The sequence below is a fragment of the Paraburkholderia sp. J8-2 genome, assembly GCF_905220195.1.
Lineage (GTDB): Bacteria > Pseudomonadota > Gammaproteobacteria > Burkholderiales > Burkholderiaceae > Paraburkholderia.
The window spans coordinates 1-109278 of record NZ_CAJMZA010000026.1 but is presented as its reverse complement, the minus strand read 5'-3'; the positions used below and the strand labels follow the sequence as shown (position 1 = coordinate 109278).

The following is a 109278-nucleotide window of genomic DNA, read 5'->3' as shown; positions in this document are numbered from 1 at the left end:
TGGCGGAAAATAATTCCGACCGCCGCTCGCAGCGGTCGAATCCCGCCGCGTCGTTACTTGTTCTTGAACGCGGGCTTGCGCTTTTCGACGAAGGCCGCCATCCCTTCTTTTTGATCTTCCGTTGCGAAGAGCGAATGAAACAGGCGACGCTCGAAATGCACGCCCTCTGCGAGCGTGGTTTCGTAGGCGCGGTTGACCGACTCCTTCGCCATCATGACGGCGGGCAGGGAGAATTCGCAGATGGTCGCCGCGGCCGCGAGCGTTTCATTCAGCAAATCCGCAGCCGGAATGACTCGAGATACAAGCCCGGCACGCTCCGCCTCTTCCGCCCCCATCATCCGCGCGGTCAGGCACAGATCCATTGCCTTGGCTTTCGATACCGCGCGCGGCAGACGCTGCGTACCACCCGCCCCAGGAATCACGCCCAACTTGATCTCGGGCTGACCGAACTTCGCCGTATCGGCGGCGAAGATCATGTCGCACATCATGGCCAGCTCACAGCCGCCACCTAGCGCGAAGCCGGCAACCGCCGCAATGATCGGCTTGCGAATCGAGCGGATCGTCTCCCAGTTGCGCGTGATGTAGTCGCCTTTGTACACATCCATGAAGGTGTAGGTCGCCATCATCCCGATGTCCGCGCCGGCCGCAAACGCCTTTTCGCTACCCGTGATGACGATCGCACCCACGCCCTCATCGGCGTCGAACGCCTTGAGCGCTGCGCCCAGTTCGTCCATGAGCGCATCGTTAAGCGCATTGAGCGCCTTTGGCCGGTTCAGCGTGACCAGACCGACCTTGCCGCGCGTCTCGACCAGGATGTTTTCGTACCCCATAGCTCCTCCTTTCATCTAAAGAAAGTCCCCAAAAAAATTTTTTACGCCGAACTTTGACTAATGCTAACATTGCCCAACCAACCGGTCGGTCAATTAATTGATGCGGGCCCTGTCCACCCTCTCTACCAACGTTGAGCCATGACACATTCGCTGTTCGCCAAGCATGAGGGCGCGCTTCAAAAAGCGCTTGCCGCCATTGAGACCCGTGGCTACTGGAGCCCGTTCGCCGAAATGCCTAGCCCCAAAGTGTACGGGGAAACCGCTAGCGCAGATGGCGAAGCCGCGTTCAAGGCCCACCTGAATCGCGCCTTCGTACTCGACCAGCCGTCGACCGGCGAAACTGTCGGCAGCGAGGCCTCGCCGTTCGGTTTCGCGCTCGGCGCGCGCTATCCGAAATCGACGCCTGATCAGTTGATCGAAGCCGCCCAGAACGCCCAGCGCAACTGGCGTGCAGCGGGCCCGCAAGCATGGGCTGGCGTGAGCCTCGAAATTCTCGAGCGCCTTAATCGCGCAAGCTTCGAGATCGCCTTCAGCGTGATGCACACGACCGGCCAGGCGTTCATGATGGCGTTCCAGGCCGGCGGCCCGCACGCTCAGGACCGGGCGCTCGAAGCCGTCGCTTACGCATACGACCAGTTGCGCCGCATTCCCGCCGACGCGCACTGGGAAAAGCCGCAGGGCAAGAACCCGCCGCTCGCGATGCAAAAGCGCTTCACCATCGTGCCGCGTGGCACCGGCCTCGTGCTTGGCTGCTGCACGTTTCCGACCTGGAACGGCTACCCCGGCCTCTTTGCCGATCTCGCGACCGGCAACACCGTTATCGTCAAGCCGCACCCGGGCGCGATCCTGCCGCTCGCGATCACCGTGCGCATTGCGCGTGACGTCCTGCGTGAAGCCGGCTTCGATCCGAACATCGTGACCCTGCTCGCCACCGATCCCAACGACGGCGCGCTCGTGCAAGCGCTCGCGCTGCGCCCCGAGATCAAGCTGATCGACTTCACGGGCAGCACGCAAAACGGCGACTGGCTCGAGCGCAATGCGCACCAGGCGCAGGTCTACACAGAAAAGGCCGGCGTGAACCAGATCGTGATCGACTCCGTGGACGACCTGAAGGCCGCCGCCCGCAACATTGCCTTCTCGCTCTCGCTTTACTCGGGCCAGATGTGCACGGCTCCGCAGAACATCTATGTGCCGCGTGACGGCATCCGCACTGCTGAAGGCCAGGTGAGCTTCGAGGCCGTCGCTCAGGCAATTGCCGGCGCCGTGCAGAAGTTCGTGTCCGACCCGGCGCGCGCCGTCGAAGTGCTCGGCGCGATCCAGAATGAAGGTGTGACCGCTCGCATCGACGAGGCCCGCAAGCTCGGCACCGTGCTCGCCGACAGCCAAACGCTGGAACACCCGCAGTTCACCGGCGCTCGTGTACGCACGCCGCTCGTGCTTTCGCTCGACGCAGCCCGCGACGCCGCGCAGTTCACACGCGAGTGGTTCGGCCCGATCTCGTTCGTGATCGCCACGGATTCGACCGCCCAGTCGCTCAAGCTGGCCGGCGAGACCGCTCGCGACCACGGCGCGCTCACGCTCTCCGTCTACAGCACGGACGACGCGGTGATCGAAGCGGCTCACGAAGCCGCCATCACCGGCGGCGTGGCGCTCTCGATCAACCTGACGGGCGGCGTGTTCGTGAACCAGTCGGCTGCGTTCTCGGACTTCCACGGCACCGGCGCGAACCCCGCGGCGAACGCCGCACTCGCCGACGCCGCCTTCGTGGCGAACCGCTTCCGTGTGGTTCAGAGCCGCGTTCATGTTGAACCGAAAGCGGCCCCCGCGGTAGCCAGCTGAACGGTCTATGCCGTTCGGCCGAATAGCGCCCGCTTGCCCATCCCTCTAGCATGCAAGGCGTGAGTGCACTTCTGCGCTCGCGCCCCAGGAACCCGAGATGACCGAAGCCTATATCTGCGACGCGATTCGCACCCCGTTCGGCCGCTACGGCGGCGCCCTCAAAGACGTGCGCGCGGACGACCTCGCCGCCGTGCCCATCCGCGCACTCGTGGAGCGCAATCCCGGCGTGGACTGGAACGCGCTCGACGACGTGCTCTACGGCTGCGCCAACCAGGCCGGCGAGGACAATCGCAACGTCGCGCGCATGGCCGCGCTGCTCGCGGGCCTGCCCACCGACGCTCCGGGCGGCACGCTCAACCGCCTGTGCGGCTCGGGCCTCGACGCCGTGGGCAGTGCCGCACGCGCGATCAAGGCGGGCGAAGCGCGCCTCATGATCGCGGGCGGCGTGGAAAGCATGACGCGCGCGCCGTTCGTCATGGGCAAGGCTGCTTCGGCGTTCTCGCGTGAAGCGGCCATCTATGACACGACCATTGGCTGGCGCTTCGTCAACAAGCTGATGAAGCAACAGTACGGTGTCGATTCAATGCCGGAAACAGCGGAAAACGTCGCCGAGGAATTCAAGATCAATCGCGCCGATCAGGACGCGTTCGCGCTGCGCAGCCAGCAAAAAGCAGCGCGCGCGCAGAAGGACGGCACGCTCGCGCAGGAAATCGTAGCGGTCGAGATTGCGCAAAAGAAGGGTGACCCAGTTCGCGTGACGCTCGACGAACACCCGCGCGAGACTTCGCTCGAATCGCTCGCCAAACTCAAGGGCGTCGTGAAGCCGGACGGCACCGTCACGGCGGGCAACGCCTCGGGCGTCAACGACGGCGCCTGCGCCCTGCTGCTCGCCAATGAGGAAGCCGCAAAGCAATATGGCCTGCGTCGCCGCGCGCGCGTACTTGGCATGGCGACCGCTGGCGTCGCGCCGCGCATCATGGGCATCGGCCCCGCGCCCGCTACGCAAAAGCTGCTCAAGCAACTCGGCATGACGCTGGACCAGTTCGATGTGATCGAGCTCAATGAAGCATTCGCCTCGCAAGGTCTCGCCGTGCTGCGCGCACTCGGCATTGCCGACGACGATCCGCGCGTGAACCCGAATGGGGGCGCGATTGCACTGGGCCACCCGCTCGGCGCCTCGGGCGCACGGCTCGTTACAACGGCGCTCCATCAGCTGGAGCGCACGAATGGACGTTTCGCGCTTTGCACGATGTGCATCGGCGTCGGCCAGGGCATTGCCCTCGCGATCGAACGCATCGAGGCGTAACACGCGCAGTATCGACCGGCCGCCGGGCGATGCATTCGGCGGTCTCAGGCGGCAAACTGCTTTGCATTGAGCGGGACTCGGCGCTTAAGCGTCAGGCCCCGCCGACAGGAGACAACCGATGCCCTACGATGCGATCCGCGTCGAAATCGACGCATCCACCCGCGTGGCCACCATCACGCTCAACCGTCCGGACAAGCTCAACAGCTTCACGCGTGTCATGCACGCAGAGCTTGCCGCAGCACTCGACGAAGTCGTCGCAGCCGGCGCGCGCGCCCTTGTGCTGACAGGCGCGGGCCGCGGCTTCTGCGCGGGCCAGGATCTCGCCGATCTCGACTTCACACCGGGAGCGATGACCGACCTGGGCGACCTCATCGACGAGCATTTCAATCCGCTGATCAAGCGGCTGCAAGCGCTGCCGATGCCCGTGATCGCCGCTGTCAACGGCACCGCCGCCGGCGCTGGCGCAAATCTCGCCCTCGCCTGCGACCTCGTGCTCGCCGCACGCTCTGCCAGCTTCATCCAGGCGTTCGTGAAGATCGGCCTCGTGCCCGATTCCGGCGGCACGTGGTTCCTGCCCAAGCGCGTGGGCATGGCACGCGCACTCGGGCTCGCCATGACCGGCGAAAAACTCGGCGCGGAAAAGGCGGAGAGCTGGGGCCTCGTCTGGCAAGTGACCGACGATGCGGAACTCGCGCAAACGGCCGGCGCGCTCGCCGCACGCCTCGCGCAGCAACCTACGCGCGCCATCGTCGCCACGCGCGAAGCGCTGCGCGCATCGGCCACGAACACGCTCGACCAGCAACTCGATCTCGAACGCGATCTGCAGCGCGAACTCGGCGCGTCGTACGACTACGCGGAAGGCGTCCAGGCCTTCATCGAAAAACGCGCACCGCATTTCGAGGGCCGCTGAGATGTCCACGCAAGTCTCGCAACGGCCTGAGCACGACATGTCGCCCGACGAACTCGCCCGCGCGGCCGCGCTAGCGATGTACGAATCCGACGGCTGCACCCGCGCGCTCGGCATGGAACTCCTCGAAGTGCGCGCCGGTTACGCGCGCCTGCGCATGGCCGTGCGGCCCGAGTTCCTGAACGGCCATCAGACCTGCCACGGCGGGATGATTTTCTCGCTCGCGGATTCGGCGTTCGCCTTCGCTTGCAATTCATACAACATCAACACCGTAGCGGCCGGCTGCTCGATCGAGTTCCTGCGTCCCGTCCTGCGCGACGAGGTGTTGACCGCCGAAGCCGTCGAACAGGTGCTATCGGGACGCAACGGGGTCTACGACATCCGCGTGACGAACCGGGCAGGCGAAACCGTCGCGCTTTTCCGAGGCAAGTCCGCGCAGATTCGCGGCAATGTCATTCCAGTCGCAACGTGAAGCGGGTTTCCCCTTCTCGATTCCCTACGCGTCACGAGTAAAGTTCTTAAGATCCAGGAGACACCCATGAGTACCACGCTGCCGCTCGAATCCATCGAAAAGGCGAGCCGCGACGAGCTTGCTGCCCTGCAGCTCGAGCGCCTGAAATGGTCCCTGAACCATGCTTACGAGAATTCGCCGGTCTATCGCCGCAAATTCGACGAAGCAGGCGTGCATCCGTCGCAGGTGCAGTCGCTCGCCGATCTCGCGCGCTTCCCGTTCACCACGAAGAAGGATTTGCGCGATAACTACCCCTTCGGCATGTTCGCCGTGCCGCAAGACCAGATTTCGCGTATCCATGCGTCCTCGGGTACGACGGGCAAGCCGACCGTGGTTGCCTACACGGCGCGCGACATCGACACCTGGGCGAATCTCGTCGCGCGTTCGGTGCGCGCAGCGGGCGCACGGCGCGGCGATAAGGTACACATCAGCTACGGCTACGGACTCTTTACGGGTGGCCTTGGCGCGCACTACGGTGCCGAACGCGCGGGCCTCACGGTCATTCCGTTCGGTGGCGGTCAGACCGAGAAGCAAGTTCAGCTGATCCAGGACTTCCGTCCCGACATCATCATGGTCACGCCGAGCTATATGCTCGCGATCGCCGACGAAATGGAGCGCCAGGGCATCGATCCGCGCACCAGTTCGCTGCGCATCGGCATCTTCGGCGCGGAGCCGTGGACCAACGACATGCGCCGGGCGATCGAAGAACGCATGGGCATCACGGCGGTCGACATCTACGGTCTTTCGGAAGTGATGGGCCCGGGCGTTGCCTCGGAATGTGCGGAAACCAAGGACGGTCCGACGATCTGGGAAGACCACTTCTATCCCGAGATCATCAACCCGGAAACGGGCGAAGTGCTGCCTGACGGCGAATTCGGCGAACTCGTCTTCACCTCGCTCACCAAGGAAGCGCTGCCTATCATCCGTTACCGCACGCGCGACCTCACACGTCTGTTGCCGGGTACGGCGCGCACCATGCGCCGCATGGAGAAGATCACGGGCCGCTCGGACGACATGCTGATCATCCGCGGCGTGAACGTGTTCCCCACGCAGATCGAGGAACTGCTGCTCAAGCAGCCGGCGCTCGCGCCGCACTATCAGATCGTCCTGACGAAGGAAGGCCCGATGGACGTGATGGCGCTCAACTGCGAACCATGTCCGGAAACCGCGCCCGATTACGGCGCGCTCGACGCGGCAAGCAAGGCGCTCGCTTACGACATCAAGGCGCTGATCGGCGTGACGTGCAAGGTGAACGTGCTGGAGGTGAACGGCATCGAGCGTTCGGTCGGCAAGGCGAAGCGCGTGATCGACAAGCGGCCGAAGTGAGCGCGGTTCGCAACGCGTAGCAAAAGAAAAAGCCGGCTGCCGCCGGCTTTTTCGCTTCACGCTACGTGCGCGCTGAAAACGCTGCGGCACTCACGAGTTCGGGAACAGTAGCCACATTCGGCCGCCCTGCTTCATCTTGCCGGCCAGATCGCCGGCGTCGTCGCCAAGACCCCAGAAGTAGTCGGCGCGCACGCCGCCCTTGATTGCCGAGCCCGTATCTTGCGCGAACACGAGCCGGTTGAGCGGCGTGTTCGTGAGTGGCCGCGTGGTCTGCAGAAACACCGGCGTGCCAAGCGGAATCGAAGACGGATCGACGGCAATCGAGCGTTCCGGCGTGAGCGGCACGCCGAGCGCACCGATCGGGCCATCCGACCCACCCTGCGCGTCGCCCTCGGAGCCGCCCATTTCGCGGAAAAACACGAAGCGCGGATTGGTGTCGAGGAGCGCGTCCACGCGCGTGGGGTTCGCGCGCGCCCACGCCTTGATGCCCTGCATGGTCGCCTGCGCGGGCGTGAGTTCACCGCGGTCGAGCAGCCAGCGCCCAATCGACTTGTACGGCTGGTTGTTGGTGCCGCCAAAACCCACGCGCATCACGCTGCCGTCTTCCATCACGACGCGCCCCGAGCCCTGCACCTGCAGGAAGAACGCTTCGATCGGGTCGTCGACCCACACGAGCTCGTTGCCGTTGAGCACGCCCGAGCGTTCGAGTTGCGCGCGCGCCGGCATCGCGGCGCCCGGACGATAGGCGGACGGCCAGCGATACAGCGCGGTCTGGTAGATGCCGTGACGCGTGCGCGAACCATGCAGCAGCGGCTCGTAGTAGCCGGTCACGAGGCCGTCGAGCGTGCCGTCGGTGTTGGCGAACTGATAGGGGGTGAAATACGTTTCGAAGAATGCCCGAGCGCTCGATGCATCGAGGTCGTCGAGTTGCGAGGCGGCCGAGCACGCGCGCTGCCAGCGGGGATCGCGCGCGAGGCGCGTGCAGTTCGCGCGCAGCGCCGCGGTCACGCCGATCAGCGAGTCGTCCTGCCAGCCCGGCACCTGCTGCCACGCGACCGCCGTGAGACGCTGCGCGGCGAGTTGTGACGGCAGCGTGGGCGCACCCTTGGGCGGGGCGTTACGCACGTAGCTCGGGCCACCGCATGCGGCAAGCAAGGCCGCCAGCGAAACGGCACCCAACCAGCCGCCTAACCGGCCACCCAATCGGACCAACCCGCGCCGAAGCGCTGACCCCGCGCGATATTCCGCCTTTGTGAATCCCGGCATCACCGGGTCATTACGACCTGAATCGACGTCAAAATCACGCCTACAATACTGGCTCTCGATGGATGCCGCCATGTCAGAACTGCTCGACGAATACCCGATGCTCATGTTTGGTCTGGAAGCGCTCCTTGCGCTGTTCCTGCTGATTTTCATCGTTGTGTGGACCGCGTCGGGCAGGAAGAAACAAGCCTCGCGCGACGACCGGCGTCAGGACTAGCAGACCCCGAATTCGCGCCGCGGTTCAATGCAGCGTGCGCGGCATGCGCAACACGAACTCGGGCACGGGCGCCTCGAAACGCTCGGCGTCCTCGGCCACACAGAAGTACTCGCCGCGCATGGTGCCCACCGGGGTCGCGATCACGGCCCAGCTCGTGTACTCGAACTGCTCGCCCGGTTTCAAGAGCGGCTGATGGCCGACCACGCCGAGCCCCTTCACTTCCTGCACCTGATTTTCGCTGTCGGTGATCACCCAGTGGCGTGCAATGAGCTGGGCGCTCACCTGACCGGTATTGCGAATGGTCAGCGTGTACGCGAAGGCATATTGCCGGCGCTCCGGGTCCGATTCTTCGGGCAGGTAGCGCACCTGCGACGTCACGCTGAATTCGTACTGGCTCATCCTTGTTCCATTCGCCCGGGTGCGGCTGAGTGCGTTGACTGAGACGCCCGCGCAGCAAGGCGCTCGCGAGCGCGCCGCGAGGCGCGGCACATGGTTTGGCATTCTGCTTGATGCAACGGGCACCCGCAACCCGGCGCAGCCCGTGGCGGCCGCCGCGAACGGCTCTCCTACTGACGGTAAAATACGGTTTTTCCGACAGTTTTTCGATGGCCGCCATGACGCAATTCCGCATCGCCCCCAGCATTCTCTCCGCCGACTTCGCGCGTCTTGGCGAGGAAGTCCGCAATGTCGTCGCCGCCGGCGCCGACTGGATCCACTTCGACGTGATGGACAACCATTACGTGCCGAACCTCACTATCGGCCCGCTGGTGTGCGAGGCGATTCGCCCGCACGTGAACGTACCTATCGACGTGCATCTGATGGTGCGCCCGGTCGATCGCATCGTGCCCGACTTCGCCAAGGCCGGCGCGAACCTCATCAGCTTCCACCCGGAAGGCTCGGACCATATCGACCGCACGCTCTCGCTGATCCGCGACCACGGCTGCAAGGCGGGCCTCGTGTTCAACCCGGCCACGCCGCTGAACTATCTCGACCACGTGATGGACAAGGTCGACCTCGTGCTCATCATGTCGGTGAATCCTGGCTTCGGCGGCCAGTCGTTCATTCCGGAGGCGCTCAACAAGCTGCGTGAGGCCCGCGCGAAGATCGACGCCTACACGGCGCGCACGGGCCGCGAAATCCACCTCGAAGTGGACGGCGGCGTGAAGGTGGACAACATCGCCGAAATCGCGGCGGCAGGCGCAGACACCTTCGTGGCGGGCTCGGCGATCTTCGGCAAGCCGGACTACAAGGCCGTGATCGATCAGATGCGCGCGCAGCTCGCAAGCGTTGCCAACGCCGCAACCGCGAAATGAACGCCCCTGTCCGATTCACCGCGCCGCGCATCGAAGCGGCGCTGATCGACCTGGACGGCACGATGGTCGACACCGCCGACGACTTCGCCGCCGGCCTGAACGGCATGCTCGCGCAGCTCGACGCCGAGGAAACCACGCGCGAGGAAGTGATGGGCTACGTGGGCAAGGGCTCGGAGCACCTGATCCGCAGCGTGCTTGCGCCGCGCTTTGCGGCCGACAACGTGGAGGCACGCTTCGACGAAGCGCTCGCGCTCTACCAGGACGAGTACGCGAAGATCAACGGCCGCCATACGCATCTGTACCCGGAAGTCGTTGCGGGCCTCGCTGCGCTGCGCGACCAGGGCATCAAGCTCGCGTGCGTGACCAACAAGCCGCACCGCTTCGCCGTTGAGCTTTTGCAGCAATACGGCCTCGCGGCGTACTTCGAAGTGGTGATCGGCGGCGACAGCCTGGCGAAGAAGAAGCCGGACCCGCTGCCGATGCTCACCGCGTGCGAGCGCCTGGGCGTTGCGCCCGCAGCGGCGGTGGCGATCGGCGATTCGGAGAACGATGCGATTGCTGGCCGCGCGGCCGGTATGGCCACGCTCACGGTGCCCTACGGCTACAACCACGGCCAACCTGTACAAAAAATTGAATCGGATGGTATAGTTGCCTCGCTGCTCGACGCCGCCAAGGCGGTCGCAGCGCACAATGATCTGACTTAAGTTCTCAACTGAACGTCAACTATCCTCATGTTTCTGAATAAAAAACGGAGTCTGAGCACGATCGACCGGGGAGCCTGGCCCTGGCGTCGCTGGTCGCGCTAACCTCACCCGAGGTTCGCTGAAGTTGCGTATTCGTTCGTCTTCAGCACCGTTTTTTACTTCGCTGCGCACTCGCGCGTGTCTCGACTCTAAACTGTTGCAGTAACCCGTCGGCTGGTCTCGCCGTTGGCTTTCGTGGTCCTTGCGTATTGTTTCGCCGTTCGTGGCGAAGTGCGCGAGGCGCGAGCGGCTACGCCTCACCTTCCGTCGATGTACTGCACGCCGGCCCGGCAGGCGCTTTAATGCGCTTATCGGGCAGCACGAGCGAGCGCCAGCGGCCATCTAGCACTCAAAAACAAACGCCTCGCGCTCACCGCGCGCCCCGTTTTGAGCCGCACTGGGCCCGCACCCGCCGCGACCGGCAGCACGAACAGGATCGGAACATGACCGAACTCGAATTTCAGTCCCTCGCCAACGAGGGCTACAACCGCATCCCGCTGATCGCCGAAGCGCTCGCCGATCTCGAAACGCCGCTTTCGCTGTACCTCAAGCTCGCGCAGCCCGAGCGCGGCGGCGCCAATTCTTTCCTGCTGGAGTCCGTGGTGGGCGGCGAGCGCTTTGGGCGCTACTCGTTCATCGGCCTGCCCGCGCGCTCGCTGATCCGTACGCGCAACGGCGTTTCGGAAGTCGTGCGCGACGGCCAGGTGATCGAGACGCATCACGAAGATCCGCTCGAATTCATCGCGAAGTACCAGGCGCGCTTCAAGGTCGCGCAGCGCCCGGGCTTGCCGCGCTTCTGCGGCGGCCTCGCGGGCTACTTCGGCTACGACGCGGTGCGCTACATCGAGAAAAAGCTCGCCGACACCTGCCCGACCGACGACCTCGGCCTGCCCGACATCCAGTTGCTGCTGACCGAAGAAGTCGCCGTGATCGACAATCTCGCGGGCAAGCTCTACCTGATCGTCTACGCCGACCCGCAAACGCCCGAGGCCTACACCAAGGCCAAGCATCGCCTGCGCGAACTCAAGCAGCGCCTGCGCACCACGGTGCAGCCGCCGGTGACGAGCGCGAGCGTGCGCACCGAAACGTTCCGCGAATTCAAGAAGGACGACTACCTCGCCGCCGTGCGCAAGGCGAAGGAATACATCGCGGCGGGCGAACTGATGCAGGTTCAGGTGGGCCAGCGCCTCACGAAGCCGTATCGCGACAATCCGCTTTCGCTCTACCGCGCGCTGCGTTCGCTGAACCCGTCGCCGTACATGTACTACTACAACTTCGGCGAATTCCACGTGGTGGGCGCGTCGCCGGAAATTCTCGTGCGCCAGGAAAAGCGCGGCGAGGACCGCATCGTGACGATCCGGCCGCTCGCCGGCACTCGCCCGCGCGGCAACACGCCCGAGCGCGACGCCGAACTCGCGACCGAATTGCTCAATGACCCGAAGGAAATCGCCGAGCACGTCATGCTGATCGACCTCGCGCGCAACGACGTGGGCCGCATCGCCGAAATCGGCTCGGTGAGCGTGACCGACAAGATGATCATCGAAAAGTACTCGCACGTGCAGCACATCGTGAGTTCGGTGGAGGGCAAGCTCAAGCCCGGCATGAACAACTTCGACGTGCTGCGCGCCACCTTCCCGGCCGGCACGCTCTCGGGTGCGCCGAAGGTGCGCGCGATGGAACTGATCGACGAACTCGAACCCGTGAAGCGCGGCCTGTACGGTGGTGCCGTGGGCTATCTCTCGTTCAACGGCGAAATGGACCTCGCCATCGCGATCCGCACCGGCCTCATCCACAACGGCAATCTGTATGTGCAGGCCGCCGCGGGCGTGGTTGCGGATTCGGTGCCCGAGTCCGAATGGCAGGAAACCGAGAACAAGGCGCGCGCCGTGCTGCGCGCCGCCGAGCAGGTGCAGGACGGCCTCGACAGCGACTTCTGAGCGGAGAAAAGACCATGTTGCTCATGATCGACAACTACGATTCGTTTACCTACAACATCGTCCAGTACTTCGGCGAGCTTGGCGAAGACGTTCATACGTACCGTAACGACGAAATCACCATCGACGAAATCGCGAAGCTCAATCCTGCGCGCATCTGCCTCTCGCCGGGACCGAGCAACCCGCAGCACGCGGGCATCACGCTCGACGTGCTGCGCGAATTCGCGGGCAAGACGCCGATTCTCGGCGTGTGCCTCGGTCATCAGGCGATTGGCGAGGCGTTCGGCGGCCGCGTCGTGCGCGCGAAGACCATCATGCACGGCAAGGTGAGCCAGATCGAAACCGACTGCAAAGGCGTGTTCGCCGACCTGCCGAAGCACTTCAACGTCACGCGCTACCACTCGCTCGCCATCGAGCGCGAATCGCTGCCCGACTGCCTGGAAGTGTCGGCGTGGACCGACGACGGCGAAATCATGGGCGTGCGTCACCGCGAACTTGCAGTGGAAGGCGTGCAGTTCCATCCGGAGTCGATTCTCTCGGAGCACGGCCACGCGCTGTTCGAGAACTTCCTGAAGCAAACCAAGAGCGCCTAACCCGGAGGCCACCCACATGATTACCCCGCAGGAAGCGCTCCAACGCACGATCGAGCATCGCGAGATTTTTCACGACGAGATGCTCCATCTCATGCGCCTCATCATGCGCGGCGAGCTTTCGCCCGTGCTTTCGGCCGCCATCATCACCGGCCTGCGCGTGAAGAAGGAAACGATCGGCGAGATCACCGCCGCCGCGACCGTGATGCGCGAGTTCGCGAATCACGTCGAGGTGAAGGACAACTCGAACTTCATCGACATCGTCGGCACGGGCGGCGATGGTTCGCACACCTTTAATATCTCCACGGCTTCGATGTTCGTCGTCGCCGCGGCGGGTGCAAAAGTCGCCAAGCACGGCAATCGTGGCGTATCGAGCAAGTCGGGCAGCGCGGATGTACTCGAGGCGCTCGGCGTGAACATCGACCTGCAGCCGGATCAGGTGGCCGCATCGATCGCCGAAACGGGCATGGGCTTCATGTTCGCGCCCAATCATCATCCCGCGATGAAGAACATCGCCGCCGTGCGCCGCGAGCTGGGCGTGCGCACGATCTTCAACATCCTCGGGCCGCTCACGAATCCGGCCGGCGCGCCGAATCAGCTGATGGGCGTGTTTCACCCGGACCTCGTCGGCATTCAGGTGCGCGTGATGGAGCGTCTGGGCGCCAAGCACGTGTGCGTCGTGTACGGCAAGGACGGCATGGACGAGGTGTCGCTCGGTGCGGCCACGCTCGTGGGCGAGTTGAAGGACGGCCAGATTCGCGAGTACGAGATCCACCCCGAAGACTTCGGCATGCAGATGGTCTCGAACCGTTCGCTCAAGGTCGAAAACGCCGACGAATCGAAAGCGATGCTGCTCGGCGCGCTCTCGAACGAAGCGGGCACCGCGCGCGAGATCGTCGCGTTGAACGCGGGCACGGCGCTCTACTCGGCGAACGTGGCCGACTCGATCGCCGAAGGCATCGCGCTGGCGCGTGAGACCCTCGCCAGCGGCCGCGCGCGCGCCAAAGTCGACGAACTGGTACGCTTCACGCAACAGTTCAAACGCTGATCCAGCACCGTTTTTTGCCTCCGAATATCATGAGTGACATCCTCGACAAGATCATTGCGGTCAAGCGCGAAGAAGTGCGCGCCGCCGAGCAGAGCGCCCCGCTCGAAGAACTGCGTCTGCAGGCCAGCACGCGCGACTTGCGCGATTTCGTCGGCGCCTTGCGCGCGAAGCACGAGAACGGCCAGGCGGCCGTGATCGCCGAAGTGAAGAAGGCCAGTCCGTCGAAAGGCGTGCTGCGCGAAAACTTCCAGCCAGCCGAAATCGCGCGCTCGTACGCCGAAGGCGGCGCAGCCTGCCTTTCCGTGCTCACCGACGTGCAGTTCTTCCAGGGCAGCGTGGCGTACCTCGAAGCCGCGCGCGCCGCGTGCAATCTGCCGGTGCTGCGCAAGGACTTCATCGTCGATCCGTACCAGATCGTCGAAGCACGCGCGATGGGCGCCGACGCGATCCTGCTGATCGCCGCCGCGCTGCCGCCCGGCGAAATGCGCGACCTCGAGGCGCTTGCGCATTCGCTCGGTCTCGCGGTGCTGGTCGAGGTGCATGACCGCGAAGAACTCAAGCACGCGCTCACGCTGAAGACGCCGCTCATCGGCATCAACAACCGCAATCTGCGCACGTTCGAAACCACGCTGGATACGACCATCGGCATGCTCGACGACGTGCCCGAAGACCGAATCGTCGTGACCGAGTCGGGCATTCTCTCGCGCGCCGATGTCGAGAAGATGCGCTCGCTCTCCGTGCACACGTTCCTCGTGGGCGAAGCGTTCATGCGCGCCGAACATCCGGGCGCGGAACTCGCCCGCATGTTCTTCTGATTGCGCTGCACGATGGGTATCGAACGCGAAATCAAGCTCGCGCTGCCGCGCGGCCAGGTGGACGCGGCGCTGCGTCTGTTCGAGACGCGCGCCGGTATGCCCGGTCGTGCCATCAGGCTCGAAAACGTCTACTTCGACACGCCGGCGCTCGCACTCGCGGGCGCAAAGAGCGCGCTGCGCCTGCGCCGCGCGCCCGAAGGCTGGCTGCAGACGTTCAAGACCGTGGGTGTCGCGCAAAACGGGCTGCACGCGCGGCACGAGTGGGAAATGCCGGTGGCGGGCGAAGCGCTCGAAATCGACCGGCTGCTGCATGAGTGCGATGAGGCCGGCGTGTCGACGGCGCTCTCGGATGCCGCCGCGAACCTGATCCCGCTCTTTCGCACCGACTTCACGCGCACGCTGTGGACGCTCGACGTCGACGGCGCACAGGTGGAAGCGGCCATCGATCAGGGCGAAATCGTCGCGGACGTGAACGGCGAAACGCGCCGCGCGCCGATCTGCGAAATCGAGCTCGAATTGAAGGCGGGCGACGAAGCGGCATTGCACACGCTTGCTGCCGAACTTGCCAAGGCGCTGCCAGGCCTCGCGCCGGACGACATCAGCAAGGCCCAGCGCGGGTACAAGCTGCGCGAAGGCTGAGAACGACGCGGCGCAACCTCGAAGCGCCGCGCAAACACCCCAAAAAAAGAGCGCTGTTAGTTGCATCATCAGCGCCGAAGCCGCAAAATGCCGCGCCGCCGCGCTCGCGCCGGATTGAATCGCCGCGCAATTGCTGCGACACTTGCCGCCCATGACCTCCACGAAACGCCCGCGCGTCGCGATGCCGGTGCAAGCGTCGCTGTTCGACGACGATCTGACCGACACCGCGCAAGCCACGCTCGACGAGCCGCCGCTGCCCGAAGTCGATCCGCGTCAGATCACGATCTTCTCGCTGTTCGACGCCGACGAATTCCCCGCGCCCGCCCGCACGCACGCCGCGATGATTGCCAATACGTCCGCATCCGACATGTCCAACGAACCCGCCGCGCCGCAGGCCGGAATCGACACCACGCGACTCGAAGACCAGTTCGACGCGCTGCCCGCCGCCTGGCGCGAATTGCTCGCGCCGTTCATCGCGAGCGACGTCTACGCGCCGTTGTGCCGCTTCGTCGATGACGAGCGCGCCGCCGGCAAGACCGTCTATCCCGCCGACGTGTTCCGCGCGTTGCGCCTCACTTCGCCCGACGACGTGAAGGTCGTGATCCTCGGCCAGGACCCGTACCACGGCGACGATCGGGGCACGCCGCAGGCGCACGGCCTGGCGTTCTCGGTGCCGCCCTCGGTGCGCCCCCCGCCTTCGCTGCGCAACATCTTCAAGGAGATCGCGGCGAGCCTCGGCATTCAGGCGCCCGCGCACGGCTGTCTCGACGCCTGGGCGCGCCAGGGCGTGCTGCTGCTGAACACGGTGCTCACCGTCGAGCGCGCCAGCGCCGCGAGCCACGCGAAGCGCGGCTGGGAGCGCTGCACCGACACGCTGATCCAGCAACTCGCCGCACGCCACGAGCATCTCGTGTTCATGCTGTGGGGCGCGCACGCGCAGAACAAGCGTGCGCTGCTCTCGGGTGCGCATTGCGTGCTGGAAGCGCCGCATCCGTCGCCGCTTTCTGCGCATCGCGGCTTTCTCGGCTGCGGGCATTTTGCGCAGGCCAACGCGTATCTGGAGGCGCAAGGCCGCCAGCCGATCAACTGGCGTTTGCCGGAGGAAGGCCTCGTGCTCGCTTGAGCTTCGCGACGCAACGCGAAGCGACACACAATGAAAAAACGCCACGAGATCGCTCTCGTGGCGTTTTTTCTTTTACAGCCGTCGAGCAGCCGTCAAGCGCGGACTTTACGCCGCAGCGATCGCCTCACGCGCGCCCGCGAGCGCTGCGCTGGCTGCGTCCGGGCCCATGTTCAGGCCTTCGGCGTAGATGAAGTTCACGTCGGTCATGCCGAGGAAGCCGAGGAACGACTTCAGGTACGGCGTCTGGCTGTCGTGCGGGGTGCCTTGATACTTGCCGCCGCGCGCCGAAACGATATGCACCTTCTTGCCGTTCACGAGACCTTCCGGGCCGTTCGCGGTGTAGCGGAACGTGATGCCGGCACGCGCGATCCAGTCGAAGTACGTCTTGAGCTGCGACGAGACGCCGAAGTTGTACATCGGCGCGCCGATCACGATGACGTCCGCTGCCTGCAGTTCTGCGATCAGCGCTTCGCTGCGTGCCGCGATAGCCTGCTGCTCCGGCGTGCGCTGCTCGGCCGGCGTGAAGAACGCGCCGAGCACGGCGTCGTCGAGGTGCGGCAGCGGATCGGCTTGCAGGTTACGCGTAACGACTTGCGCACCCGGATTCGCTTGTTGCAGCTTGGCCGTCAGTTCGTTGACGAGCAGCGTCGACTGGGCGCCTTGCGAGCGGGCGGCGGAATTGATTTGCAGGATCGTGGTCATGGTGGCTCCTTCGGGTCTCAGTTGCGCAACGTTGCGCGAGTGAAGGCATTGTGTTTTTTTACCGCCCCCCGAAAAAGTAGTCCGCCGATGACGGATTGTTGCAGCGATAGAACAATCCCCGGCATGAAAAAACGGCGTGGGGCCAGGCACCCACGCCGTTTCTGGCACTGCCGTGCGGCTTACGCCGCCAGCCAGCGGTCCCGCAAGCCGCGCGCTGGCGCGCGCTTGTCGGATGCGGCGAGCTTGTAGCGCGCGACTTCAGGCGCATCGAGGGTCAGACGCGCCACGCGAAGCTCGTCGCGGCGGAACGCGTGGATCTCGACCTTCGTGCCCGGCTGGTAGCGCGAGAGCAGCGCGTCGAGATTCGAGCCCGTCACGCGCAGGCCGTCGAGCGCGATGAGCGCGTCGCCGGCAGAAAGTCCCGCCTTCTGCGCCGCGCCGCCTTCGTAGACCACCGCGAGCGTTGCGTCCGCGCCGCCACGCAGCCGCGCGCCGAGCGAGGGCTTCGCGCCGCGCTCCGGCTCCCCTTCGAGCGTCACGCCGAACGGCTCGAACAGCGTCGCGAGCGGCAGGTCGCGCGTACCGCGCACGGCGTCGCTAAAGAGCACGCCCAGTTCCACGCCGGTCGCTTCGGCAATCAATGCCTCGACGTCGTCCTCGCCCACGCCCACCGGCTTGCCGCGATAGAAGTCGCGGCCATAGCGCTGCCACAAGAGGCGCATGACGTCGTCGAGCGATTTACGGCCATTCGTCTGCGCGCGAATCGACAAATCGAACGCCAAAGCCACGAGCGAGCCCTTCGTGTAGTAGCTCACGATCGCATTCGATGCGTTCTCGTCCTGGCGGTAGTACTTCACCCACGCGTCGAACGAGCTTTCCGCGACGCTCTGCTTCAGGCGCCCCGCGCCGCGCAGCACGCCAGCGATCGTCTTGCCGAGGAGACCGAAGTATTCATCCGAGGAAATGAGCCCGCTGCGCACGAGCATGAGGTCGTCGTAGTAGGACGTAAAGCCTTCGAATAGCCACAAGAGCGAGGTGTAGTCCTCACGCGTGAGGTCGTACGGCACGAATGCGGCCGGCTTGATGCGCTTCACGTTCCAGGTGTGGAAGTACTCGTGGCTGCACAGGCCGAGATAGGTGCGATAGCCGTCCGACGTCTCCGGCTTGCCCTTCACCGGCAGATCCGTGCGATTGCAGATGAGCGCCGTCGACGCGCGATGCTCGAGGCCGCCGTAACCGTCGCTCACGGCTTGCGTCATGAACACGTAGCGTTCCATCGGCGCGCGCTTCGTGCGCGGCTCGAACAGCGCGATTTGCGCCTCGCAGATCTTCTTCAGGTCGGCGGCGAGACGCTCGGTGTCGAGCGCGACCACGCGGCCCGCGATCACGATGTCGTGCGGCACGCCGTGCGCCTTGAAGCTCGCGAGCGTGAACTCGCCGAGCGTCACGGGATGATCGACCAGTTCGTCGTAATTCGCGGCGGTGTACTCGCCGAAGCCGTAACGCTTCGTGCCGCGCGCTTCCGTGAGCGCCGTGCCCACGCGCCAGTGGCGATACGCGTGACCGTCCGGACGCTGGATATCGACCGCGTGCTGCGCGTCCTCATGGCCGAGCGCCGCGAGAAACACGCTCGTGCCGTTGAAGAAACCCACCGTGTCGTCGAGGTGCGCCGCACGCACCGACATATCCCATGCGTAGACCTCGTAGCGCAGCGTGAGCGCGCCCTTCACCGGCGCGGCCTGCCACGAGTGCTTGTCGGTCTTCGTCACGCGCACCTTGCGGCCTGCGTCGTTGAAGGCGCGCAGCGTGACGATGTTGCGCGCGAACTCGCGCACCATGTAGCTGCCCGGAATCCATACGGGCAGCATGAAGCGTTGACCGTCCGGCGCGGGGTCTTCCACGGTAAGCGTCACCTCGAACAGATGCGCGGCGGGATTCTTCGGGACGATGGTGTATCGGATCGGCTTCATCGGTGGGATCGGTGAGAGATTCGGTCAGCAGACGCTGCAATGCAATTTCAGTATGCCCGGCGCGCAAGAGCGGACAAAAAGCGCCGGGCAAAAAAAGCACCGGCCGCGAAAGCGGCCGGCGGGTTCGGGCGAGGCGTCAGTGCGCGCCGTTCAGTCCGCGTTCGAGCCGGTCGGCGCTGACCGCGCCGGGCAGGCGCGTACCGTCGGCGAGGATCACGGTGGGCGTGCCGGTCACGTTCATCTTCTGGCCGAGCGCGAGATTGCTGTCGATAGCGGCCGTGTCGCACGTGCCGGCAGCCGTGGGCGCCTTGCGGTCGACCATCCACGACTCCCACGCCTTCGCGCGGTCAGACGAGCACCAGATCTGCTTGGCCTTCGCCGTCGAATCCGGCGAGAGCACCGGATACAGGAAGGTGTAGACCGTCACGTTGTCCACGGCCTTCAGCGTGTTTTCGAGTTGATGGCAGTACGGGCAATTCGGGTCGGAGAACACGGCCATCTTGCGCTTGCCGTCGCCCTTCACGACCTTGACCGCGTTTTCGAACGGCAGCTTCGCGAAATCGACCTTGTTGATTTCGTTCAGGCGCGCCTCGGTGAGATTGCGGTGCGCCTTGGTGTCGATGAGTTCGCCGTTGAGCACGTAGTCGCCAGTGGCGTCGCTGTAGACGATTTGCGTGCCGAGGTTGATCTCGTAGAGGCCCGGCATCGGCGCCTTCGTGATGCCCTTGATGTCGCTGGCGTCGATGCCGAGGCGCGTCTGCAGCGCCGACCGGATCTTGTCGGTGGTCTGGTCGGCCTGGGCCGAGCAGCCGAGCGCCGAGGTGGCTACCGCGATCACGAGCGCGGCAATTCGAATACGCGTTTGCATGGGATGCATTCCTGATTCGCCCGCGCCGCGAGAGGGGCGACGCGCGCAGATTTCCGTTGAGTGGCCGGGGCGGCATGCGCTGCGGCCGCGGCCAATACGGCCATTCTAAGCTGCACGGGCCTCAAGCAACCGAAATGCCTGCTCGAGGGGTCAATGAGCGCTAAAGCCTGAGAATATTAGCCGAGCGCCGAGGCCACGAGCCAGCGCTTGAGCAGCGGCTGCGCGCCCACGAACGCCATGCCCGTGTTGCGCACCGCGCGCGCCAGCGTGCCGGGGAACGAGAAGAGCCGCTGCAGGCCGTCGGTGGCGACGACGAGCTTCTGGATGTCCTCGCGGCGGCTGCGTTCGTAGCGGCGCAGCAGCACGATGTCGCCGAGATCGCGGAACGCCTCTTTCTTCGTGACGACGTCGACGAGCGCGGCAACGTCGCGCAAACCGAGGTTCACGCCCTGGCCCGCAAGCGGGTGAATCAGATGCGCGGCGTCCCCGACCAGGGCAACGCGCGGCGCCACGAGCCGATCCACGGTTTGCAGCGAAAGCGGAAACCCGCGCGCAGCCGTGACGCACTCGAACTCACCGAGCTGGCTTTGCGAAACGCGCTCGACTTCAGCGGCAAGCTGCTCCGGCTCGAGCTTGAGCAGCGCGTCGGCGTGTTCGGTCTGTGCCGACCAGACGAGCGAGACGTGCTGATCCGGCAGCGGCAGCAAGGCGACGATCTCGCCCTCGCGGAACCACTGGTACGCCGTTTCGCCGTGCGGCTTTTGCGCGCGGAAATTGGCGACCACGCCGGTTTGGCGGTATTCGCGCCGCTCGACCTTCGAGCCGATCTGCGCGCGCACCCACGAATGCGCGCCATCCGCGCCGATTGCGAGGTCGGCTTCGATCGTGCGGCCATTGGCGAGGCCGATCACGGCCGCGTCGGATTTCACGTCCAGCGTCTCGGCGCGCGTGTCGATCCACGCGAGATTGGGCTGGAAGTTCAGCGCGGCGTCGAGCGCGCGCTCGATGACCGACGACTCGGCAATCCACGCGAGTTGCGCAACCGACGCCTGATACGCCGAGAAGTGCAGCTCCGCCGCAGCGTCGCCGAACACGCGCATGTCGTAGACGGGCGTGAGGCGCGCGGCGTCGGCGGCCTGCCAGACCCGCAGCCGCTCGAACAGCGCCTGCGAACTGCGCGAGAAGGCGTACACGCGCGCGTCGAACACGGCGCCCGCGGGCAGCGGCGCGCACGGCTGCGCGAGCAGCGCCACGCGCAGGCCGCCCTGGGTCAGCGCGAGCGCCGCCGACTTGCCGACGAGCCCGCCGCCGATCACGGCGACATCAAAGGTCTGGTTGCTTGCTGTCATGCGCGCATTATAGCCGCGGGTGCTTGTCTGACAGGGCCGGAAGGGCACGGATGTTGCGGCGCAGCAAGTCGTCGCAGGACGCCATCCCACGGGCACGGCGACGCCTGCGGCTAACCCTCACCCGGACGAGGTTACAATTACGGTTTTCGTGACTCCGCGCGAGCCGGCGTCACGCCCCCCGACGTGCCCCCTGCGCCGCCCCGCCCGCCGCTCCCGCTTTCGCGAGACGCCCGGCCCCGAGCCCTTCGCGCGCGGCGAGCCGCACGTCACCACCCTGACATGCAGAGATTTTCATGAGCCTCCAATGCGGCATCGTCGGCTTGCCTAACGTCGGCAAGTCCACCCTTTTCAACGCGCTGACCAAGGCGGGCATCGCGGCCGAGAACTACCCGTTCTGCACGATCGAGCCGAATGTCGGCGTGGTCGAAGTGCCGGATCCGCGTCTGAAGGCGCTCTCGGAAATCGTCAAGCCCGAGCGCGTCGTGCCGGCCGTGGTCGAGTTCGTCGACATCGCGGGTCTGGTCGCGGGCGCGAGCAAGGGTGAAGGCCTGGGCAACCAGTTCCTCGCCAACATCCGCGAAACCGATGCGATCACGCACGTCGTGCGCTGCTTCGAGGACGAAAACGTGATCCACGTGGCGGGCAAGGTCGACCCGATCTCCGACATCGAAGTCATCAACACCGAACTCGCACTCGCCGACCTCGCTACCGTCGAAAAGTCGCTTACGCGCTACTCGAAGGCCGCGAAGTCGGGTAACGACAAGGAAGCCGCGAAGCTCGTCGCCGTGCTGGAAAAAGTGCGCGCGCAGCTCGACCAGGCCAAGCCCGTGCGAGGGCTCGACCTGAACGAAGACGAGCAGGCGCTCCTCAAGCCGTTCTGCCTCATCACCGCGAAGAAGACGATGTACGTCGCGAACGTGAAGGACGACGGCTTCGAGAACAACCCGTACCTCGACGCCGTGCGCAAGCACGCCGAAGCCGAGGGCGCGCCGGTCGTGGCCGTGTGCGCGGCGATCGAAGCCGAAATCGCCGACCTCGACGACGAAGACAAGATCGCCTTCCTCGCCGACATGGGCATGAACGAGCCCGGCCTCGACCGCGTGATCCGCGCGGGCTTCAAGCTGCTCGGCCTGCAAACGTATTTCACGGCTGGCGTGAAGGAAGTGCGCGCGTGGACGATCCATGTCGGCGACACGGCACCGCAGGCCGCCGGCGCGATCCACACCGACTTCGAGCGCGGCTTCATCCGCGCGCAGACCATCGCGTTCGACGACTACATCCAGTACAAGGGCGAAACCGGCGCGAAGGAAGCCGGCAAGATGCGCGCCGAAGGCAAGGAATACGTCGTGCACGACGGCGACGTGATGAACTTCCTGTTCAACGTGTAAGCGCAGTTGCGAGGCAATGCCAAAAAAGCCCGCTCGTGAGCGGGCTTTTTTACGGCTGAGCGCGCGAGAGCGCGGCGGCAGGCAAGCGTCACTCCCCCGCCGCCCACGCCCCGTACAATAGCGGTTTTCGCGTCACCCCAATTCGCGGTTCCGACGCGGCGCACGCCGCGTTCGAGACATACTTCCGCCCCTTTTTCCCGTTTCCAAAGACACTCTCATGGCCCAATACGTCTTCACCATGAACCGGGTCGGCAAGATCGTGCCGCCCAAGCGCCAGATCCTGAAGGACATCTCGCTGTCGTTCTTCCCCGGCGCGAAGATCGGCCTGCTCGGCCTGAACGGCTCGGGCAAGTCCACGCTCATCAAGATCATGGCCGGCGTCGACAAGGACATCGAAGGCGAAGCCACGCCGATGCCCAACCTCAACATCGGCTACCTGCCGCAGGAGCCGCAGCTCGACCCGGAAAAGACCGTGCGCGAAGCGGTCGAAGAAGGTCTCGGCGACGTGTTCAACGCGCAGAAGAAGCTCGACGAAATCTACGCGGCCTACGCGGAGCCGGACGCCGACTTCGACGCACTCGCCGCCGAGCAGGCAAAATACGAGGCGATTCTCGCGACGACCGACGGCAGCGCGGAACAGCAGATCGAAATCGCGGCAGACGCCCTGCGCCTGCCGGCCTGGGACGCGAAGATCGGCAACCTCTCGGGCGGTGAAAAGCGCCGCGTGGCGCTGTGCAAGCTGCTGCTCGAAAAGCCCGACATGCTGCTGCTCGACGAACCGACCAACCACCTCGACGCCGAATCGGTCGAGTGGCTCGAGCAGTTCCTCACGCGCTTCCCGGGCACCGTGGTCGCCGTGACCCACGACCGCTACTTCCTCGATAACGCCGCCGAGTGGATTCTCGAACTCGACCGCGGCCACGGCATTCCCTGGAAGGGCAACTACTCCAGCTGGCTCGACCAGAAGGAAGAGCGCCTGAAGCAGGAAGAAGCGACGGAATCCGCTCGCCAGAAGGCGATCAAGAAGGAACTGGAGTGGGTGCGCCAGAACCCGAAGGGCCGTCAGGCGAAGTCGAAGGCGCGTATCGCCCGCTTCGAGGAACTGTCGAGCTCGGATTACCAGAAGCGCAACGAAACGCAGGAAATCTTCATTCCGGCGGGCGAGCGTCTGGGCAACGAAGTCATCGAGTTCAAGAACGTCAGCAAGTCTTACGGCGACCGTCTGCTGATCGACGACCTGAGCTTCAAGATTCCGGCGGGCGCGATCGTCGGCATCATCGGCCCGAACGGCGCCGGTAAGTCGACGCTCTTCCGCATGCTCACGGGCAAGGAACAGCCGGATTCGGGCGAGATCGTGCAAGGCCCGACGGTCAAGCTCGCGTATGTCGACCAGAGCCGCGACGCGCTGGCCGCCAACAAGACCGTGTTCGAAGAGATCTCGGGCGGCGCGGACGTGCTGACGGTGGGCAAGTACGAAACGCCTTCGCGCGCGTACATCGGCCGCTTCAATTTCAAGGGCGGCGATCAGCAGAAGATTGTTGGCAACCTCTCGGGCGGTGAGCGTGGTCGCCTGCATCTGGCCAAGACGCTCATTTCGGGCGGCAACGTTCTGCTGCTCGACGAGCCGTCGAACGACCTCGACGTCGAAACGCTGCGCGCGCTCGAAGACGCCCTGCTCGAATTCGCGGGCTCGGTCATGGTGATTTCGCACGATCGCTGGTTCCTCGACCGTATCGCCACGCACATCCTCGCTTTCGAAGGCGACTCGCAGGTCACGTTCTTCGACGGCAACTATCAGGAGTACGAGGCCGACAAGATCAAGCGTCTCGGCGAAGAAGCCGCGCGTCCGAAGCGTCTGCGCTACAAGCCGATCAGCCGCTAAGCGTGCTGGATCGATAGCAAACAACGGCGGCCCGCGGGCCGCCGTTGTCATTCTGGCGGCGCGCGCGGCATGGCGGTTGCTCGAAAGCCGCTACGCTTGGGGTCACTTCGCGTCACTCAAGGCCTGAACTCCGGTCCTCCCCCGAAAGGAATTCCGTATGGCGACGCCGCTGCGCAACCGTGTTCTCCTGATCGTCGCGATCGTCGTCGCGCTGCTCGTGCTCGCGGCGCTCGGCACGCTCTACGCACTGCAGCGCGAGGCAAAGGCGTACGTGGAGCGCGCGCTCGCGCCCGTCGGCTCGGCAGCGAGCGTGAATGTGGCGTTCGATCTCTCGTCCGTCGAACTCACCGACGTGCGCCTGAAGCCCCCGCCCAACTGGCCCACCGCCGACACGCTGCGCGCCGCGCGAATCACGATCACGCCCGACCTGCGCGCGCTGCTCTCGCACCGCGTGCACATTCGCGACGTGAGCGTGAGCGACTTCACGATGACGGTGCTGCGCCAGCAAAACGGCTCGATCCAGATCCTGCCGAATCTGCGCGAAGAAATGACGCAAAGCGACGCGAGCGCCGCGCAGGGAGGCATCAGCCTGCCTCAGGAAAAGGTCATCGACCATATCGGCTTCGAAAACGGCACGTTCGACTTCTACGATCGCTCGGTGAGCAATCCGCCGTGGCGCGTCACGGTGAACCGCGCGCAAGCGAGCGTCGACAATGTCCATCTGCCCGCGCTGAGCGAGCCCACGCGCGTTTCGGTGACGGGCAATGTCGTCGGCCCGGAGCACACCGGACGCATGACGTTCAACGGCTGGATGCAGATTGCGAGCAAGGACTCGCAACTCCATACGACGTTGCGCGGCATGGATGTGCGCACGATCGATCCCTACCTGCTGAAAAAGGCTGGCGCGAAGGCTAACGTGACGGGCGGCACGCTCGACCTCGACCTGAATTCGACCGTGCGGGGCTATCACCTGCACGCGCCGGGCACGCTCACGTTGCATAACCTGCAACTCGCGGAAAGCGGCGACGCCGTGGACACCTTCTTGTCGATTCCGACGCGCGCCGCCGTGGCGGCACTGAAGGCGCACAACGGTGAGATCACGCTGCACTTCGTGCTCGAAGGCAACCTGCGCGACCCGAAATTCAAGCTCAACGAAAACCTGATGACGGAGTTGCGCGCAGGCTTCGCACAGGCGCTCGGCGTGAGCGCAGAAGGGGTGGCGAAGGGCGCCGGGCAAACCGCGAAGGGGATCGCCGACGCGCTGCGCAGCTTGCTGCAGCCGGTGGCGCCGGCGCCTGCATCGAAATAACGCGCAGGGGCGCGGACGCTAGCGCGGTTAGACCGGCAGGCCGAGTTCGCGCAGTTTCGCGTCGGTGGCGGCGTTGCTCGTGTGATGCACGCCATGCCAGCCGAGCGCGGTGGCGGCTTTGGCGTTGTGCGCGTTGTCGTCGATGAAAACGAGTTCCTCGGGCTTCACGCCAGGCAACTGCACGTCGATACGGCGAAACATCTCGTGGAAGATCGCCGGATCGGGCTTCACGAGCTTCACGCGGCCCGACACGACGATATCGCGGCAGCGGCGCAGGATGCCGAAGCGCTCCCACGCCCACGGAAACGTCTCGGCCGACCAGTTGGTGAGACCGAAGATCGGCACGCCCGCCGCTTCCAGGCGCTCGAAGGTGGCGACGCCGCCCTCCAGCAGCCCGGCGACCATCTCGTGCCAGCGATCGTAGAACGCCCGAATGAGCGCCTCGTGCTCGGGAAACTTCGCGACCAGTTCCTCGGTGCCGACGGCGATGGGCTCGCCGCCGTCCTGGCGGATCACCCAGTCCATCTTGCAGACGTTCGTGAGGAACCAGCGGCGCTCGTCGTCGTTGGGAATGAGCTTGCGATAGAGATGCTCGGGACTCCAGTCCACCAGCACCCCGCCGAAATCGAACACCACTGCCTTGATCGTCATGCGTTTGCGCTCCGCTTGAACACCCATTGATTACCAGAGGAAATCAGATCGGCTGCGTGCGCTTTTCGAGCCACGCGAGCGCATCGCCGCTCACGTGCGGCGCCACGCGCACACGCACCGTCTGGTGGTACGCATTGAGCCATTCACGCTCGTCCGCGCGCAAGAGCGCCAGATCAATGCAGCGCGTGTCGATCGGACAAAGCGTGAGCGTCTCGAAGTCGAGGAAGTCGCCGAATTCGGTCGTTTCGGCGCGCTGGTTCAGCACGAGATTCTCGATGCGCACGCCCCACTTGCCCGGCCGGTAGATGCCCGGCTCGACCGAAGTGATCATGCCCTCTTCCATCGCGGTCCAGGGCTCGGCCGGCGCGTAGTGCGATATGACCTGCGGACCTTCGTGCACGTTCAGGAAGTAGCCCACACCGTGGCCGGTGCCGTGGCCGTAGTCCGCACCCGCTTCCCAGATCGGCGCGCGCGCGATGGCGTCGAGCATCGGCGAGCGGATGCCGCGCGGGAACTTCGCGCGCGAGAGCGCCATCATGCCCTTGAGCACGAGCGTGAAGTCGCGCTTTTGCTCCGCGCTCGGTGTGCCCACCGGCACGACACGCGTGATGTCGGTGGTGCCGTCGAGGTACTGGCCGCCCGAGTCGATGAGCAGCAGGCCATTGCCTTCGATCACGCTGTGCGATTCGGGCGTGGCGCGGTAGTGCGGCATCGCGCCGTTCGCGTTGAAGCCCGCGATCGTCGCGAACGAGAGCGACTTGAAGCCCGCACGGCGCGCACGCGCGGCGGAAAGCTTTTCGTCGATGGTCAGTTCGGTGATGGTCTCGCGGCCAAGCGCGGCCTCGAACCACGCGAAGAATTCGGCGAGCGCCGCGCCGTCCTGCTCCATAGTCGCGCGCACGTGATCCGCTTCGGCGGCCGTCTTGCGCGATTTGAAGAACGTGCTCGGATTGACCGACTCCACGAGCTTCACCGCCGACGCCACCGCCTGCAGCAAGCCGAACGTCACGCGGCGCGGATCGACGAGCAGCGCGGCTTTCGCGGGCAGCGCCGCGAGCGCGGCGGCAGCCTCGGCATAGGGCGCGACGCGCACCTTGTCTTTCGCGAGCGACTGCACGAGCGCCTCGCTCACCTTGCCGTCGGCAACGAAAAGCGTCGCCTCGTCCGGGCCGATCAGCGCGTGCGCGACGAACACCGGGTTGTAGTTGACGTCCGCGCCGCGCAGGTTGAAGAGCCAGGCGAGGTCGTCGAGCGTGGAGACGAAATGCCACTGCGCGCCCTTCTCCTGCATCGCGCGGCGCACCTGGTCGAGCTTGCCGGCGCGGCTCGTGTCGGCGTGCGGCGCGACGTGCTCGTACACGGGCTCGAGCGGCAGCGACGGGCGGCCCTGCCAGACGTCGTCGAGCAGATCGAGGTCCGTGCGCAGCGCGACGTCGCGCGCCTTGAGCGCATCGGCCAGCGCGCGCGCCGAGGCCACGCCGAGCACCGCGCCGTCCACGGCCACCGCGCCGCCCGCGCTCACGTTCTGCGCGAGCCAGTCGATGTGCGGTGCGCTCTGCTGGCCGCCCATCATCTTCATGAGCTGAATGCCGGTGCCGGCCAGTTGCTGCTCGGCTTGCACCCAGTAACGGCTGTCGACCCAGACGCCCGCAAAATCCTTCGTCACCACGAGCGTGCCTACCGAGCCCGTGAAGCCCGAGAGCCATTCGCGCCCCTGCCAGCGGCGCGGCAGGTATTCGGACAGATGCGGATCGGCGGACGGCACGAGCGCGGCATCCACGCCAGCGCGCGCCATCGCGGCGCGCAGGGCGGCAATGCGTTCAGGAATCGAGGAGGTTTCGGGGAGTCGGGCGTTCATGTTTTCACCTGCGAAGAATTCGAAGCGGAAGATCTGGGTTTGGCCTAAGGCGGCTGCGCGCGGCTAGCTGCGCCGCGCGCGCAGCGCCACGCACACACCCACGAAAACGAGCGCGAGTGCCGTGCAAAGCGGCCACTGGAGCAACTCGCCATCGTAGAAAAGACCGGTTGCACTGCCGGCCGCGTTCGCGAGCGCCGCGCCGAGCACGCCGGCCACGACCGCCAGTGCGAGCGAGTGGCGTGCGGCACGGCGCTGGGGATGGAGCCACCATCCCGCACAGCCCACCACCAGACCAAGAATGACAATACCGGTCCAGCCCATTAAAGACTTGTCCTATAGGTTTTCGGATAAGTCTGATAGGACTGCCGAAGCACGAGAGCTAGCATTTGCAACTTGGTTAGTCTCTTTTAAAACTGGAAAACGGTCGGCTCGGCGCTTCCCGCGTAGCGGTTGAGTGTAGGGGGCAGGATGGCGCAAGGCAAGCGCATCCGGGCCGCTCCAGCCGCACTCTCTCGTATGCGAATCGCCCTTGTCGAACCAGACGCCGGTCAGGCCGAAACCCTCGTCCGCCTGCTCATTGCGGGCGGGCACGCATGCCAGCACTTCCCGCTTGGCACCCAGCTCTTCGAAACCCTCGAAGACGAAACCTTCGACCTGTTGATCGCGGCATGGTGGTGCGGCGACGTCGGCGCTGACGACGTCATCCCCCAGGCGCGCAGGTTGCTCCCCGGTCTGCCCGCCATCGCCCTGATGCTCGCGCCCCATGAAAGCGAGATCGTCGCGAGCCTGCAGGCCGGTGCGGACGATTGCATCGCCAAGCCCGTGCGCGGCCCTGAAATGCTCGCGCGCATCGACGCGCTCCTGCGCCGCGCCGGCGTACGCCGGCCACGCAACCGCGCCCGTCATGGCTTTGGGGACTACCTCTTCGATTCCGGGCGTTACGAAGTATCGTTTCGGGGTCACACTGTCACGCTCACGCCCAAGGAATACCGCTTCGCGCTGCTGCTCTTCACCAACGCATCGCGCCCCGTTTCGCGAGCGCGCATCCTCGAAACCGTGTGGAATTTGAACCGCGACGTTCGGTCGCGCACGCTCGACACACACGCCTCTCGCCTGCGCAGCAAATTGCAGCTCGGGCCCGAGTACGGCTGGCGTTTGACCACTTTGTACGGCTTTGGCTACCAGCTCGAAAGACTCCCCATATCACCTGCCGGAGTGTCGGACTCTGTCGACGCGAATGTCGGAAGCGAGGAAAAGTTATAATATCCGCCTAAATCTCGCCCCCATGGTATGCAGCTTCTAACGATCGGAATCAATCACCACACCGCGCCCGTCGCCTTGCGCGAACGCGTGGCGTTTCCGCTCGAACAGATCAAGCCCGCGCTCGCCCTGTTCAAGGAAGCGTGGTCCGTCAAGCGTTCGCTGAGCGCACCGGAAGCCGCCATTCTCTCCACCTGCAACCGCACCGAGCTTTATTGCGCGACCGACGCGCAAAGCTCGCGCGACGCCGCCGTGAGCTGGCTTTCGCATTACCACGGCATCCGCGAAGAGGAACTTGCGCCGCACGTCTACACGCTGCCGCAGTCCGAAGCGGTGCGTCACGCGTTCCGGGTGGCTTCGGGGCTCGATTCGATGGTGCTGGGCGAAACGCAGATCGTCGGCCAGATGAAGACCGCGGTGCGCACCGCGACCGAAGCGGGCGCGCTCGGCACCTATTTGAACCAGTTGTTCCAGCGCACCTTCGCCGTGGCGAAGGAAGTGCGCAGCACGACCGAAATTGGCGCGCAATCGGTCTCCATGGCCGCGGCCGCCGTGCGCCTCGCACAGCGCATCTTCGACAAGATCGCCAATCAGCGCGTGCTCTTCATCGGCGCGGGCGAGATGATCGAACTGTGCGCCGCGCACTTCGCCGCGCAGCAGCCGCGCGAACTGGTCGTCGCAAACCGCACCGCCGAGCGCGGGCGCTATGTTGCCGAACGTTTCGGTGGGCACGCCATTCCGCTCTCCGACCTGCCCACGCGCATGCACGAGTTCGACATCATCGTCTCGTGCACGGCGTCCACGCTGCCTATCATCGGTTTGGGTGCCGTGGAGCGCGCGGTGAAGGCGCGTCGTCACCGCCCCATTTTCATGGTCGATCTCGCGGTGCCCCGCGACATCGAGCCTGAAGTCGCCCAGCTCGAAGACGTGTTCCTCTATACCGTCGACGATCTCGGCACGATCGTGCGCGAAGGCAATGCCTCGCGCCAGGCCGCCGTCGCGCAAGCCGAGACGATCATCGAGTCGCGCGTGGCGAACTTCATGCAGTGGCTCGACTCGCGCAGCATCGTGCCGGTCATCCGCCACATGCACACGCAGGCCGACGCGCTGCGTCGCACCGAGCTCGAACGCGCCCGCAAGATGCTTGCGCGCGGCGACGATCCGTCCGCCGTGCTCGAAGCGCTGTCGCAGTCGCTCACCAACAAGCTGATCCACGGTCCGACGCATGCGCTCAACACGTCGAGCGGCGATCAGCGCGACTCGCTCATCGAGCTGATGGGCGGCTTTTATCGCCACGGCCAGCCGGCCAAGGCAACCGAAGTCTCGCAAAGCGCAACGGATGTCACGGGCGCCTCGCGCTCCGCCGACTCCTCTGATTCGTCCGGTTCCTCCGACCGTTAGCGACGCCCGCGCTCGGGCGCGCGCCATGCGCACCCTGCACAACCGGGCCGCACGCCCGCCTCTTCTCTCTCGCAGTCCTATCCGGAGTTCGCTCCGCACCGCCCGATGAAAACGAGCATGCAATCGAAGCTCGACCAGCTGACTACACGCCTGGCCGAGCTGAACGACCTGTTGAGCCGCCCCGACGTGACCTCGAACCGCGATCAGTACCGCAAGCTCACGCGCGAGCACGCGGAACTGGGGCCGGTGGTCGAGCACTACGGCCAATGGCGACAGGCCAAAGACGACGAGGCCGCGGCGAAAGACCTGCTCTCCGACGCCTCGATGCGCGACTTCGCCGAAGAAGAGGTGAAAGCCGCACGCGAGCGCATGGCGCAGCTCCAGCACGAATTGCAGATGATGCTGCTGCCGAAAGACCCCAACGATGACCGCAACGTGTTCCTCGAAATCCGCGCGGGCACGGGCGGCGACGAGTCGGCCCTCTTCGCGGGCGACCTGCTGCGTATGTATCTGCGCTACGCGGAGCGCAACCGCTGGCAGATCGAGATGATGTCGGCAAGCGAGTCGGATCTCGGCGGCTACAAGGAAGTGATCGTGCGCATTGCGGGCGAGGCGGCGTATTCGAAGCTCAAGTTCGAGTCGGGCGGCCATCGCGTACAGCGCGTGCCCGCCACCGAAACGCAGGGCCGCATCCACACGTCGGCCTGCACGGTTGCGGTGATGCCGGAAGCCGACGAGATCGGCGAAGTCGAGATCAATCCCGCCGACCTGCGCATCGACACGTTCCGCGCCTCGGGCGCGGGCGGCCAGCACATCAACAAGACCGACTCGGCCGTGCGCGTGACGCACCTTCCGACCGGCATCGTCGTGGAGTGCCAGGACGACCGCTCGCAGCACAAGAACAAGGATCGCGCGCTCAAGGTGCTCGCCGCGCGCATCAAGGACAAGCAGTACCAGGAGCAGCACGCGAAGGAAGCGGCCACGCGCAAGAGCCTCGTGGGCTCGGGCGACCGCTCGGAGCGCATCCGCACCTACAACTTTCCGCAGGGGCGGCTCACCGATCACCGTATCAACCTCACGCTCTATCGCCTCGAAGCAATCATGGACGGCGACCTCGGCGAACTGATCGGCGCGCTCGTTTCCGAGCATCAGGCCGAGCAGCTCGCGTCGCTGGGCGACGCGGATTGAGCGCGCATCAAACATGAGCGAAGCCGTTACCGCTGAGGCGCTGCTGCGCGCCTCGCCGCTGCCCGCGCTCGAGACGCGCATTCTGCTGATGCACGTGCTCGGGTGGCGCCGCACCGAACTCATCACGCGCGGCGACGAGGCGCTTGAAACGAGCGCCGTCGCGGCCTACCGCGACCTCGAAGCGCGCCGCGCGCACGGCGAGCCGATTGCGCAGCTCGTGGGCGCACGCGAGTTCTACGGCCTCGACTTCGACGTGACACCCGATGTGCTGATTCCGCGCCCCGATACCGAGGTGCTCGTGGAAACCGCGCTTGCGGCGCTCGAAGGCATCGCACAGCCGCGCGTGCTCGACCTCGGCACCGGCAGCGGCGCGATTGCGGTGGCGCTCGCCTCGGCAAGGCCCGATGCGCGCGTCTGGGCCGTCGACCGTTCGGAGGCCGCGCTCGACGTGGCATCGCGCAACGCCGCCAAGCTGCTCGACGTGGGGCGCCCCGGCGGCCCGCTCGCGTTCGTCGCGGGCAGCTGGTACGACACGCTCGATCCGGCGCTGCGCTTCGAGGCGATCGTGAGCAATCCGCCCTATATCGCAAGCGGCGACCCGCATCTGGAGCAAGGCGACCTGCGCTTCGAGCCGCGCGGCGCGCTCACCGACGAAGCCGACGGCCTCACCGCCTTGCGCGCGATCGTCGCGGGCGCACCGGCCCGGCTCGCGCCGGGTGGCGTGCTCTGGATGGAACACGGCTACGACCAGGCGGCCGCTGTGCGGGCGTTGCTCGAAAGCGCCGGTTTCACGGACGTGCGCTCCGAGCGCGATCTCGCCGGGATCGAGCGCATCAGCGGCGGGCGTCTTCCGTTGCCGGCTGGCTGAGCGTAACCAGGCGCATCTGAGCACAACGCTGGCCACGCCCGGCCCGCTCAGGCGAAATCCGCTATCATTTCATCCTGCATTCCAACGTATTCAGCATCAATTCAATCGCAAGGTCAGTCATGGACACCCAACAACGCATCAAGCAGATCGTCGACGAAAACGCCGTCGTCCTCTTCATGAAGGGCAACGCGCAGTTCCCGATGTGCGGCTTCTCCGGTCGCGCGGTGCAGATCCTGAAAGCCTGCGGCGTCGATCAGTTCAAGACCGTCAACGTGCTCGAGGACGACGCGGTCCGCCAGGGCATCAAGGAATTCTCGAACTGGCCGACCATTCCGCAGCTCTACGTGAAGGGCGAGTTCATCGGCGGCTCGGACATCATGATGGAGATGTACCAGAACGGCGAGCTGCAGCAGCTCTTCGCCGCGGCGTAATTGCCGGCAACGGGGCGGCATCGGGCGCATAGCGTGGCGCCCGCGCCGTCCAGAGCGCACGGCGCGCTACGCCGGCGCTAGTCTTGAGGCGCCTTCGCCTCGACCTCACCTCGCCTTCGCTTCGACTCCCGCCTGACCGCCTGACGTGAATACTGCCTCCCAAGCCTCGCCTGCTATCGCACAACTGCCGCAACGCCGGCTGATCGTCGCGATCACGGGGGCCACGGGCGCGATTTACGGCGTTCGCATGCTCGACATGCTGCGGCAGCTGGGCGGCGTCGAAACGCACCTGCTCGTTTCCGCCGCGGGCTGGCTCAACATCCAGCACGAGCTGCAGCTCACGAAAGACGACCTACACGCGCGAGCCGATGTCGTGCATTCAGTACGCGATGTCGGCGCGACCATCGCTTCGGGTTCGTTCGCGACCGACGGCATGATCGTCGCGCCCTGCTCGATGAAAACGCTCGCGAGCGTCGCCCATGGCCTCTCCGACAATCTGATTGCGCGCGCCGCCGACGTCACGCTCAAGGAACGCCGCCGTCTCGTGCTGCTCGTACGCGAAACGCCGTTCAACCTCGCGCATCTGCGCAACATGACGGCAGTCACCGAAATGGGCGGCGTGATCTTCCCGCCGCTGCCGGCCTTCTACAACCGGCCGGCTTCGATCGACGAGATGGTCGATCACACGGTCGCGCGCGTGCTCGACCTGTTCGCGCTCGGGCCCGCACTCTCGCCCGCCTGGCCGGGGCTGCGCGGCGGCGACGAGTAAGCGCCCGCCGCATCTTTCTGCGCCGCTTCGATTATCAATATCGGCGACACAATCAATTCCCTTTCGCCCCGTTTAATTCGCGACGGTTGGGTCTTATATTGATCGCAATACGATACTTTTGGACCGCCCCGGCGCGGCCAGCTCACGATCATGACCACCCGCACGCCTTCCCTTTTCCTCTCGCACGGTGCGCCTACGCTGCCGATCGACCCGTCGCTGCCTTCTGGCGGCTTTACCGCGCTCTCGCAGCATTTGCCGCGTCCGCAGTCGGTGCTCATGCTTTCCGCGCATTGGGGCACGATGCGCCCCGCGGTGAGCACCGCCTCGCAGCCTGAAACCATCCACGACTTCTACGGCTTTCCGCGCGCGCTGTACGAAATCCAGTACCCCGCGCCGGGCGCGCCCGAGATGGCGCAGCGCGCAGCGGCGCTGCTGCGCGAGCAAGGCATTCCTGTCGATGAGCAAGCGCATGGCCTCGACCATGGCGCGTGGGTGCCCATGCTGCTGATGTTCCCCGACGCCGACGTGCCCGTCGCGCAGCTTTCGGTGCAGCCACGCGCCAACGCCGCGCATCACTTTGCGCTGGGCCGCGCGCTGCGCTCGCTGCGCGACGAAGGCGTGATGGTGATCGGCTCGGGCCAGATCACGCATAACCTGCGCGAGGCGGACTTCTCGGCGCGCCCGGAAGATGCCGATCCGCGCGTGGCCGAGTTCACGCAGTGGTTCGAGAATCACCTCGCCGCGCGCGACATCGACGCATTGCTCGACTACCGCCAGCGTGCACCGCACGCCGTGCTCATGCACCCGACCGACGAGCATCTGCTGCCCGTGTTCGCGGCGCTAGGCGCAGCCGACGACGACTACACACTCGGTGTGCAGTCGCTCGGCACCTACCAGCGCGCGCTCGCGATGACGAACTACGTGTTCGGCAGCGCGGTGCAATAACGCCGCGGCGAGCCGCCACACTGGCTCGCGCTTGCTCAAAAGGCAAAAAAGCCCGCCTGAATCGCTTCAGGCGGGCTTTTTGTATTGCGCGACGCTTGCTTTGATACTTAGTGCGCGCCGATACCTTCGAGGACTTCGTCGTGCTCCTCGCGTTCCGCAAGGTACGGCGAGCGGTAGCCCGAATTCACGCCCCAGTAATAGAACACGAGCGAGATCAGCGCGACGACGAGCATGTCCCAACCGTAGGGAAGCAGACCGCTGCCGCCGAACTGCTTGCTGCCGAGCAGCGAGAGGAGCGCCATGATCGGCAGGTACGCGCACAGCCACCATGCAGCCTTCAGATCCTGGCCCCAGCCTTCATAGCCCTGCTTGCCCTGGAAGTAGAAGTACACCGGCAGCGCGACGACCATCAGCAGAATGATTTCGCCGGTCAGCGGCCACTTCGCCCAGTACAGGATCATCGAAGCGCAGACGAACGCGAACGGCGCGATCACCTTCATGAACGGCACGTTCAGCGGGCGCTCGATGTCCGTGGCGGCGCGCTTGAGCGCCATCAGGCTGATCGGGCCGGTCAGGTACGAAATCACCGTCGCCACCGAGATCACTGCCGCGAGCGAGCTCCAGCCGCGGAAGAAGAACATGAAGATGAACGAGACGAGCAGGTTGAACCACATCGCGTTGCGCGGCACGCCGTAGAACGGGTGCACGTTGCCGAACATCTTCGGCATCGTGTTGTTGCGCTCCATCGCGTAGATCATGCGCGAGGTCGTCGCCATGTAGGTCGTACCGGTGCCGCTCGGGCTCACGAACGCGTCCACATACAGCAGGATCGCGAGCCAGTTCAGGTTCAGCGCGATCGCGAGTTCCGCGAACGGCGACTTGAAGTTGAACGTGTTCCAGCCCTTCGCGACGTCAGCCGGATTGACCGCGCCGATATACGCGATCTGCAGCAGCACGTAGATCACGAGCGCGCAGAGGATCGAGCCAATGACCGCAAACGGCACGCTCTTGGCCGGGTTGCGCGCTTCGCCCGCGAGGTTGATCGGGCTCTGGAAGCCGTTGAACGCGAACACGATGCCGCTGGTGGCAACCGCCGTGAACACCGCCGACCAGCCATACGGCGCGAACGTGGTCGTCTGGCCGAAATTCTCGTGGTGGAAGCTTCCAGCCATCAGGCCAATGATCGTCAGACCCGGGATGATGAACTTGAAGATCGTGATCGCGCTGTTGGCACGTGCGAACAGCTTCACACCCCAATAGTTGAGCATGAAGTAGATGATCACGAGAATCGCCGAAAGGCCGAGCCCTGAATGTGTCAATGACCCGTCGACGAAGAGCGCGTGCGCCCAGTCATAGGGCCAGGTACTCATGTACTGGATCGAGGCTTCGGCTTCGATCGGGATGACCGAGACAATGGCGATCCAGTTGGCCCACGCGCTGATGAAGCCCACCAGTGCGCCGTGCGAGTAGCGGGCGTAACGGACCATACCGCCCGACTCCGGGAACATCGCACCGAGTTCGGCGTAGGTGAGCGCGATGGCCAGAATGACCACGGCGCCGATGATCCAGGCGCAAACGGCCGCCGGGCCTGCAATCTTCGCCGCCTTCCACGCGCCGAACAGCCAGCCCGAACCGATAATCGACCCGAGGCCGGTGAACATCAGCGCGAACGGGCCGATGTTCCGTTGAATAGAACTTTTCACGTCTTCTCCTGTTTCAAGAGCAGCTCGACAACGCGTTTATCCCGTCTGTTGTGCGGGCGGGTTTCCCGCGGTTGTCGTACCTCCACACGAAAGATTGCGCCTGTAGGCGCAACTTCAGCGCGGCGCGTAGTTTAACCGGTTGCACCACGGAAGGGCGCCAAAAACGACGGCCTAATACAAAAAAGTCATTTGCTTATCAAGGTTTGTAAGGGTCAGTTTCGACCCTGTAGCAAAAAAATACGAACTTTCCCGGGGACCTAGTTGACCTTCATGGCGTTTAGCCGTATAAAGTTCGGGCAGGATTTCAAGCGGCGAGTGTGAATAGGTCTTTCGTAGTTCGCCCATCAACGGTACTCCGGCTGGTCCCATACCCCTTCCTTGATTTTCGTGCACCTCTCGGGCTTCGGCCTTCATTCATTTTTAGGAAAGTAATATGGAAACCGGTACCGTCAAGTGGTTCAATGACGCTAAGGGCTTTGGCTTTATCACTCCGGACGGCGGCGGCGAAGACCTGTTCGCGCACTTCTCGGAAATCAAGGTTGACGGCTTCAAGACGCTGCAAGAGAACCAAAAGGTTCAATTCGAAGTCCGCACGGGCCCGAAGGGCAAGCAAGCTGCCAACATCAAGCCGGTCTAAGTACTGCGCTTATTGGTCTGCTAAGGCATTTAGGATCTGAACGCAGCTTCTGCGAAGTTCCTGACTAGCAAGCTTACCGAAAAACCCCACGCTTCTTCTCGAAGGTGGGGTTTTTTCTTGCCTGCGTTTTTCAGAACGGATTTTCATCGGGGATCAGATTCCCCGCGCGTTCAGCCGCGCATTCAGCCGCGTATTCAGCCGAACAGACGCTGCGCGTGAATGCCCAGGCCCGTCGCCACGCTGGCAAGACGGTCGCCGAAAACGGCCTGCGACTGCGGAAACGCCTCCGCCAGCGCCTGCGTCAGGAATACGAGGCCGGTGGAGCCGCCCGTGAAGTAAAGCGCGCTCACCTGCCCGGGCGCCACACCCGCCGCCTGCACCGTTTCACGTGCGGCCTGCACAATGCGCCGCGTCTCCTCGCGGCCCGCCTCGACGAGTTGCGCGTCGCCGAACGCAAGGCGCAGATCTGTCTCGACCGCCTCGAGGTCGATCATCGTCTCCCCGCCCGCGGAAACACCGATCTTCGCCTCCTCGGCGCGCGCCGTGAGCGCGTGCCCCAGCCGCTCGTCGACCACGCGCATCAGCCGGTCGTGTTGACGCGTGTTCGGGTACAGATGGCGCATGAGCTTCAGCTCGGTTGCGCGCTTGGGCGTATAGATCGTGTTGATGAGGTGCCAGGTCGCCAGATCGAAATAGATGCGGTTCGGCACTTCGCGGCCTTCGGGGTCAAGCGACTGATAGCCCAGTTCGCGCAGGATGGTCGCGAGTTCGACGCGGCGGTCGAAGTCGGTGCCCGCCACGTGCACGCCGTGGTGGGCGAGCACGTCGTCCTTGCGCTCGAGGCGCGACATACGATCCGGCCCCACACGCACGAGCGAGAAGTCCGACGTACCCCCGCCAATGTCGGCCACGAGCACAAGTCCTTCTTGCGCGAGGCGCGACTCGTAGTCGAACGCCGCCGCGATCGGCTCGTACTGGAACTCAATTTCCCGAAAGCCCACGCGGCGCGCCGCCGCTTCGAGCTGGTCCTGGGCGAGCCGGTCGGCGCGCGGGTCTTCGTCGACGAAGAAGACGGGGCGACCCAGCACAGCACGCGTGATGGGCGCACCCGAGCAACGCTCGGCGCTGCGCTTCAGGTGCTCCAGGAAGATCGTGATGATCTCGGTATAGGGAATCGCGCTGCCGTCGCCGAGGTCGGTCGTGCTCTCGGCGAGCGGCGAGCCGAGGATGCTCTTCATCGAGCGCATCAGCCGGCCGTCGAAGCCGTCGATATAGGAGGCAAGCGCCGCACGCCCGAATTCGCGCGTGTGTTCGTCGACGTTGAAGAACACCGCCGTGGGCAAGGTGGTGTGCGCGCCTTCCACCGGCGCGAGGCGCATCGCGCCGTCGGCCGCTGCCGGGAGCGCCACCGCCGAATTGGAAGTTCCGAAGTCAATCGCGCAGAAGCTGGTCATGGCAAGAGCGCGCCGCAGCGAATGCGCGCGCAAGAGAGGAAAGGTCGGGGGGATCGGCTTTGTAGCACGAAAGCGCGGCGCGCGGCAACCGCAGGCCCATGATGCGGCCCCGGGAAGTAAAAAACGCGCGGCCCGCGCCGCGCGTTTTTGCTCGGTTCGATAACCCGCTGCCCGCATGGGCGTTGGGCTATGTCCGGCTCAGCCCTTGAAGGGGTGCTTCCAGCCGTTTTCGTAGGCGATCTCGCCCACCGCCGAACGCGTGCGCTCCGCCTTCTCGCGATCGCGCAGCACCGGTTCCAGCTTCTCGGCTTCGCCGTAGTGGCCGATCGAGATGATCGACAGCGGCTCCACGTCGTTCGGCAGCGCAAATTCCTTGCGGAACGCCTGCACGTCGAAACCGCTCATCTGGTGCGCGGCGAGGCCCAGCGCGTGCGCCTGGAGCACGAGCGACATCGCCGCCGCGCCTGCGTCGTATTGCGCCGTGCGGTTCACTTCCCCCTTCGCGTTGAGCGTCTGCGCCGTCACGGCGATCAGCACCGGCGCCGGCGCGTTCCACTGCTGGTTGAACGGCACGAGCGTCGAGAACGCGCGCTTGAACGCGATTTCGTCGGCGCTACGGTCGAACACGATAAAGCGCCACGGCTGCAGGTTGTAGCCCGAGGGCGCCCAGCGCGCCGCCTCGATCACCGCGTGCAGCGCCTCGCGGCTCACCGGCTCGCTCGAATAGGCGCGCGGGCTCCAGCGGCCGGCGATGAGTTCGTGAATGGGCACGGCTGTCGGTGCGGGTTTGTGCTTCGTCATGCCTTGTGTGTCCTTGGGGTGGCGGGCGGCTTGCCCGGGGGTCACTAGAATAACCGCAGCGCGTGAAATACGCTCAAACGCAACGGGCGACGCTCATGCGTCGCCCGTTGGAATACGTCGAAGTGCGAACCGGCGCGTTCAAGTCGCGGTGCGCGTGCGCCTCGTCAGGCCGTTTGCACGCCCACGGCGCGCGGCCCGCGGTTGATGCGCAGCACGAGGAACGACGCGACGAGACACAGCCCCCCCGAAATCATCGACGCCACCGTGTAGGTGCCGAGACTCGCGCGCAACAGGCCCGCGCCGAACGCCGCGAATGCCGCGCCTAGCTGATGACCCGCCACGACCCAGCCGAACACGATCGGCGCGCGCTCCTTGCCGAAAACGTCGGTGGCAAGGCGCACCGTAGGCGGCACCGTCGCGATCCAGTCGAGGCCGTAGAACACAGCGAAAATCGGCAGCCCGAAGAAGTCGATGCCGAAGGCATGCGGCAGATAGATCAACGAAAGTCCGCGCAGCCCGTAGTACCAGAACAGCAGCACGCGGCTGTTGAAGCGGTCCGAGAGCCAGCCCGAGAGCGTCGTGCCGAACAGGTCGAAAATGCCCATCGTGGCGAGCAGCGAGGCGCCCTGCACTTCGGTCATGCCATAGTCGCCGCACATGGCGATGAGGTGCGTGCCCACATAGCCGTTCGTGCTCGCGCCGCAAATGAAGAAGCTGAAGAAGAGCAGCCAGAAGTCGCGCGTGCGGCTCGCCGAAAAGAGCGCGTCGAACGCGATCTTCAGCGGATTTTGATGCGGCGCCGGCGGCGCGACGGGGGTGCTCTCGTCCTCGCCGAACGGACGCAGATTCACGCTCGCGGGCCGCTCGGGCAGCAGGAACAGCACGAGCGGCAGCACCGCGGCGGCGGCCACGGCAACCACGAGCACCACCGACTGCCAGCCGTGCTTCTCCACGATCGCCGCGAGGAGCGGCAGGAACACGAGTTGGCCCGTGGCCGAGCTCGCCGTGAGGATGCCCATGGCAAGCCCGCGGTGCGAGTGGAACCAGCGCGTGACGACCGTGGCCGAAAGCGAAAGCGCCGCTACGCCGGTGGCGCCGCCCACCATCACGCCCCAGATCAGGATCATCTGCCACGGATGCGTCATCAGCGCGGAAAGCGCCACGCCCGCCGCCATCGTGCCGAGCGCCGCGAGCAGCGTGGGACGCACGCCGAAACGCTGCATGGCCGCCGCCGCAAATGGGCCCATGAGGCCATAGAGCGCGATGTTCACCGAGATGGCGAGCGAGATCGTCGCCCGGCTCCAGCCGAATTGATGCTCGAGCGGCACCATCATCACGCTGGGCGTTGCACGCGTGCCGGCCGCCGCCAGCAGCACCAGAAACACCACTGCCACGACGAGCCATCCGTAGTGGAAACGCCCACCTATTCGCTTCGCTGCCCAGTTCATTGGTGCTCCTGTCACGGCGCGCCGGGTTTCGACATGCCTATGTTTTCGTTGGTATGACCGCTAGCTGCGACGATTCGCCATCGTTCGATTGTTACCGATCGGTCACAAGTGTGTTGCGATAGTAGTTACCGCTCGGTAACATGTCAAGCAATCACCCTGATCGCGAGATGCCCTCATGAAACACGAAGGCCACGCCGAAACGTCAACCGCCTCTGCGCGCAAGCCCCGCCCCCGCGCGCAAACGACCGGGGCGCGCGCCCACGAGCACCTGCTGCGCGCCGCCGACGAGCTGTTCTACCGCGAGGGCGTGCGCGCGGTCGGCATCGAGGCTGTGGTCGAGCGCGCCGGCGTCAACAAGATGAGCTTGTACCGGCAGTTTTCGTCGAAGGACGATCTCGTCGTCGCCTACCTGCAGCGCTGCGATGTGCGCTTTTTCGAGCGCTTCGACGCCAGTCTCGCGAAGCATCCGGGCGAGCCGGCGAAGCAGTTGATGCAGTATTTCGAGGACCTCACGCGCCGCGCCTCGGCGCCGGGCTATCGCGGTTGCCCGTTCGTGAACGTTGCGACCGAATTCCCCGAGGCCACGCATCCCGCGCGGCGCAGCGTCGACAACAACAAGACGAAGCTCATGGCGCGGCTCACCACGCTTGCGCAGGAAGCTGGCGCTAGCGATCCGGCCGCGCTTGCGGAGGAACTCGCGCTGCTCGTCGAAGGCATCTACGCCGCAAGCCAGACTTACGGCCCCGGCTGCGGCCCGATTCTCGCGGCGCCGCGCATGGCAAAGCTGTTGATCGAAGCGGCATGTCCACAGCGCTAGCCGCCCGTAAAATGACACGATGAACGAACCCGCTGCCCTGTCCCCCGACCACGCCGCCATTCTCGAAGCGACCCGCCACTGGCTCACGCGCGCTGTGATTGGCTTGAATCTCTGCCCGTTCGCGAAGAGCGTGTACGTGAAAAACCAGATTCGCTACGTGATTAGCGAGGCGACCGATCTCGAAGGTGTCCTCATCGATCTCGAGCGCGAGCTGCAAACACTCGCCCAAGCCGACGCCGCGGAGATCGACACGACACTGCTGATCCTGCCCCGTGCGCTCGCCGACTTCGCCGATTTCAACGACGCAACCTGGTTCGCCGAGCGCCTCGTGCAACAGTTGCGACTGGAAGGCACGCTGCAGGTCGCAAGCTTTCACCCGCAATTCCAGTTCGAGGGCACCGAGCCCGACGACATCGAGAACTACACGAACCGCGCGCCGTATCCGATCCTGCATTTGCTGCGGGAGGCGAGCATCGAGCGCGCGGTCGAGGCATTCCCCGACGCCGCCGACATCTACGAACGCAACCAGGAAACGCTGCGCAAGCTCGGCTTCGACGGTTGGCAAGACTGGATGAACAAGCGCGACTGACGCCGCGCCGCCCACACGCTCAACCCTCGGTTGCCGCCTCCGGGGCCGCCTCGCCTTCGTCGGCGAAAAAGCGCTCGCGCAGGTCCGCGAGCCCAAAGGTATCGAGAATCTCGTTCAGCCGCTGCGCCGGACGGCGCCGCGGCAAATCCTTGTACTGGGCGATGATGAGTTCGTTCTTCATCGAGTGCTCCCAGCCCACCAGTTCCGTCACGCTCACCTGATAGCCGTGCGCCTCGAGCTGCAGGCAGCGCAGCACGTTGGTGATCTGGCTCCCGAATTCGCGCGTATGCAGCGGATGACGCCAGATCTCCGTGAGCGCCTGCCCGAGCGACTTGCCCTTATTGCGGCGCAGCACGCCCGCCACCTCGGCCTGGCAGCACGGCACGACCACGATGTAGCGCGCACGCTTCTTCAGTGCGAAGCGCAGGGCGTCGTCGGTGGCCGTATCGCAGGCGTGCAGCGCTGTGACAATGTCGATGGTGTCAGGCAGTTGCGGCGACGTAATCGAGTCGGCTACCGAAAGGTTCAGGAACGACATGCCGCCGAAGCCCAGCCGTTTGGCCAGCTCCTGCGAATGCTGCACGAGTTCGTCGCGCGTTTCGATTCCATAAATGTGTGACCTGTCGCGCTGATCCTTGAAGAACAGGTCGTAGAGAATAAAGCCCAGATAGGACTTGCCCGCACCGTGATCGACGAGGGTCACGTCGCGGCCATCCTGCTTGAGATCCTTGAGCAGCGGCTCGATGAACTGGAACAGGTGATAGACCTGCTTCAGCTTGCGGCGGCTGTCCTGGTTCATTTTCCCGTCGCGCGTCAGGATGTGGAGCTCCTTGAGGAGTTCGACAGACTGGTTCGGACGGACTTCGTAGGTCTTGCTGGACATCGGCGTGGTCACAGGAAAGGCGTGGCATGTCGCGAAACGTGCGACAGGCGACAGAAGGGTTGCGGTATTCCTGTCATTTTACGAAAAAAGCTAGTCAAGGCTGCCGAACCCATAAGAGCAGCGAGTGTCGTAATAGCGTCCAGGCACGCTGACCCACGTGCGGACAGGAGGGAGGGGTTGAGTAGAAGAGACACGAGGATTTTCGTCCCCGATGCCCAAAAAAGGACCAAAACGTAGCGCGACCAGCCGGCAACGAATCGACAGGCGCGCATTGGGAGGTCGCTCCGGGAGTGCCGGTTGCGATGAATCAGGCTGGCGCAGTCCTCGCTGCGCGAAGAGCGCACGACGCTGTATGGCCTTGCATGGGGCATGCAATGAATACGATACCTGACGGAAACGCAGAGCAAAAATTCCAGGAACTGCTTACGAAACTCATCACGGTTCCCGACTGGACGGAAAAGCAGCAACTGGAACTGGAAATGGCGCGCGACATCTCGGTGGAGATGCTGCGCGTTGCGGAAAGCATGCGCGACGGCCCATCGGATCTCGAAACCTGCCTGATCCTGCTGAAGTACGCGAAGGTGCTCGATTTCGTGATGTCGGCGTTGGCGTCGCGCCGCGATATCAAGCCGCAAACGCTGCGCGTGATTTTCAAGCTGGCAGGCCTCAAGGTCGACGAGGCCTATCCCGGGTGAAGCCGATGTGAACCTGACGTCAATCCGGCGCGGCGGCCTAACGCCGCCGACGCCGATGCTCGACTCCCATACGGGCCGTTAGCGGCCCGTACTCTTCTTTTTTGCCAACGATTTTGCCCGCCGCCGGCTCACTGCGCGCGCACCTTGAGGCGCCACAGCGAAGTCAGCTCGGCCACGCGCGCACGATACAGCGGATCGCTCGGATCCGAGGCTTTCGGGTGCCGCGGACGAATGTCCTCCCGGCCCACCACTTCGAGTCCAGCCTCCACGATCATCTCGACGAGCGATTCGCGCGTGCGCAGCCCGAGATGTTCCGCGAAATCGGACAGGATCAACCAGCCCTCGCCGCCCGGCTCGAGATGGTCCTTGAGACCGCCGAGAAAACCGCGCAGCATGCGGCTCTCCGGATCGAACACGGCGTATTCGATGGGCGACGCGGGACGCGCCGGCACCCACGGCGGATTGCAGACGACGAGCGGCGCGCGCCCCGGCGGAAACAGGTCTGCCTCGACGACCTCGACCTGGGCGGCATAGCCGAGGCGCTCGAGGTTCTCGCGCGCGCACGCCAGCGCCCGCGCGTCCTGATCGGTGGCGACCACGCACTTCACACCGCGCGAGGCGAGCACGGCGGAGAGCACGCCCGTGCCCGTGCCGATATCGAAGGCCTTTTCGAGCGACGGCAGCGCCGTGCGCGCGACGAGATCGACATATTCGCCGCGCACCGGCGAAAACACGCCGTAGTACGGATGAATGCGCTCGCCATTCAGCGCAGCGATCTCGACGCCCTTCTTGCGCCATTCGTGCGCACCAACGAGACCGAGGATTTCACGCAACGACACCGCAGAAGCTTCGCCATCGGGCGCGCCCCACGCCTCTTCGCACGCAAGACGAACGTCGGGCGCGCGGCGCAGGTTGATGCCGTAATCGCCTTCGAGCGGAATCAGCACCATGGCGAGCGTGCGGGCGCGCTGCGCCTGCGCCTGGCGGTGCAGATGAAACGCTTCGAGCGGTGAGGCGGGCGCCTTGGGCGGCGCAGCCTTGCGAGGCTTGCGCTCCGCGCGGCGCGCCATGGCCAGCAGCAACTGACGCGCGTTCTGAAAGTCGCCGCGCCACAGCAGGGCGGTGCCTTCGCAGGCGAGGCGGTACGCGGTGTCCGCGGTCGTGCGATCGTCGGCGATGACCACGCGTTTGGGCGCCGGCACGCCCGCCTCGGAGCGCCAGCGCACCGTGCGCGGGCCTTCGGTGTCGGGCCAGGTGAGAGTGGGGTGTTCGGTCATAGGTCGGATAGTCGATGCGGAGGGCCAGTTCGTCGATGCGTTGCCGGGCCGCCGGTTGGCGCCCCGGGGCGCCTTACGCGGCGCCATCATATAGCACGGCGACGCGGCACGTTCCGCCGCATCGCCTTTGCACCGATCATCGCTCAGACGTGCGGGCGCGTCGACTCGGCCAAACGGCATAGGACGAAACGCACGCGGGCGGCAGTAAAATGTGCGCCGACCGCGCCTCGCCACGCCACGCCCACCCGCTCGAGACCATGCCAGAAACCACCCAGCCGACACGCCGCGCGCGCAAACCGCGCACGCGCCGCGCCAGCGCCGGAGGTGGGCTCGACGAGGGGTTTTACGCCGAACTGCTGCATATCGTGGGGCTGCGGGAGAACGTTTCCGGCGCAGGGCGCACCGTGACGCGACTCGCGCCGGACGCGCGATTGCGTGGCGCACTGATCGAACTCTCGCTAGCGCGTGTTGCCGCGTGCGAGGTCGAGAGCCAGAACGAACGGACGGAGGCCGACCGCTTCGAACTTGCGCTGCGGCTTTGCATCGCCTGGATCAGCCGCCTGGTTTTTCTCAAGGTACTCGAAACACGTCTGCTGACGCTCCACGGCGGCGATGCGCCGTACGCGTTTCTGAACGTACGGCACATCCGCTCGTTCAGCGATCTCGACGCACTGTGCGACGCCGTACTCCATGGCGATGAAGCCGCGCCCCCCGCTCGCTTCGCTCACCTCCCCCGCTTCGACGGTTCGCTTTTCGAGCCGCAAGACCTGGACCCAAGCCTGCTCGGCATGGGCGCGCTCGACGAGAGCGCCACGCTACCGCTTTTCGCCACAACCGTGCTCACCGATGCGGGCGGCGAGCGGCACGTGCTCGGGTATCTGCTCGATTTTCTTGGCGCGTTCGACTTCTCCGCCGGTTTGCTCGCGCACGAGCCAGCCGCGGCGAACGCGCGTTGCCTCGACGGCTCTTCGCTCGGGCTCGTCTTCGAAAAGCTCAATGGCTACCGCGATGGCGCCTGGTACACGCCAGGCAGCGTCGCGATGCAACTCGCCCGTCCCGCCATCACGAATGCGGCGCTGAATCGACTGAATCGCGCCAACGGCTGGCACTGCACGAACATCGATCAGCTATCCGAATTGATCGACGACCGCGACGAAGCTCGGGCGATTCTGGACTCGCTGCGCATCTGCGATCCCGCCGTGGGCTCAGGGCATCTGCTCGTTTCAGCGCTCAACGAGTTGCTCGCGCTGAAAGTCCACCTTGGCTTGCTGAACGCGTGTGACCTCGAAGCGCTTAGCGCCTGCCGCATCGACGTAACTGCGGACCGGCTTTGCGTCACGCACGCGAACGGCGAGCCGCTCACACACGAGCGCGATGGCGAGGCCATCCGCAAGATCGAAGCCGCGCTCTTTCGTGTCAAGCGGGACATCGTAGAGCGCTCGCTCTTTGGTGTGGACATCCATGCCGATTCGGTCGGCATGGCGCGTTTGCGGCTGTGGATCGAACTGCTCGAACACGCGGACTTCACCGCTTCGCTGCCAAACCTCGAGACCAACCTCAAGCAAGGCAACGCGACGCTCAGCCGTTTTGACTTCGATACGCCCATTCGCGAGTACGCAGCGCTAATCGCGAACTATCGTGCGAGTGCAGCAAAACTGCGGACGACCAACACACGCGCCGCAAGACGCGCCGAAGCCGCTCGATTCGCCCAACTGCGCGACACGTTGCGCAACGCGCTTGCAAATATCCCGGCCCAAACGCCGCCCGAAGAGGCCACGGCGTTCGAATGGCGCATCGAGTTCGCCGAGCTACTCACCGACGAAGGCCACTTCGAGCGTTTCGACGCCGTCATTGCGAATCCGCCCTATATCGATTCCGAGCGCATGATCAACCAGGGCCAGCGCGCGCTGCGCGAGCGCCTCGCGCAGCGCTGGCCGAGCGCGAGGGGCAACTGGGACCTGTACATCGTGTTCATGGAGCTAGGCCTCGCGCTCCTCAAGCCTGGTGGCGCAATGGCGTATCTCACGCCCGACAAGTGGCTCTCGAAGCCCTTCGGCAACGCACTGCGCGCGCGGCATCTGGACAAGATCGAACGCATCGTCGGGCTCGGGCGTGACGTGTTCGAACAGGCGCGCGTAGATTCGATCATCACGGTCTTTCGCGAGTCGGGCACGCCCGCCATCGCGACTGCGCGCATCGAGGGCGAAACGCTTCGCGAGCTGGCGCAAACCGACAAACGCACGCTAGAGGCGCCGTGGCCGCTCGACGCGCTGCTCTCGCCACATGCCGCGTTCGTGCAGCGGATCGGCCGCGCGCACCCCACGCTCGGCGGTTTGCTGCCCTGCGAAAACGCATGCGCGACGTCGGACGCCTACCGGCTCGCGCCCCTCGTCGAAGAGGCCGAAGAGCATGCGCTCGCTGACCATCACTACCGCGTGGTGAACACCGGCACGCTCGGGCGCTACGTCTCGCGCTGGGGCAGCAAGCCGATGACCTACCTCGGGCGACGCTACAACGCACCCGTGGTCGAGCGCGAGCGTTTCGCCTCAACGTTCTCGAACGGCTACGGCGCGAAAGCCCGTGCGAAAAAAGTGATCGTGAAAGGCCTCACGCGGCTCGACGCGACACTCGATCTCGCCGGCGACACCATCCCCGGCAAAACTACGCTTATCCTGCGCTCGGACGACGAGCCCCTGCTCAAGTTCGCGGCGGCGCTCCTCAACTGCCCGCTCTCGATTTTCCTGATTCGCGCGAAGTACGGATCGTCGAGCTACAACGGCGGCGTGGCGTTCACGAGAGCGATGATCGACGCGTTGCCCGTGCCGGGAAGCGCCTCGATGCGCGGCGAGATCGCCGACTGCGTAACCCGGTTGCTGCGCGCTCACGAGTCCGGATGCGGCGCCCCGGAAGTGGAAGACATCGCGCGCGAGATAGATCGGCGCCTCTACGCGGCTTTTGGCTTGTCGGCGCACGAGATCGACCTCGTGGAAGGCCGCGCCGGCCCGATCGCGCACGAAGCAAGCTGACCGGGCAGCCGCGCGACGGCGTCACGGCGAGTCGGCTAGTCTTGCTCATCCTCGCGCGAGAGCAGACATCATGGAACGGCTACGATTCTTCAGTCCCTCCGAGGAGAGCAGCGTGCTGACCTTATCGATCGCCACGACGTTGGTGATCGCCCTCATCGGCATCCTGTTCGGCCTGATCTCCGGCTCGTTTTCCATTGTGTTCGACGGCGTGTATTCGCTCGTCGACGCGAGCATGAGCGCGCTCGCGCTCGCCGTCGTGCGGCTCATCACCTCCTACGCGGTCAACGTCGACCTGCCGCGTAAATGGCGCGAGCGCTTCACCATGGGCTTCTGGCATCTCGAACCCATGGTGCTCGGCCTGAACAGCACGCTGCTCGTGGGCGTGGCCGTCTATGCGCTGATCAACGGCGTGACGAACCTGCTCTCCGGCGGCCACGAACTGCACTTCGGCCCGGCGCTCGTCTACGCCGTGCTCACCGTGAGCGCATGCGCAGCGATGGCGGTGTTCGAATCGCGCGCGAACCGTCGAATCCACTCGGATTTCGTGCGCCTCGACATCAAGTCGTGGATCATGTCCGCGGGCATCACGGCCGCGCTGCTGATCGCGTTCAGCGTCGGCTATGCGATTCAGGGAACGGCGTGGGAGCACCTCACGCCCTACGTCGACCCGGCGGCGCTCGTGGTGGTATGCGCGGTGATCATTCCGATTCCGCTCGCGGAAATCCGCCAGGCCCTGCTGGACGTGCTGCTCGTTGCGCCCGCGGATCTCAAGCAGCATGTCGATGCCGTCGCGAAACGCTTCGTCGAGCGCTACGCCTTTGAGTATTACCGCGCCTATGTCGCGAAAGTGGGCCGTTCGCGCGAGATCGAGTTGTATTTTGTCGTGCCGCCCGACATGCCGCCGAAGCGCATTGCCGAATGGGACGCGATTCGCGACGAAATTGGCCGGGCCATAGGCGGAGACGAGTCGCACCGCTGGCTCACGATCATGTTCACGAGCGACCCCGAATGGGCGGAGTGAGCCCAGAAAGCACAAAGGGTTACGTGAACTTCACGTAACCCTTTGTCTTGACGCTTTACTTCGAATTTGGTGCCGGCTGCAGGACTCGAACCCGCCACCTGATGATTACAAATCAACTGCTCTACCAGATGAGCTAAGCCGGCGTAGCCCGCTATTCTACTTCATTTCACGATCTTGAGGTGACCCTTGCCGCCCTTGTTGCCGCCTTCGTCATCTTTGTCGGCAGCGCGCGACGCGACGGGCGCGAGCGGTGCAGCAGATTCCTCGGCAGGCTCGTCGCGCACTTCGTGCGCTTCGGCTTCTTCGTGGTCCTCGGAGGACAGCACGTCGTCGGCGTCGCCCGCCGGCGACTCGACCGGGAACGCCATGCCCTGGCCGTTCTCGCGCGCGTAGATCGCGAGAACGTTCGACACCGGCACCTCGATCTTGTGCGACTTGCCCGAGAAGCGCGCGTGGAACTCGATCATCTCGTTGCCCATCTGCAGCTGGCTCGTCGCCTCGAAGCTGATGTTCAGCACGATCTCGCCGTCACGCACGAACTGGCGCGGCACGCGCGTGCGGTTGTCGACCCGCACCGCGATATGCGGCGTGAAGCCGTTATCGGTGCACCACTCGTACAGCGCGCGCAGCAGATACGGCTTGGTGGAAATCTCTTGCATCAACAATCCTTTCACGAGGCGGCATCCACACGCACGCTGTGCACGCCGCCTCTGTTACCTGCTACCGCCAGGATACTACTTAACGACGCATGACCTTTTCAGACGGCGTGAGCGCTTCGATGTACGCCGGACGGCTGAAAATGCGCTCGGCGTACTTCATGAGCGGCGCGGCGTTCTTCGACAGTTCGATGCCATAGTGGTCGAGGCGCCACAGCAGCGGCGCGATCGCGACGTCGAGCATCGAGAACTCTTCGCCCAGCATGTACTTGTTCTTCAGGAAGATCGGCGCGAGCTGCGTGAGGCGGTCGCGGATCGCGAGGCGCGCCTTCTCGTGATTCTTCTCGGCGGCCTTGCCCTTCTCGTTCTCGAGCGTGCTCACGTGCACGAACAGTTCCTTCTCGAAGTTGAGCAGGAACAGACGCGCGCGGGCGCGCTGGACGGGGTCGGCCGGCATCAGCTGCGGATGCGGGAAGCGCTCGTCGATGTACTCGTTGATGATGTTCGATTCGTACAGGATCAGGTCGCGCTCGACCAGAATCGGCACCTGACCGTACGGATTCATCACGGCGATGTCTTCCGGTTTGTTGAACAGGTCGACGTCGCGGATTTCGAAGTCCATGCCCTTTTCGAACAACACCAGCCGGCAGCGCTGGGAGAACGGGCAGGTAGTGCCGGAGTACAGAACCATCATGATTTACATTTCCTCAATAAACCCAAAAGGCCAGCGGGCGAAAAAACCGCCTGACGGTCCCTGAACCGTCAGACGGCATCTCGTCGCACCGGCCCCACGTCGGTCAGGACGTGCCTATTTGATATCTTTCCAGTACGCGGCGTTCAATCGCCACGCGAAAAAGCTCAAGACGCCGAGGAACAGAAGCACCCACACGCCAAGCTGCCTGCGGGTTTTCTGCTCGGGTTCGGCCATCCAGCCGAGGTAGGCCACCAGGTCGGCCACGTCGGCATCATAATCCACAGGCGTTAGCGTTCCGGGCGTGACCTGCTGGAACCCGGCAAAGCGACGGACTTTTTCCCCGGTTTCCTCATCAGTCGTGTCCTCGAACTTCGCCGTGCGTATGCCCTGCAACTGCCACAGCACGTGCGGCATGCTCACGTTTTCGAACACCAGGTTGTTCCAGCCAGTCGGCCGCGTGTCGTCGCGGTAGAAGGTGCGCAGGTACGTGTACAGCCAGTCGCGCCCTTTCGCCCGCGCTTCCACGGAGAGGTCCGGCGGCGCCACGCCGAACCACGCCTTCGCGTCGTCCGGGCGCATCGCGATGGACATCGTGTTGCCGACCTTGTCGGTCGTAAACAACAGATTATCTTCGATTTGCTTCTGCGGAATGCCGAGATCCTGCAACCGGCTGTAGCGCATCAAGTTCGCACTATGGCAATTCAGGCAATAGTTTACAAACAATTTGGCGCCGTGTTGCAGCGAAGCAAGATTTTCGCCGTTATCGGGAGCGCGGTCGAGCGGAAAGTTTTCCTGCGCCGCCACAGATCCGACCCCGAATACACATGAGAGCGCCAGCGCGGCCAAGCCGGCCCGGACGCCGGCAGCCCGTATGCTCACCTTCGCGAGCGTCGAAAAAAGAGATTTTCTCGTCATATCTTCCTCGCTCGTCATTTAATGGGGCTTGAACCGCACGCGTTCGGGCGGCTGCTTGAACGTGCCAAGCGGCGTCCAGAACGGCATGCCGAGGAAGAAGGCGAAATAGACGAGCGCGCAAATCTGGGCGATCAGCGTGGCCGCCGGCGATGGCGGTTTCGTGCCGAGGAACGCGAGCGTCAGGAACGCCAGCACGAAGATGCCGAGAAACACCTTGTGGAAGAACGGCCGGTAGCGGATCGATTTCACCGGCGAGCGATCGAGCCACGGCAGGAAGAAGAGCGAGACTACCGCCGTGCCCATGACCACCACACCCCAGAACTTCGACTCGGTGAAGTACATGGCGAGGATCACGAGCACCGCCAGCACCGGCAGCCCGGCGCGCCACTTGCCGCGGGCGCGCACGAGCGCGAGCAGGCCGAGCAGCGCGATCACGATCATCAGCACGATCTTGAACGGGTCGGTGGTGGCGCGCAGCATCGCGTAGAACGCCGTGAAGTACCAGACCGGCGCGATTTCGGGCGGCGTTTGCAGCGAGTTGGCCGGCACGAAGTTATTCGCCTCGAGGAAGTAGCCGCCCATTTCCGGCGCGAAGAACACGATCGCCGCGAAGATCATCAGGAAGATGCACACGCCCATGAAGTCGTGCACCGAGTAGTACGGATGAAACGGAATGCCATCGAGCGGCACGCCGTTCGCGTCCTTCTTCTCCTTGATCTCGATGCCATCCGGGTTGTTCGAGCCCACTTCGTGCAGCGCGATGATGTGGCAGATCACGAGCCCGACCAGCACGAGCGGAATGGCGATCACGTGGAACGCGAAGAAGCGGTTGAGCGTGACGTCCGACACCACGTAATCGCCGCGAATCCACAGCGAGAGATCCGGCCCGATGAAGGGGATCGCCGAGAACAGGTTCACGATCACCTGCGCGCCCCAGAACGACATCTGGCCCCACGGCAGCAGGTAGCCGAAGAACGCCTCGGCCATCAGGCACAGGAAAATCGCGCAGCCGAAAATCCACACGAGTTCGCGCGGCTTGCGGTACGAGCCGTAAAGCAGCCCGCGGAACATGTGCAGATACACGACCACGAAGAACATGGAAGCGCCCGTGGAGTGCATGTAGCGGATCAGCCAGCCCCACGGCACCTCGCGCATGATGTACTCGACCGAGGCGAACGCGAGCGTCGCATCGGGCTTGTAGTTCATGGTGAGGAAAATGCCGGTGATGATCTGGTTCACCAGCACGAGCAGCGCAAGCGAGCCGAAGAAGTACCAGAAGTTGAAGTTCTTCGGCGCGTAATACTCGGTCAGGTGCGCTTTCCAGGTCGAGGTCATCGGAAAGCGCTTGTCGATCCAGCCCTGCAGGCCGGCCGTCTCCCCCGCATCCTTTTCGGTTCCCGTCGTCATCACGCTTCTCCTTTTTCGTCCTTGCCGATCACGATCTGCGTCGGGGACGCGAACATGTAGCGCGGAATGTCGAGGTTTTGCGGTGCCGGCTTGTTCTTGAACACGCGGCCGGAGAGATCGTAGGTGGAGCCGTGGCACGGGCACAGGAAGCCGCCCGGCCAGCTGTCGGGCAGGTTCGGCTGCGGGCCTTCCTGGAAGCGCGGCGTCGGCGTGCAGCCCAGATGGGTGCAGACGGCAACCGCCACGAGAATATTCTGATGCTCGGCGCGCGAACGGAATTCGTTCATGCAGTACTCCGGCATCGGCATCGAGAACGGATGCTCGGAGTTCGGATCGGCCAGGTCGGGATCGGCCTTCTTCACGTCGGCCATCATGCGATCCGTGCGGTACAGGATCCACACGGGCTTGCCGCGCCAGGCCACGGTCATCATCGAGCCGGGCTGCAGATTCGTGATATCGGCTACGACGGGCGCGCCGGCGGCACGCGCTTTTTCGGATGGTGCAAAGGAACCTACGAAGGGTACGACAGTGGCCACGCCTCCAATGCCACCTGCTACGGACGTCGCAATCAGCCAGGTTCGGCGGCTGCCATCGACGCGGTCATTCTCGTTGTCTCGCATCACATCGCCCCACTTCTGAGTTGGATTTTTCCGTCACGCCAGCTTACCCGCGGTGCTGCCGAACGCTAGTTTGCTCGAATGGAGTTGGCATTTACAAGGGGCGTTCTCGAAAAAGCTTCGGAAGTCCTTGATATCTCGGGGTTTTCCCGCAGAAAAGAGGGCCACTTTCTTTTCAGCTTGTAAATGCCCGATGAATAAAACGATGCTGCACCACGACAATTTTCGCCTTGCGAACGCCGGCATGCGCATGGAAAAGTTCGTTTAAACGGGATTGTCGATGTCGATGAAAAGATGCTCGATGTTGAACGCTTCCGAGAGGTGCGCGCCCACCGCCTGCACGCCGAAACGCTCGGTTGCGTGGTGGCCCGCCGCGAGAAACGCCACCCCGCTTTCCGCCGACGTGTGCGTGGTCTGCTCAGAGATCTCGCCGGTGAGGAAGACGTCGGCGCCGGCTTCGATCGCGGCGTCGAAGTAGCTTTGCGCGGCGCCCGTGCACCAGGCCACGCGGCGCAGCTGCCAGTCGGGGTCGCCCAGCACGAGCGGCGCGCGGCCGAGCGTTTGCGTGACCTCGGCGGTGAAGTGCGCGAGCGTGATCGGCATGGGCAGCGTGGCCATCCAGCCTAGATCCTGCTCGCCGAAGCGTTGTTCGCCGATCCAGCCGAATCTGGCGCCCAACTGCGCGTTATTGCCCAGTTCCGGATGGCTATCGAGCGGCAGGTGGTACGCGAACAGGTTGATATCGTTCGCGAGCAAGGTCTTCAGGCGCCGGTATTTGCGGCCCGTGATTTGCGGCGCTTCGTTCTTCCAGAAGTAGCCATGGTGCACGAGCACGGCGTCGGCGCCCCACTCGAGCGCGGCTTCCAGGAAGGCGAGTGAAGCGGTCACGCCCGTGGCGATCTTCTCCACCCGACGCCGCCCTTCGACCTGCAAACCATTGGGGCAGTAGTCCTTGAACCGCGCGGATTCCAGAAGATTGTTCAGATACAATTCCAGTTCGATCCGATCCATATAATCCTCTAATCTTCAGATGCTTAGACGCTTTTGGCTGTTCTTCGCCCAGGCGGTGACGGTCCTGCTGGCGTTGATGTTCATCATCGCCACGCTCAAACCGCAGTGGCTGCAGCACCAGGGGCAGTTCGGCAAGCAGCTTGCCGAACCGATCGTCGCACTGCGGGAGGTGGCGCCAGGCATCGGTGGAGGCACCACCCAGGGCTCCTATGCGGACGCCGCCCAGAAGGCAATGCCCGCGGTCGTCAACGTGTTCTCGAGCAAGGATGGGTCGCTGCCGCCCGACCCCCGCCAGAACGACCCGCTATTTCGCTACTTCTTCGGCGATCGCAACAAAAACCACAAGCAGCAGGAGCAGCCTGCCGCCAACCTCGGTTCGGGCGTCATTGTCAGTCCGGACGGTTACATTCTAACGAACCAGCACGTGATCGACGGCGCGGACCAGATCGAAATCGCGCTTTCCGACGGCCGCACCACCAACGCGAAGGTGATCGGCATCGACCCGGAAACCGATCTCGCGGTGCTCAAGATCAACCTGCCGAACCTGCCCACCATAACGCTCGGCCGCATGGACCAGACGCGCGTGGGCGACGTCGTGCTCGCCATCGGCAACCCGTTCGGGGTGGGACAAACGGTCACGATGGGCATCATCAGCGCGCTGGGCCGCAACCACCTCGGCATCAACACGTTCGAAAACTTCATTCAGACCGACGCGCCAATCAATCCGGGCAACTCGGGCGGCGCGCTCGTCGACGTGAACGGCAACCTGCTCGGCATCAACACGGCCATCTACTCGCGCTCGGGCGGCTCGCTCGGCATCGGCTTCGCGATTCCCGTCTCCACGGCGCGCAGCGTGCTGGAGAGCATCATCACCTCGGGTTCGGTCACGCGCGGCTGGATCGGCGTAGAACCGCAGGACGTGACGCCCGAGATCGCCGACTCGTTTGGGCTCAAGGAGAAGTCTGGCGCGATCGTCGCAGGCGTGCTGCAGGGCGGCCCCGCCGACAAGGCCGGCATCAAGCCCGGCGACGTTCTGACCTCGGTGAACGGCGAGGCCATCACGGACACCACACGCCTTCTGAACGTGATCGCGCAGATCAAACCGGGCACCGACGCGAAGATCCACCTCGTGCGCAAGAACAAGGACATGGATCTCGACGTGCTGATCGGCAAGCGCCCGCCGCCGCCGAAGCAGCCGGCCCAGGAAGACGGCGAAGGCGACGACGACGGGGGCTGATCCGTCACAGGCCGGGCGTCGCGCCCTGCCCGTATCCAGAATGCGAAAAGGCCGCGAACTCAAGTTCGCGGCCTTTTCGTTTGCCTGCGGTTTTTCTGCGCAGCGCCAGCGAGGTTAGCTCGCCGGCTGACTCTCGTCCGCGGGTTTCTTCTCGCCGGTGCCAATGAAGATACGCGCCGCGATGATGCCCAGCTCGTACAGCACGATGAGCGGCAACGCGAGAATGAGCTGCGAGAACACGTCCGGCGGCGTCACGACGGCCGCGACGATGAACGCGCCAACGATCACGTAGGGCCGGACCTGCTTAAGCTTCTTCACGGTGACCACGCCCATGCGCACGAGCAGCACCACGATGATCGGCACCTCGAAGGTCACGCCGAACGCAATGAACATGGTGAGCACGAAACTCAGGTAATTGTCGATATCGGTCGTCATCTCCGCGCCAAGTGGCGCGTTGTAATGCGCCATTACGCGGAAGATGGTCGGGAACACCACGAAATACGCGAACGCCATGCCGCACAGGAAGAGCGTGTAGCTGCTCGCCACGAGCGGCGCGACGAGCTTCTTTTCGTGCTGGTAAAGGCCGGGAGCGACGAATGCCCAGATCTGGTAGAGCACGACCGGCAGCGCGATCACGAAGGCCACGAGCATCGTGACCTTCATGGGCACGAAGAACGAGCCGGTCACGTCGGTGACGATCATCTTGCCGTCGCGCGGCAGGTTCTGCATGAGCGGACGCGCAAGCAGACGGAATATATCGGGCGCCCAGTACACGAGCCCGATGAACACGACGATCACGGCAAGGCCCGCGCGAATAATGCGGTCGCGCAGTTCGACGAGATGGGAAATGAAGGTCTCTTCGGAGCCTTCGTCCAGTTTTTGCTGGGGGTCGCTCACACCGGCCCTCTGTTGGAAATGGTCGTGCGCAAATGCGAATCCGCGTCAGAAGAACCGCGTGGGCCGGCGCAGGCTTGCCGGCGTGTGCTGTGCCACGCGCGCAGCGCCGGATTGCACTCGCGTACGGCGCAGCGTGGCGCGTTTGTACCAGACAGGCGCGGCGCTCTGCTTCACGCGCCAGTTCTTGCGCTTCGCACCGCTCGCGCCCGCGTTGCCGGAGCGCCATCCCGATTGCGTTGCGGCGCCGTCCATCACGTTGGCTGCGGCGCCTTCCAGGCTCGCAGGATCCGCGCCGCCCGCGATGCTCGGCGACACCGACGTGCCCGCGTTCCAGGCGTCGTTCAACTCGGTTTCATGCTTGCGCAGGTTGTCCTGAACGTTCTTTTCGACGTTCTGCGCCGCCTCCTCGAACTCGGTCTTCATGCGGCGCAACTCGTCGAGTTCGATCTCGCGCGTGACTTCCGCCTTGACGTCGTTGATATAACGCTGCGCGCGCCCGAACAGCGCGCCCGCCGTGCGTGCGACACGCGGCAGCCGCTCCGGTCCGAGAACGACCAGCGCGACGACGCCGATCAGCGCCATCTTGGTTAAACCGAGATCGAGCATGAATGGAGTTTTCCGTCAGCCTTGGCTGTCTTGTTAGTCACAAGCTGTGGTCACGAGCGGGATTCAAGCTGGAAAACAGGTGGCGGCGAGAAAAAGGCCGCCACGCGTTTTAGCGGTAGTCGTTCGAGCGCTGCGTCTTGTCCTTGGCTTCGACGTCGACTGCGCCGCCGTCGGCCGGCAGCTCACGCTTTGGCGCGTCGGCGCCTTCGCTCTCGCGCATGCCTTCCTTGAAACCCTTTACCGCACCGCCCAGATCGCTACCGATATTGCGCAGCTTCTTGGTGCCGAAGACGAGCGCAACGATCAACAAGACGATCAGCCAGTGCCAAATGCTCAACGAACCCATGATTCACTCTCTCCTTAACCCCGTCGCCGCGCGATGTGCGCGACGCGATAAATTGTGCCTGTTTGATGTTGCACCGACGTGGCGTGCGACCCTTTAGCAAAACGCGGGGTTCGCCCCACGCCATCCATCATTTATACCGACTTTCACCGCCCTCGGCACTCAGCCCATGCGGTGCCACGGACGCGGCCCGGCCAGCAAATGCGCGTGCAGATGGTAGACCTCCTGCCCGCCGCCCGGCCCCGTATTCACGACCGTGCGAAATCCGGTGTCGCCGCCCGTGTACGAGACGCCCAGCTCCTTGGCGAGCCGCGCGACCAATACAAACATTCTACCAAGCAGCGGTGCGTCGTTTTCACCGCAGTCGGCAAGGGTGGAAATATGCTGGCGCGGAATGACGAGGACGTGCGTTTCGGCTGCGGGCCGGATGTCGCGGAAGGCGACGAATTCGTCGTCTTCATACACCCGGGTGCTGGGAATCTGGCCATCGGCGATCTTGCAGAAAAGACAGGTGCTGCGGTCGTGACTCATGGTGCTCCTGGTGAGCAGCGCCGCACACGCACCCGGCTGCCCTCAAAACCAGGCGCGCGGATTGTGCAGCGGCTTGTTGTCGTACAAGTACAGCCAGCCTTTGATGATACGGTACAACGTCCAGATTGCGACAGCCCACAAAATTGGAATGCCGACCAGCACGAAGATGAGCACGCCGCCGATCAGATGGCCGGCGAGGCCAAGCCAGAACGTGCGGATTTGCCAGGTGAAGTGCTGCTCGTAGGGCGTGCCGAGCGCTTCGTCGCGCTTGAGGTAATTGAGGATGATGGCCACCAGCACCGAAATGCCGCCGGTGAGCCAGTACACCGCGTAGAGCGCGTACAGCACGTGCGTGAAAGTGCGCAGGCTGCGCAAACGGTCCGCGTCAACGCCGTTGCGGTACGAAGGGGGCGGATAGTCGCCAGACGTGGACATGTCGTTCATCTCCTGTCGATCCAGAGTTAGCGCTTTAGCGGTTACTCCGGTCCCATGCAGAACGTGGGGTGGATTGCGCTGCGCGCCAGCCTCAGTCGCCGTTCTCTTCGCGCTCGCGGCTCTTGCGCAGCGCCTTTTCCTCAAGACCCGAAAGACCCTCGCGGCGTTCCAGTTCCGCGAGCACGTCGGCGGGACTCAGATCGAAATGCGAGAGCGTGACGAGGCAATGGAACCACAGGTCGGCCATCTCGCCGACCAGCGCCTTCGGTGCGCCGCCCTGGCGCACGTCCTTCGCGGCCAGCACGACTTCCGTTGCTTCTTCGCCGACCTTCTTGAGCACCGCGTCGTCGCCCTTGTGAAACAGGCGCGCGACGTAGGAGGCGTCCGGATCGCCGCCTTTGCGGCTGTCGATCACCGCTGCGAGGCGCAGCAGGGTGTCGTTGGTGTTCAGTTGCGTCATTTGTAGATGTGTTCGGGGTCTTTCAGCACAGGGTCGGCGGCGACCCAGCGGCCTTCGTCGACGGTGCCTTCGAATTGCTGGAAAAAGCACGAGTGGCGGCCCGTGTGGCACGCGATGCCCGACACCTGTTCGACCTTGAGCAGCACGACGTCTTCGTCGCAGTCGAGGCGGATGTCGCGCACGTGCTGCACGTGGCCCGACTCCTCGCCCTTGAACCACAGGCGCTGGCGCGAGCGCGAGAAGTACACGGCGCGGCGCAGCTCCACCGTCTTGGCGAGCGCTTCGCGGTTCATCCAGGCGAACATCAGCACGTCGCCGGTGGTGGCTTCCTGCGCGATCACCGGCACGAGGCCGCTCGCGTCCCAGTTGACCTTGTCGAGCCAGTTGGCGTTGGCAAGGTCGTTGGTTGGTTCGTTGCTCATCGCGTCACATCCTCACCGAGATGCCCTGGTCGGCCATGAAGCGCTTCGCCTCGCCCACCGTGTGCTCGCCGTAGTGGAAGATGCTCGCCGCCAGCACGGCGTCGGCACGGCCCTTGACGATGCCGTCTGCGAGGTCCTGCAGGCCGCCCACGCCGCCCGAGGCGATCACGGGAATCGGCACAGCGTCGGACACCGCGCTCGTGAGGGCGAGGTCGAAGCCGCTCTTCGTGCCGTCGCGGTCCATGCTCGTGAGCAGGATTTCGCCCGCGCCCAGCTCGGCCATCTTGCGCGCCCATTCCACGGCGTCGATGCCCGTGGCCTTGCGGCCGCCGTGCGTGAACACTTCCCAGCGCGCGGGTTCGCCCGGCGCGGACGTCCGCTTCGCGTCGATGGCGACGACGATGCACTGCGAGCCGTATTTGTCGGCGGAATCGCGCACAAGCTGCGGATTGGCGACGGCCGACGAGTTCATGCTGACCTTGTCCGCCCCGGCGTTGAGCAGGCGCCGCACGTCCGCCACGGCACGCACGCCGCCGCCGACGGTGAGCGGAATGAAGACCTGCGAAGCCACCGCCTCGATGATCGGCAGGATCAGGTCGCGCTGGTCGGAGGTCGCGGTGATGTCGAGAAACGTCAGTTCGTCGGCGCCCTGGTCGTCGTAGCGGCGCGCGATTTCGACGGGGTCTCCCGCGTCGCGCAGTTCGACGAAATTGACGCCCTTCACGACGCGCCCGGCGGTCACGTCGAGGCAGGGGATGATGCGTTTGGGTAGAGCCATGATCTTGCCGAAGTTGCGAGTCGGTGTGAGTGCGGCGAGCGGCTTTCGCGAGGACGCTGCCGACCCCGGTTGGGGCCTGGCACGCAGCCCATTGTCGCGCGCTTTGCGGCTTGCCTTGCGCCTTTAGGCGAAATTATCCCGCGCGGGCGCCAGTCCCAATGGAGATGGCGGCGCAGCACCAAAAACAAAAGGCCTCCCGTTACGGAGGCCGGCGTTCGACGCGTTACGCGTCGTCCGATTCGCGCAGGCTGTCTGCGCGCGTTTGCGCGGCGGCGAAATCGAGGTCGCCCGAGTAGATCGCGCGACCGCAGATCACGCCTTCCACGCCTTCGTCCTCGACTTCGCACAGTGCGTCGATGTCGCCGAGGTTGGAAAGACCGCCGCTCGCGATGATCGGAATCTTCACCGCACGCGCGAGGCGCACCGTCGCTTCGATGTTGATGCCCTGAAGCATGCCGTCACGGCCGATGTCGGTGTAGATAATCGACTCGACGCCGTAGTCCTCGAACTTGCGCGCGAGGTCCACGACTTCGTGGCCCGTGAGCTTGCTCCAGCCGTCGGTCGCGACTTTGCCGTCTTTCGCGTCGAGGCCGACGATGATATGGCCCCCGAATGCCGTGCACGCTTCCTGGAGGAAGCCCGGATTCTTCACGGCGGCGGTGCCGATGATCACATAGGACAGGCCGTCGTCGAGATAACGCTCGATGGTGTCGAGGTCGCGGATGCCGCCGCCGAGCTGCACGGGGATCTCGTCGCCGACTTCGCGGATGATCTCGCGAATCGCGTCTTCGTTCTTCGGCTTGCCGGCAAACGCGCCGTTCAGGTCGACGAGGTGCAGGCGCCGCGCGCCGCGCTCGACCCAATGTCGGGCCATAGCCGCCGGTTCCTCGGAGAAAATCGTCGCCTGGTCCATATCGCCTTGTTTGAGGCGCACGCAGTGACCGTCTTTGAGATCGATGGCCGGAATCAGCAGCATAGCTTCGGGTGTGTCTGGGAATGGGGTTGAAGTCTGCGGCGCCGGCGGAAAAAAGGCCCGATCCGACGCCGTTTCGCTAGTTTAGTACAACTCTTTCGGCGGCCTTGCTGACGCAAGTCGTATGCCGCGGCGCTCGTGCGCGAAGGCGGCTGCGAGCGTCAGCGCCGCAGGAATTCAGGGGTTCCAGTGGACGAAGTTGCGATAGACGCGCAAGCCCGCAGCGGCGCTCTTTTCCGGGTGGAATTGGGTGGCGAAGATGTTATCCCGCGCCACTGCCGAGGTAAAGGCCGCGCCGTACGGCGTTTCGCCCACGGTGTGCGCCGCATCCGCCGGAACCACATAGTAGCTGTGCACGAAGTAAAAGAAGCTTTCGTCGGGCACGCCGTCCCACAGGGCGTGGGCGCGCGCCTGGCGCACGCGGTTCCAGCCCATTTGCGGGACCTTGAAGCGCGAGCCGTCGTCCTGCAACTGGCCTTCCAGATCGAAGCGCACGACCTTGCCGGGCAACAGGCCCAGGCCCTTCGTGTCGCCTTCCGCGCTCCAGTCGAACAGCATTTGCTCGCCCACGCATACGCCCATGAGCGGCTTCGTGCGCGAGGCTTCGAGCACGGCGTCCTGCAGGCCCGACTCCGCCAGGCTGCGCATGCAGTCGGGCATCGCGCCCTGACCCGGCAGCACCACGCGGTCGGCCGCGCGGATCGCTTCGGGGCGCTCGACGATAGCCACGTCGGCTTCCGGTGCGGCCTGCCTCAGCGCCTGGGCCACCGAACGCAGGTTGCCCATCCCATAATCCACAATCGCAATTGAAGTTTTCATCTCGAATCCGGCCTGCTCAGCAGGCCCTGCCCTTGGCTGTGTGGGCGCCAGTGCGCCGCGATGTGCCCTGATCTGCCTTCGAAGCCGTCAATGTACGCCACCTGGCGCGCGCAAGCCCATAAGCCGAACGGCTAATGTGGCGCGCATGCTGCATGCGCCTGCGGCGTCCGCGCGGCGCTGCCCGCCTGCTGGTCGGTGCAAGGCGCCCCTTAGAGGCTGCCCTTCGTCGACGGAATCTTGCCCGCCTGACGTTCGTCCAGTTCGGCGGCCTGGCGCAGCGCGCGGCCGAATGCCTTGAACACGGTTTCCATCTGATGGTGCGCGTTCAGACCGCGCAGATTGTCGATGTGCAGCGTCACGCCGGCGTGGTTCACGAAGCCGCGGAAGAACTCGATCGACAGGTCGACATCGAACGTGCCGATGCGCGCGCGCGTGAACGGCACGTGGAATTCGAGGCCCGGACGGCCCGAGAAGTCGATCACGACGCGCGAGAGCGCCTCGTCGAGCGGCACGTAGGCGTGACCGTAGCGGCGAATGCCCTTCTTGTCGCCAATGGCCTGCGCCACCGCCTGGCCGAGCGTGATGCCGACGTCTTCCACCGTATGGTGGTCGTCGATATGCGTGTCGCCATGCGCCTCGACTTCCAGATCGATCAGACCGTGTCGTGCGATCTGGTCGAGCATATGGTCGAGAAACGGCACGCCGGTCGCGAGCTTTTGCTCGCCGGTGCCGTCCAGATTGAGTTTCACGCGGATTTGCGTTTCGCTGGTGTTGCGAACGACTTGCGCGACGCGCATGGCAATTTCCTTCAAACAGCCCGTAACAGGAGAGTGGGAGAACGAGGCTTCGGCTTAACGGAGCACGAGCTTCAGGGCAGCGAGCAATTGTGCGTTTTCGTCGGGGGTGCCAACGGTCAGGCGCACACAGTTCGCAAGCAATGGGTGCATTTTACCCACGTTTTTGATCAGAATCCGGGCAGACAGCAGCGTGTCAAAAACCGCGGCCGCGTCGGGCACGCGCACGAGCAGGAAATTGCCCGCGCTTTCGAACACCTGGGCGCCCGGAAGTTTCGCCACTTCGGCCGCGAGCGCTGCACGCTGTGCGCGCAATTGCGCGGCCTGCGCGTCGAGCACATCCACATGGTCGAGCAACAGATCTGCGGCCGCCTGCGTGAGCACGTTCACGTTATACGGCGGACGCACCTTGTCGAACTCGTTGAGCCACGTCGGACGCCCGGCCAGATAGCCGAGGCGTATGCCTGCGAGCCCAAGCTTCGACATCGTGCGCATTACGACCACGTTGTCGAACTCGCCCACGCGCGGCATCCAGCTTTGCATCGCGAACGGCTGGTAGGCCTCGTCGATCACCACGAGGCTCTTCGCCGTCGCAGCGGCCGCGATCACGCGCTCGATGTCGGCGTCGGCGAACAGCGTGCCCGTGGGGTTGTTCGGATATGCCAGCCAGATCACGGCCGGCGTGTGCTCCGCGATGGCCGCGAGCGTCGCCTCGAGGTCGAGCGTGAAGTCCGCCTTGAGCGGCACGCCGACGAACTCGACCTGCGCGAACTTCGCCGACATCGCATACATGACGAAGCCCGGCACCGGCGCCAGCACTTTCGCGCCCGGCTTCGCGCACGCCGTGGTCACCATGCTGATGATCTCGTCCGAGCCGTTGCCGAGCAGGACGTCGCAGTCGGCCGGCACGCGCATGACCTGCTTGAGCTTGGCGATCAGCGCTTCGGGACGCGGCGCGGGATAACGGTTCAGCGCGACTGCCGCGAGGCGTTCGCCCAGTTGCTCTGCAAGGTCGGCGGGCAGTGCAAACGGGTTCTCCATCGCATCGAGCTTCACAAAACCGGAAGCGTCGGGCACGGGGTAACTCGTCATCGCGAGCACGTCGCGACGGATGATGTCTTGTGGTGTCGTCATGTCGAAAAGCGGCTCGCGAAAAGCGAGGCCGCCGGCACGGACCGCTCGGCAAGCCGGCGGCCCTGGTTATCGTCGTGGTCTCTGCTGCGTGTGGGTCACTACGGGTCGAACGGCGGGTGCAAACTGCGGCACGCGCACACTTGCGGGGCCTGCCGTCGCGCAACGTCTCCATGCCGCGCGGCGGCTCATTCAACCCGCTTCTGCAAGTTGTGAGGCGTGCTTCACACCGGCTTCATGCGAAATTCGGCGCTGCGCGCGTGCGCTTGCAGGCCTTCGCCATAGGCGAGTTCGGCCGCAATCTCACCGAGCGTCTGCGCGCCTTCCGCGCTGACTTCGATGAGGCTCGAACGCTTGATGAAATCATAGACGCCGAGCGGCGAGGAGAAACGTGCGGTACGAGACGTAGGCAGCACGTGATTCGGCCCAGCGCAGTAGTCGCCGAGGCTTTCGCTCGTGTAGCGGCCAAGGAAGATCGCGCCCGCGTGGCGGATTTCGGCGCCCCACTTCTGCGGCTCCAGCGCCGAGATTTCGAGGTGCTCCGGCGCGATCTCGTTGGCGATGGCGCAGGCCTCCGCCATGTCGCGCACCTTCACGAGCGCGCCGCGGTTCGTGAGCGACGTGGCAATGACTTCGGCGCGCGGCATGCTGGGCAGCAATTCGGCGATGGCGTCTTCCACGCGCTTGATGAAGCCTTCGTCCGGGCACAGCAAGATGGACTGCGCGAGCTCGTCGTGCTCGGCCTGCGAGAACAGGTCCATGGCCACCCAGCGCGGATCGGTCGTGCCGTCGCAGATCACAAGAATTTCCGAGGGGCCCGCGATCATGTCGATGCCAACCGTGCCGAACACGCGGCGCTTGGCCGAAGCGACGTAGGCGTTGCCCGGCCCGCAGATCTTGTCGACGGGCGGAATCGTGTTCGTGCCGTACGCGAGCGCGGCCACGGCCTGCGCACCGCCGATCGTGAACACACGATCGACGCCGCCGAGCAGCGCCGCCGCCAGCACGAGCGGGTTCTTCACGCCGTCGGGCGTGGGCACGACCATGATGATTTCGCGCACGCCCGCCACCCGCGCGGGAATCGCATTCATCAGCACGGACGACGGATACGCGGCCTTGCCGCCGGGAACATAAAGGCCTACGCGGTCGAGCGGCGTGACCTTTTGGCCGAGCACCGTGCCATCCGCTTCGGTGTACTGCCAGCTATGCGAGCCGCACTCGATGCGCTGCTTCTCGTGGTAGCCGCGCACGCGCGCCGCCGCCGCTTCGAGCGCCGCGCGCTGCTTGGGCTCGAGGCTCTCCAGCGCCGCTTCGAGTTCGGAAAACGGCAGTTCGAGCGCTGCGACGCTCGTCGCGGAGAGGCGGTCGAAGCGGTTCGTGTAGTCGAGCACGGCGGCGTCGCCGCGCGCCTTCACATCGGCCAGAATCTGCGCGACGGAGCGCTCGATGGCCTCGTCCTCGCTCGCCTCGAAGGCGAGCACCGCGTGCAGCGCCTTCTTGAAGCCTTCGGCGCTGGAATCGAGTTTGCGCATCGTGATAGCCATGCTGGTATCCATCCGTTACGTTGTGCGCGCCACGCCTTTTGAGATGCGCTGCGCGCGAGGCGGCGCGTCATTGCGCCTGCCCTTAGTGCTCGTTGCTTTCGACTCGGCCAGCCTGTTCAGGCCGACTGCGCGCCGCGCGACGCGCGTTCGAACGCGTCGATGATGGGCCGCAGCGCGGCACGCTTGAGCTTGAGCGCCGCCTGATTCACGACGAGGCGCGACGAGATCTCCATGATCTCTTCCACCTCGACCAGATTGTTCGCGCGCAGCGTGCCGCCCGTGCTGACGAGGTCGACGATCGCGTCCGCGAGACCCACGAGCGGCGCGAGTTCCATCGAGCCGTACAGCTTGATGAGGTCGACGTGCACGCCCTTGGCCGCGAAGTGCTCGCGCGCGGCTTCCGTGTACTTGGTCGCCACGCGCAGGCGCGCGCCCTGGCGCACCGCATTCGCGTAATCGAAGCCCGCCTTCACGGCCACCGAAAGACGGCAGCGCGCGATGTCGAGATCGATCGGCTGATACAGCCCGCCGCCGCCGTGCTCGTTGAGCACGTCCTTGCCCGCCACGCCAAAGTCGGCCGCACCGTACTCCACGTAGGTGGGCACGTCGGTGGCGCGCACGATGATCACGCGCAGGTTCGGGTCGGTGGTCGGCAGGATCAGCTTGCGCGAGGTTTCCGGGTCTTCGGTCACATGCACGCCGGCCGCGGCGAGCAGCGGCATCGTCTCTTCGAAGATGCGGCCCTTCGAGAGCGCAAGCGTCAGCGGCGCGCTGGCCGCGGCCGCTGGCGTGGGCTTGGACTCGACGGTGCTCATGCCGCGCTCCCCTTGATCCGCTTCACGTTCGCGCCGATCTTCGTGAGCTTCGCCTCCATGCGGTCATAGCCGCGGTCGAGGTGATAGATGCGGTCGATCAGCGTTTCGCCGTCGGCGCACAGGCCTGCGATCACGAGGCTTGCCGAAGCGCGCAGGTCGGTTGCCATCACCTTCGCACCCGAGAGCTTTTCGACGCCGGCGACGAGCGCCGTCTTGCCGTCGATCGTGATGTGAGCGCCGAGGCGGTTCAGTTCCTGCACGTGCATGAAGCGGTTCTCGAAGATCGTCTCGACGACCTGCGAGGTGCCGTCCGCGATCGTGTTGAGCGCCATGAACTGCGCCTGCATGTCGGTCGGGAACGCCGGGTATTCGGACGTGCGCAGGTTCACGGCACGCGCGCGCTCGTGCATGCGCACGCGCATCCAGTCGTCGCCCTCTTCGATCGTCACGCCCGCTTCGCGCAGCTTGTCCGTGACGGCATCGAGAATGTGCGGACGCACGTGACGCAGCGTGACGTCGCCGCCCGCGGCCGCGACCGCGCACAGGAACGTGCCCGCTTCGATCCGGTCGGGAATAACGGTGTGGTGCGCGCCGTGGAGCTTGTCCACGCCCTGAATGACGAGGCGGTCGGTGCCGATGCCTTCGATCTTCGCGCCCATTGCCACGAGCAGGTGCGCGAGGTCGCCCACTTCGGGTTCGCGCGCGGCGTTTTCGATCACCGTTTCGCCCTCGGCGAGCACGGCGGCCATCAGCAGGTTTTCCGTGCCGGTGACCGTGATCATGTCGGTGACGATGCGCGCGCCCTTCAGGCGCTTCGCGCGCGCCTCGATGAAGCCGTGCTCGATGTTGATCTCGGCGCCCATTGCCTGCAGGCCCTTGATGTGCTGGTCCACGGGGCGCGCGCCGATCGCGCAGCCGCCCGGCAGCGACACCTTCGCCTCGCCAAAGCGCGCGACGAGCGGCCCGAGCACGAGGATCGACGCGCGCATGGTCTTCACGAGCTCGTACGGCGCCACGAGGTTGTTCACCTTCGAGGCGTCGAGCTGCACGCGGTGGCCGTCCTGCTCGGTGCGCACGCCCATCTGATTGAGCAGCTTGAGCGTGGTGCGCACGTCCTGGAGGTCAGGCACATTGTCGAGATGAACGGGCTCGGCGCTCAGAAGGCCTGCGCAGAGGATGGGCAGCGCCGCATTCTTCGCACCGGAAACAACCACTTCCCCTGCGAGCTTCTGCCCGCCGACGATGACGAGTTTATCCATGCCTGAGGTTTCCTGATCGGTGCGGCCGGCTTGCTGGGTCGCTTGATGTTGAGCTGCGCCGCTCGCGGCGGCGTCTTTGTCCTGGGTAATTCGCACTGAGATTCCAGATTATGCGTTCTGCCATTCGGCGGGCGTGAGCGTCTTCATGCTGAGCGCGTGGATTTCCTCGCGCATGCGGTCGCCGAGCGCCGCGTAGACGAGCTGATGGCGCTGGATCAAGCGCTTGCCGTCGAATGCTGAGGAGACGATCGTCGCGAAGAAGTGCTGGCCATCGCCTTCGACTTCGAGGTGCTCGCACGCGAGCCCTGCCGAGATGTACTGCTTGATCTGTTCCGGAGTCGGCAACATGAGTATGGCTCCTGCTTAGTGACGCAGCTTGTACCCGCTCGCGAGCAAACGCATGGCGAGCGTGGCAAGCGCCACGAAAAACACGAAAACGATCGAAAGGCTCACGAGCGGATTGATATCGGACAGGCCGAAGAACCCAAAGCGAAAGCCATCGATCATGTAGAAGAACGGATTGAGCCGCGACACCTCGCGCCACACGGGCGGCAGCGTATGCGTCGAATAAAACACGCCCGAAAGAAACGTGAGCGGCATGATGAGAAAGTTCTGAAACGCCGCGAGCTGGTCGAACTTCTCCGCCCAGATCCCGGCGATCAGACCGAGCGTGCCGAGGATCGCCGAGCCGAGCACCGCGAAAGCGATGATGTAGAACGGTGCGGCGAAGCTCATCGGAATGAACCAGATCGTCACGACGAACACGCCCGCGCCAACGGCGAGGCCGCGCACGATCGAGGCGAGCACGTAGGCTCCAAACATCTCCCATGCGGCGAGCGGCGGCAATAGAACGAATACGAGATTGCCCGTGATCTTCGACTGGATCAGCGACGACGAGCTATTCGCGAAGGCGTTCTGCAGCACGCTCATCATCACGAGGCCGGGAATCAGGAAGCTCGTGTACTCCACGCCCGGGTACACCTCCACGTGGCCGCGCAGCGCGTGGCCGAAGATCGTGAGATAGAGCAGCGCGGTAATGACGGGTGCGAGCACGGTCTGGAAAGCGACCTTCCAGAAGCGCAGCACTTCCTTGTAGAACAGCGTACGGAAACCGCTCATGCGAGACCCTCGAGCACTTCAGGACCGTTCATCACCTGCACAAAGACATCCTCCAGATCGGCCTTGCGCACTTCCACTTCTTCGAGCTTGCAGCCGTTCGCGCGGCACTTCGCGAGAATGCGCTCCACGTCGTCGTAACTCGCGAGGCGCAGCAGGTGCTGGTGTGCGCTGGCGTTGGACGGATCGACTTCGAGCGCGCGCAGATCGCTCGGCAGCACGCCTTCCGAGAAACGCAGGAAAAGCTGCGTGCCCGCGAAGCGCTGCAGCAGCGCCGTCGTGCGCTCGAGCGCGACCATCTCGCCGCGCCGCAGCATGGCGATGCGGTCGCACAACTGCTCGGCTTCTTCGAGATAGTGCGTGGTGAGCACGATGGTGTGCCCTTCGCGGTTCAGGCGCGCGATGAACTTCCAGAGCGTCTGGCGCAGTTCCACGTCCACGCCGGCGGTGGGCTCGTCGAGCACGATCACGGGCGGACGATGCACGAGCGCCTGCGCAACCAGCACGCGGCGCTTCATGCCGCCCGACAGCGCGCGCATGTTCACGTCGGCTTTCTCGGTGAGGTCGAGATTGGCCATGACTTCGTCGATCCACGCGTCGTTATTGCGCAGACCGAAGTAGCCGGACTGGATGCGCAGCGTCTCGCGCACGGTGAAGAACGGATCGAACACCAGTTCCTGCGGCACGACGCCCAGATTGCGGCGTGCGTTGCGGTAGTCGGCGACGACATCGTGACCACGCACGGCGATCGAGCCCTCGTCTGCGCGCGCGAGGCCGGCAAGAATGCTGATGAGCGTCGTCTTGCCCGCGCCGTTCGGGCCGAGCAGCCCGAAGAACTCGCCGTCTTCGACCGTGAAGCTGACGCCCTTGAGCGCCTGAAGCGATTTGTAGCGCTTCTTGACGTTACGGATTTCTATGGCTGGCATGACTAATACGCCGCCCGTTTGCGAACGGCGCGGCTCAAGAGTGCATCAATGCTGCGGGGAAGACCGGAATTGGGGACGGCTTACGAGGCCGGCTTTGCTGTCTCAGTGCACGCTTTTTACCTGCCAAGCCGTGCTTTTTGCGCCGAGGCAGCGCCCAAAAAACGGTTGATTATAGGCCAAGTCGGAAAGCACGGCCTGGCCCTGGAGGGGGAAGTGCGTCAGCCTGGCTGTGCGGCAGCAGTGTGGCGATATGCCGCTCGAACACAATCGTCCGGCCAGGCGACGCGGGTCAATGTCGCTCGTCGAGGAGCGAATCGACGCCGTAGGCGCGCGCGAGAGACGCGAGCGCGGGGGGCAAATTGAGCACGGCAAGCGAAGCGCCGCGCTCATGCGCGGCACGCTGCCAGGCGATCAGCACGGCGAGCGCCGACGAATCGAACTGGGTGAGCGCGGCGCAGTCCACAGCGGTTGCGCCCGCTGAGATTTGCGCAAACCCGGCCGAGAGCGCGGCCTTCGCGCTCTCATGGGTCAGGTTTGCGCCGGTGGCGAAGCGCTCGCTCACGAGGTCGCCTTGCCCGAAGCGAGTTGCTGGTTACGCTGCGTGAGGAACTGGATCAGGCCGTCCACGCCGCCTTGCTGGATCTTCTCCTGGAACTGCTGCTGGTACGCCTGGATGAGCCATGCGCCAAGCACGTTGATGTCATACACGCGCCAGCCTTGCGGCGTCTTGTACAGGCGATAGTCGAGCTCGATCGGCTGGCCGCCGTTCACGACCGTCGAACGGACCACGACGTCGGTGTCGTCCGGGTTCGCGCGGAACGGCTTGTACTGGATCTCCTGGTCGCGCACCTGGGCGAGCGCGCCCGAGTACGTGCGGATGAGCAGCGTCTTGAACTGCTCGATGACCTGTTGCTGCTGCTCCGGCGTGGCGGTGCGCCAGTTGCGGCCCATCGCGAGCTGCGTGGTGCGGCGGAAGTCGGTGTACGGCAGGATCTTTTCGTTGACGAGCTGCGTGATCTTGCTGATGTCGCCGGACTGGATGGACTTGTCACCCTTGATCTGGCTCATGACCTGCTGCGTGACCGTCTGGATCATCGCGTCGGGATTGCTGGTGTCTACCGTTTGAGCGAACGCGCCGCCGGCAAACGAAAAAAACATGGCGAAAAACGGGTACAGAAAGAATTTTTTCATATCCAGTCCTGCTAGTTGGGGGACATCGCCCCGTTGGAGCCAACGATAGCACGCGAGTTGTATCTCGCTATGTCAAAAACTGACAGCAAAGTGCGACAAGCGTTTCTGCTTGTTACGTCAGACGTTTATGCCAGAAGAACGCTCCGGCGAGGCGGTGCATTGCGCAACGCCCGGCCGGAGCGCGGCGCTCAACGCAGACGCAGCATGCCCGGGAAGCCGATGCGCGCAGGCGGGATCATCTGGTCGCCGGGCACGGTGGTTCCCGACGCGCCCACCGGCGCCGAGGCGCCGGCCGGACTTTCCGGCGTGGCCGGAGCGGTCGTCTCGCCGTTGGGGTACGCGGGCGCCATGCTCGCCGCGTTAGGCGTAGCCGCTCGCGCGGAGCCCGAAGCGGGGACCGCGGCACCGGTAGCCGCGCCCGACGCGGGCGCCGCCGCGCCAGGCGCCGCGCCTTCGTCGGTGTCGTCGTACTTCGGCAGCGGCGCGCCATCGCCGTAATCCGGCAGATTGTTGTCAGACGCACGGCCATCCGACAGCAGATAGCGGCGGCGCTGCAAATAGGCGTTGCGGATGAACGAATACTTGTCGATCGCCGCGCCTTCGAGCAAATCGCTCGCGCCCAGCAGATTGGCGCGCGTGCTCACCACGTTCAGGCCGTAGAGGCCCCACGAGAGCGCGGCCGGATCCACATAGGTGAGCGGATTGATGAAGTAGTTGGGCACGAGGCCCACGCCGTCACGCACCGTGCTCGGACCGAACAGCGGCAGCACGAGGTACGGGCCCGGCGGCACGCCATAATGACCGAGCGTGAGACCGAAGTCCTGGTTGTGCTTGGGCAGCTTCGCGAGCGTCGCGACGTCGAACAGGCCGCCCAGGCCGAAGACCGTGTTGATCACGATCCGCATGATGTCCTCGACACCGTCGGTGATCTTCAACTGCAGGAAGTTGTTCGCCGCGTTGTAAACGTCACCAATGTTCGCGAAGAAGTTCGTCACGCTGTCACGCACAGGCTGCGGCGTGACCTTCACATAGCCCTGCGCCACCGGCTTGAGCGCGTACGTGTCAACCTTGTCGTTGAACGTGTAGATCGTGCGGTTGAAGCCTTCCCACGGATCGTCCTTGGACGGCGTCTGCACCGTCGAACAGCCCCCGAGTGCAAGCGCTGCGACGCCAATCGTAATGGCGCGCATGCGTATGGTCGTCATTCTTGTTCTCCTTCTTATTGGGCCGCCGAAGCCGCCGGTGCCGGGGCCGGCGCGGGTGCCGCAGCAGGCGCCGCATCCGTGCTCGCGCCGCTGGACGGCTTGGCGGCGCCCGAATCGGCCGCCTTGCTATAGAGGAACTGGCCGATCAGGTTTTCGAGCACGATGGCCGACTGCGTCATCGAGATGGTGTCGCCGGCCTTGAGCATTTCCGAGTCGCCGCCCGGCTCGAGTCCGATGTACTGCTCGCCGAGCAGGCCGGACGTCAGGATCTTCGCCGACGTGTCCTTCGGAAACTGGTACTGCTGGTCGAGGTTGATCGTCACCAGCGCCTGGTAGGTGTTGGAGTCGAAGCCGATCGAAGCCACGCGGCCCACGGTCACGCCGGCGCTCTTCACCGGCGCACGCGGCTTGAGTCCGCCGATATTGTCGAACTTGAGCTTCACCGGGTAGGTGGACTGGAACGACAGCGAACTCATGTTGCCGGCCTTCAGCGCAAGGAACAGCAGCGCGATAAAGCCCAGCACCACAAACAGGCCGACCCAAAAGTCGAGAGCATTCTTTTTCATCGTCATCCCAATGAGAATCCGTTGCGGCGACGCTGATACGCGCGCCGCGCGGCCGGGTCACTGCCCGGCGTCTTTAGCTGAACATCAGCGCGGTGAGCAGGAAGTCGAGGCCGAGCACCGCGAGCGACGCGTACACGACCGTCTTCGTGGTCGCGCGCGACACGCCTTCAGGCGTGGGCTTCGCCTCGTAGCCCTGATAGAGCGCGGTGAAGGTCACGGCGAAGCCGAACACGATGCTCTTCATCACGCCGTTGCCCACGTCTGCCCAGACGTCCACGCCGCCCTGCATTTGCGACCAGAACGCGCCGGCGTCCACGCCGATCAGCAGCACGCCGACCACGTAGCCGCCCAGAATGCCGACCGCGCTGAAGATAGCCGCGAGGATCGGCATGGCGATCACGCCCGCCCACATGCGCGGCGCGACCACCACGCGCACGGGGTCCACGGCCATCATTTCCATGGCGGTGAGCTGCTCGCCCGCTTTCATGAGGCCGATCTCGGCCGTGAGCGAGGTGCCTGCGCGGCCCGCGAACAACAGCGCGGTGACGACGGGCCCGAGTTCACGCACGAGCGAGAGCGCGACCAGCAGCCCGAGCGCCTGCTCGGAGCCGTAGCGGTTGAGCGTGTAGTAGCCCTGCAGGCCAAGCACGAAGCCCACGAAAAGGCCCGACACGGCAATGATCAACAGCGAATAATTACCGACGAAGTGGATCTGCTTCGTGACAAGGCGTGGCCGGCGCAGCAGCGGGAAGAATTCGAGAACGAGGCGCATGAAAAAACGCGTGGCATGCCCTGCGCGCGCGATGGTCTCGAGCACCGTGCGCCCGATCGAGCTGATGGCGCCGATCATGAGTGGCCTCCGCCGATGCCGAAGTCCGCTGCGAGCGGCTGGTTCGACGGGTAATGGAACCGGAACGGGCCGTCCGGCGCGCCGTCGATGAACTGGCGCACGATCGGATCGGTCGAGGCGCGCAGCTCGTCGGGCGTGCCCTGCGCCTGCACCCGGCCGTTCGCCATGAAATACACGTAGTCGGCGATCGCGAACGACTCGGGCACGTCGTGCGTGACGAGGATCGAGGTCGCGCCGAGCGCGTCGTTGAGCGTGCGGATGAGGTTCGCGGTGATGCCGAGCGAAATCGGGTCGAGACCCGCGAACGGCTCGTCGTACATCATGAGTTCGGGGTCGAGCGCGATGGCGCGGGCGAGCGCGACGCGGCGCGCCATGCCACCCGAGATTTCCGACGGCGCGAGGTCGCGCGCGCCGCGCAGGCCGACGGCGTTGAGCTTCATGAGCACGAGGTCGCGGATCAGCTCTTCGGGAAGATCGGTGTGCTCGCGCAGCGCGAAAGCCACGTTCTCGAATACCGACATGTCGGTGAAGAGCGCGCCGAACTGGAAGAGCATGCCCATCTTGCGGCGCAGGGCGTAGAGGCCGTCGCGCGATTGCGCGCCGACGTCCTGCCCGCCGAACAGCACCTGGCCGCGCTGGGCGCGAACGAGGCCGCCGATCAAGCGCAGCACTGTCGTTTTTCCGCCACCGGAACCGCCCATGACTGCCACCACCTGACCGCGCGGGAAGCGCATGTTCAGGCCGGACAGGACGAGCCGATCGCCGTAGCCGAAGTCGACGTCGCGCAGTTCCAGTAGGGTCTCAGAGGTTGAGGGCACGTGGCTGACTGTCCATTTACACGAAGGCGGGATTATAGGGCCATCGTGTAAAACCTGCCGTGACGCACCCTGATCCGTTGATGTAAGCCGCGCCACCCGCCACTGCGGGTTGCGGCCCCCTGGCCGGAGGGTGCGCACGCGGCGCAGCCTCCAAGCCAGGGCGGACCATTATTGCGTAAACGCGTTGCGCAATGCAGCAACCGCGGCAGCCGGATCGACCGCCTCGGTCACGGCGCGCACCACCGCCGCGCTGCCCGCGCCCGTGGCGAGCACTTCCGGCAGCACATTGCCGTCGATGCCGCCAATGGCCACCATCGGCACGACGCCGTCCAGCAGCTTCACATAGCGGGCGAGACGCGCGAGGCCTTGGGGCGCCGTGGGCATCGCCTTGGTCGTGGTGGCGAAGACGGCGCCACACGCGAGGTAGCTCGGACGGAAATGGAGCGCCGTGAGCATTTCGAAGTAGCCGTGCGTCGACAGGCCAAGACGCACGCCTGCCGCCGCGATCGCGCCGAGGTCGGCTTCGCGCAGGTCTTCCTGGCCGAGGTGCACGCCGTAGGCGCCGGCCGCGACGGCCTCCTGCCAGTGATCGTTGATAAAAAGCTGCGCGTCGTGCTTGCGGCCCGCCGCGACGCAGCGCTCGATTTCGCTCGTGAGCGCCGGGGATTTCGGTTGCTTGCTGCGCAGTTGCGCTGTCTTCACGCCGTAGTCGAGCACGCGCTCGACCCAGTCGGCCGTGGGCAAGACCGGATACAGGCCGAGCTTCGCGGGGCACGGCGCGAACGGCTGCGCGGGCGCGGCAGGCAGGCCCAGCACGCGCGGAAAGCGCTTGATGTCGACGGGCCAGGCGTCGGCCTGCTCTTCGTCGCCGTCGCGCCAGGCGAGCGCGAGCACGAGCGCGTCGTGCGGGTCGAACCCGCAGTCGAGGAACGCCGCCAGCGCGGGGATCCAGTCTTCCGCCAGCTCGCCTTCGAGCGCGTAGCGCTCGCCACCCAGATGCAGCGTGGCGCGCGCGGCCTTCGGGTTCTCGCCGGCGGCTTCGATCACGCCCGCGCCGTCGGTCATCCAGCGCGCGATGTGGGTCAGGTGCGGCGCCGCGTCGGTGACGATGATGAGATCGCCGCCGTTGGGCGCGTCAGGCGGCGTGAGACAGATGCGCCACGGCGCATGCGTGGGCTGCCAGTCGCCGAGGCGCGCGCGAATGCGCTCCGCCGTTTCGGTGAGTTCGTCGGCGGGCGGCCAGAACAGTTCGCGGTCCTGCAGTCGCAGCGTTTCAGTCATCGCTTGTCTCCATCCTGGTGCCAGAAAGGCATGCCGACCACGGGCGTGCTCGCAACCGCCGCCTCGCGCTCGGCCATCGGCCCGGCGAGAAACGCGGCGCGCCCCGCCTCGACGCCCAGCGCGAACGCACGCGCCATCGCCTCGGGGTGCGTGGCCTGCGAAACGGCCGTGTTGAGCAGCACGCCGTCGAAGCCCCACTCCATCACCTGGCAGGCATGCGACGGCACGCCGAGGCCCGCATCGACGATCAGCGGCACATCGGGCAAGCGCTCGCGCAGCACGCGCAGACCGTACGGATTGATCACGCCCTTGCCGGTGCCGATCGGCGCGCCCCATGGCATGAGCGCTTCGCAGCCCGCGTCGAGCAGACGGCGGCCAATCACGAGGTCCTCGGTGCAGTACGGCAGCACCTTGAAGCCATCCTTCACGAGGCGCGCCGCGGCCTCGATCAGGCCGACCGGGTCGGGCTGCAGCGTGTAGTCGTCGCCGATCAGTTCGAGCTTGATCCAGTCGGTTTCGAAGACTTCGCGCGCCATGTGCGCGGTCGTGACCGCCTCGTTGACGGTGAGGCAGCCAGCCGTGTTCGGCAGGAGCGGCACGCCTTGGCGCTTGAGCAGATCGAAAAAGCCCGCTTCGGCGGTGCCCTCGTTCATTTGGCGGCGCAGCGCAACGGTGATCATGCCGGGGCGCGCGGCCGCCATCGAATCGGCGAGCGACTGCAGCGACGGATAGCGCGACGTGCCAAGCAGCACGCGGCTCGCGAAGGTTTCGCCGTAGAGCGTGAGCGCGTCGGCGGTGGGAGTGGTGGTCATGGGTTGGAATCCTTGGGCGGTGTCGTGAAAGCGCTCGCGATACATGCGATGCGCGCGACCGGCGGCCTGGGCGAGCGAGGCTCAGCCGCCGGCCACGGGGCTCACGACGTCGAGGCGGTCGCCCGCCTGGAGCGCGCGCGCGCCATGCTGGGCGCGCGCCACGAAATCGCCATTCAGCGCGACGGCGAACGGCGGACGCGCGCCAAATGCGGCGAGCGCATCGGCGACCGTCGCGCCCTCGGGCAGCGTGATCGGCTTCTGGTTGATATGAATGTCCATGGCAAATACGTTCTCAGACTACGGTTTGATTCTGGCGATGCGTCACGCCGGCTCGTGTGCGCCCTGCGCGTGCAGCATCTCGCTCCAGCGCGACGCGCGGCGCAGCGACTCGAAGGACTCGGCGTCGTTCACGCGCGCATCGAGCAGCGCTTGCGCAATGCGCGCGGCTTCGTCGGCGACTTCCGGCGCGATCATGAAGCCGTGACGGTAGAGACCGTTCACGCGCAGCGTGGTCTTGCCGTCCCAAATAAGAGCCGGGCGGTGGTCGGGCAGCGTCGGGCGGCACTGCGTGTTCAACTCGAGGATGCGCGCCTCGCCGAACGCCGGATGCACCGCAAACGCCGCGCTCAGCAGCTCGAGCGCCGAGCGCACGCTCACGGGCGAACGGTCCTCGCCTTCGATCTCGGTCGCGCCGATCACGAAGACGTCGTTTTCCTTGGGCGCGATATAGAGCGGATAGCGCGGATGCAAGAGCCGCACGGGGCGCGTGAGCGTGATGCCCGGCGCGTGCACGCGCGCGACCTCGCCGCGAATGCCGCGCAAACCCGGCAGCACAGGTTTGGCGCCTAGCCCGCGACAGTCGATCGTCACGCGCGCAGGCGGCGGATTAGCCTCGTCGACCGTGGTGTGCCAGTGCGTTTGCACGCCGCGCTCGGCCAGCCCCGCCGCCAGCGCGGCCAACGCCTGGCGATTGTCGAGCTGGCCCTCGCCTTCGAGCAGCCAGCCGCGCGCGAAGCGCCCGGCGAGCGCCGGTTCGGCGGCGTCGAGCTGCGCGCCGGCGAGCGCGACGAAGTTCGCGTCGGCCAGCGAACGCGGCGCGTTCGCGCGCACGCGGCGCTCGAAGAGCGGGGCTTCGGTGCGATCGGCGGTATGCCAGACCACGAGCGTGCCATTGCGCTGGAAGAACACGGGCTCCGGCAACTCGGCCAGGATGCGCGGCCAGGTTTCGAGCGACGCGACACCAAGCTCGGTGATGAGCAACTCGGCAACGGCGGCCTCCGCGAGCGGCGCGAGCATGGCCGCCGCGACCCAGGCCGCGGCCTCGCCGCCTTCGGGGCCGCCACGCTCGTAGAGCGCGACGCGATGGCCGGAGCCGGCGAGCCGCCATGCGACGAGCCGGCCGCTCAAACCGCCGCCGAGCACGGCGAAGTCGGGCACGCTGCCCGCACTACGGTGATGAGCGCGACTCATGACGGCGCTCCGTCACGCAGCGCGAACGCGATAAAAATCGGGGAACAAAGAGAATAGGCGGTCATCGTATCCTTTCCGTACGGCAGCAGCAGACGTACCCAAGGACGAAACCGGCTGGCAAGGCCGACCGTGGAGGCTATGCGGCGCAGACGGCCCGTACGTCCCGATAAGGAATTCGTACGAACCCGTGCGCCCAAAGCGCAGCCCGGCGGGAATCCTGGCGCCCCTGCAAATGCTGGGCGCTCCGGTAAGACTTTCTGGAAACTTCCCGCGCCGGTATTACCCGGATCGGGTGCGAAGGGTCTCTCTCAGCCTCAGTACGGCATGCCCCGCATACCGGTGAAGCACCCCTGTTTCGTCAAGGTCGATTAGACCACAAAAGGCGCGCGGCCCGCAAACCTCGGCGGAGCGGGACGCCTGCTCTGGCACAATGGCCTGAGCCCGCCGCTTTCGCCTCACGAGCCCGCGCGGTGAGACAATGACCGCCACGCTACGGCGGCGCCGGCGTGCGCTTTTGTCTCCGCTTTTTGCCCATTAAGACTCACTTAAGCGCCCGGCGACAGAATCGCTGCAAAAATCGCTGCACCGCAGCCGCCATGCGGCATGCAGCGCATGCCCCCAACGGGCGGCCACACCTTCAGGATGCACATGACCAATCAACCTGCCCGCGCCACGCCCGATCAGAACGAGCACCAGAAGATCACCGCGTGGAGCCTGATCAAGCCCTACTGGGTCTCCGAGGAACGCTGGATCGCCTGGGGGCTGCTCGTCGCGATCATCGTGATGAACCTGCTCGTCGTGTGGATCAACGTGCGGCTCAACGGCTGGAGCGCGGAGTTCTACAACGCGTTGCAGGCCAAGGACGTCAAGCGCTTTCCGCCTCTGTTGATGACCTTCACCGAACTGGCGTTCGGCTTCATCATCCTCGCGGTGTATGGCCGGTATCTGCGCCAGATGCTCGGGTTTCGCTGGCGCCAGTGGCTCACCACGCGCTTTCTGAGCGATTGGCTCGGCAAGGGCGCGTTCTACCGAATCGAGCGCGACCGCCTCGCCGATAACCCCGACCAGCGGATCAGCGACGACCTCCAGTCGTTCGCCACGACCACGCTTTCGCTCACGCTCGACCTGCTCTCCACGGTCGTCACGTTGATCTCGTTCATCACGATCCTGTGGACGCTCGCGGGTGCGCTCACGATCACGCTGGGCGGCACGCCGCTCGCGATTCCGGGCTACATGGTCTGGGCCGCCGCGCTCTACGCCGTGTTCGGCTCGGTCGTGATCCAGAAGGTCGGCCACCCGCTCGTGTCGATCAACTACCAGCAACAAAAGGTGGAGGCGGACTTCCGCTTCGGCCTGATCCGCCTGCGCGAGAACGCCGAGCAGATCGCGCTCTACGACGGCATGGACACCGAGCGCGGCAACGCGCAAGGCCTCTTCCTGCACATCCGCGACAACTGGTGGCGCGTGATGAAGTACACGAAGCGCCTCACCTTCGTGCTGAGCTTCTACGGCCAGATCGCCATCATCTTCCCGCTCGTCGTGGCCGCGCCTCGCTACTTCGCGGGCGCCTTCACGTTCGGCGTGCTCATGCAGATTTCGCAGGCGTTCGGCACCGTGAGCGATTCGTTCTCGTGGTTCATCAACAGTTACTCCACGCTGGTCGAATGGCGCGCCACCGTGAATCGTCTGCGCGAATTCGTGCGTGTGGTGCACTCGCCGCGACTGAAGGAATCGGTCTCGCCCGCCACCGAGCACGGCGGCATCAACCTGCACTTCATCGACAGCAACGAACTCGCCACCGAGCACCTCAAGCTCGCGCTGCCCAACGGCATGCCGCTTTCCGAAGTGCGCGACATCGCCATCAAGCCGGGTTCGCGCTGGCTCGTGCGCGGCCCCTCGGGCGCAGGCAAGAGCACGCTCATGCGCGCGCTCGCGGGCCTCTGGCCGTTCGGCGAAGGCTCGATCGACGCGCCTGTCGATGCACGCATGATGTTCATCCCGCAGCAGAGCTATCTGCCCATCGGCACGCTCAAGGCGGCGCTCACCTACCCCTCGCCCGCCGACGACTATAGCGACGAGGACTGCCGCGACGCGCTGCGCGCCTGCCGCCTCGAAGAATATGCGGATCGTCTCGGCGAATCGGCGCACTGGTCGCGCGTGCTCTCGCCGGGCGAGCAGCAACGCCTTGCGGGCGCGCGCGTGCTGCTGCACAAACCGGATTATCTGTTCCTCGACGAAGCAACGAGCGCGCTCGACCCCGACAACGAAAGCCGTCTCTACAAGCTGTTCGTGGAGCGCCTGCCGAAGGCGGCGATCGTGAGCGTCGCGCACCGCGAGTCGCTTGCGGCGTACCACCACGAAACGCTCGAGATCGAGCGTATGCCTGAAGAGCGGGTTGCCGCGTGAGCGCAAGCGCGGCGCGCGTCGTCCTGATCACGGGCGCGGGCTCGGGTATCGGTGCGGCGCTCGCGCGTCGCATCGCAGCGCCAGATGTTTCGTTGATGCTGCATGCGCGCGGCGCGGACGAGGCGTCGCGTGCCCGTCTCATGACCGTCATGGCGGATTGTGAGCAACGGGGCGCGATCTGCGCCACAACCTGCGGCGATCTCGCGGAGCGCGGCAACGCAGCGGCACTCGTTGATGCCACGCTTGCGCACTTCGGCGCGCTCGACCAGGTCGTGGCCAACGCCGGGCATGCACAGCGCCAGACGCTCGCCGCGCTCGACGCCGCATCGCTCGAAGGCGCGTTCGCGGCCATGCCCGCCGCGTTCGCTGCGCTCGTGCAACGCGCGCAGCCGGCGCTGGAACGCTCGGCGCGCGCCCGCGTGGTCGCGCTCAGTTCGTTCGTCGCGCACCGCTACCGCGCCGGCGCGCCGTTCGCCGCGACTGCCGCAGCGAAGGCCGCGCTCGAGTCGCTGGCGAAAACCGCCGCCGCGGAGCTGGCGCCGCACGGTGTGACCGTGAACTGCGTCGCGCCCGGCTATACGCGCAAGGACAAAGGCCCCACGCCAGAAAACGCGCCGGTGTGGGAGCGCGCGGCGCAGGAAACGCCGCTCGGCCACGTGGCCGACCCCGCCGATGTCGCCGAACTCATCGCCTTCCTGCTTTCAGACGCCGCGCGCCACATCACGGGCCAGGTGATCCACGTCGATGGCGGGCTCACGTTGTAGCGCCGTGCGGCCCTCGCGCGCCATCGTTCGCTTGCTATCGAACTAAACATCGGTACAAGACGATGGCGGGCGCCCCAAATTGCCCCTCGCCTCAGTACGGTTTCGCACCGTAAAATACCCACCCAGCACACCTGAGACGGGCGGCGTTGCACCGCGCAGCCCGCCAGCGTCGAGCGCACCCGCCACCCAGGGCGTTTGCGCCAGCCGGGTCGCAAGCGCCGCACACGCCGCTCACGCAGCCCGTTGCGCACACAACAAATATGGGGGAAGACACGCGATGGGCTACTTTCAATGGTTCACCGAGTTGAACGGGCGCGAGCGGCGCACGCTCTACGCGGGTTTCGGCGGCTACGCCGTCGACGCGTTCGACTTCATGATCTACTCGTTCCTGATCCCCACGCTCATCGCGACCTGGGGCATGACCAAGAGCGAGGCCGGCATGATCGCGACCAGCTCGCTGATCTCTTCGGCAATCGGTGGCTGGCTCGCCGGCATCCTCGCCGACCGCTACGGCCGCGTGCGCGTGCTGCAGTGGACCATCGCCACCTTCGCGGTCTTCACCTGCCTCTCCGGCTTCACGCATTCGTTCTGGCAACTGCTCGCCACGCGCACGCTGCAAGGCATCGGCTTTGGCGGCGAATGGACGGTCGTCACGATGATGATGGCCGAAACGATCCGCTCGCCGCAGCATCGCGCCAAGGCGGTGGGCACGGTGCAGAGCAGCTGGTCGGTCGGCTGGGGCGCGGCCGCCATCCTCTATTGGGCCTTCTTCGCCCTGCTCCCCGAGGAATACGCATGGCGCGCGTGTTTCTGGATCGGCATCTTGCCGGCGCTGTGGATTCTCTACGTGCGCCGCAACGTGAGCGACCCCGACGTGTTCGTCGCCACGCGCCGCGCGCGCGAAAGCGGCGCGACGCACAGCCACTTCATGCAGATCTTTTCGCCCGCGCATCTGGCCACCACCGTGCTCGGCAGCGCGCTGTGCACCGGCATGCTCGGCGGCTACTACGCGATCACCACGTGGCTGCCCACCTACCTCAAGACGGTGCGCCACCTCTCGGTGTTCAACACGAGCGGCTATCTGATCGTGCTGATCGTCGGCTCGTTCACGGGCTATATCGTCGGCGCGATTCTCTGCGACAAGATCGGCCGGCGCGCCTCGTTCGTCCTGTTCGCCATCGGCTCGTTTGCGCTCGGCATGGCCTATACGATGCTGCCCATTACCGACACCGCCATGCTCCTGCTCGGCTTTCCGCTCGGCATTGTCGTGCAAGGCATTTTCGCGGGCGTGGGCGCGTATCTCTCCGAGCTGTACCCGAACGCGATCCGCGGCTCGGGCCAAGGCTTCTGCTACAACCTCGGGCGCGGCCTCGGCTCGTTTTTCCCCATTCTGGTGGGCGTGTTCGCGCAGACCACTTCGCTCGTGAAAGCGATCGGCGTGGTGGCCGGCGCAGGCTATCTGCTCGTGATCGTCGCGGCGCTGTGTCTGCCGGAAACGAAGGGCAAAGTGCTGACCGAGGAAGTGCCTGCTGCTGCGGGCGAGCGCCCGGCTGCGGAGTCCACTGCACGATGAGCGCGAACATGCTGCAATACCGAACGTCCCCCCCTGTTGTGCGACCGGCATGAAAACGATCGTCCTCGGCGCCGGTGTGATCGGCGTCGCTACTGCGTATTATTTGAGCGAACGAGGCTGCGACGTCACCGTCGTCGAACGGGAGCCGGGCGTCGCGCTCGGCACGAGCTTCGGCAACGCCGGCGTCATCGCGCCCGGCTATGTCACGCCGTGGGCCGCGCCGGGCATGCCCGCGAAGCTCATCAAATATCTGCTCAAGCCCACCTCGCCGCTCATCTTCCGGCCGACGCTCGACGCCGCGCAGTGGCGCTGGATCGCGCGCTGGCTGCGCGAATGCGATCTCGCGCGCTTTCGCGTGAACAAGCAGCGCATGCAGCGCATCGCCTATTACAGCCGCGAATGCCTGCACGCGTTTCGCGCCACGCACGCGTTCGAGTACGGGCGCAGCCAGGGCTATCTGCAGCTCTTTCGCAGCGAGTACGACCTCGAACTCGCGCAACCGGCGCTCGGCGTGTTGCGCGATGCAGGCATCGTCTATCGCGAACTCGATGCCGCCGCCTGCGCGCAGGTCGAGCCGGGGCTCGCATGGTCGCGCGTGAAACCGGTGGCGGGCGTCTATCTCCCGGAAGATGAGGCTGGCGACTGCGCACGCTTCACGCGCGAGCTGCGCTCCGTGTGCGAAGCGCGCGGTGTGACGTTTCTGTTCGATACCGAGGTGCTCGCGCTCGAAGCCGCAGGCGGCAAGGTGAACGGCGTGCGCGTGCGGGCGGTGCCCGGCCGGCGCAAGGCGAACAACCGCAAGGACCGGCGCGAGCAGCGCCGCGCGCCGGCCGAGGTCCTGCGCCCGGCCGAGCGCAACGAGCCCGCCGACGATACGCCCTACACGCTCGCCGCGGACGCCGTAGTGGTCGCGCTGGGCGTGGAGAGCGCGGCGCTGGTCGCGCCGCTGGGCGTGCGCGTGCCGCTGTATCCGGTGAAAGGGTATTCAGCCACGCTGCCCGTGGTCGACGAACAAAAGGCTCCGCGCGCCGCGCTCATGGACGAATCGCTCAAGACGGCGATCACGCGCTTCGGCCCGTACCTGCGCGTGGCGGGCACTGCGGAGCTGGGCGACCACCGCGCGACGCTGCGCGAGCAGGCGCTGCAGACGCTCATGAAAGTGCTCGACGACTGGTTCCCGCACGCGGCAACGCCGTCGTCGGCGCAATTCTGGGTGGGAAGGCGGCCCATGGTGCCGGACGGCGCGCCGCTCTTGGGCACGTCGGGCGTCGATGGCCTGTGGCTGAACGTCGGGCACGGCTCGACCGGCTGGGCGATGTCGATGGGCTCGGGCCGCGTACTCGCGGACCTCGTCACGCAGCGCTCGCCGGAAATCGATCTCGATGGTTTGACGCTGGCCCGGTATCGTCAATAAGTCGCCACCAAGCGGCGGCAGGCAGGCCAACGCGCGGCGGCGCCTCACTCGAGCGCAACGCTCGCCAGCGCCTCGTAGCGCGCGCCCTGCTTCGCGAGCGTGCTCGAATACAGCACCAGCGACTCGAAGCACAACGGCGGCAGCGCTTCGCCGCCGCTTGCCGCCGGTGCACCCACGGCGTCGCGAGCGAATCGCGCGAGCGTCACGTGCGGGCGGAACGCGCGCGCGTCGAGCGGTAATCCCACATCTCCCATTAGCGAGCGCACGCCCCAGTCGAGCGCCGTGAATGCGTCCGACATCGCGAGCACGGCGACCATGAGGCGCGGATGCGCGCGTCCCGGCCAGCATTCGATATGGGTGACCGGCGCGGGCGGAATGAGCAGCGCGTGCTCCGCGAGCCGCCGCGAGAGCACGTCCCCCTGGTCGAACGACATCGCGCCGATGAACGTCACCGTCAGATGGAGCTGGGCGTAAGGCACGCGCCGTGCGTTGGACGGCACGTCCAGCGCGGCGAGCGCATCGCGCGACGCCGCAGTGGGCGCAAGCGCGATGAAGCAGCGCCGCCATTGCTGCGTGTCACGATCGGTCTCGCGGGCTTCGGACATGATCGGCGGGCCTCGTTCGGTCGGGCAATCGCGTCATGGTAACCCTGTCTGTCAGCCTGAGTGGCGCGTACGTAAAAAAGCCGGGTCACCCTCGCGGGTGCCCGGCTTCTGTCGTTGCGTCTCCTGCCGTCTCCCATGTGTCCCGTCTATTGCGGGGCACACCGGATTTAGCGCGGCAGCTCCGAGCTGCCCATCAAATACGCATCGACGGAACGTGCGCATTGACGGCCCTCACGGATCGCCCACACCACGAGCGACTGGCCGCGGCGCATGTCGCCGGCGGTGAAGACCTTGTCGACCGACGTGTAGTACGCCTTTTCACCTTCGGTCGAGGCACGCACGTTGCCGCGCGCATCCTTCTCCACGCCGAATGCTTCGAGCACCGGCGAAACCGGCTGCGTGAAGCCCATGGCGAGCAGCACGAGATCGGCCTTCATTTCGAACTCCGAGCCCGGCACTTCGACCATCTTGCCGTCCTTCCACTCCACGCGCGCGGCGATCAGCTTCTCGACCTTGCCGTTCTTGCCTTCAAGGCGCTTGGTCGCGACCGCCCAGTCGCGCGAGCAGCCTTCCTCGTGCGACGACGACGTGCGCAGCTTGATCGGCCAGTACGGCCACACGAGCGGCTTGTTCTCTTCCTCGGGCGGCTGCGGCAGCAGTTCGAACTGCGTAACGCTCTTCGCGCCATGACGGTTCGAGGTGCCCACGCAGTCGGAGCCCGTGTCGCCGCCGCCGATCACCACGACGTGCTTGCCCTTCGCGACGAGCTGGTTCGGCAGCTTGTCGCCGGCGTTGACCTTGTTCTGCTGCGGCAGGAACTCCATGGCGTAGTAGATGCCTTCGAGTTCGCGGCCCGGCACCGGCAGGTCGCGCGGCGTTTCCGAACCGCCCGCGATCACGACCGCGTCGAACTGTTCCTTCAGCTCGTCCGGCGAGATGGTTTCCTTCGCCGTGTTGCCGATCCAGGCAGGCAGTTCGCCCTTGCCGATGAACACGTTGGTGCGGAACGTCACGCCTTCGGCTTCCATCTGGCGCATGCGGCGGTCGATCAGCCACTTTTCCAGCTTGAAGTCGGGGATGCCGTAGCGCAGCAGGCCGCCGACGCGGTCGTTCTTCTCGAACACCGTCACGTCATGGCCAGCGCGCGCGAGTTGCTGCGCGGCAGCGAGGCCTGCCGGGCCCGAACCGACCACGGCAACCTTCTTGCCCGTCTTGTGCTTCGCGACTTGCGGCTCGACCCAGCCTTCGGTCCAGGCCTTGTCGATGATCGCGTGCTCGATCGACTTGATGCCGACGGGATCGTCGTTGATGCCGAGCGTGCACGCCGCTTCGCACGGCGCCGGGCAAATGCGGCCCGTGAACTCGGGGAAATTGTTCGTGGAATGCAGGACGTCGATCGCGCTCTTCCAGTCCTGGCGGAACACGAGGTCGTTGAAGTCCGGAATGACGTTGTTGACCGGGCAGCCGTTGTTGCAGAACGGGATGCCGCAGTCCATGCAGCGCGCGCCCTGGACCTTCGCGTCGGCGTCGGAGAGCGCCGCCACGAATTCCTTGTAGTGCTTCACGCGCGTGAGCGGTGCTTCGTACGCCTCATGCTGGCGCTCGAACTCGAGAAAACCGGTTGCCTTACCCATAGGGTTCTCGTCTATCTCTATCTATTCGGTGAGGGGACCGCGCCCGCCGCCGCGTACCTTGTCGCGCGGCGGGCGCTTCGTCGTCTTGGAATCGCTTCGTCGCGGCTTAAGCGGCCAGTTCTTCCTGGCTTGCCTTCTTCGCGCCGAGTTCGCCCAGTGCGCGCTTGTATTCCGTCGGGAGCACCTTCACGAACTGGCGGCGCGCCGCATCCCAGTTTTCGAGCAGCGCCTTCGCACGCGGCGAGCCCGTGAACTGGAAGTGACGCTCGACGAGTCCCTTGAGCAGCGCTTCGTCGGTCTGGCCCGTGTGCCACAGTGCGCGATCCACGGTGCGTTCCTGTTCGGCCTGTTGCAGGACCGGGTCGAGCGCGACCATCGACTTGTTGCACTTGCCGGCGAAGGTGCCGTCCGCGTCGTACACGTAGGCGATACCGCCCGACATGCCTGCTGCGAAGTTACGACCCGTTTCGCCGAGCACGACCACCGTGCCGCCCGTCATGTATTCGCAGCCGTGGTCGCCCGTGCCTTCGACAACTGCCGTCGCGCCCGAGTTACGCACCGCGAAACGCTCGCCCGCCACGCCGCGCAGGAAGGCTTCGCCTTCGAGTGCGCCGTACATCACCGTGTTGCCGCAGATGATGTTTTCTTCGGACTTGCCGCGGAAGTCGTTGGTCGGACGGATGATGATGCGCCCGCCCGAGAGGCCCTTGCCGACGTAGTCGTTGCCGTCGCCCACGAGGTCCAGTGTGATGCCGCGTGCGAGGAACGCGCCGAAGCTCTGCCCCGCCGTACCCTTCAACTGGATGTGGATCGTGTCTTCCGGCAGACCGTCGTGGCCGTACTTCTTCGCGACGACGCCCGAAAGCATCGCGCCGACCGTGCGGTTCACGTTGCGCACCGGCTGAATGAACGACACATGCTCGCCCGTTTCGATCGCGGCCTTCGCCTTCTCGATCAGCGTGTGATCGAGCGCGCGGTCCAGACCGTGGTCCTGCGACTCCACGTGCATGCGTGCGACTTCGGCGCCCACTTGCGGCTGATAGAACACGCGCGAGAAGTCGAGACCCTTCGCCTTCCAGTGTTCCACGCCACGGCGCGTGTCGAGCAGGTCCGCGCGGCCGACCAGATCGTCGAACTTGCGGATACCCAGTTGCGCCATGATTTCGCGCACTTCTTCAGCGATGAAGAAGAAGAAGTTGACGACGTGCTCGGGCTGGCCCGAGAACTTCGCGCGCAGCACCGGATCTTGCGTCGCGACGCCGACCGGGCAGGTGTTCAGGTGGCACTTGCGCATCATGATGCAGCCCTGCACGACGAGCGGCGCCGTCGCAAAGCCGAATTCGTCCGCGCCGAGCAGCGCGCCGATCACCACGTCGCGGCCCGTCTTCATCTGACCGTCGGCCTGCACGCGGATACGGCCGCGCAACTGGTTCAGCACCAGGGTTTGCTGCGTTTCCGCGAGACCCAGTTCCCACGGCGTGCCAGCGTGCTTGAGCGACGAGAGCGGCGAGGCGCCCGTGCCGCCGTCGTGACCGGCGATCACGACGTGGTCGGCCTTGGCCTTCGCCACACCGGCTGCCACCGTGCCCACGCCCACTTCCGACACCAGCTTCACCGAGATCGACGAAACCGGGTTCACGTTCTTCAGATCATGAATGAGCTGCGCCAGATCTTCGATCGAGTAGATGTCGTGGTGCGGCGGCGGCGAGATGAGGCCCACGCCCGGCACCGAGTAACGCAGCTTGCCGATGTACTCCGAAACCTTGTGGCCCGGCAGCTGACCGCCTTCGCCCGGCTTCGCGCCCTGCGCCATCTTGATCTGGATCTGGTCAGCCGACGACAGGTACTCCGCCGACACGCCGAAGCGGCCCGACGCGACCTGCTTGATCTTCGAGCGCAGCGAGTCGCCATCCTTCAGCGGGATGTCCTTGATGACTTCTTCGCCGATGATCGAACGCATCGTGTCGCCGTTCTTGATCGGAATGCCACGCAGCTCGTTCCGGTAGCGCTTCTCGTCTTCGCCGCCTTCACCCGTGTTCGACTTGCCGCCGATGCGGTTCATCGCGACGGCGAGCGTGGCATGTGCTTCGGTCGAAATCGAGCCGAGCGACATCGCGCCAGTCGCAAAGCGCTTGACGATTTCCTTGGCCGGTTCGACGTCGTCGATCGAGATCGCGCGCGCCGGGTCCAGACGGAATTCGAACAGACCGCGGAAGGTCATGTGGCGCTTGGTCTGATCGTTGATCAGGTGCGCGTATTCCTTGTAGGTCTGATACGAGTTGCTGCGCGCCGAGTGCTGGAGCTTGGCGATCGCGTCCGGCGTCCACATGTGGTCTTCGCCGCGCACGCGGTAGGCGTACTCGCCGCCTGCGTCGAGCATGTTGGCGAGAACCGGGTTGTCGCCGAATGCGTCGCGGTGCAGACGGATCGCTTCTTCCGCCACTTCAAAGAGGCCAATGCCGCCGACCTTCGACGCCGTGCCCTTGAAGTACTTGGCGATGAGATCGTCAGCGAGACCCACCGCTTCGAAAATCTGCGCGCCCGTGTACGACATGTACGTGGAGATGCCCATCTTCGACATCACCTTGAGCAGGCCCTTGCCCACCGCCTTGGTGAAGTTGTAGACGGCCTTGTCTGCCGACAGATCGCCCTTCAGGCCCTGCGCCATTTGCGCGAGCGTTTCCATGGCGAGGTACGGGTGCACGGCTTCCGCGCCGAAACCGGCGAGCAGCGCGAAGTGGTGCGTTTCACGCGCCGAACCCGTTTCCACGACGAGACCCGTGCTCGTGCGCAGCCCGTGCTGCACGAGGTGCGAGTGGATCGCCGAGGTGGCGAGCAGCGCCGGGATCGCGACGTTGTCGCGGTCCGCGCGGCGGTCCGACACGATCAGGATGTTGTAGCCCGACTTGACCGCATCGACGGCTTCCGCGCACAGCGACGCGAGACGCGCTTCGATGCCTTCCTTGCCCCAGGCCACCGGATAGCAGATGTTCAGCTCGTAGCTGCTGAACTTGCCGCCCGTGTACTGCTCGATCGCGCGGATCTTCGCGATGTCCTTGAAGTCGAGCACCGGCTGCGACACTTCGAGACGCATCGGCGGGTTGATGTTGTTCGTGTCGAGCAGGTTCGGCTTCGGGCCGATGAACGACACGAGCGACATCACCATGTTTTCACGGATCGGGTCGATCGGCGGGTTCGTGACCTGCGCGAACAGCTGCTTGAAGTAGTTGTAGAGCGTCTTGTTCTTGTTGGACATGACCGCCAGCGGCGAGTCGTTGCCCATCGAACCAACCGCCTCTTCACCCGACATCGCCATCGGCGCCATCAGGAACTTCAGGTCTTCCTGCGTGTAGCCGAACGCCTGCTGACGGTCGAGCAGCGCAGCGGCCTCGGCGCGCGCGGTCGCGACGTCTTCCGCCTTCGGCTCGATCTCGTCGAGCTTGATGCGCACGGCATCGATCCAGCTCTTGTACGGCTTGGCGTTGGCGAGGTTGTCCTTCAGCTCCTTGTCGTCGATGATGCGGCCGTGTTCCATGTCGATCAGGAACATCTTGCCCGGCTGCAGGCGCCACTTCTTGACGATCTTCGACTCCGGAATCGGCAGCGTGCCGGCTTCCGACGCCATGATGACCAGGTCGTCGTCGGTGACGATATAGCGCGCCGGACGCAGACCGTTACGGTCGAGCGTCGCGCCGATCTGACGGCCGTCGGTGAAGGCGATCGCAGCGGGGCCGTCCCACGGCTCCATCATCGCGGCGTGATATTCGTAGAACGCCTTGCGGTTCTCGTCCATCAGCGTGTGCTGTTCCCAGGCTTCCGGGATCATCATCATCATCGCGTGGACGAGCGGGTAGCCTGCCATCACCAGCAGTTCGAGACAGTTGTCGAACGAAGCGGTGTCGGACTGGCCCGGGTAGATCAGCGGCCAGAGCTTGGGCAGGTCGTCGCCGAGCACGTGCGAGGCGATCGCGCCGGTACGGGCGTTCAGCCAGTTCACGTTGCCCTTCACGGTGTTGATTTCACCGTTGTGGGCGATCATGCGGTACGGGTGAGCCAGTTCCCACGCCGGGAACGTGTTCGTGGAGAAGCGCTGGTGCACGAGCGCCAGTGCCGAGACGACGCGCTCATCTTGCAGGTCGCGGTAGTACACGCCGACCTGACCCGCCAGCAGCAGGCCCTTGTAGACGACCGTGCGCGCCGAGCACGACGGCACGAAGTATTCCTTGCCGTGCTTGAGCTTGAGCGCCTGAATGCGGTGGCTCGCGGTCTTGCGGATGATGTACAGCTTGCGCTCGAGCGCGTCCGTGACCATCACGTCCTTGCCGCGGCCGATGAAGATCTGACGGATCAGCGGCTCGCTCGCCTTCACCGTCGGCGAAATCGGCATGGTGTGGTCGACCGGCACGTCGCGCCAGCCCAGCACGACCTGGCCTTCGGCGCGCACCGTGCGCTCGAGTTCCTGCTCGCAGGCGAGACGCGAGGCGTGTTCCTTCGGCAGGAAGATCATGCCGACGCCGTACTCGCCGAACGGCGGCAGCGTCACGCCCTGCTTGGCCATCTCTTCACGGTAGAACGCGTCCGGGATCTGGATCAGGATGCCCGCGCCGTCGCCCATCAGCGGATCGGCGCCCACGGCGCCCCGGTGATCGAGGTTTTCGAGAATCTTCAGGCCTTGCTGAATGATTTCGTGGCTCTTCTTGCCCTTGATATGGGCGACGAAGCCAACGCCGCAGGCGTCGTGTTCGTTTTGCGGGTCATAGAGACCTTGCGCGGCGGGCACCGCGGCGCGCTGCTGGTGATCGTTCATGGGGACACCGTCAGAGTGAGGCTGTTGCCAGCCGTTGTGTTCTTTGATTCCCGCCGCTTGCGTGACCGCTGTACGGCGTTGCGCGGGGTAGTACGTGCTTCCCGCGTTATGCGCCCAGGAGAGCCGAAAGGCGAATATACGCGACGAATCAAGGGGATGCAAATAAAACGTGATGTTCGAACCCCAATTATCGAGTTGGTGCATTCGCACATTTTTTTAATGGTGCCATATCAAATTGGGGCAAAAGAAAACGGCATCCGAAGATGCCGTTTATCTCGTAAACACTTGATCCGAAAAGCAATCAGTGGGTGCCGGTGCCCGGCTTCCGTTCCTCATGCTCCGAACTCGGCCCCCCCGAACCACCGCCACCGGAATCCTGCGAACCACCGGAATGGCTGCTCGGTCCCCCAGGATTTGCACCCGGTGTTGTAGCTGAACCACTCCCGGCGTGACCACTCCCATGCGCCGACGTCGAGCCGGCCGGATTGACACTAGCGTGCGAGGGTGAATGGGGGACAGATTGCCCACCACCTCCACCGCCGCCCGATCCAGCCGCAGGTGCCGAAGCCGCGCTCGCTGTGGCCGCCGCACCCATTGCGCCTGGAGCCGCCGCAGGGGCAGGCGCTTCGCGCACCTTGCGCGGGCGCCCGCGCGGCAGCGGCGAGACGCGCCGGTTCGCTGTGCGCGACGCCCAATCGCGATAAGTGTCACTGCCGAGCACCCAGCCCTTGAGCGTGGCCTGCATGAGCTGCGTGGTTTCGCGTTCGTCGAGCGCCTGCTCGCAGAGTTCGCGATACGCGCGCTGACGCTCGAACGGCGTGTTGCCGAGCGCCCAGTACAGGGGATGGTCGGTGATGAGGCTGTCGACGGTGAGACCGATGTGATGGCGGTAGCTCGACCACCGATAGTCCTCGGGCGCCGTGACGAGATGGTTGCGCACTGGCGCGAGCTCGACGACGCGGCTCGCCAGCAGGAAGAAGCGCTCGCCCTCGATGACCGTCGCGCGGTAGCGCCCCTCCCAGAGCGTGCCGCGACGCGCATAGCGCCGGTTGAAATGCGCCACGTAGCGCCGGCCGACCGCCTGCATTGCCTTAGGCAGGCTGGATTCGTCGGAGGGCGTGACGAGCAGTTGCACCGCGCCGGGCATTAAAACCCACGCATGAACCGCCAGATGATGATCGCGCGCCGCGGCCTTCAGGCAGTCGATGAACAGTTCGTAATCCTGGTCATCGACGAACGCGGGCTGCTGATCGAGTCCGCGCAGGATCACATGCTGCGGCTGATCGGGAACATAAAGACGTGCAAGCCGTGCCATGCTCGATTTTCCTGGTTCCGTTGGTGAATACCCGCAGACCCGCCAGGCCCCACCAGCGCTAGTTCTCGCTGGCATGCGGCTTCGGCGGAAAGCTCGCGGCGCTTAGTAAAAAAGCTCTAACGGTCGCGTATGGTTTGTTGCAAACGTTGTGTTCATAATGAGCGGGCCTTTCATGGAGGAGCATTAATATGAAATTAAAACAGGCGCTGGCAGGGGTCGCCGCGCTCGCCAGTTTCACGGCAGCACACGCACAATCCGCACATACGTTCTACGTCACTACCGGCTGGTTCCGCTTCATGCCGCAGGACACCAGCGATCCGCTCAAGATCGACAGCGCAGGCGGCACGCCCGTCAACATGTCCATTCCGAACACGGGCGCCAGTGTCGGCTCGGCCGACACCCTGGGCGTCTCCATCGGCTACTACATTACCGATCACTTCGCCGCCGAAGCCGAACTGGGCATCCCGCCGAAGTTCGATATTTCCGGCGGCGGCACCTTCAGCAGCTTCGGCAAGGTCGGCGAGGCGAAGCTGTGGAGCCCGGCGCTGTTGTTCAAGTACTACTTCAACAGCCCTGAAGCAAAATTCCGTCCTTACCTCGGCATTGGCGTCACCTACGCCTGGTTCACCGACGCTCACATCACCAACGGCGCTTTCGAACAGGGCGTACTTGGGGGTCCGACCAGCGTTTCGACGGATCGTTCCTGGGCACCCGTGTTTAACCTGGGCTTCAACTACAACTTCACGAAGCACTGGTTCGCCGGTTTCTCGCTCTCGTACATTCCGATCAACGTGACCGCCACGTACAACACGACGGTCAACAACCAGCTCGGCACCCAGCGAGTCGCGGAATCGAAGATTCACCTGAACCCGCTCGTGACGTACCTGAAGGTCGGCTACAACTTCTAACGCGCTCCAGCGCCCCGCACGACCTCGCGCCGGCCCTTCGCCTCGCCCCTGCGGCACCGGGCGAAGGGCGGCGTTTTCCACCCGGCCACGCCCTTCCCGCCTTCGCGTCTCCATCAAATTTTCCCCGCCTTCGCATGGGCTTATCCTGATTCTATGCCTCTGCGAAAAAGCGTGCTGTCCCCGTAATCACCTGTTTTGTCACCAGAGAGCGAAGCCCCGCCTGGCGGGCGTTTGCGCCCGGCTTGCTGCGCGCGTACAAATCCCGGGCATCGGAATTGCGCAATACTTGCACTCCGGTCCTCGCCCTCCCGCGCCCTTTTTCGTGCGCACCGCGGCGAGCCCTTTACCTGTGACTTTTCAACGACGGAGCCATACATGAGCGCCTTTCCGAACACGCGAGAAGCCCTCGGAGATTCCTGGACGCGCACGAGCCGCCATGCGCGGCGCATTGCGCGCCGCGGCCGCAGTGCCGCCGCCGATATCACCGACGAGTTGCGTGATCTGCTCGCCGAGCTGGAAAACACGCTGGGCGAAGGAACCCAGGCCGATGCCGCCGCGCTGCGCGCCGACATCCGCAAACGTCTCGACGCCGCCCGCGAGCGGCTCGAAGTGGCGCGCGCCGCCGCGCGCGAGCATACCGACGCGGCCATTGCCGGCGCGGACGACTACGTGCACCGCAACCCGTGGCAGGCCATCGCGATCGTCGGCGGCGTGGCGCTGGTGGCGGGCGCACTGCTCGCACGCGCCCGCTGAACGAAGGATCCGGGCGCAGGGCCGCCTGGCTTAGCCGCAGGCGCCCCTCAGGCGTCGAGCGCGTGCGGCCCGATCAGGTCGATGCGGTCCGTGCAGACCGTATCGACGCCCCAGTTCACGAGCTGGCGCGCGCGCTCGAGGTCGTTCACCGTATAGGCGAGGATGAAGAGCCCCGCCGATTTGATGCGCTCGACGAGTGCCTCATCCAGGTGTCGATGGCTCGCGTGGAGCGAGACACAGTCGAGCGCGGCGGTCTGCTCGCGCCAGTCCGCGGGCACGTGCTCGAACAGCAGGCCGCGCGGCAGGTCCGGCGCGCTCTCGCGCGCCGCTTCGAGAGCCGCATAGGAGAACGACGAGAGCAAAGGCGGCATGCCCGCCTGTGCTTCATTCTCCGTTTGCAGCCATAGACGCGCCGTCTCGGCGCCAACGATGCGCCCCGTCTCCACGTCGCGGCCCGTGCAGGGCTTGATCTCCACGTTCGCCGCAAGCCCCAGTTCATGACAACACGCGGCGACTTGCGCGAGCGTTGGCATCGGCTCGCCGGCAAAACGCGCGTCCCGCCAGCTGCCCGCGTCCAGCGCGGCAAGCTCCGCATAGCGCATGCGCGCCGCCGCGCCGCGACCGTTCGACGTGCGCTCGACCGTGTCGTCGTGCAGCAGGAAAGCGACGTTGTCGGCAGACAGCTTGGCGTCGAACTCGACCAGCTTGTGGCCGAAGCTCGCGCCGGTGCGCAGACCCGCCAGCGTGTTTTCGGGCGCGAGCGTGCCGCCCCCTCGGTGCGCGGCCACGCGCGGATACGGCCAGGACTTGATCAAATGGGCTCCGAAATCGGCAGGGGCAGCAAGGTGGGATGCGTCGCGCGCTCAAGCGTCGTCGGCGACGACGAAGAGGCGGCGGTACTCCTTCAGGGCATAGCGGTCGGTCATGCCCGCGATGTAATGCGCGATCAGCCGCGGCTGCAAAGCCGCGTCCTGCGTCTGGTACGGGGGCGGCAACAGGCGCGGGTCTTCGCTGAACGCATCGAACAATCCCTTCACCACGCGCCGCGCCTTGTTGGCCATGCGCATCACACGATAGTGGCGGTACAGGTTGCGGTACAGGAAGCGCTTGAGCGCGGCCGCCTGCGCGGCCACGCGCTCGCTGTGCGCGACGAGCGGCGGCGCTGCGCGCACGTCGTCGAGCGACTGGGGCGCGTATTCGGCGAGATTGCGCCGCGTCTGCCCGATCAGATCGACGATCAGCGTGTTGATGATGCGCCGCACCGTCTCGTGAACGAGGCGGCGGCCCTCGATCTGCGGATATTCGTCGCGCGCGGCGTCGTAGTGCGTCTGCCAGAGCTCGACCTCGGCGAGCTGCTCGATGGTGAGCAGGCCGGAACGCAAACCGTCGTCGACGTCGTGGTTGTTGTACGCGATCTCGTCGGCGATGTTGGCGATCTGCGCTTCGATAGACGGCTGCCGGCCAAGCAGAAAGCGCTCGCCCAGATCGCCTAGCCGGCGCGCATGCTCACGCGAGCAGTGCTTGAGAATGCCTTCGCGTGTCTCGAAGCACAGGTTCAGGCCGTCGAACGCGCCGTAGTGCTCTTCGAGCTCATCCACGACCGCGAGGCTCTGCAAATTGTGTTCGAAGCCGCCGTGCTCACGCATGCACTCGTTGAGCGCGTCCTGACCCGCATGGCCGAACGGCGTATGGCCAAGGTCGTGCGCGAGCGAGATCGCCTCCACCAGATCCTCGTTCACGCGCAGGTTGCGGGCGACCGAGCGTGCGATCTGTGCCACTTCCAGGCTGTGCGTGAGCCGCGTGCGAAAGAGATCGCCCTCGTGGTTCACGAAGACCTGGGTCTTGTATTCGAGGCGGCGAAACGCCGTGGAATGGACGATGCGGTCGCGATCGCGCTGGAATTCGCTGCGTGCGGCAGGCGGCGGCTCCGGATAGCGCCGCCCGCGCGAGCGCGAGGCGTGCGCCGCGTAAGGCGCAAGGCCCGCCTCGAACGACGCGACTAGCGCGGCGCTCGCGTCGGCGGTTTGAGAAGGGACATCACTACGGTTATCGCTGCGGGTGTCGCTCACCGTTCCTCCGCAAGGGGTTATCGCCGGCGGCGTGTCAGCTCTGCGTCGTGGCTGCGAGCGTGGCCTGCACGGCTTCGTCGGGCGCGCGGCCGATGTGGGTCTCGCCAAAGCGCTTGAGCAGGATGAATTTGATCGCCCCGCCCTCGGCCTTCTTGTCGACCTGCATCAGTTCGACGTAACGGTCCGCGCCGAGCGCGGGCGCGCGCACCGGCAACTTCGCAGCCTCGACCACGCGCACGAGGCGCGCACGCGACGCTTCGTCCAGCATGCCCACGCGCACCGAGAGATCGGCCGCCATCACCATGCCGCAGCCCACCGCCTCGCCGTGCAGCCACTCGCCGTAGCCGAGCCCGGCCTCGATCGCATGGCCGAATGTGTGGCCGAAGTTGAGGATGGCGCGCAGGCCGCCTTCGCGCTCGTCGGCGGCCACGACCGAGGCCTTGATCTCGCACGAGCGCTTGACCGCGTGCGCGAGCGCTTGCGGCTCGCAGCGGTTGAGCGCCTCCACGTTGGCTTCGATCCAGTCGAAGAATTCGGCGTCGGCAATCGCGCCGGTCTTGATGACCTCGGCAATGCCCGCCGCCAGTTCGCGCTCCGGCAGCGTGGCAAGCGCGCCGATATCGGCGATCACGGCTTGCGGCTGGTAGAACGCGCCGATCATGTTTTTGCCGAGCGGATGATTGATGCCCGTTTTGCCGCCCACCGACGAGTCGACCTGCGAAAGCAACGTGGTCGGCACCTGGATGAACGGCACGCCGCGCATGTAGCAGGCGGCGGCGAAGCCCGTCATGTCGCCCGTCACGCCGCCGCCCAGCGCGATGAGCGTGGTCTTGCGGTCGGCGCGCGAGGTGAGCAGCGCGTCGAAAATCTCGTTGAGCGTTTCCCAGTTCTTGTGCGCCTCGCCGTCGGGCAGCACGACCGTGTTGACGTCTTTGCCGAGCGGCGCGAGCGCGGCGCGCAGCGTCTCGCCATAGAGCGGGTCGACGACGGTGTTCGTCACGATCGTCACCGACTTGCCGGCGATATGGGGCGCGAAGAGCGCCGTCTGGCCGATCAGGCCGGAGCCGATATGGATGGGGTAGGCGCGGTCGCCCAGTTCGACGTTGACGGTAATCATGCTCTGAATCTTGTGGGTTTCCGATGGGTTGCCTAGCCTGCGAGATACCGCGCGACCTGCGCCCTACTCGCGCGCCGTGGCCCGCGCGACGCCGGCCATGTCGAGCTGCATCAGCACCATGTTGACGAGTCCGTTGACGGAGGGCCGGCCGGTTTCGATCACGAAGTCCGCGACTTCGCGATAAAGCGGGTCGCGCACCTCGTAGAGCGCTTCGAGCCGCCCCTTGGGGTCTTCGGTTTGCAGCAGCGGGCGGTTCTTGTCGCGCCGCGTGCGCAGCCACAGATCGTGCGGATGCGCGCGCAAATACACGACGAAGCCGCGCGCCTTGAGCGCCGCGCGATTTTCAGGCCGCAGCACGGCGCCGCCGCCCGTGGCGAGGACGATGTTTTCGCGGCCCGTGAGCTCTTCGATCACCTGGGCCTCGCGGTCGCGAAAGCCCGCTTCGCCTTCGAGCTCGAAGATCACCGGGATGCGCGCACCCGTGCGCGCCTCGATCTCGTGATCGGAGTCGAAGAACGGACGCTCCAGCCGGCGCGCGACCGCCCGGCCCACGGTCGTCTTGCCGGCGCCCATGAGCCCTACGAAAAATACATTGGCGTTTGCGTCCCGCACTTGCAGCGTTTCCTACGAAAGGTTGGTGCCGCAGCTTACTGGCAAAGCGGCGGCGTTGTCGAGCCTGCATCCCCGGCGTTCCGGCCCCGCAAGCACCTGCCTGCGTACGTGCGGCGGGCTTGCTCCGCGAATGAGGGTCAATTCGATTCCACGATACGCGGCGTGATGAAAACCACCAGCTCGCTGCGCTTGTCCCGGTGCGCACGATGCGAAAAAAGCGCGCCCAGAACCGGTATTTTGCCCAGGAGTGGCACACGCGTCACATCTTCGCGGTCATCCGTCGCGTCGATGCCGCCGATCGAGACCGTGCCGCCGTCCTCGATTTCCACGCGCGTCTGCACGTGTTTGGTGTTGATCGCAGGCCCGGCGGCCGTTTGCTCGCCGACGCTGTCCTTCGCCACGTCGAGGTCGAGAATCACGCGGCCATCGGGTGTGATCTGCGGTTCGACTTCGAGTTTCAGGCTTGCGCGCCGAAACTGCACGCCCGACACGCCTTGCCCGACCTTGGCCTGATAGGGCAGCTCCGTGCCCTGCTCGACGACGGCCTTCGTGCGGTCGGCGGTGACGACGCGCGGACTCGACACCACGCGCCCGCGCCCTTCGGCTTCGAGCGCGCTCAGCTGGATGTCGAGCAATCGCGTGGCGCGCGCAGCCAGCAGCGTGAGGCCAAGGCCCGCGGCCTCGAAGCCGGAGATCGGGCCCGCTGCGAGATCGTAGACCGTGCCGTCCGCTCTTGTGGTCACGCCGCGGGCCGGAGTGCCGTCCCCATTCACCGGCGTCACGCCAAGACGCACGCCCAATTCGCGCGAGAGCCCCTCGTCACCCTCGACGATACGCGCCTCGATCAGCACCTGGCGCGCCGGTGCATCGAGTCGCCGCACCAGCTCGCCGATCTGGTCGAGCCGCGCCGGCAGGTCGGTGACGAACAGGAGGTTCGTGCGCGCGTCCGCCACCGCCGTGCCGCGCTTTGACAGTGCGCGCTGCGTGCCCGAACCCGTCAGGAACCGGCGCAAATCCTCGGCGCGCGCGTAATGCAACTCGAACGTGCGGCTTGCGAGCGGCTCCAGCTCAGCTGCCCTGGCGTGTGCCTCGTAACGCTGCCGCTCGCGCGCCGCCACCTCAGCAGCAGGCGCGACCCAGATCACATCGCCGATACGCGACATTGCGAGGCCGTTCGCCTCCAGCAGCAGGTCGAACGCAGTGCGCCACGGCACACGCTCGAGGCGCAGCGTCACCTGGCCTCGCGCACGTTCGCTCGCGACGATATTGAGCTTCGTGAACTGGGCGAACGCGTGCAGAACGGCTGTCAGCTCGGCGCGCTGGAAATCGAGCGTGATCGGCCGATCCGGCGGCAATCCGTCGTTCGCTGTCGAGGCGTCGCCAAGGCGCAGCGGCGCGTGCATGGGTACGGGCGGTCCTTCAAGCGGCGCGGCCGCTGGCGCGTCGTTAGCGGGTTCACGCGAAGGCCGGGCGACGGGCGGCGTCACGCCGGGGGCGCCGTCTGCGTTCGTGGGCAAACGGTCTTCGGGCGCGGCTTCCGGTGCAGGCGAATCGCCGCCCGTGAACGGATTGGCGATCCACTGGGTTGCTGCGGGCTCGGCCGCCCCATCGGGTAACGGCGGTGCTTCGTAGCGCGCGAGCGACACCGGCGAACGCGCCCAGGCGGGTTGCGGCAACGGCACCGCGGCCCATGCAGCACATCCCGCAGCGCTCACCGTCAACGCGGCGAGGACACGAACGCCCCACTTTAGCGCGCTCATTTCACTGCCTCCGCCCAGCCGAGCGCGCGCGTCACCCCACCTGCCGCGACGACGACCCGCGCCGGCCCGACTTCCACCACGCGAGCATCGCCGATCGTCTCGCCCGCCCGCGCAGTCACGACGCCCTCGGGTGTTTCCACGAGCGCGACAGTGCGCTGCCGATCCTGGAGGATGCCCGCGAGGCGCCACCCGTCTTGCGCGCCGCCGGCCGCTGGCGCATGGGCGAAAGGATCGCGAGCCGGCGCCGGAGGAGACGCCGTTTCGGACGCCGCCGCCGCCAGCGGCACAGCGGGAAGCGCATCGTACACACGCAACGTAGCCGAGACCGACAACGCGCTTCCCGTGCGCCGGATGGCCAGCTCGGATGGCGCCGTCAGTGCCGGCTCGCGCACCAACCCTTCGAGCAGCCCGTACAGTTGCGCGAAGCTGCCTTGTGCGACCAGCTTGATCGAGCGGAACGCCTCGGTTTGCGCGCCGCCCGCGGCGCCTGGCTCTAGTACATGCAGAACGAGGCCCGATTGCGCGGCGAGTTGCGAGATGCGGCGAATGTCGTCCGCGGAATTGCCGGCGCGGGGCGCGGATGAAGGCGTTCGCGCGGCGGCTTCGCGCAGCGCGGGCAGACCCGCCAGGACTTGCCGGGCGTCGTCGTACCGCTTTTGAGCGTCCTTCAGCGCGGTGCGTGCCGCATGCACGCCAAGCGGATCTCCGACGATGCAAGCGCCGCTCGCCGCGGCGAACGCGAGCACTGCTATCGTTAGCGCGACAGCCAGCCGGCGGCGCGCGCTCCACGCATGAAGCGGCGACCATCCGTGCAACGCGTTGCCCACGCCTGCCTGTGCCGAAACAAGCCCCCGTTCCTGACCGCCGTGTGCAGAGAGCGTGCTCATGTCGCCCCCTTCGCCGTGGCACTGCTCGACGCTCGCGCCGCCTCGCGCGCATGCGGTACGCCAGCGCGCGGCACAGCGCTCGCGCCTTGCCAGACGAGATGCGCCGCCACGCGTATCGGTTCGGCGGCGGACGCACTGTCGCGTGCGGCTCCAGCGGGTGCGCCGCGTTTGAGCTCGCGCACGCTCACAGCGTCTACACCTGGCAGCGAGCGTAGCCGGCCGAGCCAGGCCGCCGCTGCCGCTTCGTCCGCCGCGCTCGCCTGCAGATCGGTCTCGTCGGCGGATTGCGAGAGCTGCTGCAAGCCGACACGAGGCGGCACATCGCTCGACAACGCATCCGCGAGGGCGAAAAAGCGCGTCGTAGCCCGTGCGTATTGCCGGGCCTGTTGCTCGCCGACGCGCCGCGCTTCGCTTTCGCGCGCCACTGCGCGAGCGGCTGCTCGAGCGCCTCGCGCCGAGCCTCGAGCCCGCGCCATTCGACGTGCTGCCACAGCACGATGCCAAGCGAGCACACGCAGCCGCCGAGCGCCGCGGCGCCCCATTCGAGCAAGCGCCGGCGACGCAGCCTGCGTATGGCGCGCTGCCGCCACGGAAGCAGATTGAATCCGCCTATGGCCCGGCCCGGCAGCACGCGCACGGCGCGCGCGAGCGTCATTCCGCCACCCCGCGCAACGCGAGTCCGAATGCCACCGCGCACGCCGGATCGTGCAAAAGCGTTGCCGCGAGCGGCCACTCGATATCGGCTAGCGGTCCGCATTCGAAGGGCAGCACCGGCGCGCCCAGCGCGTCGCCAATGTCGGCCAGCGTGAAGTTCACGCCGCGCAGCATGGCAAGCTCGCCCGCGACCTGGACGCAGCCGGGCTGCTCGCCGTCGACGAGGTCGCGCAGCGCCTCCACGAGATCGGCATGCTCTAGCGCAGGAAAGCGCATGTGCCGCATGACCGAGTCGTCGACAAGCAACCAGCCGTGCACGCCTTCTGGGCCGACCCAGATCGCCACCCAGGGTTCGTGCGGCGGCAGTTCGTATGCCGCCGCGTGCCGCATGGCGCGTAACGCGGCGTGCGCCTCGTCGTCGACGGCGCACAGCGTGACGCCCGCCATTGCCGCGCATTCGATGCGCGCTTCGAGATGCTGCCGTGCCGTCGCGGCGATCGTCACCTGCGCTTCGTGGCCGCGAGGCGTGGCCGGAAGCACGCTCCAGTCGACCGCCAGCTCGCCGCGCTCCATGCCCGCCACGCGCTCCGCCTCCGCCAGCACGAGCGGTTCGAGCGCCGCGTGAATGCCGGACTCGTCCACCGCGCCCGCCGGCGCAAGACGTGCGAGCGGCACAGTCGCGATGAGCGTCGCGCTCGTGGGCATCGCCATGGCGCAACGCAGCGACGCCGCGGCGCTGGCGCGCGGCAACTCGCCAAACACACTGCGAAGCGCGGCGACGATGGCCGCCCGGTCGACGATCTCCGCGCCGGCCATCGCCTCGCGTGCAAGCGGTGCGCTCGCCAGCCATTCGAGGCGAACCGGCCCCGCCCCGACAATGCGCTGGCTCAACACCACCAGCGTGACGCCTCGCGCGCCCAGATCGACGCCCGCAGCAAAGCGGCGCGCGCCCAACAACACCGGATTCCCGAAACCCATCGCATTTCTCCCATACGTGCGCGCGCCGCAACCCGTTCGCAGCTCGTCGAGGGGAAATTGTGCGAATAGGGGCTGCGCTCGAATACTCGGCCGAACGGCCAACGGTCGATGTAAGCGCTATCCACGCGCGAGGGGCGCGACTACAGTGCCAATATCGGAAGCAGCGTGAATAACAGCGTCAGGAACAGCGGGTTGCGTGCTCGCGCGTGCCGTCCATGTAAGCATCTCGAAAGCCCGCGGGCGAGCGGCGGCTATAATCGCGGGACCGTTTTTCTGGTGTTCGTATGCAAGATCAGCTTCCTTCGTCCGTACCGCCTTCCACGCCGCCCGAGCCGCCCCGGCGGCGCAAGCGCCCGTGGTGGGCCACGCTGCTGATCGCCTTTTTCGGCCTCATCTTCGCGGGCGTGGTATGCGCGGCGCTGGTGCTCGGCTACGCGCTCGTCGTCGCCACGCCCAACCTCCCGTCGCTCGAGGCGCTCACCGACTATCGCCCCAAGGTGCCGCTGCGCATCTACACGCGCGACCACGTCCTGATCGGTGAGTTCGGCGAGGAGCGGCGCGATGTCGTTCATTTCCGGGACGTGCCCGATAACCTCAAGAAGGCCATTCTGGCTATCGAAGACGCGCGCTTCTACGACCACGGCGGCGTCGACCTCGCCGGCATCGCGCGCGCGGGATTCGTCGCGCTCACCAACGGCCACGCCACCCAGGGCGCCAGCACGATCACCATGCAGGTGGCGCGCAATTTCTTCCTTTCGAGCGAAAAGACCTACACGCGCAAGATTTACGAGATGCTTCTCGCCTACAAGATCGAGTCGAAGCTCTCGAAGGATCAGATTCTCGAGGTGTACATGAATCAGATCTATCTGGGACAGCGCGCGTATGGTTTCGCGAGCGCCGCGCGCGTGTACTTCGGAAAGGATCTGAAAGATCTCACGCTCGCCGAATGCGCGATGCTGGCAGGGCTTCCAAAGGCGCCGTCGGCCTATAACCCCGTAGTCAATCCGAAGCGGGCGAAGGTACGCCAGGAGTACATCCTCCAGCGCATGCTCGAGCTGCACTACATCACCCAGCAGCAATACGACGACGCGGCGCAGCAGCCGCTCGTGGTCAAGGGTCAGGGCAAGGAGTTCAGCGTCCACGCCGAGTACGTCGCGGAAATGGTGCGCCAGATGATGTACGCGCAGTACCACGAGGAGGCGTATACGCGCGGGCTGAACGTCGTCACGACCATCGACTCCGCCGACCAGGACGTCGCCTATCGCGCGCTGCGCCGCGGGCTGATGGACTACGAGCGCCGCCACGGCTATCGCGGGCCCGAGGCGTTCATCGACTTGCCCACGGATACCGACGAGCGCGAGCAGGCCATCGACGACGCGCTCGTGGAGCACCCCGACAACGGCGAACTCGTGGCAGCCGTCGTGACGTCGGCCAGTCCGAAGGAAGTGCGGGCCACGTTCATGGACGGCAACACCACGAGCATCACCGGCGACGGGCTGCGCTTCGCGCAGTTCGCGCTGAGCACGCGAGCCCAGCCGTCGCAGAGAATCCGGCCGGGCGCAATCATCCGTCTGGCGCGCAACAATGCAGGCGAGTGGTCGATCACGCAGTTGCCGCAAATCGAAGGCGCATTCATCTCGATCGTGCCGCAGGACGGCGCGATCCGCGCGCTCGTGGGCGGCTTCGACTTCAACAAGAACAAGTTCAACCACGTCACCCAGGCGTGGCGCCAGCCGGGTTCGAGCTTCAAGCCGTTCATCTACTCGGCGTCGCTCGACAAGGGGCTCGGGCCGGCGACCGTCATCAACGACGCGCCGCTCTTTTTCAGCGCCGCTGAAACGGGCGGTCAGGCGTGGGAACCGAAGAACTATGGCGGCGGTTTCGACGGCCCCATGAGCATGCGCACGGCGCTCATGAAGTCGAAGAACCTCGTGTCGATCCGCATCCTCAACCACATCGGCACGAAGTACGCGCAGCAGTACATCACGCATTTCGGCTTCGACGCCGACCGCCATCCTGCCTACCTGCCGATGGCGCTCGGCGCGGGTCTCGTCACGCCTTTGCAAATGGCCGCCGGCTACTCGGTGTTCGCCAACGGCGGGTATCGCGTGAATCCGTACCTGATCGCCGAGGTCACCGACCAGCGCGGCATGGTGGTCGCCCAGGCGCAGCCGCTCGTGGCTGAACAAAACGCGCCGCGCGCGATCGACCCGCGCAACGCGTACATCATGAACAGCCTCTTGCAGAGCGTGGCGCAGCGCGGCACGGGCGCGAAGTCGAACGTCCTCAAGCGCACGGACCTGGGCGGCAAGACCGGCACAACCAACGACTCGCGCGACGCGTGGTTCGCGGGCTACCAGCACACGCTGGCCGCGATTGCGTGGATTGGCTACGACAACCCGCGCAGCCTTGGCGACAAGGAAACGGGCGGCGGCCTCGCGCTACCGGTGTGGATCGACTATATGCAGAAGGCGCTCAACGGCGTGCCCGAGTACAAGATGGCGATGCCGGACGGCGTCGTCACGCTCGGCGACGAGCTCTACTACGCCGACGCCACGCCGGGGCGCGGTTTCGTCTCGACCGTCGGCATCAGCCAGGCAGCGCTCGAGGCTTCGGCGAGCGGCGCGTCGGGCTCGGGCGGCGCTGACTCCGCGAACGCCGCGCCCACGCCCGAGCACGTGAACGCGAAGGAAAAGGAAGACATCATGAATCTGTTCCGCGGGCACTGAAGCTCGCCGGAGCCGAAGCAATGAAAAAAACGGGCGCCAGCATTTAACTGGCGCCCGTTTTATTTACGTGCTCACGCTTGCGCGCTTACGGCTCGAACCGCACCGGCTCGCCCGCCTGCTCCGTCGCGTAGGCCGTGAGCGCCGAGAAGAATTCGGTGCCCGTGCGCGTGTCGCGCCACTCGCCGTCGATGAAGCGATAGTGGAAACCGCCAGCCTTCGCCGCGATCCAGATTTCGCGCATCGGCGGCTGCAGATTCACGATGATCTTCGTACGATTCTCGAATTCGAGCGTCAGAACGTTGCCGCTGCGTTCGAGTTCGATGTCCGCTTCGGCATCGTCTACGGCCCGCTCCACGGCCGCCAGCACGGCCTCCGCGCGGCTCAGGTAGTCATTGTCTGGCATGCTAAACTCCACCGGTTATTCATTCAGGGACAATTATGCGTGTCATTTCCCGGACGCGCGCAGCGGCCCCCAGCGCATGGACGCCCCGCGCGATTCTAGCGGCTTTTGCGATCAGCGCCGTCGCGCTCGCAGGTTGCGGCCAGCGCGGCGCGCTCTACATGCCCAACGTGCCGCCGCTTCCGCCCAAGCCCAATTTCGAAACCGCCCAGCCGGAAAACGGCGCGGCGACGCCCGCCAGCGCGCCCGAGTCGGCTTCGGCACCGGTCGGCACCGTTCCGGACACTTCGGGCACGCCGCTCTCGTTGTCCCCCGACTCCGAACTCAGCACCACACCCGCGACCGGTAGCCCGCAAACGGCTTCCGACGCTACGCCAACCCAGTAAAACGCTCGCATGACCCAGTCCGCTTTTCACCGCGATAACGGTACGCTCTTCGTAGAAGGCGTGTCGGCCGCCGATCTCGCCGCACAGTACGGCACGCCGCTCTATGTGTACTCGCGCGCGGCGCTCACCGCCGCGTGGCACGCCTACGCCGACGCCTGCGCCGGCCGCCGCGCCAAGGTGCACGTCGCGGTCAAAGCGAACAGCAACCTCGCCGTGCTCAACGTGTTCGCGCGCGAAGGCGCGGGCTTCGACATCGTTTCGGCGGGCGAGCTCGCCCGCGTGCTCGCGGCAGGCGGTAAAGCGCAGGACGTGGTGTTCTCGGGCGTCGGCAAGACCGCCGGCGAAATGCGCGAAGCGCTCGAAGCGGGCGTGAAGTGCTTCAACGTCGAATCGATTCCCGAACTCGACCGCCTGAACGATGTGGCGGGCAAGCTCGGCAAGAAGGCGCCGGTTTCGCTGCGCGTGAACCCCGACGTCGATCCGAAAACGCATCCGTACATTTCCACCGGCCTGAAGGCGAACAAGTTCGGCGTGGCATTCGAAGAAGCGCGCGCAACCTATCGCGCCGCCGCAGCCATGGCGCACCTCGACGTGGTCGGGATCGACTGTCACATCGGCTCGCAGATCACCGAAATCGCGCCGTATCTCGACGCCATCGACAAGCTGCTCGAACTCGTCGATCAGATCGAAGCCGACGGCGTGAGCATCCGCCACATCGACGTGGGCGGCGGCCTCGGCATCACCTACGACGACGAAACGCCGCCCGACATCGGCGAATTCGTGCGCACGGTGCTCGACCGCATCGAGGCGTATGGCGCGAAAACGGGCAAGACCCGCGAGGTGTACTTCGAGCCGGGCCGCTCGCTCGTAGGCAATGCGGGCATCCTGCTCACCACGGTCGAGTTCCTGAAGCCGGGCTCGGAAAAGAACTTCGCGATCGTCGACGCCGCGATGAACGACCTCGCACGTCCCGCCATGTATGACGCGTATCACGCGATGGAACCCGTCGTTGCACGCCAGTCGGCGCCGCAGACCTACGACGTGGTCGGCCCGGTGTGCGAAAGCGGCGACTGGCTGGGCCGCGCACGCTCGCTCGCGATCGAACCGGGCGACGTGCTCGCGATCCGCTCGGCAGGCGCGTACGGCTTCGTGATGAGCTCGAACTACAACACGCGTGCGCGCGCGGCCGAAGTGATGGTCGACGGCACGCGCGTGCATCTCGCGCGCGAACGCGAAAACGTGGCGCAGTTGTTCGCGAGTGAGCGCGTGTTGCCGGACTGAGCTTTTCGTTCGCTCTGCCACAAAAAAAGCGACGCCAAGGCGTCGCTTTTTTGTTGTCTTCAGGTGTGAGTGTTCGCCTATGCGGCACCCGCACCCGGGCGCGAGGCGCGCCATCGCGCAAGCAGCCATGCGCCCGCGCGCCAGCCCAGCAGCACAAGCATGATCGCGCCGTAAAGCTTGGGCAGCACGAGGTCGTGTTTGCCCGCCTTCATCCACCAGAAGTGCAGGATCGCCAGCACGCCGATCGCGTAGACGAGCCGATGCAGCGTCTGCCAACGGCGGCCGAGCCGGCGTGCCATTGCGCGCGTGGACGTCACGGCAAGCGGAATCAGCAGCACGAACGCCGCGAAACCCACCGTGATGAATGGCCGCTTGCCGACGTCCTTGAACATCGCCGCGACATCGAACCACTTGTCGAACCAGATGTAGGTCGTGAAGTGCAGCGTCGCGTAGAAGAATGCGAAGAGGCCCAGCATCCGTCGAAAGCGCAACAGCGTATTCCAGCCGGTCAGGCGGCGCAGCGGCGTGACAGTAAGCGTGATACACAGGAACACCAGCGTCCAGAGCCCCGTGGAACGCGTGATGAACTCGATCGGATTCGCACCGAGCCCATCCGTGAAGCCGAACAGCACGAGGCGTGCGAGCGGATACAACGCCGCGACGAACACCGCCACCTTCGTCCACGGCAGCCAGCGCGGGCCCGCCGCGCTCGCCACCCCCGCCTTGCGCGCAGGACGCGCCTGAACCGGCCCCACGCGCGCGGCGGCCTGTGGTGTCGTCGTCGATTCCATCTCTCGCTCCATCAAGCGCTTTGCTCAGAAGTTCTTGCGCAGATCCATGCCCTGATACATCGACGCGACGAGGTCGCCGTAGCCGTTGTACATGAGCGTCTTGCGCTTGGGCTGGAAGAAACCGTCCTCACCGATGCGCCGCTCCGTAGCCTGGCTCCAGCGCGGGTGATCGACGCTCGGGTTCACGTTCGAATAAAAGCCGTATTCGGTCGGTGCGTACTTGTTCCAGCTCGTGGGCGGCTGGCTCGCGACGAAGCGGATTTTCACCAGCGACTTCGCGCTCTTGAAGCCGTACTTCCACGGCACGATCACACGCACCGGCGCGCCGTTCTGGTTCGGCAGCACCTGGCCGTAGAGGCCCACCGTGAGCAGCGTGAGCGGATTCATCGCCTCGTCCATGCGCAGGCCTTCGGAATACGGCCAGTCGAGGATCGGCTCGGCGAGGCCCGGCATTTGCGAGGGGTCGGCGAGCGTGATGAACTGCACGTAGCGCGCGTTGCCCGTGGGCTGCGCACGGCGGATCAGTTCGGAGAGCGAAATACCGATCCACGGCACGACAATCGACCAGCCCTCCACACAACGGTGGCGGTACACGCGCTCTTCGAGCGGCGCGAGCTTGAGAATTTCGTCGATGTCGTAGACCTTCGGGTTCTTCACCTCGCCCTCGACACTCAGCTTCCACGGACGCGGCCGCAACGTGTGCGCGTTTTGCGCCGGATCGCCCTTGTCCGTGCCGAACTCGTAGAAGTTGTTGTAGGTCGTCACGTCCTTGTAGGGCGTCACCTTGTCGAGCGCGACGAATTTCGTGTTCGTTTGCGCGGCGAGCTTCTGCGCCTTCGGGTCGCCGGGCGCGTATTCGGCGAATGCCCTCGTCGCGCCGAACGGCCCGGCCATGCCACCGAGCGCGAGCGCACCCGCCGCCCGCAGAATGCGCCGACGCTGTTCGTACACCTTTTGCGGCGTGATTTCACTCGCGGGAATGTCGTCGCCGTTGAGCAAGATCCTGCTGCTCCGCTTGGTCCACATATCGCTTAGCTCCTGCTTCTCGCGTGGCGTGCGCCGCCAGCACATTGATCGTATCCCGACCCGCCCTGCCGTGCCTCGCACGAAGTGGATCGACTGGATGGCCTCAAGCGGGCAAACGCGCGATTCGCAGAAAACTTCCCGGCGGACGAAAAAAAACCGTCGGAGCACGAGGCATCCGACGGTTAGTTCGTCTTGCGGGCCGATTCGGTTACAGCTTGCCGTAGCTGTGCAAGCCC

The 109278-nt window shown here is 65.4% G+C and carries 103 protein-coding genes, 1 tRNA gene, 3 pseudogenes and 1 riboswitch; of the genes and pseudogenes, 40 read left to right on the top strand and 67 right to left on the bottom strand.

Annotated features, from left to right (window positions below; all coding sequences use genetic code 11):
• Window positions 1-53: 53 nt before the first annotated feature.
• Window positions 54-830: an enoyl-CoA hydratase gene (locus tag U5A52_RS33945; RefSeq protein ID WP_321915839.1), complete on the bottom strand. Its 777-nt coding sequence runs from the start codon at window positions 828-830 to the stop codon at window positions 54-56.
• A 138-nt stretch (window positions 831-968) separates the two neighbouring features.
• Between U5A52_RS33945 and paaN the strand changes: the two genes are divergently transcribed.
• The 5 genes from paaN to paaK all read left to right on the top strand — a co-directional run bounded on the left by paaN (window position 969) and on the right by paaK (window position 6719).
• Complete coding sequence (gene paaN / locus U5A52_RS33940; protein WP_321938304.1) at window positions 969-2669, top strand: phenylacetic acid degradation protein PaaN; 1701 nt, start codon at window positions 969-971, stop codon at window positions 2667-2669.
• Between the two features lie 97 nt (window positions 2670-2766).
• Window positions 2767-3975, top strand: a complete 1209-nt coding sequence (pcaF, locus tag U5A52_RS33935) for a 3-oxoadipyl-CoA thiolase (RefSeq protein ID WP_321915841.1) — start codon at window positions 2767-2769, stop codon at window positions 3973-3975.
• A 118-nt stretch (window positions 3976-4093) separates the two neighbouring features.
• Window positions 4094-4885 carry a 2-(1,2-epoxy-1,2-dihydrophenyl)acetyl-CoA isomerase PaaG gene (paaG, locus tag U5A52_RS33930; protein WP_321915842.1) on the top strand — a complete coding sequence of 264 codons (792 nt, stop codon included), beginning with the start codon at window positions 4094-4096 and terminating at the stop codon, window positions 4883-4885.
• 1 nt (window position 4886) lies between these two features.
• Window positions 4887-5354, top strand: a complete 468-nt coding sequence (gene paaI / locus U5A52_RS33925; RefSeq protein WP_321915843.1) for a hydroxyphenylacetyl-CoA thioesterase PaaI — start codon at window positions 4887-4889, stop codon at window positions 5352-5354.
• Between the two features lie 66 nt (window positions 5355-5420).
• Window positions 5421-6719 carry a phenylacetate--CoA ligase PaaK gene (gene paaK, locus U5A52_RS33920; RefSeq protein WP_321915844.1) on the top strand — a complete coding sequence of 433 codons (1299 nt, stop codon included), beginning with the start codon at window positions 5421-5423 and terminating at the stop codon, window positions 6717-6719.
• Between the two features lie 90 nt (window positions 6720-6809).
• Here paaK and U5A52_RS33915 read toward each other — a convergent pair whose 3' ends face one another.
• Entirely contained in the window at window positions 6810-8090 is a 1281-nt protein-coding gene (locus U5A52_RS33915) for a murein transglycosylase A (protein ID WP_321938302.1), read from the bottom strand.
• Here U5A52_RS33915 and U5A52_RS33910 point away from each other — a divergent pair.
• A complete protein-coding gene (locus U5A52_RS33910) occupies window positions 8056-8199 on the top strand; it encodes a hypothetical protein (protein ID WP_165822966.1) in 144 nt (47 codons plus the stop codon). The two genes, U5A52_RS33915 and U5A52_RS33910, sit on opposite strands and share 35 nt — an antisense overlap.
• A gap of 24 nt (window positions 8200-8223) precedes the next feature.
• Here the strand turns inward: U5A52_RS33910 and apaG are convergent, their stop codons facing one another.
• Window positions 8224-8598 (bottom strand): Co2+/Mg2+ efflux protein ApaG, encoded by a 375-nt coding sequence (apaG, locus tag U5A52_RS33905; protein ID WP_321915846.1) that lies wholly within the window; start codon window positions 8596-8598, stop codon window positions 8224-8226.
• A 215-nt stretch (window positions 8599-8813) separates the two neighbouring features.
• On the opposite strand from apaG, the gene rpe reads away from it, so the two are divergent.
• The 8 genes from rpe to U5A52_RS33865 all read left to right on the top strand — a co-directional run bounded on the left by rpe (window position 8814) and on the right by U5A52_RS33865 (window position 16404).
• Entirely contained in the window at window positions 8814-9512 is a 699-nt protein-coding gene (gene rpe, locus U5A52_RS33900) for a ribulose-phosphate 3-epimerase (RefSeq protein ID WP_321915847.1), read from the top strand.
• Window positions 9509-10216, top strand: coding sequence for a phosphoglycolate phosphatase (locus U5A52_RS33895; RefSeq protein ID WP_321915848.1), 708 nt, complete (start codon window positions 9509-9511; stop codon window positions 10214-10216). Before rpe ends, U5A52_RS33895 begins: the two co-directional genes overlap by 4 nt.
• Before the next feature lie 482 nt (window positions 10217-10698).
• The gene (gene trpE / locus U5A52_RS33890; protein WP_321915849.1) at window positions 10699-12192 is read left to right on the top strand and encodes an anthranilate synthase component I; all 1494 of its coding nucleotides are present in this window, start codon (window positions 10699-10701) and stop codon (window positions 12190-12192) included.
• Window positions 12193-12206: 14 nt separating this feature from the next.
• Window positions 12207-12782 (top strand): aminodeoxychorismate/anthranilate synthase component II, encoded by a 576-nt coding sequence (locus U5A52_RS33885; RefSeq protein WP_069269170.1) that lies wholly within the window; start codon window positions 12207-12209, stop codon window positions 12780-12782.
• 16 nt (window positions 12783-12798) lie between these two features.
• On the top strand, window positions 12799-13827 hold the full coding sequence (gene trpD / locus U5A52_RS33880; RefSeq protein ID WP_321915850.1) for an anthranilate phosphoribosyltransferase: 1029 nt from the start codon (window positions 12799-12801) through the stop codon (window positions 13825-13827).
• 29 nt (window positions 13828-13856) lie between these two features.
• A complete protein-coding gene (trpC, locus tag U5A52_RS33875; protein WP_321938301.1) occupies window positions 13857-14642 on the top strand; it encodes an indole-3-glycerol phosphate synthase TrpC in 786 nt (261 codons plus the stop codon).
• A gap of 12 nt (window positions 14643-14654) precedes the next feature.
• A complete protein-coding gene (locus tag U5A52_RS33870) occupies window positions 14655-15281 on the top strand; it encodes a CYTH domain-containing protein (RefSeq protein ID WP_321938299.1) in 627 nt (208 codons plus the stop codon).
• A 151-nt stretch (window positions 15282-15432) separates the two neighbouring features.
• Complete coding sequence (locus U5A52_RS33865) at window positions 15433-16404, top strand: uracil-DNA glycosylase (RefSeq protein WP_321938297.1); 972 nt, start codon at window positions 15433-15435, stop codon at window positions 16402-16404.
• A 105-nt stretch (window positions 16405-16509) separates the two neighbouring features.
• Here the strand turns inward: U5A52_RS33865 and U5A52_RS33860 are convergent, their stop codons facing one another.
• From U5A52_RS33860 to U5A52_RS33845, 4 genes are all read right to left on the bottom strand, one after another.
• Window positions 16510-17106, bottom strand: a complete 597-nt coding sequence (locus U5A52_RS33860) for an FMN-dependent NADH-azoreductase (RefSeq protein ID WP_321915854.1) — start codon at window positions 17104-17106, stop codon at window positions 16510-16512.
• Between the two features lie 179 nt (window positions 17107-17285).
• Window positions 17286-19076 (bottom strand): PDZ domain-containing protein, encoded by a 1791-nt coding sequence (locus tag U5A52_RS33855; RefSeq protein ID WP_321938296.1) that lies wholly within the window; start codon window positions 19074-19076, stop codon window positions 17286-17288.
• Window positions 19077-19212: 136 nt separating this feature from the next.
• Complete coding sequence (locus U5A52_RS33850) at window positions 19213-19944, bottom strand: DsbC family protein (protein ID WP_321938294.1); 732 nt, start codon at window positions 19942-19944, stop codon at window positions 19213-19215.
• Window positions 19945-20120: 176 nt separating this feature from the next.
• A complete protein-coding gene (locus U5A52_RS33845) occupies window positions 20121-21293 on the bottom strand; it encodes a UbiH/UbiF family hydroxylase (RefSeq protein ID WP_321938292.1) in 1173 nt (390 codons plus the stop codon).
• Window positions 21294-21586: 293 nt separating this feature from the next.
• On the opposite strand from U5A52_RS33845, the gene ychF reads away from it, so the two are divergent.
• The 3 genes from ychF to U5A52_RS33830 all read left to right on the top strand — a co-directional run bounded on the left by ychF (window position 21587) and on the right by U5A52_RS33830 (window position 25872).
• Window positions 21587-22681: a redox-regulated ATPase YchF gene (gene ychF, locus U5A52_RS33840; protein WP_321915858.1), complete on the top strand. Its 1095-nt coding sequence runs from the start codon at window positions 21587-21589 to the stop codon at window positions 22679-22681.
• 217 nt (window positions 22682-22898) lie between these two features.
• Window positions 22899-24563 carry an energy-dependent translational throttle protein EttA gene (gene ettA, locus U5A52_RS33835; protein ID WP_028218401.1) on the top strand — a complete coding sequence of 555 codons (1665 nt, stop codon included), beginning with the start codon at window positions 22899-22901 and terminating at the stop codon, window positions 24561-24563.
• Window positions 24564-24720: 157 nt separating this feature from the next.
• A complete protein-coding gene (locus U5A52_RS33830) occupies window positions 24721-25872 on the top strand; it encodes a DUF748 domain-containing protein (RefSeq protein ID WP_321938290.1) in 1152 nt (383 codons plus the stop codon).
• A 27-nt stretch (window positions 25873-25899) separates the two neighbouring features.
• Here U5A52_RS33830 and U5A52_RS33825 read toward each other — a convergent pair whose 3' ends face one another.
• The 3 genes from U5A52_RS33825 to U5A52_RS33815 form a co-directional block, all read right to left on the bottom strand.
• On the bottom strand, window positions 25900-26523 hold the full coding sequence (locus U5A52_RS33825) for an HAD family phosphatase (RefSeq protein ID WP_321915860.1): 624 nt from the start codon (window positions 26521-26523) through the stop codon (window positions 25900-25902).
• Window positions 26524-26566: 43 nt separating this feature from the next.
• Window positions 26567-28381 (bottom strand): aminopeptidase P family protein, encoded by a 1815-nt coding sequence (locus U5A52_RS33820; protein ID WP_321938288.1) that lies wholly within the window; start codon window positions 28379-28381, stop codon window positions 26567-26569.
• Window positions 28382-28444: 63 nt separating this feature from the next.
• Window positions 28445-28702: a hypothetical protein gene (locus U5A52_RS33815; RefSeq protein WP_321915862.1), complete on the bottom strand. Its 258-nt coding sequence runs from the start codon at window positions 28700-28702 to the stop codon at window positions 28445-28447.
• A gap of 195 nt (window positions 28703-28897) precedes the next feature.
• Between U5A52_RS33815 and U5A52_RS33810 the strand changes: the two genes are divergently transcribed.
• The 7 genes and pseudogenes from U5A52_RS33810 (at window position 28898) to U5A52_RS33780 (ending at window position 35243) form a co-directional block, all read left to right on the top strand.
• Window positions 28898-29644 carry a response regulator transcription factor gene (locus U5A52_RS33810; RefSeq protein ID WP_321938307.1) on the top strand — a complete coding sequence of 249 codons (747 nt, stop codon included), beginning with the start codon at window positions 28898-28900 and terminating at the stop codon, window positions 29642-29644.
• Between the two features lie 27 nt (window positions 29645-29671).
• Window positions 29672-30958, top strand: a pseudogene (gene hemA, locus U5A52_RS33805) (glutamyl-tRNA reductase); the annotation flags it as partial.
• A 189-nt stretch (window positions 30959-31147) separates the two neighbouring features.
• On the top strand, window positions 31148-32230 hold the full coding sequence (gene prfA, locus U5A52_RS33800; protein ID WP_158758722.1) for a peptide chain release factor 1: 1083 nt from the start codon (window positions 31148-31150) through the stop codon (window positions 32228-32230).
• A 13-nt stretch (window positions 32231-32243) separates the two neighbouring features.
• Window positions 32244-33098 (top strand): peptide chain release factor N(5)-glutamine methyltransferase, encoded by an 855-nt coding sequence (prmC, locus tag U5A52_RS33795; protein ID WP_321938286.1) that lies wholly within the window; start codon window positions 32244-32246, stop codon window positions 33096-33098.
• 119 nt (window positions 33099-33217) lie between these two features.
• Complete coding sequence (gene grxD, locus U5A52_RS33790) at window positions 33218-33529, top strand: Grx4 family monothiol glutaredoxin (protein ID WP_158758724.1); 312 nt, start codon at window positions 33218-33220, stop codon at window positions 33527-33529.
• 145 nt (window positions 33530-33674) lie between these two features.
• Window positions 33675-34298: a UbiX family flavin prenyltransferase gene (locus U5A52_RS33785; protein WP_321938284.1), complete on the top strand. Its 624-nt coding sequence runs from the start codon at window positions 33675-33677 to the stop codon at window positions 34296-34298.
• Between the two features lie 150 nt (window positions 34299-34448).
• On the top strand, window positions 34449-35243 hold the full coding sequence (locus tag U5A52_RS33780) for a class III extradiol ring-cleavage dioxygenase (protein ID WP_321915865.1): 795 nt from the start codon (window positions 34449-34451) through the stop codon (window positions 35241-35243).
• Window positions 35244-35350: 107 nt separating this feature from the next.
• On the opposite strand, the gene U5A52_RS33775 is transcribed toward U5A52_RS33780, so the two are convergent.
• Window positions 35351-36946 carry an APC family permease gene (locus tag U5A52_RS33775; RefSeq protein WP_321915866.1) on the bottom strand — a complete coding sequence of 532 codons (1596 nt, stop codon included), beginning with the start codon at window positions 36944-36946 and terminating at the stop codon, window positions 35351-35353.
• Between the two features lie 433 nt (window positions 36947-37379).
• Here U5A52_RS33775 and U5A52_RS33770 point away from each other — a divergent pair, with 433 nt between their 5' ends.
• Window positions 37380-37583 carry a cold-shock protein gene (locus U5A52_RS33770; protein ID WP_027797379.1) on the top strand — a complete coding sequence of 68 codons (204 nt, stop codon included), beginning with the start codon at window positions 37380-37382 and terminating at the stop codon, window positions 37581-37583.
• A 194-nt stretch (window positions 37584-37777) separates the two neighbouring features.
• Here U5A52_RS33770 and U5A52_RS33765 read toward each other — a convergent pair whose 3' ends face one another.
• The 3 genes from U5A52_RS33765 to U5A52_RS33755 all read right to left on the bottom strand — a co-directional run bounded on the left by U5A52_RS33765 (window position 37778) and on the right by U5A52_RS33755 (window position 41286).
• A complete protein-coding gene (locus U5A52_RS33765) occupies window positions 37778-39037 on the bottom strand; it encodes an Hsp70 family protein (RefSeq protein ID WP_321915867.1) in 1260 nt (419 codons plus the stop codon).
• 198 nt (window positions 39038-39235) lie between these two features.
• On the bottom strand, window positions 39236-39838 hold the full coding sequence (locus U5A52_RS33760; RefSeq protein ID WP_321915868.1) for a nitroreductase family protein: 603 nt from the start codon (window positions 39836-39838) through the stop codon (window positions 39236-39238).
• Between the two features lie 164 nt (window positions 39839-40002).
• Window positions 40003-41286 (bottom strand): MFS transporter, encoded by a 1284-nt coding sequence (locus U5A52_RS33755; protein WP_321938283.1) that lies wholly within the window; start codon window positions 41284-41286, stop codon window positions 40003-40005.
• 175 nt (window positions 41287-41461) lie between these two features.
• On the opposite strand from U5A52_RS33755, the gene U5A52_RS33750 reads away from it, so the two are divergent.
• Window positions 41462-42103 (top strand): TetR/AcrR family transcriptional regulator, encoded by a 642-nt coding sequence (locus U5A52_RS33750; RefSeq protein WP_321938282.1) that lies wholly within the window; start codon window positions 41462-41464, stop codon window positions 42101-42103.
• 19 nt (window positions 42104-42122) lie between these two features.
• Complete coding sequence (locus U5A52_RS33745) at window positions 42123-42692, top strand: DUF1415 domain-containing protein (protein ID WP_321915871.1); 570 nt, start codon at window positions 42123-42125, stop codon at window positions 42690-42692.
• A gap of 19 nt (window positions 42693-42711) precedes the next feature.
• Here the strand turns inward: U5A52_RS33745 and U5A52_RS33740 are convergent, their stop codons facing one another.
• A complete protein-coding gene (locus U5A52_RS33740) occupies window positions 42712-43575 on the bottom strand; it encodes an SAM-dependent methyltransferase (protein ID WP_321915872.1) in 864 nt (287 codons plus the stop codon).
• Between the two features lie 374 nt (window positions 43576-43949).
• Between U5A52_RS33740 and U5A52_RS33735 the strand changes: the two genes are divergently transcribed.
• A complete protein-coding gene (locus tag U5A52_RS33735) occupies window positions 43950-44270 on the top strand; it encodes a DNA-binding protein (RefSeq protein ID WP_233883048.1) in 321 nt (106 codons plus the stop codon).
• A gap of 128 nt (window positions 44271-44398) precedes the next feature.
• Here U5A52_RS33735 and U5A52_RS33730 read toward each other — a convergent pair whose 3' ends face one another.
• On the bottom strand, window positions 44399-45547 hold the full coding sequence (locus tag U5A52_RS33730; protein ID WP_321938280.1) for a class I SAM-dependent methyltransferase: 1149 nt from the start codon (window positions 45545-45547) through the stop codon (window positions 44399-44401).
• A gap of 257 nt (window positions 45548-45804) precedes the next feature.
• Between U5A52_RS33730 and U5A52_RS33725 the strand changes: the two genes are divergently transcribed.
• A complete protein-coding gene (locus U5A52_RS33725) occupies window positions 45805-48573 on the top strand; it encodes an Eco57I restriction-modification methylase domain-containing protein (protein WP_321938278.1) in 2769 nt (922 codons plus the stop codon).
• Between the two features lie 70 nt (window positions 48574-48643).
• Window positions 48644-49594, top strand: coding sequence for a cation diffusion facilitator family transporter (locus U5A52_RS33720; RefSeq protein WP_321938276.1), 951 nt, complete (start codon window positions 48644-48646; stop codon window positions 49592-49594).
• Between the two features lie 67 nt (window positions 49595-49661).
• On the opposite strand, the gene U5A52_RS33715 is transcribed toward U5A52_RS33720, so the two are convergent.
• The 7 genes from U5A52_RS33715 to U5A52_RS33685 all read right to left on the bottom strand — a co-directional run bounded on the left by U5A52_RS33715 (window position 49662) and on the right by U5A52_RS33685 (window position 54894).
• A tRNA-Thr gene (locus U5A52_RS33715) sits at window positions 49662-49737 on the bottom strand.
• An 18-nt stretch (window positions 49738-49755) separates the two neighbouring features.
• Window positions 49756-50253: a ClpXP protease specificity-enhancing factor gene (locus U5A52_RS33710; protein WP_321915876.1), complete on the bottom strand. Its 498-nt coding sequence runs from the start codon at window positions 50251-50253 to the stop codon at window positions 49756-49758.
• Window positions 50254-50332: 79 nt separating this feature from the next.
• Window positions 50333-50944, bottom strand: coding sequence for a glutathione S-transferase N-terminal domain-containing protein (locus tag U5A52_RS33705; RefSeq protein WP_027797364.1), 612 nt, complete (start codon window positions 50942-50944; stop codon window positions 50333-50335).
• Window positions 50945-51058: 114 nt separating this feature from the next.
• Window positions 51059-51859 carry a cytochrome c1 gene (locus tag U5A52_RS33700; protein WP_415766189.1) on the bottom strand — a complete coding sequence of 267 codons (801 nt, stop codon included), beginning with the start codon at window positions 51857-51859 and terminating at the stop codon, window positions 51059-51061.
• Between the two features lie 18 nt (window positions 51860-51877).
• Window positions 51878-53266: a cytochrome bc complex cytochrome b subunit gene (locus tag U5A52_RS33695; RefSeq protein ID WP_321915877.1), complete on the bottom strand. Its 1389-nt coding sequence runs from the start codon at window positions 53264-53266 to the stop codon at window positions 51878-51880.
• A complete protein-coding gene (gene petA / locus U5A52_RS33690) occupies window positions 53266-53886 on the bottom strand; it encodes a ubiquinol-cytochrome c reductase iron-sulfur subunit (RefSeq protein ID WP_321915878.1) in 621 nt (206 codons plus the stop codon). Before petA ends, U5A52_RS33695 begins: the two co-directional genes overlap by 1 nt.
• 261 nt (window positions 53887-54147) lie before the next feature.
• A complete protein-coding gene (locus U5A52_RS33685; RefSeq protein ID WP_321938274.1) occupies window positions 54148-54894 on the bottom strand; it encodes a Nif3-like dinuclear metal center hexameric protein in 747 nt (248 codons plus the stop codon).
• Window positions 54895-54913: 19 nt separating this feature from the next.
• Here U5A52_RS33685 and U5A52_RS33680 point away from each other — a divergent pair, with 19 nt between their 5' ends.
• Window positions 54914-56131, top strand: a complete 1218-nt coding sequence (locus U5A52_RS33680) for a Do family serine endopeptidase (protein ID WP_321915880.1) — start codon at window positions 54914-54916, stop codon at window positions 56129-56131.
• A 114-nt stretch (window positions 56132-56245) separates the two neighbouring features.
• On the opposite strand, the gene tatC is transcribed toward U5A52_RS33680, so the two are convergent.
• From tatC to U5A52_RS33540, 28 genes are all read right to left on the bottom strand, one after another.
• Window positions 56246-57028, bottom strand: a complete 783-nt coding sequence (tatC, locus tag U5A52_RS33675; RefSeq protein WP_321915881.1) for a twin-arginine translocase subunit TatC — start codon at window positions 57026-57028, stop codon at window positions 56246-56248.
• A gap of 45 nt (window positions 57029-57073) precedes the next feature.
• Window positions 57074-57634, bottom strand: coding sequence for a Sec-independent protein translocase protein TatB (gene tatB / locus U5A52_RS33670; RefSeq protein WP_321938272.1), 561 nt, complete (start codon window positions 57632-57634; stop codon window positions 57074-57076).
• A gap of 109 nt (window positions 57635-57743) precedes the next feature.
• On the bottom strand, window positions 57744-57980 hold the full coding sequence (gene tatA, locus U5A52_RS33665) for a Sec-independent protein translocase subunit TatA (RefSeq protein ID WP_321915883.1): 237 nt from the start codon (window positions 57978-57980) through the stop codon (window positions 57744-57746).
• A 159-nt stretch (window positions 57981-58139) separates the two neighbouring features.
• Window positions 58140-58508, bottom strand: a complete 369-nt coding sequence (locus U5A52_RS33660) for a histidine triad nucleotide-binding protein (protein ID WP_321915884.1) — start codon at window positions 58506-58508, stop codon at window positions 58140-58142.
• Window positions 58509-58550: 42 nt separating this feature from the next.
• Complete coding sequence (locus U5A52_RS33655; protein ID WP_028206579.1) at window positions 58551-58943, bottom strand: DUF4870 family protein; 393 nt, start codon at window positions 58941-58943, stop codon at window positions 58551-58553.
• Window positions 58944-59034: 91 nt separating this feature from the next.
• On the bottom strand, window positions 59035-59403 hold the full coding sequence (locus U5A52_RS33650) for a phosphoribosyl-ATP diphosphatase (RefSeq protein WP_110388464.1): 369 nt from the start codon (window positions 59401-59403) through the stop codon (window positions 59035-59037).
• Window positions 59400-59825, bottom strand: a complete 426-nt coding sequence (gene hisI, locus U5A52_RS33645) for a phosphoribosyl-AMP cyclohydrolase (protein ID WP_321915885.1) — start codon at window positions 59823-59825, stop codon at window positions 59400-59402. The genes U5A52_RS33650 and hisI overlap by 4 nt, the downstream gene beginning before the upstream one ends.
• Window positions 59826-59829: 4 nt before the next feature.
• Complete coding sequence (hisF, locus tag U5A52_RS33640) at window positions 59830-60603, bottom strand: imidazole glycerol phosphate synthase subunit HisF (RefSeq protein ID WP_321915886.1); 774 nt, start codon at window positions 60601-60603, stop codon at window positions 59830-59832.
• A 223-nt stretch (window positions 60604-60826) separates the two neighbouring features.
• Window positions 60827-61579: a 1-(5-phosphoribosyl)-5-[(5-phosphoribosylamino)methylideneamino]imidazole-4-carboxamide isomerase gene (hisA, locus tag U5A52_RS33635; protein WP_069268257.1), complete on the bottom strand. Its 753-nt coding sequence runs from the start codon at window positions 61577-61579 to the stop codon at window positions 60827-60829.
• Between the two features lie 174 nt (window positions 61580-61753).
• A complete protein-coding gene (gene hisH, locus U5A52_RS33630; RefSeq protein ID WP_158758746.1) occupies window positions 61754-62395 on the bottom strand; it encodes an imidazole glycerol phosphate synthase subunit HisH in 642 nt (213 codons plus the stop codon).
• A gap of 209 nt (window positions 62396-62604) precedes the next feature.
• A complete protein-coding gene (hisB, locus tag U5A52_RS33625; RefSeq protein WP_028218451.1) occupies window positions 62605-63192 on the bottom strand; it encodes an imidazoleglycerol-phosphate dehydratase HisB in 588 nt (195 codons plus the stop codon).
• A 54-nt stretch (window positions 63193-63246) separates the two neighbouring features.
• Window positions 63247-64323: a histidinol-phosphate transaminase gene (hisC, locus tag U5A52_RS33620; RefSeq protein WP_321938270.1), complete on the bottom strand. Its 1077-nt coding sequence runs from the start codon at window positions 64321-64323 to the stop codon at window positions 63247-63249.
• A gap of 221 nt (window positions 64324-64544) precedes the next feature.
• Window positions 64545-65864 carry a histidinol dehydrogenase gene (gene hisD / locus U5A52_RS33615; protein WP_321938269.1) on the bottom strand — a complete coding sequence of 440 codons (1320 nt, stop codon included), beginning with the start codon at window positions 65862-65864 and terminating at the stop codon, window positions 64545-64547.
• 116 nt (window positions 65865-65980) lie between these two features.
• Window positions 65981-66679: an ATP phosphoribosyltransferase gene (gene hisG / locus U5A52_RS33610; RefSeq protein ID WP_321915889.1), complete on the bottom strand. Its 699-nt coding sequence runs from the start codon at window positions 66677-66679 to the stop codon at window positions 65981-65983.
• Window positions 66676-67938 carry a UDP-N-acetylglucosamine 1-carboxyvinyltransferase gene (murA, locus tag U5A52_RS33605; protein WP_321915890.1) on the bottom strand — a complete coding sequence of 421 codons (1263 nt, stop codon included), beginning with the start codon at window positions 67936-67938 and terminating at the stop codon, window positions 66676-66678. The genes hisG and murA overlap by 4 nt, the downstream gene beginning before the upstream one ends.
• Before the next feature lie 108 nt (window positions 67939-68046).
• A complete protein-coding gene (locus U5A52_RS33600) occupies window positions 68047-68286 on the bottom strand; it encodes a BolA family protein (protein ID WP_028206568.1) in 240 nt (79 codons plus the stop codon).
• A 15-nt stretch (window positions 68287-68301) separates the two neighbouring features.
• Window positions 68302-69057, bottom strand: coding sequence for an ABC transporter permease (locus U5A52_RS33595; RefSeq protein WP_321915891.1), 756 nt, complete (start codon window positions 69055-69057; stop codon window positions 68302-68304).
• Entirely contained in the window at window positions 69054-69980 is a 927-nt protein-coding gene (locus U5A52_RS33590) for an ABC transporter ATP-binding protein (RefSeq protein WP_321915892.1), read from the bottom strand. The genes U5A52_RS33595 and U5A52_RS33590 overlap by 4 nt, the downstream gene beginning before the upstream one ends.
• A gap of 289 nt (window positions 69981-70269) precedes the next feature.
• Window positions 70270-70542 (bottom strand): lipid asymmetry maintenance protein MlaB, encoded by a 273-nt coding sequence (locus U5A52_RS33585; RefSeq protein WP_321915893.1) that lies wholly within the window; start codon window positions 70540-70542, stop codon window positions 70270-70272.
• The gene (locus U5A52_RS33580) at window positions 70539-71171 is read right to left on the bottom strand and encodes an ABC transporter substrate-binding protein (RefSeq protein ID WP_321915894.1); all 633 of its coding nucleotides are present in this window, start codon (window positions 71169-71171) and stop codon (window positions 70539-70541) included. The genes U5A52_RS33585 and U5A52_RS33580 overlap by 4 nt, the downstream gene beginning before the upstream one ends.
• A gap of 188 nt (window positions 71172-71359) precedes the next feature.
• Entirely contained in the window at window positions 71360-72376 is a 1017-nt protein-coding gene (locus tag U5A52_RS33575) for a VacJ family lipoprotein (RefSeq protein ID WP_321938268.1), read from the bottom strand.
• A 14-nt stretch (window positions 72377-72390) separates the two neighbouring features.
• Window positions 72391-72942, bottom strand: a complete 552-nt coding sequence (gene mlaD, locus U5A52_RS33570) for an outer membrane lipid asymmetry maintenance protein MlaD (RefSeq protein WP_321938266.1) — start codon at window positions 72940-72942, stop codon at window positions 72391-72393.
• 73 nt (window positions 72943-73015) lie between these two features.
• A complete protein-coding gene (gene mlaE, locus U5A52_RS33565; protein WP_321938264.1) occupies window positions 73016-73792 on the bottom strand; it encodes a lipid asymmetry maintenance ABC transporter permease subunit MlaE in 777 nt (258 codons plus the stop codon).
• Window positions 73789-74610, bottom strand: coding sequence for an ABC transporter ATP-binding protein (locus U5A52_RS33560; protein ID WP_321938263.1), 822 nt, complete (start codon window positions 74608-74610; stop codon window positions 73789-73791). The genes mlaE and U5A52_RS33560 overlap by 4 nt, the downstream gene beginning before the upstream one ends.
• A 168-nt stretch (window positions 74611-74778) precedes the next feature.
• Window positions 74779-75891: a thiamine phosphate synthase gene (gene thiE, locus U5A52_RS33555; RefSeq protein WP_321938262.1), complete on the bottom strand. Its 1113-nt coding sequence runs from the start codon at window positions 75889-75891 to the stop codon at window positions 74779-74781.
• Window positions 75888-76703, bottom strand: coding sequence for a thiazole synthase (locus U5A52_RS33550; RefSeq protein WP_321915900.1), 816 nt, complete (start codon window positions 76701-76703; stop codon window positions 75888-75890). The genes thiE and U5A52_RS33550 overlap by 4 nt, the downstream gene beginning before the upstream one ends.
• Window positions 76704-76784: 81 nt before the next feature.
• Window positions 76785-76982, bottom strand: a complete 198-nt coding sequence (gene thiS / locus U5A52_RS33545; protein ID WP_028213309.1) for a sulfur carrier protein ThiS — start codon at window positions 76980-76982, stop codon at window positions 76785-76787.
• Between the two features lie 42 nt (window positions 76983-77024).
• Window positions 77025-78173, bottom strand: a complete 1149-nt coding sequence (locus tag U5A52_RS33540) for an FAD-dependent oxidoreductase (protein WP_321915901.1) — start codon at window positions 78171-78173, stop codon at window positions 77025-77027.
• A 248-nt stretch (window positions 78174-78421) separates the two neighbouring features.
• Window positions 78422-78535: riboswitch (TPP riboswitch) on the bottom strand.
• 286 nt (window positions 78536-78821) lie between these two features.
• On the opposite strand from U5A52_RS33540, the gene U5A52_RS33535 reads away from it, so the two are divergent.
• The 4 genes from U5A52_RS33535 to U5A52_RS33520 all read left to right on the top strand — a co-directional run bounded on the left by U5A52_RS33535 (window position 78822) and on the right by U5A52_RS33520 (window position 84330).
• Window positions 78822-80579, top strand: a complete 1758-nt coding sequence (locus tag U5A52_RS33535) for an ABC transporter ATP-binding protein/permease (protein WP_321938260.1) — start codon at window positions 78822-78824, stop codon at window positions 80577-80579.
• Entirely contained in the window at window positions 80576-81343 is a 768-nt protein-coding gene (locus tag U5A52_RS33530; RefSeq protein WP_321938257.1) for an SDR family NAD(P)-dependent oxidoreductase, read from the top strand. Before U5A52_RS33535 ends, U5A52_RS33530 begins: the two co-directional genes overlap by 4 nt.
• Before the next feature lie 277 nt (window positions 81344-81620).
• Window positions 81621-82916 carry an MFS transporter gene (locus U5A52_RS33525; protein ID WP_321938256.1) on the top strand — a complete coding sequence of 432 codons (1296 nt, stop codon included), beginning with the start codon at window positions 81621-81623 and terminating at the stop codon, window positions 82914-82916.
• A 49-nt stretch (window positions 82917-82965) separates the two neighbouring features.
• Window positions 82966-84330, top strand: a complete 1365-nt coding sequence (locus U5A52_RS33520; RefSeq protein ID WP_321915905.1) for a D-amino acid dehydrogenase — start codon at window positions 82966-82968, stop codon at window positions 84328-84330.
• 44 nt (window positions 84331-84374) lie between these two features.
• Here U5A52_RS33520 and thpR read toward each other — a convergent pair whose 3' ends face one another.
• From thpR to U5A52_RS33500, 4 genes and pseudogenes are all read right to left on the bottom strand, one after another.
• Complete coding sequence (gene thpR / locus U5A52_RS33515; protein WP_321938255.1) at window positions 84375-84935, bottom strand: RNA 2',3'-cyclic phosphodiesterase; 561 nt, start codon at window positions 84933-84935, stop codon at window positions 84375-84377.
• Between the two features lie 167 nt (window positions 84936-85102).
• Window positions 85103-86569: a glutamate synthase subunit beta gene (locus U5A52_RS33510; protein WP_321915907.1), complete on the bottom strand. Its 1467-nt coding sequence runs from the start codon at window positions 86567-86569 to the stop codon at window positions 85103-85105.
• 106 nt (window positions 86570-86675) lie between these two features.
• Window positions 86676-91376, bottom strand: coding sequence for a glutamate synthase-related protein (locus tag U5A52_RS33505; RefSeq protein ID WP_321938254.1), 4701 nt, complete (start codon window positions 91374-91376; stop codon window positions 86676-86678).
• Window positions 91377-91989: 613 nt separating this feature from the next.
• Window positions 91990-92691: pseudogene (locus U5A52_RS33500) on the bottom strand (transposase); the annotation flags it as partial.
• A 188-nt stretch (window positions 92692-92879) separates the two neighbouring features.
• Here U5A52_RS33500 and U5A52_RS33495 point away from each other — a divergent pair.
• Both U5A52_RS33495 and U5A52_RS33490 read left to right on the top strand, forming a co-directional pair.
• Window positions 92880-93599: an OmpW/AlkL family protein gene (locus U5A52_RS33495; RefSeq protein WP_321915909.1), complete on the top strand. Its 720-nt coding sequence runs from the start codon at window positions 92880-92882 to the stop codon at window positions 93597-93599.
• A 375-nt stretch (window positions 93600-93974) separates the two neighbouring features.
• Complete coding sequence (locus U5A52_RS33490; RefSeq protein WP_321915910.1) at window positions 93975-94352, top strand: glycine zipper domain-containing protein; 378 nt, start codon at window positions 93975-93977, stop codon at window positions 94350-94352.
• Window positions 94353-94399: 47 nt separating this feature from the next.
• Here U5A52_RS33490 and ugpQ read toward each other — a convergent pair whose 3' ends face one another.
• The 8 genes from ugpQ to pilM all read right to left on the bottom strand — a co-directional run bounded on the left by ugpQ (window position 94400) and on the right by pilM (window position 102429).
• Window positions 94400-95164: a glycerophosphodiester phosphodiesterase gene (gene ugpQ / locus U5A52_RS33485; protein WP_321938306.1), complete on the bottom strand. Its 765-nt coding sequence runs from the start codon at window positions 95162-95164 to the stop codon at window positions 94400-94402.
• A 51-nt stretch (window positions 95165-95215) separates the two neighbouring features.
• The gene (locus U5A52_RS33480; RefSeq protein ID WP_321938253.1) at window positions 95216-96421 is read right to left on the bottom strand and encodes a deoxyguanosinetriphosphate triphosphohydrolase; all 1206 of its coding nucleotides are present in this window, start codon (window positions 96419-96421) and stop codon (window positions 95216-95218) included.
• A 34-nt stretch (window positions 96422-96455) separates the two neighbouring features.
• On the bottom strand, window positions 96456-97538 hold the full coding sequence (gene aroB, locus U5A52_RS33475) for a 3-dehydroquinate synthase (protein ID WP_321915912.1): 1083 nt from the start codon (window positions 97536-97538) through the stop codon (window positions 96456-96458).
• 63 nt (window positions 97539-97601) lie between these two features.
• Complete coding sequence (gene aroK / locus U5A52_RS33470) at window positions 97602-98156, bottom strand: shikimate kinase AroK (protein WP_321915923.1); 555 nt, start codon at window positions 98154-98156, stop codon at window positions 97602-97604.
• A 131-nt stretch (window positions 98157-98287) separates the two neighbouring features.
• Window positions 98288-99910, bottom strand: coding sequence for a type IV pilus secretin PilQ (gene pilQ, locus U5A52_RS33465; protein WP_321938252.1), 1623 nt, complete (start codon window positions 99908-99910; stop codon window positions 98288-98290).
• Entirely contained in the window at window positions 99907-100797 is an 891-nt protein-coding gene (locus tag U5A52_RS33460) for a hypothetical protein (RefSeq protein WP_321915914.1), read from the bottom strand. The genes pilQ and U5A52_RS33460 overlap by 4 nt, the downstream gene beginning before the upstream one ends.
• Complete coding sequence (locus U5A52_RS33455; RefSeq protein ID WP_321938251.1) at window positions 100794-101222, bottom strand: PilN domain-containing protein; 429 nt, start codon at window positions 101220-101222, stop codon at window positions 100794-100796. The genes U5A52_RS33460 and U5A52_RS33455 overlap by 4 nt, the downstream gene beginning before the upstream one ends.
• 226 nt (window positions 101223-101448) lie before the next feature.
• On the bottom strand, window positions 101449-102429 hold the full coding sequence (gene pilM / locus U5A52_RS33450) for a type IV pilus biogenesis protein PilM (RefSeq protein WP_321915916.1): 981 nt from the start codon (window positions 102427-102429) through the stop codon (window positions 101449-101451).
• 284 nt (window positions 102430-102713) lie between these two features.
• Between pilM and U5A52_RS33445 the strand changes: the two genes are divergently transcribed.
• Window positions 102714-105158 (top strand): penicillin-binding protein 1A, encoded by a 2445-nt coding sequence (locus U5A52_RS33445; RefSeq protein WP_321938249.1) that lies wholly within the window; start codon window positions 102714-102716, stop codon window positions 105156-105158.
• An 85-nt stretch (window positions 105159-105243) separates the two neighbouring features.
• Here the strand turns inward: U5A52_RS33445 and cyaY are convergent, their stop codons facing one another.
• Complete coding sequence (cyaY, locus tag U5A52_RS33440) at window positions 105244-105561, bottom strand: iron donor protein CyaY (RefSeq protein ID WP_321915918.1); 318 nt, start codon at window positions 105559-105561, stop codon at window positions 105244-105246.
• A gap of 35 nt (window positions 105562-105596) precedes the next feature.
• Between cyaY and U5A52_RS43360 the strand changes: the two are divergent.
• Window positions 105597-105695 (top strand): annotated as a pseudogene (locus U5A52_RS43360) (hypothetical protein); the annotation flags it as partial.
• A 20-nt stretch (window positions 105696-105715) separates the two neighbouring features.
• Here U5A52_RS43360 and U5A52_RS33435 read toward each other — a convergent pair.
• Entirely contained in the window at window positions 105716-105955 is a 240-nt protein-coding gene (locus U5A52_RS33435; RefSeq protein ID WP_321915924.1) for a hypothetical protein, read from the bottom strand.
• Here U5A52_RS33435 and lysA point away from each other — a divergent pair.
• The gene (gene lysA / locus U5A52_RS33430; RefSeq protein ID WP_321915919.1) at window positions 105954-107225 is read left to right on the top strand and encodes a diaminopimelate decarboxylase; all 1272 of its coding nucleotides are present in this window, start codon (window positions 105954-105956) and stop codon (window positions 107223-107225) included. The genes U5A52_RS33435 and lysA overlap by 2 nt on opposite strands.
• 77 nt (window positions 107226-107302) lie before the next feature.
• On the opposite strand, the gene msrQ is transcribed toward lysA, so the two are convergent.
• Window positions 107303-108028, bottom strand: coding sequence for a protein-methionine-sulfoxide reductase heme-binding subunit MsrQ (gene msrQ, locus U5A52_RS33425; RefSeq protein WP_415774088.1), 726 nt, complete (start codon window positions 108026-108028; stop codon window positions 107303-107305).
• Between the two features lie 12 nt (window positions 108029-108040).
• A complete protein-coding gene (gene msrP, locus U5A52_RS33420; RefSeq protein ID WP_321938245.1) occupies window positions 108041-109042 on the bottom strand; it encodes a protein-methionine-sulfoxide reductase catalytic subunit MsrP in 1002 nt (333 codons plus the stop codon).
• Between the last annotated feature and the right edge of the window lie 236 nt (window positions 109043-109278).

What these genes read in the sequence shown, in the direction of transcription:
- U5A52_RS33915 (WP_321938302.1), bottom strand. Translation starts at nt 8,090, where the DNA reads ATGAGCATCGGGTATTCGTCGAGCAGTTCTGACATGGCGGCATCCATC.
- U5A52_RS33810 (WP_321938307.1), top strand. Translation starts at nt 28,898, where the DNA reads ATGCGAATCGCCCTTGTCGAACCAGACGCCGGTCAGGCCGAAACCCTC.
- pcaF (WP_321915841.1), top strand. Translation starts at nt 2,767, where the DNA reads ATGACCGAAGCCTATATCTGCGACGCGATTCGCACCCCGTTCGGCCGC.
- U5A52_RS33765 (WP_321915867.1), bottom strand. Translation starts at nt 39,037, where the DNA reads ATGACCAGCTTCTGCGCGATTGACTTCGGAACTTCCAATTCGGCGGTG.
- U5A52_RS33750 (WP_321938282.1), top strand. Translation starts at nt 41,462, where the DNA reads ATGAAACACGAAGGCCACGCCGAAACGTCAACCGCCTCTGCGCGCAAG.
- pilM (WP_321915916.1), bottom strand. Translation starts at nt 102,429, where the DNA reads ATGGGTTTCGGGAATCCGGTGTTGTTGGGCGCGCGCCGCTTTGCTGCG.
- U5A52_RS33910 (WP_165822966.1), top strand. Translation starts at nt 8,056, where the DNA reads ATGTCAGAACTGCTCGACGAATACCCGATGCTCATGTTTGGTCTGGAA.
- thiE (WP_321938262.1), bottom strand. Translation starts at nt 75,891, where the DNA reads ATGACTGAAACGCTGCGACTGCAGGACCGCGAACTGTTCTGGCCGCCC.
- U5A52_RS33710 (WP_321915876.1), bottom strand. Translation starts at nt 50,253, where the DNA reads ATGCAAGAGATTTCCACCAAGCCGTATCTGCTGCGCGCGCTGTACGAG.
- U5A52_RS33655 (WP_028206579.1), bottom strand. Translation starts at nt 58,943, where the DNA reads ATGTCCACGTCTGGCGACTATCCGCCCCCTTCGTACCGCAACGGCGTT.
- U5A52_RS33575 (WP_321938268.1), bottom strand. Translation starts at nt 72,376, where the DNA reads ATGACGACCATACGCATGCGCGCCATTACGATTGGCGTCGCAGCGCTT.
- tatA (WP_321915883.1), bottom strand. Translation starts at nt 57,980, where the DNA reads ATGGGTTCGTTGAGCATTTGGCACTGGCTGATCGTCTTGTTGATCGTT.
- pilQ (WP_321938252.1), bottom strand. Translation starts at nt 99,910, where the DNA reads ATGAGCGCGCTAAAGTGGGGCGTTCGTGTCCTCGCCGCGTTGACGGTG.
- paaI (WP_321915843.1), top strand. Translation starts at nt 4,887, where the DNA reads ATGTCCACGCAAGTCTCGCAACGGCCTGAGCACGACATGTCGCCCGAC.
- U5A52_RS33520 (WP_321915905.1), top strand. Translation starts at nt 82,966, where the DNA reads ATGAAAACGATCGTCCTCGGCGCCGGTGTGATCGGCGTCGCTACTGCG.
- U5A52_RS33855 (WP_321938296.1), bottom strand. Translation starts at nt 19,076, where the DNA reads ATGAAGCCGATCCGATACACCATCGTCCCGAAGAATCCCGCCGCGCAT.
- hisD (WP_321938269.1), bottom strand. Translation starts at nt 65,864, where the DNA reads ATGGCTATCACGATGCGCAAACTCGATTCCAGCGCCGAAGGCTTCAAG.
- U5A52_RS33760 (WP_321915868.1), bottom strand. Translation starts at nt 39,838, where the DNA reads ATGACGAAGCACAAACCCGCACCGACAGCCGTGCCCATTCACGAACTC.
- murA (WP_321915890.1), bottom strand. Translation starts at nt 67,938, where the DNA reads ATGGATAAACTCGTCATCGTCGGCGGGCAGAAGCTCGCAGGGGAAGTG.
- U5A52_RS33745 (WP_321915871.1), top strand. Translation starts at nt 42,123, where the DNA reads ATGAACGAACCCGCTGCCCTGTCCCCCGACCACGCCGCCATTCTCGAA.
- U5A52_RS33490 (WP_321915910.1), top strand. Translation starts at nt 93,975, where the DNA reads ATGAGCGCCTTTCCGAACACGCGAGAAGCCCTCGGAGATTCCTGGACG.
- U5A52_RS33885 (WP_069269170.1), top strand. Translation starts at nt 12,207, where the DNA reads ATGTTGCTCATGATCGACAACTACGATTCGTTTACCTACAACATCGTC.
- U5A52_RS33755 (WP_321938283.1), bottom strand. Translation starts at nt 41,286, where the DNA reads ATGAACTGGGCAGCGAAGCGAATAGGTGGGCGTTTCCACTACGGATGG.
- U5A52_RS33780 (WP_321915865.1), top strand. Translation starts at nt 34,449, where the DNA reads ATGACCACCCGCACGCCTTCCCTTTTCCTCTCGCACGGTGCGCCTACG.
- hisA (WP_069268257.1), bottom strand. Translation starts at nt 61,579, where the DNA reads ATGCTGCTGATTCCGGCCATCGATCTCAAAGACGGTCACTGCGTGCGC.
- grxD (WP_158758724.1), top strand. Translation starts at nt 33,218, where the DNA reads ATGGACACCCAACAACGCATCAAGCAGATCGTCGACGAAAACGCCGTC.
- U5A52_RS33700 (WP_415766189.1), bottom strand. Translation starts at nt 51,859, where the DNA reads ATGACGAGAAAATCTCTTTTTTCGACGCTCGCGAAGGTGAGCATACGG.
- U5A52_RS33525 (WP_321938256.1), top strand. Translation starts at nt 81,621, where the DNA reads ATGGGCTACTTTCAATGGTTCACCGAGTTGAACGGGCGCGAGCGGCGC.
- U5A52_RS33865 (WP_321938297.1), top strand. Translation starts at nt 15,433, where the DNA reads ATGACCTCCACGAAACGCCCGCGCGTCGCGATGCCGGTGCAAGCGTCG.
- U5A52_RS33830 (WP_321938290.1), top strand. Translation starts at nt 24,721, where the DNA reads ATGGCGACGCCGCTGCGCAACCGTGTTCTCCTGATCGTCGCGATCGTC.
- thiS (WP_028213309.1), bottom strand. Translation starts at nt 76,982, where the DNA reads ATGGACATTCATATCAACCAGAAGCCGATCACGCTGCCCGAGGGCGCG.
- U5A52_RS33650 (WP_110388464.1), bottom strand. Translation starts at nt 59,403, where the DNA reads ATGACGCAACTGAACACCAACGACACCCTGCTGCGCCTCGCAGCGGTG.
- U5A52_RS33825 (WP_321915860.1), bottom strand. Translation starts at nt 26,523, where the DNA reads ATGACGATCAAGGCAGTGGTGTTCGATTTCGGCGGGGTGCTGGTGGAC.
- U5A52_RS33945 (WP_321915839.1), bottom strand. Translation starts at nt 830, where the DNA reads ATGGGGTACGAAAACATCCTGGTCGAGACGCGCGGCAAGGTCGGTCTG.
- hisF (WP_321915886.1), bottom strand. Translation starts at nt 60,603, where the DNA reads ATGGCTCTACCCAAACGCATCATCCCCTGCCTCGACGTGACCGCCGGG.
- U5A52_RS33535 (WP_321938260.1), top strand. Translation starts at nt 78,822, where the DNA reads ATGACCAATCAACCTGCCCGCGCCACGCCCGATCAGAACGAGCACCAG.
- U5A52_RS33495 (WP_321915909.1), top strand. Translation starts at nt 92,880, where the DNA reads ATGAAATTAAAACAGGCGCTGGCAGGGGTCGCCGCGCTCGCCAGTTTC.
- U5A52_RS33660 (WP_321915884.1), bottom strand. Translation starts at nt 58,508, where the DNA reads ATGAGTCACGACCGCAGCACCTGTCTTTTCTGCAAGATCGCCGATGGC.
- U5A52_RS33550 (WP_321915900.1), bottom strand. Translation starts at nt 76,703, where the DNA reads ATGACCACCACTCCCACCGCCGACGCGCTCACGCTCTACGGCGAAACC.
- U5A52_RS33815 (WP_321915862.1), bottom strand. Translation starts at nt 28,702, where the DNA reads ATGGGCTGGACCGGTATTGTCATTCTTGGTCTGGTGGTGGGCTGTGCG.
- U5A52_RS33725 (WP_321938278.1), top strand. Translation starts at nt 45,805, where the DNA reads ATGCCAGAAACCACCCAGCCGACACGCCGCGCGCGCAAACCGCGCACG.
- hisH (WP_158758746.1), bottom strand. Translation starts at nt 62,395, where the DNA reads ATGAAAACTTCAATTGCGATTGTGGATTATGGGATGGGCAACCTGCGT.
- ettA (WP_028218401.1), top strand. Translation starts at nt 22,899, where the DNA reads ATGGCCCAATACGTCTTCACCATGAACCGGGTCGGCAAGATCGTGCCG.
- mlaE (WP_321938264.1), bottom strand. Translation starts at nt 73,792, where the DNA reads ATGATCGGCGCCATCAGCTCGATCGGGCGCACGGTGCTCGAGACCATC.
- U5A52_RS33820 (WP_321938288.1), bottom strand. Translation starts at nt 28,381, where the DNA reads ATGAACGCCCGACTCCCCGAAACCTCCTCGATTCCTGAACGCATTGCC.
- mlaD (WP_321938266.1), bottom strand. Translation starts at nt 72,942, where the DNA reads ATGAAAAAGAATGCTCTCGACTTTTGGGTCGGCCTGTTTGTGGTGCTG.
- rpe (WP_321915847.1), top strand. Translation starts at nt 8,814, where the DNA reads ATGACGCAATTCCGCATCGCCCCCAGCATTCTCTCCGCCGACTTCGCG.
- lysA (WP_321915919.1), top strand. Translation starts at nt 105,954, where the DNA reads ATGACCCAGTCCGCTTTTCACCGCGATAACGGTACGCTCTTCGTAGAA.
- U5A52_RS33510 (WP_321915907.1), bottom strand. Translation starts at nt 86,569, where the DNA reads ATGGGTAAGGCAACCGGTTTTCTCGAGTTCGAGCGCCAGCATGAGGCG.
- U5A52_RS33590 (WP_321915892.1), bottom strand. Translation starts at nt 69,980, where the DNA reads ATGCCAGCCATAGAAATCCGTAACGTCAAGAAGCGCTACAAATCGCTT.
- hisC (WP_321938270.1), bottom strand. Translation starts at nt 64,323, where the DNA reads ATGACGACACCACAAGACATCATCCGTCGCGACGTGCTCGCGATGACG.
- paaK (WP_321915844.1), top strand. Translation starts at nt 5,421, where the DNA reads ATGAGTACCACGCTGCCGCTCGAATCCATCGAAAAGGCGAGCCGCGAC.
- U5A52_RS33740 (WP_321915872.1), bottom strand. Translation starts at nt 43,575, where the DNA reads ATGTCCAGCAAGACCTACGAAGTCCGTCCGAACCAGTCTGTCGAACTC.
- cyaY (WP_321915918.1), bottom strand. Translation starts at nt 105,561, where the DNA reads ATGCCAGACAATGACTACCTGAGCCGCGCGGAGGCCGTGCTGGCGGCC.
- U5A52_RS33540 (WP_321915901.1), bottom strand. Translation starts at nt 78,173, where the DNA reads ATGAGTCGCGCTCATCACCGTAGTGCGGGCAGCGTGCCCGACTTCGCC.
- hisB (WP_028218451.1), bottom strand. Translation starts at nt 63,192, where the DNA reads ATGCGCGTCGCGCAAGTCGTTCGCAACACCAGCGAAACGCAAATCCGC.
- U5A52_RS33695 (WP_321915877.1), bottom strand. Translation starts at nt 53,266, where the DNA reads ATGACGACGGGAACCGAAAAGGATGCGGGGGAGACGGCCGGCCTGCAG.
- U5A52_RS33580 (WP_321915894.1), bottom strand. Translation starts at nt 71,171, where the DNA reads ATGAAAAAATTCTTTCTGTACCCGTTTTTCGCCATGTTTTTTTCGTTT.
- trpE (WP_321915849.1), top strand. Translation starts at nt 10,699, where the DNA reads ATGACCGAACTCGAATTTCAGTCCCTCGCCAACGAGGGCTACAACCGC.
- msrQ (WP_415774088.1), bottom strand. Translation starts at nt 108,028, where the DNA reads ATGGAGCGAGAGATGGAATCGACGACGACACCACAGGCCGCCGCGCGC.
- prmC (WP_321938286.1), top strand. Translation starts at nt 32,244, where the DNA reads ATGAGCGAAGCCGTTACCGCTGAGGCGCTGCTGCGCGCCTCGCCGCTG.
- paaG (WP_321915842.1), top strand. Translation starts at nt 4,094, where the DNA reads ATGCCCTACGATGCGATCCGCGTCGAAATCGACGCATCCACCCGCGTG.
- U5A52_RS33845 (WP_321938292.1), bottom strand. Translation starts at nt 21,293, where the DNA reads ATGACAGCAAGCAACCAGACCTTTGATGTCGCCGTGATCGGCGGCGGG.
- trpD (WP_321915850.1), top strand. Translation starts at nt 12,799, where the DNA reads ATGATTACCCCGCAGGAAGCGCTCCAACGCACGATCGAGCATCGCGAG.
- prfA (WP_158758722.1), top strand. Translation starts at nt 31,148, where the DNA reads ATGAAAACGAGCATGCAATCGAAGCTCGACCAGCTGACTACACGCCTG.
- trpC (WP_321938301.1), top strand. Translation starts at nt 13,857, where the DNA reads ATGAGTGACATCCTCGACAAGATCATTGCGGTCAAGCGCGAAGAAGTG.
- U5A52_RS33505 (WP_321938254.1), bottom strand. Translation starts at nt 91,376, where the DNA reads ATGAACGATCACCAGCAGCGCGCCGCGGTGCCCGCCGCGCAAGGTCTC.
- petA (WP_321915878.1), bottom strand. Translation starts at nt 53,886, where the DNA reads ATGCGAGACAACGAGAATGACCGCGTCGATGGCAGCCGCCGAACCTGG.
- U5A52_RS33860 (WP_321915854.1), bottom strand. Translation starts at nt 17,106, where the DNA reads ATGACCACGATCCTGCAAATCAATTCCGCCGCCCGCTCGCAAGGCGCC.
- U5A52_RS33895 (WP_321915848.1), top strand. Translation starts at nt 9,509, where the DNA reads ATGAACGCCCCTGTCCGATTCACCGCGCCGCGCATCGAAGCGGCGCTG.
- U5A52_RS33460 (WP_321915914.1), bottom strand. Translation starts at nt 100,797, where the DNA reads ATGAGCACGCTCTCTGCACACGGCGGTCAGGAACGGGGGCTTGTTTCG.
- U5A52_RS33680 (WP_321915880.1), top strand. Translation starts at nt 54,914, where the DNA reads ATGCTTAGACGCTTTTGGCTGTTCTTCGCCCAGGCGGTGACGGTCCTG.
- U5A52_RS33435 (WP_321915924.1), bottom strand. Translation starts at nt 105,955, where the DNA reads ATGCGAGCGTTTTACTGGGTTGGCGTAGCGTCGGAAGCCGTTTGCGGG.
- tatB (WP_321938272.1), bottom strand. Translation starts at nt 57,634, where the DNA reads ATGCTCGATCTCGGTTTAACCAAGATGGCGCTGATCGGCGTCGTCGCG.
- U5A52_RS33870 (WP_321938299.1), top strand. Translation starts at nt 14,655, where the DNA reads ATGGGTATCGAACGCGAAATCAAGCTCGCGCTGCCGCGCGGCCAGGTG.
- U5A52_RS33720 (WP_321938276.1), top strand. Translation starts at nt 48,644, where the DNA reads ATGGAACGGCTACGATTCTTCAGTCCCTCCGAGGAGAGCAGCGTGCTG.
- U5A52_RS33445 (WP_321938249.1), top strand. Translation starts at nt 102,714, where the DNA reads ATGCAAGATCAGCTTCCTTCGTCCGTACCGCCTTCCACGCCGCCCGAG.
- aroB (WP_321915912.1), bottom strand. Translation starts at nt 97,538, where the DNA reads ATGATTACCGTCAACGTCGAACTGGGCGACCGCGCCTACCCCATCCAT.
- hisI (WP_321915885.1), bottom strand. Translation starts at nt 59,825, where the DNA reads ATGAGCAACGAACCAACCAACGACCTTGCCAACGCCAACTGGCTCGAC.
- U5A52_RS33850 (WP_321938294.1), bottom strand. Translation starts at nt 19,944, where the DNA reads ATGCAAACGCGTATTCGAATTGCCGCGCTCGTGATCGCGGTAGCCACC.
- paaN (WP_321938304.1), top strand. Translation starts at nt 969, where the DNA reads ATGACACATTCGCTGTTCGCCAAGCATGAGGGCGCGCTTCAAAAAGCG.
- hisG (WP_321915889.1), bottom strand. Translation starts at nt 66,679, where the DNA reads ATGAGCACCGTCGAGTCCAAGCCCACGCCAGCGGCCGCGGCCAGCGCG.
- U5A52_RS33685 (WP_321938274.1), bottom strand. Translation starts at nt 54,894, where the DNA reads ATGGATCGGATCGAACTGGAATTGTATCTGAACAATCTTCTGGAATCC.
- thpR (WP_321938255.1), bottom strand. Translation starts at nt 84,935, where the DNA reads ATGTCCGAAGCCCGCGAGACCGATCGTGACACGCAGCAATGGCGGCGC.
- U5A52_RS33705 (WP_027797364.1), bottom strand. Translation starts at nt 50,944, where the DNA reads ATGATGGTTCTGTACTCCGGCACTACCTGCCCGTTCTCCCAGCGCTGC.
- U5A52_RS33600 (WP_028206568.1), bottom strand. Translation starts at nt 68,286, where the DNA reads ATGTTGCCGACTCCGGAACAGATCAAGCAGTACATCTCGGCAGGGCTC.
- U5A52_RS33770 (WP_027797379.1), top strand. Translation starts at nt 37,380, where the DNA reads ATGGAAACCGGTACCGTCAAGTGGTTCAATGACGCTAAGGGCTTTGGC.
- U5A52_RS33595 (WP_321915891.1), bottom strand. Translation starts at nt 69,057, where the DNA reads ATGAGCGGTTTCCGTACGCTGTTCTACAAGGAAGTGCTGCGCTTCTGG.
- U5A52_RS33730 (WP_321938280.1), bottom strand. Translation starts at nt 45,547, where the DNA reads ATGACCGAACACCCCACTCTCACCTGGCCCGACACCGAAGGCCCGCGC.
- apaG (WP_321915846.1), bottom strand. Translation starts at nt 8,598, where the DNA reads ATGAGCCAGTACGAATTCAGCGTGACGTCGCAGGTGCGCTACCTGCCC.
- U5A52_RS33735 (WP_233883048.1), top strand. Translation starts at nt 43,950, where the DNA reads ATGAATACGATACCTGACGGAAACGCAGAGCAAAAATTCCAGGAACTG.
- msrP (WP_321938245.1), bottom strand. Translation starts at nt 109,042, where the DNA reads ATGTGGACCAAGCGGAGCAGCAGGATCTTGCTCAACGGCGACGACATT.
- ychF (WP_321915858.1), top strand. Translation starts at nt 21,587, where the DNA reads ATGAGCCTCCAATGCGGCATCGTCGGCTTGCCTAACGTCGGCAAGTCC.